Below are 114,737 nucleotides of genomic sequence, written 5' to 3' on the forward strand. Positions count from 1 at the left end.
GACCTGGGGAGCGACGGCGACGGGTCGTAGGCTCGGCTTCATGCCGCTCGCACCCAACTTCCCCGTCATGCTCCGCACCGAGGACGGCGTCCGCATCGACGCCGCCCACACGCCTCCCGCGGCCGGAGCGGGCGACGAGGTCGGGATCGTGGTGGCGCACGGGTTCACCGGGTCGTGGCGGGAGCGCACCGCGCGGCGCATCGTCCACGTGCTGAGCGGGTACGGCGGCGTGATCGGCTTCGACTTCCGCGGCCACGGGCGCTCCGGGGGCGAGACGACGGTCGGCGACCTGGAGATCCTCGACGTGGAGGCCGCAGTCCGGCACGCCCTGGTGATCGGCTACCGGCGGATCGCGGTGGTGGGCTTCTCGATGGGCGCCTCGGTCGCGGTGCGCCACGCGGGGCTGCGCGGCGGCGTGGGAGCGGTGGTCTCGGTGAGCGGACCGGCCCGCTGGTACTACCGGGGCACCAAGCCGATGCGCCAGGTCCACTGGGCCATCGAGCGGCCCCTGGGCCGGTGGGCGGCGCGCGTGGCCAAGCGCACGCGGATCGCCCGGGGCCAGTGGGACCCGGTCCCGATGCCGCCGTACGAGGCCGCGGCCCTCATTTCGCCGACGCCGCTGCTGGTCGTCCACGGGGACGCGGACGCGTTCTTCCCGCTGGAGCACGCCCATCAGCTCTACGACGGCGCGCGCGAGCCGAGGGAGCTCTGGATCGAGCCCGGTTACGGTCACGCGGAGTCCGCGGCGACCCCCGAACTCATCCATCGCATCGGAAAGTGGATCACAACGAACCTTTCCTGAGTAATACGCGTCTACCTAGAGCGGATGGAAGAAATCCGCCGGGAGAAAGTCCTTGGGGAAGGAAACCGCCGCCGGCGGTATCCGTAGGACATACTTCATGTATCCGGGTGGTTGCTCACAGTGATCCACATCAAGTGGGTCGTGGCTTTTGCCTTCTGACGATCAGGGGGCACGGTCGCACCTCTGGTGGCCTCCGTTCAGGAGGCCTCCACGGGCTGCTGCGGAGCAGCGCCCAGCGTTGCGGGGGCGCGCTGGGTGCTCGCCGATCCCGGGCGGGGCTCCGGTGCGTTCGCGCCGGAGCCCCGCCTCGTGAGAGGGCCGCTCAGCCCAGTCGCATGATCGACTTGTGCTCCAGGTAGCCGGTCAGTCCCTCCGGGCCCAGCTCGCGCCCGACGCCGCTCGCCTTGTAGCCGCCGAAGGGCGCGTTGGCCTCCAGCGTGAAGCAGTTGATCCCGTACGTGCCGGTGCGCACCTGGCGGGCGACGTCCATGCCGTGCTCGGTGTCGGCCGTCCAGACCGTGCCGGCCAGGCCGTAGTCGCTGTCGTTGGCGATGCGGATCGCGTCGGCCTCGTCCTCGTACGGGATGACCGACAGGACGGGCCCGAAGATCTCCTCGCGGGCGATGCGCATGTCGTTGCTCACCCCGGCGAAGACGGTGGGCGTGACGTACCAGCCCCGCTCGTACGGCCGGTCGAGCCCGCCGACGACGACCTTGGCGCCCTCCTCCATGCCGATCCTGATGTACCCCTCGACGCGGTCCTGCTGGCGCCGGGCGACCAGGGGGCCGATGCCGGTGGCCGGGTCGGCGGGGTCGCCGACCTGCTGGGCGGAGACCATGCCGGCCACGGCCTCGACGACCTCGTCGTACCGGTTGCGCGAGGCCAGGATGCGGGTCTGCGCGATGCACGCCTGGCCGTTGATGAGCAGCGAGGCGATCGACAGCATGCCCATGCTGGAGGCCAGGTCGGCGTCATCGAGGATGATGGCCGCCGACTTGCCGCCGAGCTCCAGGCTGACCCGCTTGAGCTGCTCGCCGCAGAGGGAGGCGATGCGGCGGCCGGCGGCGGTCGAGCCGGTGAAGGCCACCTTGTCCACGCCGGGGTGGGAGACCAGGTGCTCGCCCGCCTCGCGGCCCGCGGCCACGATGTTGAGCACCCCGGCCGGGATTCCCGCCTCCAGCGCCATCTCGGCCAGCGGGTAGGAGTCGAGCGGCGTCTCGGGCGCGGGCTTGAGCACGACCGCGCACCCGGCGAGGAGCGCGGGCGCGATCTTGGTCATGGCGACGAACTGCGGGACGTTCCACGGCACGATGGCGGCCACCACGCCCACCGGCTCGCGGCGCACGGTCGTCGGTCCGAACATGCCGGGCCGCTGCTCCTCCTGGGCGAACGTGCGGCCCAGCTCGGCGTAGTACTGGAGCGTGCCGATCGGCTGGGGCACCTGCGCGAGGTGGGAGAAGGTGATGGGGCAGCCCATCTCCTCGGTGATCAGCTCGGCCATCTCGTTCTGCCGGGTCGTGTAGATCTCGGCCAGCCGGCCGAGGACCTCGGCGCGTTCGGCGAAGGTCATGCGCGGCCAGGGGCCGCGGTCGAACGCCTCGCGCGCGGCGGCGACCGCGCGGTCCATGTCGGCGGCCGTGCCGTCGGGCACGCGGCCGACGACCTCCTCGGTGTGGGGGGAGACGACGTCGATCGTTCCGGTGCCCGCGGGGGCGACCCACTCGCCTCCGATGAACAGCGTGTCGTGCTGGCGCATGTCGTGAGCCTCCTGCTTGACCGGATGCTTGGTTGGGAAAGGGGACGCCCAAGCCGACCGAACCATGTTCTGTGCGTGCGCGCAAGAGGGGTGCGGCGCCTGCGCCGCACCCCTCCGTGACGCCTCCTCAGGTCAGCGCGGGGCACCGATCAGGTGCTTCGGCGACCGCTTGACCACGTCGGTCCGCTCGGCCTGCGTGGACGGGCTCTCCACGCCCGAAGCCGAGGTGGACGGTGTCCTTCGTGGTGATGCCGGCGCCCTCCTCGAATCGAGGGGGACGAGCCCTCCGGCGGGCTCGCGACGCTCCAGCCGCCGAGGTCGCCCTTCGAACGACGTCTGCTCGGCCGCCGCGCCGTCGAGCGTGAGCGCGACGTCGTCGAGGAAGACGCCGGCGCCCTGGGTGCCCCAGTCGCTGATGTACGAGACCGACAGCTCCACCTTCCTGCCCGCGTACGGGGTCAGGTCGATCTTCCACCGCTGCCGGCCCGCCGAGTTGCCCAGGTCGAGGATCGCGGCCACGAGTGCGGCTGACGTTCGAGACACGGGGTGTCCGGCAGGGCTCAAATCTTTATTCCGCTCTTAGAACCGACAAACCGTGATTTATCGCGATATAGGTCGGCAAAGGTGTGCCGGTTCGGTCGTTCAGGTGACAGTAATCAAGATCATCTTCTATAGTTTCGGACCGTCTAAGAGGGGAGGACGGGCGTGATGGTCGGTCGCGTCGCCCTGCTGGCCGTCCTTCTCTCCGGCCTGCTCTTACTCCCCCTGCCGCGGGCCGCCACAGCCGCCCCCAACCCCGCCGAACTGCGCAAGCTCACTCAGCAGGCGAAGGAGCTCAACGAGCGCTACCGCGGCCAGATCCAGAGCCTGGAGGAGATCAAGCTCCAGGTCCGCAGGGCGGTCAAGACCTCGGGCGCGCTCAAGGCCCGGCTCGCCCGCGCCAGGGCGGACGTGTCCGCGATCGCCCGCAACACGTACATCATGGGCCCCCTCGACGGCGTCGGGCTGCTGGGCTACGGCGGCGACCCGTCCACGGCGCTCAGCCAGGCGGCGAACATGAGCCACATCGCCGCCGAGCGCGCCGCCCGGGTCCGCCAGGTCGAGAAGCTCATCGAGGACGCCAAGAAGGCCGAGGTCGCGGCCGACGACAAGGTGGCGAAGCTCAAGCGCGAGATCGAGGTCATGAAGGGCAAGCGCCGCGACATCGAGCGCCTGCTCGCCAAGTACGGCTTCCAGCAGCCCGGGGGCGCCGAGGGGCTCACGCCGCGCATGATCGCGGTCCGGGCCGCCATCATGGCGAACTTCCCCATGCCGTACGGTGTCGGCTGCCTGCGCCCGGGCGACCCCGGCGAGCACGGCAAGGGGCGGGCCTGCGACTTCATGATGTCCAGCGGCGGCCGTGCCGCCAGCGGCGCCGACGAGGAGCGCGGCGACGCGCTGGCGGAGTGGCTGATCCAGAACGGGTCGAAGATCGGCGTGATGTACATCATCTGGAAGCAGCGCTACTACGACATCCGGTCGGGCGGCGGCTGGGACCCCATGTCCGACCGGGGCGGCGTCACCGCCAACCACTACGACCACGTCCACGTGTCGGTCTTCTGACGGATTGCGGGGGTGACGTCCGCCGAGGGTGGTCAGGCGATCACGAGATGGCGATGGAGCCCCACCCCGATCATGGCCAGGTCGTCGCGCATGACCAGTGGTTCGATCTCCTCCGGCCATGCCCCGATGCTCAGCGGCGCGGCGCCGGCGAGCGCCACGACCTTGACGCGAGAGCACCACGTATCGCGAGTACGGCGTCAAGGCCGCCGGCGCATGGCGATCTTCGGCGGATCGGTCCGCGTCGGGAGCGGGGCGCGCCGGCGCGCCCCGCCGCGGGGTGCCGCTACGCCCGGAGCGCGGCGGCGATGTGGTCGCGGTACCAACCGTAGGACGCCTTCGGGGTGCGCTCGCCGGTGGCGAAGTCCACGTGGACCAGGCCGAAGCGCTGGTGGTACCCCTCGGCCCACTCGAAGTTGTCCAGCAGCGACCAGACGAAGTAGCCCCGCACGTCCACGCCCTCCTCGCGGGCCCGCTCCAGCGCGGCGATGTGGTCGCGGAGGTAGGCGACGCGCCCCTGGTCGTCCACGCCGTCCGGGGTCAGCTCGTCGTCCTGGGAGCAGCCGTTCTCCGTGACGTACACGGGAGGCAGCGCCCGCCCGTACCGCTCGCGCAGCCCCGTGAGCAGCTCGCGCAGCCCGTCGGGCACGACCGGCCAGCCGAAGGCGGTGACCGGGTACCCGGTGACGCCCGCGTCGGTGAACGGCAGCATGTCGTCGGAGGGGGCGGCGATGCGGGTGGGGTTGTAGTAGTTCACGCCGAGGCCGTCGAGCGGGGCGGAGATCACGTCGAGGTCGCCGTCACGGAGCCCCAGCGCCGCGCTCAGCTCGGGCCCCTCGCCCGCCGCGCCGTCCGGCCGGACCCCGTACGCCGACAGATCCGGATACGTCCCGAGCAGCACCGGGTCGTTGAACAGCCGGTTGTGCAGGGTGTCGTAGGCCGTGGCGGCGGCCAGGTCCTCCTCGGACGCCGAGGCGGGCCAGACCGGCGTGCAGTTGTTGGTGATCATCACCTCGCGCGCCCCCGCCGCCCGCAGCGCCTGCGCGGCCAGGCCATGGGCGAGGAGCTGGTGGTGGGCCACGGGCAGCGCGTCGAGCAGCAGCGTCCGGCCCGGCGCGTGGACGCCCAGGCCGTACCCCCAGGCCATGTGGATGAACGGCTCGTTGAGCGTGATCCAGGTGCGGACGCGGTCGGCGAGCCGCTCGGCCACCACGGCGGCGTACTCGGCGAACAGCCCGGAGACGTCGCGCTCCAGCCAGCCGCCCCGGTCCTCCAAGGCCTGCGGCAGGTCCCAGTGGAACAGCGTCGGCACCGGCGTGACGCCGGCCTCCAGCAGCCCGTCCACCAGCCGCTCGTAGAAGTCGAGCCCCTTGGGGTTGACCGCGCCGGAGCCCTCGGGCAGGACGCGGCTCCAGGCGATCGAGAAGCGGTAGGCGTTGACGCCGAGGCCCGACATGAGCGCCACGTCCTCGCGCCAGCGGTGGTAGTGGTCGCAGGCCACGTCGCCGGTGTGGCCGTCGCGGACGCGGCCTGGCTGGTGGACGAACGTGTCCCAGACGGACGCGCCCCGGCCGTCCTCGGCGACGGCTCCTTCGATCTGGTAGGCGGCCGTGGCCGTGCCCCACAGGAACATCGCGGCTCCTCAGTTATATGCGAGTGTGGCTCATGTTAACTGACGGCAAAGCGAGATCCTCTACCTGCCGGTAATGGGCCAGGATGGAGGACATGACCAGTACCTTGCGGCGCCGTCCCGCCCAACGCCGCAGCCTTGAGCGGGTCGAGCGCATGCTCGACGAGTGCGCCGTGCTGCTCGACGAGGTCGGTTACGAGGCGCTCACGACCAAGGAGGTCGCGCGCCGGGCCGAGGTGCCGATCGGCACGTTCTACCAGTTCTTCCCCGACAAACAGGGGCTCGTGCGCGCGCTCGCCCGGCGCAACCTCGACGCGTTCCTGCGCCGGATCACCGAGCGGCTCCCTCAGGCGACCCTCGACCACTGGACCGACCTGATCGACCTGGCCATCGACGAGTTCGTGGCCATGAAGCGGAGCACGCCCGGGTTCGGGGTGGTCGACTTCGGCGAGGTGCTGGTGCGGCCCGGCGGCCCCGCCCTGGAGGGCACCAACCACATGCTCGACTCGGCGCTGGAGAACAACGCGATCGTCGCCGACCGGCTGCGGACGCTCGCGCGCGAGCGGCTGGGCGCCCCCGCGGGCGAGGGTTTCGACCGCGCCCTGATCGTGGCGGTGGAGGCCACGGACGCGGTGCTCAAGCTGGCGTTCCGCACGGACCCGGCCGGCGACGCCGACCTGATCGCCGAGTGCAAGCTGCTCGTCCGCCGCTACCTCTCCGACCACCTGCCCTGACGCGCCACCTGCCCGGACGCGCCACCTGCCCGGACGCGACCCCGGCAGCGGAACGGCTAGCAGGCGGCGTCGAGCCGGGCGCGGACGTCGTCGTCCAACTTGATGTGCGCCGCCGCGACGGCCTCGTCGAGCTGGGCCGCCGTGGACACCCCGACGATCGGCACGTGCCCGTCGGCCATCAGCCACGCCAGCACCACCTGGTTGACGGTCACGCCCAGCTCGGCCGCCACCTCGCGCAGCGTCGCCAGCCGCCGGTCGGTGCCGGGGTGGTCGTAGGACTCGGGCAGCGGCCGGTCGGGGCGGGTGTAGCGGCCGGCCATGAGCGTGTTGTACGCCCACAGCGTCAGGTCCCGCTCCGAGCTCAGGTAGTCGAGCATGTCGTCCGTCGCGAGCCGGTGCCCGCCCTCCGCCAGCCGCGTGAACGGGCGGGGCCGCAGGTAGGTGTGGCGGAGCTGCGCGTACGTGTAACGCACCCAGCCGTGCGCGGCCGACACGGCGCGCGCCCGCTCCAGCCGCCAGGCCGGCATGTTGCTGGCGCCCAGCTCGTGGATCTTGCCCTGCGCGGCCAGCTCGCCGAACGCCCCGAGCGTCTCCTCCAGCGGCACGGACCGGTCCTCGATGTGCGACCAGTACAGGTCGATCCGGTCGGTGCGCAGGCGGCGCAGGCTGCCCTCGACGCCCCGCGCGACGGCCGCCGCCGACAGCCCCTCGGCCGAGTCCAGCGTGGTGTCACCCGGCACCGTGGGCCGGGCGCCCACCTTCGTGCTCACGAAGACCTCGTCCCGGTTGCCGCGGGCGGCCATCCACGCGCCCAGCGTCAGCTCGCTCTCGTCGCCCGTGCGGCCCTCCATCCAGAACGGGTAGTTGTTGGAGGTGTCCAGCATCCGCCCGCCTGCCTCGAAGAACCGGTCGAGCAGGGCGAAGGAGTCCTGCTCGCTGACCGCGGTGCCGAAGGGGATGGTGCCGAGCACGATGTTCAGTCCGGTGTTCATGGGCATGACTGTCCGGCCTGGAGCGCGCTCCATGTCAAGCGGGGCTGGAGCTTGACCTGGAGTCGGCTCCAGGTGAGATCCTTGGCGGCGTGACCGTCTACACACCGGCCGAGGCGGTCGAGGAGACCGGCTTCACCCTCGACACCCTGCGCTACTACGAGAAGATCGGCCTGCTGGAGCCCGTCGAACGCAACGCGGCCGGTCAGCGCCGCTTCAGCGAGGAGGACCTGAGCTGGCTCGGCATGATCCGCTGCCTGCGCGACACGGGCATGCCGATCGCCGAGATGCTGCGCTTCGCCGAGCTGGTGCGGGCGGGCGAGCACACGATCCCCGACCGGATCAGGGTCCTGGAGGAGCACGACCGCCGCGTGCAGGCGCAGATCGCCAACCTCGCCGAGCGCCAGCGCTACATCAACCACAAGATTTCCTACTACCGCAGCGTCCTCTAGCCCGGACTTGGGGCCGCGGCTGCTAGACCAGAAGCCATGGCCGGGCCCGGGGCGAGACGCATGGATCTCCCGCTGCGGCGCGTCAGCCTGGCCTGCGCCGCGGTGCTGTTCTCCCTGCTGGCCAACCTCACCTACCTCCAGGCGTTCGGCCGGAGCGGTCTGGAGGGCGACCCGCGCGACCAGCGGGTGCTGCTGGCCAGGCTCGGCCGGCCGCGCGGCGACATCATCACCCACGAGGGCGCGGTCGTCGCCACCAGCCGCCGCGCGGACGCCGGGCCGTACGGCCGGCTGCGGGTCTACCCCTACGGTGAGATGTACGCGCACATCACCGGGCACGTCTCCCTCCGGCGGGCCACCGGCGTCGAGAAGGCGCGCGACGCCGTCCTGTCGGGCAGCGACCCGAAGGTGCGCGTGCGGGCCCTGGTCGAGGACCGCGCCTACGGGGGCGCCGACGTCCGGCTGACGATCAGGGAGCCGGTGCAGCGGGCCGCGTACGAGGCGCTGAAGGCCACGGGACGGCCGGGCGCCGTGGTGGCGCTCGACCCGGCGACCGGCGCGATCCTCGCGCTGGCCAGCTACCCGTCGTACGACCCGGGGGCCTACGCGCCCGGCGACCCGGCCGGTGAGGCCGCCGCGGACCGGCGGCTGCGCGAGGACCCGCGCCGGCCGCTGCTCGACCGGGCCCTGCGCCGCGCCTACCCGCCGGGGGCCGTCTTCGAGCTGGTCACCACGGCGGCCGCGCTCGGCTCGGGGGAGTACACGGTCGCCTCGCGGGTCGGCGCGCCGGCCCGGCTGCCGCTGCCGGGCCCGCCCGCCTTCCTGACCGCCGCGGCGGGGCGGCCCTGCGGCGACGGCCGGCCGCCGCTGGCCTACGCCTTCCAGCTCTCCTGCGACACCGCGCTCGCCAACCTCGGGCTCCAGCTCGGTCCGGACCTGCTGCGCGACCAGGCGGAGGCGTTCGGCTTCAACGCCGACGACCTGGCGCTCCCGCTCCCGGCCAGGACCGGCACGTACCCGGGCGATCTCGACCAGTCACGCGCGGCGCTGTCGGCGATCGGCCGCGACGAGGTCCGGGCGAGCCCGCTGATGCTCGCCATGCTGTCGGCGGCGGTGGCCAACGGGGGGCTGTTGATGCGGCCGTACCTGGTGGAGGAGGTGCGGCTGCCGGACGGGTCCACCACGGACCGCGCCGAGCCGGCGCCGTACCGGACGGCCATGCCGCCGCAGCCGGCGGGGCAGCTCGCGGCGCTGATGACGACGACCACGGTGCCGGGCGGCCCGGCGGCGGGGGCGGCGCTGCCGGGGATGGAGGTGGCGGCCAAGACGACGACGTCGGGCCACGGGCCGTCGGCGTGCACGGCCTTCGCGCCGGCGGACGCGCCGGAGGTGGCGGTGGGAGTGGTGGTGGAGGACTCGTCGCCCTCCACCTCGACGTCCCTGTGCCGCAGCGTCCTCCGCGCCGCGCTGTCGTGAGTCTTCTTCTTCTTTTACGGCACAGCCGAGGTCACGCGCACGCGCCGACCTCGGTCGCCGTCCGTCATGGCCGGTCGTGAGGGCTCACGGGGTGCTCGCCGTGACGACGCGCATTCTTGGCCGGTGCCGTGGTCTCACGCTGAGCGCCGTGGGAGCGCGTGCTGCGCCGCACAACACGACATCACATCCGATAAGCCGTGGCCTGGAGCGTGTACAGCTCGGCGTACAGGCCGTTGAGCGCCATCAGGCTCGCGTGATCGCCCGACTCCACGACCGCGCCGTGGTCGAGGACGTAGATGCGGTCGGCGTAGCGGACCGAGGCCAGCCGGTGCGTGATCAGCAGCACCGTGCGCCCCTCGGAGTGGTCGCGGATGCGCTCGAAGAGGGCGTGCTCGGCCCGGGCGTCGAGCGCGGCCGTGGGCTCGTCGCAGATGAGGAGCTCGGCGTCGCGGTGGAAGCCGCGGGCCACGGCGATGCGCTGCCACTGGCCGCCCGACAACTCCTGGCCGTCCTTGAAGCGCCGGTCGAGCAGGGTGCGGTAGCCGTGGGGCAGCTCGTCGATCACCTCGGCGGCCCCGGCGACCGAGGCGGCGGCGTGCAGGGCGGGCTCGCCCCGGTCGGTGCCCATCGTGATGTTGTAGCGGGCCGTGAGGGGCCAGCGGGTGTGGTCCTGGGCGATGACGGTGACGCGTTCCCTGACCGCCCCGGGGCTGACCTCGCGCAGGTCGACGTCGTCCCAGAGGACGGCGCCCGAGTCGGGTTCGTAGAGGCCGGCGAGGATCTTGGACAGGGTGGTCTTGCCGGAGCCGTTCTCGCCGACGAACGCGATGACCTCACCCCGCTTGATCTCCAACGACACCCCGTCGAGGGCGGGCGTGTCGGTGCCGGGGTAGGTGAAGACGACGTCGCGCGCGCTGATCCGCTCGAAGTGCTCCGGCGGGGCGGCCGGGCGCGGGCCGGTCAGGCGGCGCTCGGCGTCGGCGCAGAACTCCAGGAAGTCGGTGAAGTACAGCCCGTTCTCGTAGAGCCGGTTGGTGGCGTACATGAGCTGGGCCAGCGCGCTCTGCCCGGTGCGGATGGCGAGCACGGCCGTGCCGGCGACGGCCAGCGGGATCGCCCCGACGGCCAGCAGCAGGCCGAGCGCGACGTAGACCAGGCCGCTGCCGAGCCCGCCCAGCGCCTCGCCGGCGACCCTGGCCATGGCCTCCCGCCTGGCCAGCCGGAGCAGCACCTCCTGCTCGGCCCGCGCCACCGCGTCGTACATGCGCAGCAGGAAGCCGCGCATGGTGAACGAGCGGACCTCGGCCGCCGGGGAGCGGTCGGCGAGCAGGTCGGCGATGATCCACTTGCGCCGGCGGGCCGGGATGAGGGAGTTCATCGTGGAGTAACGCATGCGGGCGCCGCGCACGGCGGCCCACGCGTCGGGCAGCACGGCCAGCAGCAGGAGCGGCAGCAGCACCGGGTGGAGCACGCCGAGCACGCCGGCCACGGCGGCGATGCCGACGGCGGCGGTCACGACGTCGATGGCCGACCACACCACGCTGTCGGCCATGTCGACGCCGCGCGAGGAGGCCCGCTGGAGCGAGTCGTGGAAGTCGGGGTCGTCGTAGGCCACGAGCTCGACGCTGCTGGTCAGCCCGTAGAGGCGCTGCTCCGACTCGCGGCTGATCTGCGGCCCGAGGCGCGCCTGCGCCCAGCCCGCGCCGGCCTGCACGGCGGTGCGCAGGGCCGCCGCCGCGCCGACGAGCGCGAGGCTGGGCAGCGCCGCCCGCAACCGCTCGGGGGTGGGGCCCTGCTCGAACAGCGCTGTCAGGACCCCGGTCGTGGCCAGCAGCCCGAACGCGGTGAAGACGCCGCCGAGGACCTGGAGGACGATCGTGACCGTCGTGTCGCGCGGGCTGGCCCGCCACGCCATGGCCAGGGCCTGGCGGACGAGTGAGGGTAAGCGGCGGGCGATCGTGAGAAAGCCCACCTGGTTCATGGTGTCGGAGTGGGCGTACCAGTCGGCGGTGGAGACCTCACCGAGTTCCAGGGGCTCGTCCGGCATGACGTGAGTGTGCCCGCGGGCACCGACACTTTCCCCTCCGGGCGCCAGGCCGGTGAATCGCGTCGCGTTCCTCATGGTCCGGGTGGGTATGCGGAGCTGTTACCGCGCACGCCTTGACGGCTCGGAGGCCGAAGTGGGTTGATTCCTTCTGACAACGTTGTCAATCAGGCGGCGTCGTCGACACGCGTTCTCGGGGGTTTCTCGAAGGGACGGTGCATGATGCGGCGTAGGTGGACGGCCACCGTCGCGATCACTTTGGCGAGCGTGCTCACCCTGGCGGCCTGCGGTGGCGGCGGGGGCAAGGGGGCGCAGCCCTCCTCGGGAGGGGGTGACGCCAAGAAACAGGTGGAGGTGTTCTCCTGGTGGACGGGACCGGGGGAGGCCGACGGGCTCAAGGCGATGCGGCAGATCTTCGAGCAGAAGAACCCGTCGTACACGTTCTTCGACGCGGCGGTCGCGGGCGGCTCCGGCGACAAGGCCAAGGCGCTGCTGCAGTCGAAGCTCCAGGCGGACACCCCGCCCGACACCTTCCAGGGCCACGCGGGCGCCGAGCTGCAGGGCTACATCAAGGCCGGTGACCTGGAGGACCTCAACTTCCTCTACGACGAGCTGAAGCTGCGCGAGGTGTTCCCGGCCCAGCTCGTGGACCAGATCAGCGTCCAGGGCAAGGTCTACTCGGTGCCGGTGAACATCCACCGCTCGAACGTCCTGTGGTTCAACCCGTCGGTGCTGAAGGAGGCCGGCATCGCCGGCGCGCCCAAGACGCTGGAGGAGTTCGTCGCCGACCTGGGCAAGGTCAAGGCCAAGGGCAAGATCCCGCTGTCGATCGGCTCCGAGTGGACGGTGACGCACCTGCTGGAGAGCGTCCTGCTCGGCTCGCTCGGCACGGACGCCTACAACGCGCTGTTCAAGCCGGGCGCCGACTGGAGCTCCCCGCAGGTCACCAAGGCCCTGGAGACGTTCAAGACGATCATGTCGTACGCGGGCGACCCGCAGGACGACTGGCAGCCCGCGGCCAAGCAGGTGGCCGACGGCGAGGCCGCGTTCAACATCATGGGCGACTGGGCGTACGGCTACTTCCACAACCCGCCGGACGGCGGCCTGGGCAAGACCTCGAAGAAGGACTTCGACTGGGCGCCCTCGCCCGGCACCGAGGGCACCTACCTGTGGCTGTCCGACAGCTTCACCCTGCCGAAGGGCGCCAAGAACCGTGACGGGGCGGTCGCCTGGCTCAAGGTCGCGGCCAGCAAGGAGGGCCAGGACGCCTTCAACCCGAAGAAGGGCTCCATCCCGGCCCGCAAGGACGCCGACCAGTCGCTCTACACCGACTACCTGGCCGACGCCCTGAAGGACTGGTCGAGCGACAAGCTCGCCGGCTCCATCCAGCACGGCGTGTCCGTGAACCAGCCGTGGCTGGCCGCGATCACGGAGGCGGTCGGCCTGTTCATCGGGAGCAAGGACGTGGCCGCGCTGCAGAAGGCGCTGGCCGACGCCGCCAAGGCGAACGCCCAGTGAGCCGCGGGCACGGCGGGCGCCCTCCCGGCGCCCGCCGCGCCTCCCGAGGGAAGCCCGCGAGAGAGGCTTGGAGGGATTCGCCGTGAGGCGGGCACGCACCTGGCTGCCGGGCCTGCTCCTGGTCGCGCCGTCGATCGTGGCGATCGGCGTGTTCGTGTACGGGATGCTGGGCTGGAACTTCCGGCTGGCCATGACGGACAAGCACGACGAGGTGTCCGAGGGGAAGTTCGTCGGGCTGGACAACTTCGTCAGCATCTGGGATCAGCCCAGATGGCACATATCGGTCAATCACGCGATCATGTTCACGGTCGTGTTCGTGCTGGGCGCGCTGGTGCTCGGCTGGTTCCTCGCCTTCCTCATGGAGAAGGGCATCCGCGGGGAGGGCACGTTCCGGGCGATCTACCTGTTCCCGATGGCCGTCTCGTTCGTCGCCACCGGCATCGTGTGGCGGTGGCTGATGAACTCGGGCATGGAGGAGCGGGCGGTCGGGCTGAACCGGCTGTTCGACGCGATCGGGCTGCCGCAGTGGCAGTGGTTCCGCGATCCCGACTGGGGCATGGCCGCGATGGCCTTACCAGCAATCTGGCAAATGTCGGGATATGTCATGGCGTTGTTCCTGGCGGGCTTCCGGGGCGTCCCCGAGGAGCTGCGCGAGGCGGCGCGGGTGGACGGGTGCGGCGAGTGGGGCGTCTACCGGCACGTGGTGCTGCCGCTGCTGCGCCCGGTGACGCTCTCGGCGCTGATCATCCTCGGCCACATCTCGCTCAAGGTGTTCGACCTCATCGTGGCGGTCTCCGGCAAGCAGATCATCACGGACGTGCCGGCGGTGTTCATGTGGGTGGCGGTCTTCGACTCCCACGACCCGGCCAAGGGCGCCACCATCGCCTCGTACATCGTGCTGAGCGTCGCCGTCTTCGTCATCCCGTACCTCGTCTGGTCCGTGCGCAAGGAGAGGCGATCATGACGGCGGTCGCCGCGAGGGGACGGGTGTCCACCGGAGCGCGGCTGGTGATCCTGCTCGCGTTCGTGGTGGTCTTCCTCATCCCCGTGTACGTCCTGCTGGTCACCAGCTTCAAGCCGCTCACCGAGGCCGACCCCGGCCAGGCGTGGAACCTGCCGGTCACCTGGACCACGGAGGCGTGGCGGGTCGCCTGGGAGAAGCTGGCGCCGGGCCTGTGGAACAGCGTGCTGCTGGCCGTCCCCGGGTCGCTGCTGTCGTGCGCCCTCGGGTCGATGAACGGCTACGTGCTGTCCAAGTGGCGCTTCCCGGGCGCGGACGTGCTGTTCACGCTGTTCCTGTTCGGCATGTTCATCCCGTACCAGGGCGTGATGATCCCGCTGGTGCAGCTCCTCGTCGGCCTGAACGAGCTGACCGGGCTGCAGGGCGTCTTCTACGGCGGCATCCCGGGCCTGGTGCTCGCGCACGTGGTGTACGGCATCCCGATCTGCACGCTGATCTTCCGCAACTACTACGTCACGATCCCCGACGAGCTGATCGAGGCGTCGCGGGTGGACGGCGCCGGCATGCTGCGGACGTACCGGTCCGTGGTGCTGCCGGTCTCCGCGCCGGCCATCGCCGTCGTGGTCATCTGGCAGTTCACGTCGCTGTGGAACGACTTCCTGTTCGCGGTGTTCCTCACGGGGCCGCAGAGCTGGCCGGCCACGGTGATGCTGAACAACATCGCGGGCGCGCAGGCCACGCCGTACAGCCAGCAGATGGCCGCGGCGATCCTGTCGTCCATCCCCACCATGCTCATCTACGTGCTGCTGGGCCGCTTCTTCATGCGCGGCCTCATGGCCGGGGCGCTCAAGGGCTGACCGTGTCCCCGCTCCCGAACGGGAGCGGGGACACCCGGCCGTCGTCAGGACGTGGCGAACGACGGATTGGCGCAGTGCGCCAGGGCCTCGCCGCGCACGTAGCGGGCGACGTCGGCCGCCACGATCCGGGCCGCCTTGATCGCCGTCTCCTTGCTGGCGCCCGCCAGGTGCGGGGTCATCACCAGGTTGGGCGTGGTCAGCAGGCGCGACCCGGCCGGGATCGGCTCCTCGGGGAAGACGTCCAGGGCCGCGCCGAACAGGTGACCGGACTCCAGCGCGTCGCACAGGGCGTCGTAGTCGAGCAGCGCCCCTCGCGCGCAGTTGACCAGCACCGACCCGGCGGGCATCAGCGCGATCTGCGCCGCCCCGATCATGCCGGTGGTCTCGGGCGTGGCCCGCGCGTGCAGGGACACGAAGCGGGAGCGCGACAGCAGCTCCGCAAGCTCGACCTTGCCGGGCACGTCGTCCACGTACGGGTCGTACACCAGCACCTCGGCGCCGAACCCTTCCAGCATGCGGCTCACGCGCCGCCCGATCGCGCCGTAGCCGACCAGGCCGACCGTGCTGCCGTCGAGCTCCGGCCCGACCATGTCGTAGCGGTAGTAGTCGCCCCGCCACACGCCCCCGGCCAGGTCGGCGTGCGTCTGCGGGACCCGGCGGGTGGCCGCGAGCAGCAGGGCCAGCGTGTGCTCGGCCGTGGCCACGGCGTTGCGGCCGGGCGCGAACGTGACGGCCACGCCCGCCTCGGTGGCGGCCTCCAGGTTGGCGTTGACGGGGCCGCCCCGGCTGACGCAGAACAGCCGCAGGGCGGGGCTGGCGTCGAGCACCCGCCGGGTCAGCGGCGCCATCTGCGTGACGCACACCTCCACGTCCCGCAGCGCCTCGATCAGCTCGTCCTCCACGTCGGAGGCCTCTTTCACCTCGCCCACCGGGCCGAACGGGACGACCGGCCACGGCAGCGTGAGCTCCCGGATGTCCAGCTCGCCGGGCACCTCGCGCTTGAGCGCGTCGATGAGCAGGCTGTTGGTGACGAAGTGGTCGCCCGCGGCGAGGACTCGGATGGTCAACGGTCGGCTCCAATCGGAGAGTTGAACTGCAGCATGGCGACCTGCCCGTCCCGCAGGCGCAGCTCCGTGACGGCGCAGTTGCCCAGGCTCGGGAACAGCCGGCGGTAGGAGCCGAGCGGCACCCCGATGAGCCGGCACAGGGCGAGTCTGATGGCGGTCGTGTGGGCCACCACCAGCACCCGGCCGTCCGGCTGGGCGGCGCGGACGTCCTCCAGCGCGGCCACGAACCGGTCGGCCACGGCCGCCGGGTCCTCGCCGCCGGGCAGCGGGTGCGCGGCGGGGTCGGCCTCGAACGCGGCGCGCGCCTCGGGGAAGCGCTCGTGCATCTCGGCCGAGGTCAGGCCGTCACCCTGGCCGAAGTCGATCTCGCGCAGCCGCTCGTCCACGCGCAGCTCCACCCCGGCGGCCTCGGCGCTGGGCGTGGCGGTGATCACGGCCCGGCTGAGCGGCGAGGCCCAGACGCCGGTGAGCCCGGCGCCGGCGGCCCAGGCGGCCAGCTCGGCGGCCTGCTCGCGGCCGCGCGGGGTCAGCGCGACGTCGCTGAGTCCGGCGTAACGGTTCTCGGCGTGCCAGACGGTCTCGCCGTGACGCACCAGAACGAGCCGAGTCAATGGGTGCTCCTCTTGCGGGCGTGGGCGGCGGCCGAGGCGGGCAGCCAGCCGCGGGTTTCCAGTTCGCCGACGAAGCGCAGGTAGTGCTCGCGCAGGCCGTCGCCGCCGTCGGGGTGGACGATCTCCCGGGTGCGGACCATCCCGTCCGTCGCGCCGGGGCCGGCGGCCAGCGCCGCCATGCCGAGCGCGGGCTCGGCGTTCTCCCGCAGGGTCACGGGACGGCCGAGGACGCTCGCCCGCAGCCGGTTCCAGTAGGCGCTCCTGGTGGCGCCGCCGGTCAGGATGATCTCGCCGTCGACGGGCGCGCCGAGCAGGTCGAGGTAGTCGAAGCAGAGCCGCTCGACGTACGCGGCGCCGCGCAGGATCGCGGCGTAGCGGTCGACGTCGTCGGCCACCTCGCCGAGCGTGAAGCCCTCCGCCTCCGGCGCGGCGAACGGGAACCGCTCGCCGCGCGAGACCAGCGGGTAGGTGGTGGCCGCCGGTTCCCCGCCGCCGGGGCCGAAACGGCGGGCGGCCTCCGCGGCGAGCGCGTCGAGGTCGCGGCCCGGCAGATCGCGCGCCAGCACCCCGGCGCCGGTGCTGGACGCGCCGCCGGGCAGCCAGGAGCCGTCGGGCGCCCGGTGGGAGTAGACGACGCCGAGCGGGTCGTGGACCAGCTCGCGGGTGACGCCCTTGAGGACGAGCGTCGTGCCCATCACGGAGTTCCAGCTCCCCGGCCGCAGGGCGCCGGCGCCGAGCTGGGCGGCGCACCCGTCGGTGGTGCCGGCGACGATCGGGGTGCCCTCCGGGATGCCGGTCTCCTCGGCGGCCTGGGCGCACACCTGGCCGAGCACGCTGCCCGGCCGTACGACGGCGGGCAGCATCGCGGCGGGGACGCCCAGCGCGTCGAGCACGTCGTGCGGCCAGCGCTCCTCGACGAGGTCCACGCCGGTCTTCAGCGCGTTGCTCAGGTCGGTGGCGACCTCGTGGCCGGCCAGGCGGCGGTTGACGAAGTCGTTCTGGTGGGACAGCCGGGCGCCCTCGGGGGCGTCGCCCAGCAGCCACAGCAGCTTGGGCAGCGCCCAGGTGGCCTGCATGCGCCGGTAGCCGAGCTTCTCCCACACGTGGGCGCCCGCCGCGTTGACCCGGTCCACCTCGCCGGCGGCGCGGCGGTCGTCGTACATGAGGCCGGGCGTCAGCGGGCGGCCCGCCCGGTCGGCGAGCAGGATCGTGCCGGAGGTGGCGTCCACGGCCACGCCCCTGACCCGCTCGGGCGGCACGCCGTCCAGCGCCTCGCGGGTCGCCGCGGCCAGCTCCTCCCACCACTGCTCGGGGTCCTGCTCGTGCCGGGGCCCGTCGCGGCGGCTGGTCAGCGGCCGGCTGGCCGCGCCGAGCACCTGCCCGTCGGCGGCCACGGCCATCGCCCGCACGCTCTGCGTCCCGAGGTCGACGCCGATCCACACGCTCATGCCGTGCTCCCCGTCATGCCCGTCATGTCCGTCGTGGGGTGCGGCACCGTCATGCGCCGCTCCCCGTGCGGGCGCGCATCTCGGCCAGCAGCGGCCACGATCCCGCGGTGGTCTCGCGCAGGGCGAGGAAGTCCTTGTACGCGGTGCGGTACGCGCCCGGTTCGGGGCGCACGGCGTCGCGCAGCCGTACGTGCCGGTCGGCGGCGGCCGCGATGTCCGAGGCGCCGCCGGTCGCGGCCAGGCCGACGAGGAACGCGCCCCGGGCGCCCACCTCGGAGTCGGCCGAGCGGAGCACGGGCACGCCGGTGACGTCGGCGATCATCCGCACCCACAGGTCGCTGGCCGAGCCGCCGCCGCACACCCGCAGCTCGCGGGCCGGCGCGCCGGAGGCGGCCAGGCAGTCCTGGACGACCAGCGTCAGCCCCTCCAGCACGGCCCGGGCCACGTGCTCGCGGCCGTGCTCGAACGACATGCCCAGGAACGCCCCCCGGGCCAGCGGGTCGGAGAACGGCGCCCGCTCGCCGGCCGGCGAGAAGTACGGCAGGAACGCCAGCCCGCACGCGCCCGGCGGCGCGGCGGCGGCCAGCTCGCCCAGCTCGGCCGGGCCGGCCAGGCCCAGCATGCGGCACGCCCAGTGCAGCACCTCGGTCCCGGCGAAGGTGGGGAAGGCCCGCAGGTAGCCGCCCGGGACGGCGATGGTGATGCCCACGGCCGGGCCGTCCAGCTCGGGCTCGGCCACGACCGTCTCGGTGCACAGCGTGGTGCCGAGGATGCTGCACGCCTGCCCGGCCCCCACGGCTCCCGCGCCGATCGCGGTGGAGACGATGTCGTACGGGGCCATCACGACCGGGGTGCCGGCCGGCAGCCCGAGCGCGCCGGCCGCCTCGGCGGTCAGGCCCGCCACGCGGTGCTCGTCGTCGCGCAGCTCCGGCAGCAGCCGCTCCGCCCACTCCAGGTCGAACAGCCGCAGCAGCTCGGGGGAGTAGGAGCGGGCCCGCAGGTCGAGGAACGGGGCGGAGGCGTCCGACTCGTCGGCCGCCAGCTCGCCGGTCATGCGGGAGAAGATCCACCCGCCGCAGGTCAGGAGCGCGGCCGAGCGGGTGATCCGGTCCGGGTCGTGCTCGTTCAGCCAGGTCAGGATGGCGTGCGGCAGCCCGGAGGCCGCCGACGAGCCGTTGCCGCGGAACGCGCGTTCGGCCAGCCCGGAGCGGTTCCAGCGGTCCACCACGGCGCCGGCGCGGGCGTCGTTCCACAGGATCGCCGGGCCGGTCGGGCGGCCGTCGCGGCCGACGAGCCAGGCGCCGTCGCCCTGCGCGGTGAGGGCGACGAAGCCGACCGGCACGTCCACCTGGGACGCGACCTCGCGCACGGTGTGCGCGACCGCGTCCCAGACGTCGTCCATGTCCTGCTCGGCGTGGCCCGGCAGGGGCCGGGACACGCGGGTCTCGCGCCGGGCCACCGCGACCTCGGCGCCCTCCTCGTCGTAGCCGACCGCCTTGATCACCGTGGTGCCGGCGTCGACGCAGATGACGGCCATCAGGCCCTTCCGTGAGAGGTACGCGACTTGCGCGCCACCGAGTCGACCACCACGGCCAGCAGCAGCACCACGCCCGTCACCACGAACCGGATGGAGGAGTCGAGGTTGAGCAGGGTCAGGCCGCTGGAGATGGACTGGATGACGATGATGCCGAGCAGCGCGCCGAACGCGGTGCCGCGCCCGCCGAACAGGCTCGTCCCGCCGATGACCGCGGCGGCGATGGCGTTGAGGTTGACGTCGCCGGTGCCGCTGCTCTGGTTGGCGGCGGCCAGCCGGGCGGCGGCCAGGATGCCGCCCACCGCGGCGAACGTCGAGCAGAGCACGAACACCGAGGTGTAGACGGCCCTGACGTTGATGCCGGCCCGCCGGGCCGCCTCGACGTTGCCGCCGACGGCGTAGACCGACCGGCCCCACTTCGTCCGGGACAGGAAGTAGTGCATGATCAGCACGAGCGCGACGAAGAAGACGAACATCCAGCCCACGCCGCGCGTCTGGCCGAGGTACCAGACCACGAACAGCAGCACGACGAGCAGCGCCGCGCTCCGCAGCGCCAGCACGGGCACGCCCCTGGCCGACAGCCCGGCGCGCTGCCGCTCGCGGGCGTGCAGCCAGCCGCTGACGAACAGTCCGCCCGCCGCGAGCACGGCGAACGTGTACGACAGCCACGCGGGCACGAAGTCGAGCTGGGCGAAGGCCACCAGGCCGGAGTCGAACGGCAGGTTGATCGACCCCTTGGTGCCCAGCACGTAGAGCTGGAGACCGAGGAAGGCCAGCAGGCCGGCCAGGGTGATGACGAAGCTCGGCACGCCGAAGCGGTTGTAGAGCTGCGCGTACACCCAGCCGATCGCCGCGCCCATGATCACGGAGGCGGCGATGGCCAGCCACACCGGAAGGTCCTGCCCGACGAACAGGACCGCCAGCACCGCCGCCGACAGGCCGCTGACCGAGCCGACCGACAGGTCGATCTCGCCGACGAGCAGGACGCACACGATGCCGAGCGCGATCACGCCGACCGCGGCCGACTCCAGCGTGAGGTTGACCAGGTTGGCGCTGGACAGGAACACCGGGTTGAGGATCTGCAGGACGGTCCAGATCACGATCAGGCCGACCACGACGGGGATCACGCCGAGGTCGCCGCCGCGGGCGCGCTCCACCACGTCGGTGACCGCGCCGCGCAGCCCCTCGCGGCTCTGCAGCCGCTCGTCCTGGCGATCGGTGGTGACCATGCTGTTCACGACGAGAGCCCTTCCTTGCTGCGCGCCTGCCGCTGTGACACCACGTTGTCGGTGGCGCCGGTGATGGCGGCGATGATGTCCTCGGTGGAGACGTCCGCGACGTCGAAGACACCGTTGTTGCGGCCGAGCCGGAGCACGGCCACGGTGTCGGCCACGGCCTTCACGTCGGCCATGTTGTGGCTGATCATGATGACGCCGAGGCCGTTCTCGCGGAGCCGCTCGACGAGGTTGAGCACCTCGGCCGTCTGGGCGACGCCCAGGGCGGCCGTGGGCTCGTCGAGGATGATGACCTTCGGGTCGCCGAGCAGCGACCGGGCGATGGCGACCGTCTGCCGCTGGCCGCCGGACAGCGACGCCACCGGCACCCGCACGCTGGGGATCTTCGCGGAGAGCTGCCGCAGCAGCTCCCACGAGCGGGTCTCCATCGCCACGTCGTTGAGCCGGAGCGGGCGCACCTCCTGGCCCAGGAACAGGTTCTGGATCACGTTGAGGTTCTCGCAGAGGGCGAGGTCCTGGAAGACGGTGGCGATGCCCAGCTTGTGCGCCGCCGCCGGCGTCGGGATGTGCACCTCGCGCGACTCGAACGTGATCGTGCCCGAGTCCGGCGGATGGACCCCCGACAGGATCTTGACCAGGGTGGACTTGCCGGCGCCGTTGTCGCCGACCACGGCCACGACCTGGCCGGCGGCCACGTCGAGATCCACGTCCGTCAGCGCCGCGACGGCGCCGAAGGTCTTGTGGATCCCGCGCAGCGACAGGACGCTCTCGGCGCGCGGGGCGTCCGCCTGCTGGCTGTCTGCTTGCCGGATGGAGGACAAGGGGTCTCCTGTCGGTCTACTCGATGCCGAGCCGCGCGAGGCGGGCTACTTGATGCCCAGCTCGGCGCAGCCCTTGGCGTACGCACCTGTGCACACTTCCGACGCCTTCATGATCCCGCTCTGGAACAGCACCTCGTTGATGTTCTGCCGGGTGACGACCGTGGGCACGAACAGCTCGGACGGGGTGTTGTAGAGGGTCGTCTTGCCGGCCGGCTTCTCGCCCTTCATGAACTGGTAGGCGACGTTCGCCGACGCCTCGGCCACGATCTTGATGGGCTTGGAGATGGTGTTGTACTGGTCGCCGGCGATGATCCGCTGGGCGGCGGCCACCTCGGCGTCGTTGCCCGTGACCGGGGGCACCTTCACGCCCGCGGCCTTGAACGCGGCGATCGCGCCGCCGCCGGTGCCGTCGTTGGCGGCCACCACGCCGGCGATCTGGTCGCCGAAGCGGGTGATCTGGCCGCTGACCCAGGTCTGCGCCTTCTCGGGCTGCCAGTCGGGGGTGTCGTACTCGGCGAGCAGCTTGAAGCCGCTCGGGTCGATCGCGCTGTGGATGCCCTTCTTGATCAGGCCGGCCGCGGCGTCGGTGGGGGAGCCGTTGACCTCCAGGAGCCCGCCCTTGGCGTTCTCCTGCTTGAGGTGGTCGACCAGCGACTGGGCGATCATCGCGCCGATCTTCTCGTTGTCGAACGAGACGTAGTAGTCGGCGGGGGTGGCCGGGATGGGCCGGTCGTAGGCGATGACCGGCACCTTCTGGGACTGCGCCGTCTTGACGATCGTGGCCGCGGCGGCGGAGTCGACGGGGTCGATCACGAGGGCCTTGACGCCCTGCGCGAGGGCGGAGTTGGCCTGCTGCTGCTGCTTGGCGGCGTCGGAGTCGGCGTTCTGGTAGATGACCGTGCAGCTCGGGCAGAGCTGCTTCATCTTGGCCTCGAACAGCGGCTTGTCGGCCAGCTCGTACCGGGTGGAGGCCAGGTCCGGCATGAGGAAGGCCACCTTGGCGTTCTCCACGCCGCCGCCACCTGAGCCGGTGCCGCCACCGGTGGAGCCCGAGCCGCAGGCGGTCAGGGAGACGCTCGCGGCGATTGCCGCCGCGGCGAGCGCGGAGGTCCGGATCTTGGCTCTGTTCACGGGTCGCTTCCTCACTTGCTAGGTCCTCGCGGAGCCGGTCGGGTCGGGATCCCGGCCACGCACGGAGCGCTCACGGTCGGCGCCGTGCTGTGGTGCGTTTCACGCTAGCGCGACCTCGGAATATTTGTCCAGCAAAAGTGTTCACGGTATTTCCATGCGTTTGACCTGCGGTTCACCTAGGAAGGTCGGCTGAGGGCATGGCGAGGCGCGCGCATGGCAAGGCGCGGAGGGGTGCCTTGGCGTGCGCGTGGCAGGGCGCGGCGCGGGGATGGGTGTGGGCCGGCGGAACCCGCGGGGTCAGCGGGTGGCGGCGAGCAGGCTCTCGGCGGTGAGGGCGTCGGTGACGAGCTGGTTGAAGTAGCCGCCCTTGGCGCCCGCGACGATCGAGACGACCTTCTCCGGGCCGGCGGCCACCGCGATCGAGAACGGGATGCGGCGCAGCTCCTCCAGGCCGGTGGCGACCAGCCGCTCGCTGCCCGGGAAGCCCACCGTCTCGCCGTCGCGGTCGTAGAAGCGGGAGCAGACGTCGCCCACGGCCTGGCGCAGGCTGTCGGCGTAGCGGGGCACGAAGGCGGGCGTGACCTGCCGCATCAGCGGCGGCGAGCCCACGCCGACGATCGCGCACTTGGCGTGCGCCCACAGGTCCATGACCCGCCGCACCGACGGCTCGTGCTGGAGCGAGGCGAACAGCTCGGGGCCCGGCAGCGCGGGCGCGTAGAGGTAGCTGGGCACGCCGCCGACCCGCTCGGCGAGCAACCGGGTGGTCTCGTTGGTCTGGAACCAGGGCTGCGGGTCCTCCTGGCCGCCCACGGCCGGCGCGATCGTCACGCCGGGGAAGTGGCCGAGGCTCTCGCGCGCGCACTCGTACACCGTGCTGCCGGAGGAGACGAGCACGGTGTCGCCGGAGGTCAGCCCGACGCCCGCCAGCGCCCTGGCCAGCCCGGGGGCCAGCCAGGGGCCCAGCGCCGGACCGCTGACCTTGGGCACCAGGTAGACGCGCTGGAGCCGCAGGGCCTCGGCCACCTCGGCGGCCAGCGGGCCCTCCTCCAGGGTCGCGGGGCGGTGGACGCGGATCTCGACGATGCCGTGGCGGCGCGCCTCGGTCAGCAGGCGGCTCACGGTCGCCCTGCTGACGCCCAGCCGCTTGGCGATGTCGGCCTGGGTCGCGTCCTCCAGGTAGTACTGGGAGGCGGCCGCGTACATCAGCTCCTGAGGGAACCTGGTCTGGGCCTCCGGTGCGACGTCGGCGGCATTCATGCGCGCGGTCTCCCTGGGTGCGAGATCATCTGCGAGATCAGGTGCGTGAACACGTGTGCAGAACGGATGCGCACCGACTATACCTCCGCACACTCCGAGAGAAGGCTAGCGAGCCCCGCACCCCGGCGTGACCGGCACCGGCGAACACCGAGGCCGACCCTGAGAGAGGTCTCAGGGAAGCGAGCCCGCGACCAGGGCGTCTCCCAGCGGCGTGCGCGTGTAGAGGACGGAGCGGCCCGAGCGGGTGCCGGTCACGAGACCCGTGCCGCGCAGGGCCGCCAGATGCCCGCCCGTGGTGCCGACGCTCTGCTCCAGCAGGGCCGCCAGGTGCGTGGTCGTCGCGGGCACGGCCAGCTCGGCCAGGATGCGCGCGCGGGTCCGCCCGACCAGCGCCGCGAGCCCCGCGTCGGCCGGCGGCGGCTCCACCGCCACGCCCCTCGCCGGATAGACCAGCGCGTACGGCCACGCCTCCTCCAGGTAGGCGCCCACGTTGCCGGTGAACACCGACGGCAGGAACAGCAGCCCGCGCCCGCCGAGCCGGTGACGCTCGTCGGCGCCGCTCCGCATCTCGATCTCGATGCGGCCCTCGCGCCAGCGCACCTGCGAGCTGAGGTCGCCGAGCGCCGCGGCCCAGCCGTAGGTCGCCAGCCGCCCGGCCCGCTGGATCACGTCGCGTTCCAGCGCCGCGTGGAAGCGCGGCCAGGCGTGGGAGACGATCTCCCGCCACAGCAGCTCGAACGCGTCCGCCAGCACCCGCACGACGTCCGGGCCCAGCAGCAGCTCCCGCACCCACGCGGGCACCGGCGGCCGGCCGGCCAGCACCGCGGTGATCTCCGCGTGGGCCTGCGCGACCGGCGTGGTGCGCATCGCGGCCAGCTCCGTCTCGAACGGCACGCTCATCCCGGCGGGCGGCGGGGCGACGAAGTCCACGTTGTCGCCCCGGTTGCCGGTGATCGCGGCCGTGGCGCGCAGCGCGGGGCGGGCCCGTTCCAGCTCCAGGTACGGCCCGCGCCACCGCTCCGCCCAGCGCCGGTGCGGCCCCGCCTCCACCCGGCCGGCCAGGACCCACTGGGCGTGCATGGTCTCGATCAGCGGCGAGATGGCGAACCGGCTGGCGGCCACGTCCTGGGGCGTGACCTCGATGGTGAACACCTTTCGGTTATATCCGAAAGGTTCGCCGGGGGCGTCCCTCGGTCGCCACCATCGGCACCGTGGAGAGACGTAGGGAGACGGGGGCGCTGTGAGCGAGCGTGGGGCGACGTTCAAGGAGGTGTTCGCGGTCCCGGAGTTCCGGGTCCTGTTCGGGAGCTTCGCGCTGATGATCGCGGGCGACTCGGTCAAGATGCTGGCGCTGTCGGTGCTGGTGTACGCGCGGACCGGGTCGCCGGGGCTGTCGGCCGCCGCGTACATGGTGGGGTGGCTGCCCTACATCCTCGGCGGGATGTTCCTGCTGTCGCTGGCCGACCGGCTGCCCGCCCGGGCGCTCATGGTGGCCGGCGAGCTGGTGCGGGTGGCGGTCTGCCTGGCGCTGGCCTACGGCGGGCTGCCGGTGTGGGCGATGCTCGCGCTGGTGCTGGTGACCGGGTTGTTCTCGCCGGTGTTCGGCGCGGCGCGCAACGCGATGCTGCCCGACGTGCTGCCCGGGGACGCGTTCGTGCTGGCCCGATCGCTCATGGGGGTGACCTCGGCGGGGGCGCAGATCGCGGGGCTCTCGCTCGGGGGAGCGTTCCTCGCGGCCACGGGCCCGGAGGGGGCGCTCGCGGTCACGGCGGCGCTGGCGGCGGCGGCCGCGGTGGTGCTGTGGGCGGGCCTGCCCCGGCGGCCCGCCCGGAGCGCGGCTGCCGCCGCCCGAGGCCCGGGTGGCGGGGCGGTGCGGTCGACCGTGCGCGTGAACGGGCTGCTGGTGCGGGACCGGCGGGTGCGCGGGCTGCTGCTGGCGAGCTGGCTGCCGCCCGCGTGCCTGGCCGGGGCCGAGGCGATGGTCGTGCCCTACCTCGGCGGGCAGGGTCGGGCCGGCGCGGTGCTGGCGGCGGCTGCCGTGGGCATGGCGGCCGGGGAGTTCGCGGTCGGCCGGTTCGCGGCGCCGGGGCTGAGGGAGCGGCTGTCGCTGCCGCTGGCCGTGCTGCTCGGACTGCCGTGGCTGGGCTTCCTCGCCGGGCCGGGCACGGGCTTCGCGGCGGCGCTCGCCGCGGTCGCCACCGCCGGGCTGGCCTACCAGCTCGGGTTGCAGCGCCGGTTCCTGGAGGCCGTACCGGAGGAGGTGCGCGGGCAGGCGTACGGGCTGCTGTCGGCGGGGCTGATGACCGGCCAGGCGGTGGGCGCGGCCCTGGTGGGGGCGCTCGGCGAGGCGGCCGGGCCGCGGGTGGCGATCGCGGCGGCGGGCGCGGCGGGGGTCACGGCCGCGCTGGCCCTCATCCCGGTCTTCCGGGCCCGGCACGAGCCCACGGAGACTCCCGCCGGGGACGTCGCGGAGGACGGCCTCGTCACGGAGGCAGTTCGCCCGAGCCGCGGGGGATGAGCCGTACCGGGAGTGTGACGTGGCGCGGCGGGTCGTCCTCGCCGGACAGGCGGCGGAACAGCAGCTCCGCCGCGATCCGGCCCATCCCCGCCGGGTCCTGCGCCACCACCGTCACCCCCGGCGTCAGCAGGTCGGCCAGCTCGAAGTCGTCGAACCCGGCCAGCGCGAGCGGCCGTCCCTCCAGCGCCCGCAGCGCCGTCACCGTGAGCCGGCCGTTGCCCGTGAACAGCGCCGTCGGCGGCCGGTCCAGGGACAGCATGCGCTCCAGGTCGGCCCGGACCGAGCCGGGCGTGGGCGTCCGCATCGCGACCAGCCGCTCGTCGTACAGGTGGCCCATCGCGGAGCGGTAGCCGTGCAGCCGCCGCGCGGCCGTGAAGATCGACGGGTCGTCGCCGAGGAAGGCGATCCGGCGGTGCCCGTGCGCGAGCAGGTGCCGGGTCACCAGCACGGCGCCGCCCGCGTTGTCGCACAGCACGGTGTCCACGTCGAGCCCCGGCCCCGGCGGCCGGTCCGCGAAGACCGCCGGCGTGCCCGCCTCCAGCTCCTGGCGCAGGTACGAGTGGTCGTGCCCGGCCGGGACCATGATGAGCCCGTCCACCCGGCGCGCGCAGAACGTGCGCACCAGCTCGCGCTCCCGCGCCGGGTCCTCGCTCGACGAGGCGCTCAGCAGCAGGCAGCCCGCGCCGATGACGACGTCCTCGACGGCCCGGCCGAGCACCGAGTAGAAGGGGTCGGCGAGGTCCTCGATGACCAGGCCGACGGTGGACGTGCGGCCGGCGCGGAGCACTCGCGCGCTCTCGTTGCGGCTGTAGCCGAGGCGGTCGATGGCCTCACGCACCCGCTCGGCCGTGGCCGGGTGGACGCCGGGTTCGCCGTTCACCACCCGGGACACGGTCTTGAGCGCCACCCCGGCGGCCGAGGCCACGTCCTTCATCGTCGGTCTCACGCCTGGATCATGTCCCATGCCGGTGAGGCGGACAACGTTGTCACCCGGGTTGGCGGGTTGACCTTGCGGAGCCGGGCCCTGCTACCTTAGGTAAGGCTTACCTATTGATTTCGGGAGTGTGGGCGGCGTGGCGGTGACCGAGGTGCGCGACGTTACCGGGGTGCTGGAACGCGTCGCGGCCGAGCGGGGCGGGGTGATCGGGGTGCCGCCGGGGCTCACCGTCACGCCCGACGCGACCTGGACGCCCGCGACCGAGCTGCTGCGCGCGCCGTACCCGCTGCTGGAGGAGCTCGTCGGGCAGACCGCGGCCCGCTGGGACGCCCCCCGCCACGTCGGCGCGGCGCTGTTCTGGAAGACCTACGGCTACTGGCACACGCTGCCGATGGCGCTGGCCTGGGCGCTCGGCGGGCCGATCCCGGTCATGCCGCTCGCCGAGACGTACTTCAAGGTCTCCGAGGCGGGGGTGACCATCGGCGCGACGCGGGTGCGCTGGGGCTCCGGGCCGGAGGCGATCCGCGAGGCGCTGGAGGAGTCGCAGGCGCCGCTGGTGCGGGTCCTCAGCGGGATGGCCAAGGTGGGGGAGCGCACGCTGTGGGGCTCGACCGCCGAGGCGTTCGCCCACCCGCTGACCCTCATGGTGCCCGGCGACTACATGGCGCTGCTGCGCGCGATCGGGCGGCCGGTCGACGGGCTCGTCGAGCCCGCCGGCGACGCGTACTTCCGCAGGACCTGCTGCCTGTGGGTGACCCTGCCGGACGTGGAGCCCTGCGGAAGCTGCTGCGTGCTGAAGCCGCGCCCCGGAACCGCCTGATCGCCCGATCCACCTGATCCGGCTGATCCGCCTGGTCCGGGGCGCCCGGCGTCAGGCGACGGCCTCGTCGGCGAGCGCGGCGGCCCCGTCGGCACGGGCCGCGGCCCCGTCGGCGGGCGGCGCCATGTCGTCGAGCGGGCGCAGCTCGTCGGCGTAGCTGACCGAGACGCGGCGCATCACGCCGGTGCCGTCGATCGAGTACTGCCCGAGCCGCCACAGCGGCGGCGAGTAGGCGTGGATCGAGACGCTGCCGTGCGTGGCCCCGGTCAGCCGGTGGATGTGGTCCGGGCCGAACGAGAACGAGCGCCCCTCCGGCACCACCGTCTCCAGGTGCTCGCCGCCGATGCGCGGGTTGCACTCCAGCAGCGCGCCGCGCACCACGTGGACCGCGCCGGACGACACGTCGTGGTCGTGCCAGCCCGTGTCGTCCTCCGGGCGCCAGCACAGCAGCCACACGTCCACGTACGCGTCCCGGTAGAGCGAGGCGTAGTGCCGCCCGCCGTCCTCGGGGAAGTCCACCTCGTGCTCCCACTGCTCGGGGCGGGCGGCCAGCGTGTCGACCAGCTCGCGCAGCTCGCGCCGGTCGAGGGCGCGCTCGGGCAGGTCCAGGGCGCGTTCGGGCAGGTCGGCGCAGACACCCCCGTCCTGGGTCTGGCGCGCGTTGCCGTGGTCGATGTCCGGGTTGCCGGGCGTGGCGGTCATCGGGCCGATGGTCGGTTCGGTGCCCTCGTTCACGTACGAGTCTCCTTTCTGGCGAGCAGACGACGGGGGTTGGTGACCCGGATGGCGTGCGCGGCGGCCTCGCCGAGGCCCGGGTCGGGTGCGGTGGCGTAGGGGGCGTCGGAGCCGTTGACGACGACGTCGACGCCGAGCTCGCGGACGATCGCGTCGATCGCGCGCGGGCCGTACGAGGAGGTCTCCACGAAGAAGCCGGGATCGACCCGGCCGCGCCCGCCGCCGCCCCTGGCGATCAGCCGCTCGGAGTGCAGCGGCGCGAGACCGGCCAGCAGCGCGAAGCACACGCGCAGGCCGGGGTGGCGGGGGCGGACGACCGCGTGGAAGTAGTGCCAGGCGGCGTGCATCTGCTGCACGTACGGCACGACGGCCGGCCACCACGACGGCGCCTCGGCCGGCTGCGGCGCCTCGCCGGCGCGGGGCGGCGCGGCCGGGCCCGGATGGACGAACAGGGGCAGGTCGCGGTCGGTGAGGACCTTCAGGAGGCGGTCGTCGGGCAGCGCCGTGGCGGGGATCGGCAGCCGGGAACCCCCGGTCGAGGTCGCGCGCCAGCCGGTCGGGGTCGGGGTCGCTGTGGCAGGTGGCGGCCCACGCGCCGTACGGCTCCCCGAGGCCGAGCGCCCCCTCGTGGTAGGCGTCGATCAGCGGCCAGGACTCCTCGGGCGGCAGGAACTCGATGCCGAGCGGGCTCGACAGCGACACCAGCGCGAGGTCGAGCCCCGTGGTGTCGCGGGGGCCGTGGTCGGCCGGGTCGACCTCGTACGGGGGTTCGCCGTCGAGGTGGAGGGTCCAGCCGTCCAGGTGGGGAGGGGTCGTGCGGGCGCGCAGCGCCTCGATGAACTCACCCGTCCACAGGTGCTGGTGCACGTCCACGGCCACGGTCGATCGCCTCCTCCCCGTATTTCCTACTGATAATATAGGTTACTGATCGCATGTTGTGTGACGAAGGGGGTGAATCGCTTCAGTGATACGGTTCAGTGAACCGCTTCACCTCGCGCCTGTCAACGGGTGTTCCCCGGCGGTACGGGTTTCTGTCGGCGGCACGCAATAAGCTGATCCAATGCCCCGGAAGAGAGCGACGATCCGGGAAGTGGCCAAGGCGACCGGTCTGTCGCCGGCGGCCGTTTCCTACGCGCTGCGCGGCCTGCAGGTCTCGGAGGAGACCATGGAGCGGGTGCGCGCCGCGGCGACAGAGCTCGGCTACGAGGCCGACCCCATCGCCCGGGCCCTGGCCAGCGGGCGCACCGGCATGATCGGGCTGCTGTGCGGCTCCCTCGAAGACCTCTGGCAGCAGTCGCTCGCCGTCGGCATCAGCCGGGGTCTGCGGGAGAAGGACCGCTACGCCCTCATCCTCGACGCCGTCGGCGACCCGGCCCGCGAGCGGGCGCTCGCCCAGCAACTGCGCGACCAGCGGGTCGACGGCATGATCGTGCAGCCGGTCGACCCGGCGGCGCCGTTCTGGCCGGAGCTGTGCGAGTCGGTGCCCGTCGTGGCGATCGGCGACTCGCTGGCCGGCACGGCCGCCGAGGTCGTCTTCGACAACCGCAGCGGCGTCACGCTGGCCCTGGAGCACCTGCGCGAGCTGGGCCACCGCCGGATCGCGGTGCTGACCCCGACCCGGGCCAGCACGCCCGACCGGCCCGCCGACGTCCACGTGACGGCCGAGGCCGAGCGGCTCGGGCTCGACATGGAGGTGGTCACCGCCGCCCACGGCCTGGCCGCCGCCACCGAGGCCGCGCAGCGCGCGCTGCGCCCGGGCGGCCCCACGGCGGTGTTCTGCTTCTCCGACTCGATCGCGTACGGCGTCTACGCGGCGGCGCGGGAGCTCGGCCTGTCGATCCCCGGCGACGTCTCGGTCATGGGCTACGACGACCACCCGATGTCCGGGCTGCTCACGCCGGGGCTGACCACCGTCGACTGGAACATCGACGGCATCGTGAAGGCGGCGGTCCGGCTGGTGTCGGCAGCCGCCGACGGGGGCGCCCGGCGCCGCCGGGTCGTCCAGAAGCCGACGCTCAAGGAACGCGGCTCGGTCCGCGACCTGACCTGACGGCCCGGTCGCGGACGGGCGGTCAGGCGCCGTCCCTCAGGAGGGCCAGGAGCTGTTTCGTGTGGCCCGGCAGCTCGACCTCCGCCAGGCCCGTGATGAGGTCCCGCAGCGGCATGGGCTGATCGACCAGGACCGTGTCCTTGGACAGGAGCAGCGTGGGCACCGGCGTGTCGAGTTCGGCCTCGCCGAGCGCCGGCCCGCCGAGCGCGCGCAGGGCCTCGCCCTGGCGGCGGACGCGGTCCCGGAGGCCCGCGCCGCCGCCGGTCGTCGTGATGACGCGGCCGATGGTCCACGTGTCGAGCGCCATGCGGTTGTCGTACGTCGTGTTGACCCCCGAGGCGACGGAGGCGGCGGCGGCGATGGTGGCCGCGGTGACGAGGGCGACGTGCGCCAGGATCTGGTCGGCGTCCCACTCGCCCGGCGGCGGGCCGGGGCTGGGGTCGCCGGAGCTGGCCACCGTGGCGGCGGCGTCGAGCAGGGCGCGGTAGGCGTCCCGCAGCGGGGTGGTGTCCATGAGTCCTCCTCCTGGTTCAGCGGTGCGCCGGGGACATCTCCCAGGGCGCCTGGGGGAGGACCTCGCCGGTCTCCAGCAACGACTTGAGGTTGGCCAGCACGGCCGGCCATCCGTGCGAGATGCCGCCGAACATCTCCATGTTGGCGAGGTTCTCGTGGGTCACGGTGAGGCGGACGATGTCGTGGTGCGGCTCGACGAGGAAGGTGACGACCGACGGCTCCCTTGTCGACTCCGGGGAGTCCTCGAAGGTGATGACCAGCCGGGTCGGCGGCTCCGCCTCGATCACCTTGCCGACGACGTCCACGGCGCCCGATCCGTCGACGCGGCGGTGCTCCCAGGCCGAGCCAGGCCGCCAGTCGGAGACGTTGGCGTGCCCCCAGTAGCGCGCCGTCAGGTCGGCGTCGGTCAGGGCGTGCCACACCTGCTCCGGGTTCGCGCGGATGTAGGTGACGTAGACGTAGGTCGGCACTGATGCGGGTGCGTCGGTCATGGCGTACTCCTCTGCCTGGTTCTTGATCGCGCTGAGGGCCCGCAGGCGGGGCCGGTCGAATCCGGAGATCCAGCGCTCCTCGATCTCGTGGATGGGCATCGGGTTGAGGTAGTGGAGCCGTTCGCGTCCGCGCCGCACGACGGTCACGAGCCCGGCCCGCCGCAGGAGGTCGAGATGCTGGGTCGCCGACTGGCGGGCCATGTCCAGGTGCTCGCACAGCGAGCGCAGCGTCTGGCCGTTGTGCTCGCGCAGCCGGTCGAGCAGCAGCCGCCTGGTGGGGTCGGCCAGCGCCTTGAAGACCGGGTCCATGTCACTCGCTTCGGGGCTCACATCTCGATTATGCAGGTATATGCCTGCATAATGTCAACCGCGCCGGCACGACCCTCAGCGCCGTCGCCTCGCCCAGGACGCCCAGAGCGCCGGAGGCGCCGATCCCCTCCTCCGGGAAGTCGAGCGACAGCAGCCGCCGGGTCGTGCCGGTCCGGAGGACGGCCCCGCCGGTGGTGGCGGGGGCGGCGCGGGTGTAGAGGAGCGTGCCGAAGCCGAGCTGGTCGAACCCGCCGCTGTTGGGCCCGTAGTCGCCGCCGCCTTCAACAGGTCACGCCGGCTGGTCTGGAGACCCATGTCAGTCCTTTCGTCAAGACGAGCTCTCGGACAGGAGACGGGCCGGGACCACCGGCATGACGCTTCAGGGCGCGAGGCGGCGCTGTTCCTCCTCCACGATCTGCCGGGCCAGCGCGTGCTCGGAGATGTCGATCGCGTCGGCGGTGGACTCGGCGAGGTCGCTGCGCCGGGCGTAGGCGTCGAACAGCTCCGCCTTGGCGCCCAGGATGTCGAGCAGGCGCTGGTCGACCGCGTCCACGGACAGCAGGCGATGCACCTGCACCGTGCGCACCTGGCCCATCCGGTGCGCACGGGCCACCGCCTGGGCCTCCATGCTCGGCTTCACCTGCGGCTCACACATGATCACCACCGAGGCGGCCTGCAGGTTGAGCCCCACCCCGCCCGCCTGGATCTGGCTGAGCAGGACCGCGTGCCCCTGGGTCCGGGAGAACGCGTCCACCTCCTCCTGGCGGCGGGCCGCCGTCAGGGAGCCCGAGATCGGGCCGTGGACGCGGCCGTCCAGCGCCGCCCCCACGACGCCGAGCACGTCGCGGAAGTAGGAGAAGACGATCACCTTGAGATCGTTGGCCCGGGCGTCGTCCACCAGCTCCAGCAGCCGCTTCAGCTTGGCGGAGGTGTCGGGGCGGGCGTAGGCGGCCCGCCGCATGGCCATGAAGTTGCCCTCCGCGACGGCCTGGCGGTAGGCGGCGAGGTCGGCGCCGCTGAACTCCACCCACTCCTCCACGTCGACCCGCCCCGGCAGCTCGCGCAGCACGTCCTGCTGGTTGCGGCGCAGGTACACGGGGGAGACGGCCTTGCGGAAGACCTGCGCCCCGGCCACCACGTCACTGCCGCGGAGCTCCGCGGCCAGGTCGGGCCGCAGGTAGGAGATCAGCGTGCGGAACTCCTCCACCCGGTTCTCCATCGGCGTGCCGGTCAGGAACAGCACCCGTTCGGTGCGCCGGCACCACTCGGCGACCGTCGTGGCCCGCTTGGTCCGCGGATTCTTGACGTAGTGCGCCTCGTCCACCACCAGGAGGCCGACCTCCGTCACCGGGAGGCGGTGCAGGCTGTCCAGGGTCGCCACGGCGACCCCGCCCCGCCGTTCCCACTCCTGCCGGGCCGCGTCGCGGCCGGCGCCGTGGAGGGGGTGGACGGCCAGGGTGCTGCGCGACTCGATCTCCCGTACCCAGTTGACGAGCACGCTCGTCGGGCACACCACCAGGAAGTGCGTGGCCCCGCGCGCCCTCAGGTGGGCCAGTACGGCGATGGCCTCGACGGACTTGCCCAGGCCCATCTCGTCCCCGAGGATCACCCGGCGCTGGGCCAGGGCGAAGCGGGCGCCGAAGGACTGGTAGCCGCGTAACGACACCCGCCGGTGGGTGTCGTCGAGCTCCTGCGCGTTGACCTTGGCGAGCAGGTCGTCGGGCAGGATCCCCTGGTCGGCCGCGACCGGTTCGCCCGCCACCTCCGCGAGCAGGCTGTAGTACTCCGCCGACCGGTGCTCGAAGTCCGACCAGGCCTCGAACGCCGAGACCGTGGGCCGCAGGAGGTCCGCTGTCGTCTGGGCGAGCAGCAGCCGGGTCTCGCGGGCGTCCGCGAGCAGCTCAGCGAGTGACGCCAGCGCGGTGTGGGCCCGGCCGCGCCGCTCGCTCCCCGCGAACAGCATCCGCAGCCTGCTGCGCGCCGGCTTCGCCTCCCGCAGCAGCAGGTCGAGGCGCGTGCCCAGCGTCCGCGCCGTCTCCAGGGCGCGGGGCAGCTCGGGGCCGACGTTCACCAGCTTGTGCAGGGCGATCACGAGCTCGCCGCTGTGCGGGTCCTGGCGCTCGATGTCCAGCCGGACGCCGACCGCCTGCTCGACGGCCGTGGCGATCTGGCGGGCCGCCGCGTGCACCTGGCCCGCGGTCTGCGCCCCGATCCCCGGCAGCAGTTGCAGCCGGTACGGCGTGGCGTCCAGGACCTGCAGCACCGTCGCGTACCCGGAGCGCTCCAGCGTGCCGATCCGTAACCGGCCGCCGGTGACGTCCTTGATCCGGCTGACCGGGATCGCGGCCAGCTCGGCCCGCGACAGGTCGGCCCGCACGTCCGCCAGCGCCCGCCGGACCGCCCCCAGGGCGTGGGCGTGCTCGTCGATCAGGGCCCGGGCGGCGCCGAGGAGCAGAGCGGCGTCCGCGCACAGTGCTTTGACCTGCTTGGCGGTGAGCCGCCGGTCTTCGATCTGGGCCACGCGTCATCCCTCGTCGTGGGAGTCGACCGCCGGCTGTCCCGTGTAGTCGGGGCCGGCCCGGTCGTCGGCGCCGAGGAAGGTGAAGGGCGGCGCGACGATGTCGAGGCCGAGCTCGCGGTTCATCCGGTTGTCGGCCACCACGGCCGAGCGCTCGAGCGCCTCGTGATCCAGGAGAGGGGTCACCAGAGCCTCCGACAGAAAAAGACCCCAGCTCGAACCTGCCGAACTGGGGTCTCCTGCTGTGCGCCGCCAGGGACTCGAACCCCGGACCCGCTGATTAAGAGTCAGCTGCTCTAACCAACTGAGCTAGCGGCGCCCGCAACAGGTGTAACTGTAGCAGCCGCCGGGTACCGCCCGCACACTCAGCCGAGGCGGGCGGCCAGCCTGGTGTACGCGTCCAGCACCACGTCCCAGAACCTCTTCACGTCCAGGGACGTGGCGACCAGGGCGTTCGCGCCTCGGTCCGCCGCCTTGAAGTCCGTCACGGTCATGCCGGAGGTGTACCGGCCGGCGGTCTCCACCCGGACGACGGCCGGGACGCAGGTGAACAGCGACGCGTCCAGGACGTAGGCGACCGCGCAGGCGTCGTGGATGGCGGGGCCGCCCTCGGCGGTGACGACGCCGTACGACGTGGCGGCCGGCACGAGCAGGTCGGACAGCCGGCCCAGGGGGCGCATGCGCTCCAGGACGTCCGAGGTGACCAGGGCGGTCAGGGTGACGTCCAGGCCGAGCATCTTCACGCTCCAGCCCGCCTCGAACACGATCGCCGCGGCCTCCGGGTCGGCGAGCATGTTGAACTCGGCCGCCGGGTTGGTGTTGCCCCGCGTGTACGACCCGCCCATGATCACGAAGTCGCGGGCCCACTCCACGACGCGCGGCTCCTTGCGCACCGCGAGGGCGATGTTGGTCAGGGGGCCGATGGCCACCAGCGTGATCTCGCCGGGGGCGGCGCGCAGGGTCTCGATGATGAAGTCCACCGCGTGACCGTCCTCGGCCGGGCGGGTGGCGGGGGGAAGGACGGCGTCGCCGAGGCCGGAGCTGCCGTGGACGGTGGTGGCGCGCACGTCGTGGCGCAGCAGCGCCCCTGGGCTGCCCGCGACGACCGGCACCTCCCCGAGGTCGAGGAACTCCCGCAGGGCCAGCGCGTTGGCGGTGGTGAGGGAGAGGTCCACGTTCCCGCCGACCGTGGTGATGCCGACGATCTCCAGGGACGGGGAGCCGGCGGCCAGGGCGAGAGCCAGGGCGTCGTCGATGCCGGGATCACAGTCGATGAGGAGTTTTGTCACGGATGCACCTTATGGGGCAGGCCGGTGACGCCAGACCCCGGGCATGAGTCGGGGCCGGGCAGTTCCCCCAAACCTGCCCGGCCCCGATCGAAGGCGGTCCAGGCCGACGCTTCCCCCAAAACGCCGGCGGTCCCGCACTGCGGACCACGGTCCCCCTCCGCGTCCGCTCGGTAAAGGCTCTTCCGGTCAGTCGGCGTACCTTCTGACCTGCCTCGACACTACCGAGAGGAATGCAACGGACGCGTCATAACGGGGTCGAATATCGGCCTAATCCGGCTACGAAAGCTCCAAACGGACCTCCGTTCCCTCCTGCAGGGAACGGCTGACCGTGCAGTACTTCTCGTGCACGCGCTGCGCCACGGCTCGGTAAACCGCGTCGGCCTCCTCCGAGGGCAGCTCGACGTCGTAGGTGATCGTCACGGGCCCGAGGAGGTTCGGCTGGACCTTCTCCGACTCCACCGTCATCGCCAGCCGCACCAGCCGGTGCCCCCGCTGGGCCGTGAGCGGCTCCACGGTGACGATGTTGCAGCCGCCGACCGCGGCCAGCAACAGCTCGACCGGCGTGAAGACCCCGTCCTCGTCGCCGCCGCCCATCCGGACCTCGGCGCCGCGGGCGTTCGTCGCCCTGAATCCGCCGTCATCGGTCCGCTCAACACGCACGTTAGCCATGATTTAGACCCTACTCAGACACCTCTCATGTTCGGCACGCATCGTTGATCTCATGGTTGGTAAGGCGAAGACGGATCAGTGGCCGATCCTGTTCTGGTGCGGGGTCGCCGTGGCGGAGTTCGGGGCGATCCAGCCGGGTCTGGGGTTCCCGTGGCGTCCGACGGCCTACGCGATGGCCGGCCTGCTGGTCGCCCTGGGACTCCTCGCGGTCAAGGCCGCGGACCTGGTCCGGTCCGAGACGGTCCGGCAGCGGCTGCGGCTCGCGACGTACCTGGCCGGCGTGCTGGTGCCGGTCCACCAGCTCAGCTCCACCGCGTACGTGACGCCGCTGAGCCGCACCGGCTCCCTCATCCTGTACGGCATGGCGGCCGTGATGGCCGTCTGGCACCACGCCACCCCGCCGCCGGCCAAGGGCGTGCTGGTGGTCGCCTCCGGCCTCGGCACCGCCCGCCTGCGGGCCCTGCTGGCCGAACGCGCCGACGACACCGTGGTCATCTACCGCGCCGAGCGGATGACCGCCGAGCTGCGCGCCCTCCGGGACGAGTACGGGCTGACCCTGGTCGTCGGCCACGAGCACGACCCCCGCGCCAAGGAGCGGGTCAGCGCCTCGGGGCTGCGGCGCCAGGTGCCGGACATCGGCGCCCGCAGGGTGGTCGTGGCGGGCCCGCGTTCCTTCCGGCGGTACGTGCGCGGCGCGCTGTCCCGCCTGGCCGTCCCCGGGGCGCGCATCCGCTCGGCCCAGACGATCTGACCCGCCGGCGGATCACTTAGGGCGGCATTACGCCCCATGTGGGACGGTGACAGCCGGAAGGCGAGCAAGGAGGCAAGGTGACGACTTTTCCCGGTGGCACCCGTGTCGAGATGATCGCCGGCATTCCGGTCAGCGTGGACATCAGGACCCCGCTGCCCGTACGGGAGCTCACCCCCCTCCTCGACAACGCGTTCGCCTGGCTGCGCTGGGTGGAGACCACGTTCCACCCCTCGCGCGAGGACAGCCAGATCGGGCGCCTGAACCGCGGCCAGACCATCGAGCAGGTGCCCGAGCTGGTCGAGGTGCTGCACCGCTGCGACGAGCTGAGCGAGGCCACCGGCGGCTGGTTCGAGGCCCGCCGCGACGGCGTCGTCGACCCGTCCGGCTACATCAAGGGCTGGGCGCTGGAGCGGCTCTCGCGCGCCCTCGCCAACACCGGCGCGGGCGACCACCGCATCGACGCGGGCGGCGACATCAGGCTGCGCGGCTCGGCCGCGCCCGGCCGGCCCTGGGAGGTCGGCGTCCGCGACCCGCGCACCGGCCTGGTGCGCGCGGTGGTGGCCGCGCACGACCTCGGCATCGCCACCTCGGGCGGCTCGCCCGTCGTTGATCCGCGCACGGGACGGCGGCGCACGGGCGTCGACTCGGTCACCGTGATCGGCCCGGACCTGGGCGTCGCCGACGCCTACGCCACCGCCATGTACGCGATGGGCCCGATCCGCGCCCGGCGCTTCGCCGCCGAGACCGCGGTGCGGAGCCCGTACCAGAGCATGATCATCGAGGGGGCCGGGCAGGAGTACACGACGCCCGGCTTCGCCGCGCACATCGCGCAGCCCAGCCTGGCCGGATAGTCACGCGGCCGAGCCCAGCCGGGCCGGACAACCGGCGGGCCGCCCGCCCCCTCGCGGGGAGCGGGCGGCCCGGTCGCCGTGCGAGAGACGCGGCTTCGGCCCCCGACGTCGGCTAGGCGTCCGGGTGCTTGGTCAGGTATTCGATGTAGATGGGCCGCAGCGCGTCGCCCAGCTCACCCTCACCCGCCGCCAGCGCGTCACTGAGCAGGGCCGAGACGCGGCTCAGGTCGGCGGCCGTCTCCTCCTGGTTGCCCGTGCTCGCCTCCGCGGCCGGGATGACCTTCAGCAGGTTCCACAGGAACCCCAGGTCCCCGTGGCGCACGGCGTATCGGACGGCGCGATCGTGCAGCTCGCTGGCGGGCAACGACTCCAGGCCCTCGGTGTTCATCTCATCTCCTCCCTGGGGCCTCCTTCCCTCCGCGGGCAGCCGATAACGGCCTGACCGGCCACCGCGCGACCGACGCGTCGTGATCGCCGGGCGCATAGGGTCGAGACACGTCGGCCTACCGGGGCGCCCGCCGGAATGGGAGGATCCTCCAGCGTGAAGTTCATCATCAGGACCCTGGCGGCCGCGGTCGCCCTGTGGGTCGCCATCCAGTTCCTGGACGGCATCACGATCACCACCGCCAAGTACTCACCCCAGTACTGGGGCACGCTGCTCATCGTGGCGCTGATCTTCGGTCTCATCAACGCCATCGTGAAGCCGATCGTCAAGACCCTCGGCTGCGCGATCATCGTCCTGACGCTCGGCGTGTTCCTGCTCGTCATCAACGCGGCCATGCTGCTGCTGACGAGCTGGATCGCCGGCGAGCTCGACATCCCCTTCCACGTGGCCGACTTCTACCCCTCCGCCTTCTGGGGCGCGATCATCATCAGCGTCGTGAGCTGGATCCTCGGGCTCATCCTCCCGGACGGCGACTGACCTCGTGGAGCGCGCTCCCGTGATCCTCGACGGCGCCGGGCTGAGCTGCGGTGACGTCCACGCGGTCGGGTACGGCCGCGCGGAGGTCGCCGCCGGCCCGGCCGGCCGGGCGCGCGCCGCGTGGGCGGCCGCCCGTGAGCTGACCGGGCCGGTGTACGGCCGGGCCACGGGCGTCGGCGCGAACAAGGACGTGGCGGTCGAGCACGGCGGCCACGACCTGCTGCGCAGCCACGCCTGCGGGGCCGGGCCGCTCGTCGCGCCCGAGCGGGCCAGGGCGATGCTGGCGGTCCGCCTCAACCAGCTCCTGGCGGGCGGATCGGGGGTGGACCCGGCGGTGCTGCCGGTGCTGGCGTACGCGGTCAACGCGGGGTTCACGCCGCCGGTCCGTACGTACGGGGCCATCGGCACCGGCGACCTGACGGCCCTGGCGACGACGGCGCTGTGCCTGCTCGGCGAGCTGCCCTGGCGCGGCCCCGAGCAGGGAAGCGAGCAGGGGAGCGGCCCCGAGCAGGGGAGCGCGCACAGTGGGGCGGGGGCGGCGCCGGTGTTCGCGCTCGCGCCCGAGGACGCGCTGCCATTCATCAGCTCGGGCGCCGCCACCCTGGCCGACGCCGCCCTCGCCTGCCATCGCCTGCGCGAGCTGCTCGACGCGGCGCTCGGCGTCGCCGCCCTGTCGTTCGCGGCGGCCGGCGCCTCGGCCGAGCCGCTGGCGGCGGCCGTCCAGGAGGCCCGTCCCCACCCCGGGCAGGCCGCCGTCGCCGAGCGCCTGCGCGCGCTGCACGCCCCCGGCCCGTCCGCGCGCGTCCAGGACCTGTACGGATACCGCGCGTTCGCCCAGGTCCACGGCGCCGCGGTGGACGCCCTCGACCGGGCCGAGCGCGTCGTCGAGACCGACCTGAACGCCGCCACCGAGAACCCCCTCGTCTCCGGCTCCCTCGCCTGGCACAACGGCAACTTCCACTCCGCGCCCGTCGCCCTGGCCCTCGACGCGCTGCGCGCCGCCCTGGTGCAGACGGCGCAGCTCGGCGCGGCGCGGCTGGCCACGCTGATGGACCCGGCGTACACGGGCGGGCTGCCGTTCCTGGCCGACCGTCCCGGGGCGTCGGGGGCGATGATCCTGGAGTACGTCGCCCAGGACGCGCTCGCCGAGCTGCGCCACCTGGCCGGCCCGGTGACGACCGGCACGGCGGTGATCTCCCTGGGCACGGAGGACCACGCGGGGTTCGCCACCCAGGCGGCCCGGCAGGCGCTGCGGTGCGTGGAGCCGTACGAGATCGTGCTGGCCTGCGAGCGTGTCGCCGCCACCCGCGCCCTGAACGGCCCCGCCCCGGACCGCCCGCTGACCGGCGACCTCGACGCGGCCCTGTCCGCCCTCCGCACCCCCTGACCGCCCCGTGGAGAGCCCGCGCCCGCTGACCGGCCCGTGGGGCGAGTCCGCGCTCACTTCTCCAGGAAGTCACGCAAGGCCTTCACCAGCGCCTCCGGGCGGTCCTCCGGGATGAGCGTGTAACTGTCGGCGATCTCGACCAGCCGCGCGTCCGGGAACAGCTCGGCCAGCCTGCGCCCGTGCTCGCGCGGCATCAGCCGGTCCTCGGCCGCCCAGACCACCAGCACCGGCCGGTCGAAACCGCGCATCCGCTCCGCCCAGTCGAGCAGCACCTCCTTGGCCGGCGTGGACCGGATGTAGGCGGCCAGGTCGCGGCGGATCGCCGGGTCGGTCGCGGCCGGCCGGAACCAGCCGTCCATCACCTCGTCCGGGACCGGCCGCTTGCTCATCCATCCCCACCCGCCGGGGGCGCGGCGCATCGCCCGCAGGCGCAGCGCCTTCATGGTCAGCCAGAGCCCGCCGGGGATCCGCGCGGCGGCGGCGATGGTCCGGCCCGGCAGTCCCGGCGGGTAGTTGTCGAACGCCTCGCACGCCGTCAGCACCAGGCGGCCCACCCGCTCGGCCCGGCCCTCCGAGATCAGCACCTGCCCGCCGCCCCAGTCGTTGAGGACGAGCGTCACGTCGCGCAGGCCGAGCCGTTCCAGGAACTCGCCCACGAGCAGCGCGAGGCCGCGCAGCGACAGGTCGGCGCCGGGCCGCATCGGCCGCCGGTGGCTGCCCAGCGGCAGGGTGGGCAGCACGCACCGGTACGCGCCCGCCAGCTCGGGGACGACCTTGCGCCACACGGTGGAGTCGATGGTCAGCCCGTGCAGGAGGACGACGACGGGCAGGTCGCCGCCGGTGTCCGCGTACTCGATCACTCCCGCGCTCAGCTCGATCTCCGGCACGTCCGCCTCCGCTCGTCAGGACCGCTGCGATGATCGTTCTTGATAGATCGCTCTAGCGATAGAGTAGCGAGCATGAACGCGGGGCCCGCGACGGGGAGACCGTCCACCAAGGAGCGCATCGTGACCGCCGGCGCCGAGCTGTTCCGGCGGCAGGGCTACACCGGCACCGGCCTGAAGCAGATCGTGGCGGCGGCCGACGCGCCGTTCGGCTCGGTCTACCACTTCTTCCCCGGCGGGAAGGAGCAGCTCGGGGCGGAGGTGGTGCGCACCTCCGGAGCCGCGTACGGCCGGCTGTTCACCGCCGCCATGGAAGCCGCGCCCGACCCGGTCACGGGCGTCCGCGACTTCTTCGCGGGAGCGGCGCGCACGCTGGTGGAGACCGGCTACGCCGACGCCTGCCCGATCGCCACCCTCGCGCTGGAGGTGGCGAGCACGAACGAGCCGCTGCGCCAGGCCACCGCCGAGGTCTTCACCGGCTGGATCACGCTCGGCACGGCCGCCTTCGCGGCGGCGGGGATCGGCGCGCGGCCGGCGCGCGAGCTGACGATCGTCCTGCTGGCGGCGCTGGAGGGCGCGTTCGTGCTGGCCAGGGCGCTGCGCAGCACCGAGCCGCTGGAGGCCGCCGGGGAGTCGGTCGCCGCGCGGGCCTCCGCTCTGCTCGGCTCACCGGACGCCGGGCGGGGATGACGCCTCGCCGCTCCGCCGCCTCGCCGCTCAGGCGCCCGCGGCGAGGGCGTCGCGGACGGTCATCAGGGCGAAGCCCAGCAGGTTGGTGCCCTGCCAGGTCGACGGGGACGCGGCGCGCTCGTCGCCGGCCGTCAGGCCGATGCCCCACACCCGGTCGTTCGGGGCCGCCTCCACCAGGACCCGGCCGGCCGTGCCCGCCAGGAAGCGCCGCAGGTCGTCGTGCTGCCCGAACTTGGCGAGGTTGCCCTGCACCACGATGTCGAAGCGGCGGTCGTTCCACCGCTCCTCGTCGAAGCCCCGCACGGTCCGGCCGAGCTTCTTGGCCTCGCCCGGGTGGTCCGCGGCGAGGATCGCCTCCGCCGCCTCGTCGTCGCCGAACAGCCACGCCTTGTGGGCCATCATGTAGTGCTCGGCCGAGGCGAACGTGCGCCCGCCTGAGGTGAAGGTGACCGGCCACCACTGCGACAGGCAGCCGGGTCCCACGCCGCCGTCGCGGGCCGGGCGGTGACCCCAGAAGTAGAGGTAGCGCAGGACGCGGCCGGCCTGCTCGGCGGCGACGGCCTCGTCGAGGGTGCGGGGGAGGGGACCGGACATGGTCCACACCGTGACACACCGGCGCGCCGGCGGTCGAGCCGATAACCGTCAGACACCCCCCAGAGCGCCCCCGGAAGACGCCCGCCCTGGAGGACGGGCGTCTTCCGGCGCTTGTGGGAACGGGAGCGGGTCAGGTGCCGTCGATGAGGCGGACGGCGATGGCCGGGCTGAACTGGCCGGCCGGGACGCCGGGCGCGATGCCGCAGTTGCCGTCCGAGTCGCCGGGCACCTTCACCCACAGCAGCATCTCGGCCGCCCCGCCCGCCTGGGCCGGGACGCCGAGCTTGCGGCCGGCCGGGTTGCACCACTCGCCGTTGGAGCCGTTGCCGTTGCGGCTGGTGTCGATGACGAACGTCGCGGTGCCGCCGAGCGCGGACTTGACCGCCTTGGCGTAGGTGGCCGACTCGCTGGTGGTGTAGTAGTTCGAGACGTTCACCGAGAAGCCGCGGATGTTGCGCACGCCCGCGTTGGCCAGGCGTGTGGCCATGGTGCCGGCCGCGACCCAGCCGGAGTTGCCGCCGTCGAGGTAGGCCCACGTGCCGGTGGCCTTGTCGCGGAACTGCTGGGTGGCGTACGTGAGCATGCGGTTGCGCTCCTGGACGGCCGCGTCGCTCATGCAGCCGAAGTCGCCGAGGCTGTCGGGCTCGATGACGACGACCGCGGGCCGGTTGCCGATGCCCGAGGCGAACGCGGAGATCCACGTCTTGTACGCGGCCTCGGTCCCGGCGCCGCCGCCGGAGTGGCCGCCGCAGGCGTCCCGCCCGGGGATGTTGTAGGCCACGAGGACGGGCAGCTTGCCGGCCTTGTCGGCGGCGGCCACGTAGGAGGAGACGGCCGAGCCGATGTCGCTGTTCCAGTTGCCGAACCAGCGGGCCATCGGCTTGGAGGAGATGGCCGAGCGGATGCGCGCGGCGCGGGAGTCGCCGGAGTTGTCGCGCACCCAGGTGGCCGGGTTGGAGTCGGGGTCCACGTAGAAGCCGTCGGTCTGGGCGAGCGGTCCGGAGCCGGGCTTCGGGGTCGCCGTGGTGGTGGGCGTCGGCTTGGAGGTGGCGGTGGGCGTGGGAGCCGGGGTGGCGGAGGACGCCTCGGTGAGGGAGACGTCGTCCACGGAGAAGGTGTAGCCGGCGCCGCCGCCGAGCTGGAAGGACACCTGGCCGCCGGTCGTGGCCAGGGTGGAGGTGAAGGGGAAGCTGTAACGCTTGCTCGTGGTGCCGAGCGAGAAGGTCTTGGTGAGCGTCCGCGTGTACGGCGAGGCGGCGAGCTGCACGGTGGTGACGGCGCTGGCCGGGGCCGAGGCGGAGGCGTCGAAGGAGAGCGTGTAGGTCTTGCCCTTGGCGAGGGTGATGGCGTTCTGGCCGATCATGGCGTCCCAGGCGTTGGCGGTGCCGCCGGTCACCTTGACCTGGAGCCGGCCGCCGCTGACGGCCATCGAGGTGTCGGCGGAGTTCCACCATGGCGTGGTGCCGCCGGCGAAGGTGCCGTTGACCACGAGCTCGGCCGCCGCGGAGGCGGGGGTGGCGGCGGCGGCCGTGGCCACCGTCGCGGCCGAGGCGGTGATCGCCAGCACGCGGGTTAACAACCGCATCTATTCGTCCTTTCGGGCGATGCAGTACCGGAGATCCAACTATCACAGGACATCAATGATCATGTGACGAAATGTCGGAACATCGGTCAGGACGCGGCGAGGGAGAGGGGCCGCACGTCAGGGGTATATACGCTGGCCAGTAGGGGTTTATGCGACTCGGGTGACTTGGTAGGAAGAATCCACCCTGAGGAGGTTCCGCGCATGGATCTCGTACCGCTCGAACTCGAAGCGCTGGACGCCCGGATCGCCGCCATCAGCGGCGACCGATGGCTCGAACGCCTCTACCGGGGCACCCGGTGGGCCGAGGGCCCCGTCTACTTCCCCGCCGGCCGCTTCCTCGTCTGGAGCGACATCCCGAACGACCGCATGCTGCGCTGGGACGAGCCGACCGGCGCGGTCGGCCCGTTCCGCGAGCCGGCCGGCTACACCAACGGCAACACCCTCGACCGCGAGGGCCGCCTGGTCTCCTGCGAGCACGGCGCCCGCCGCGTGACCAGGACCGAGCACGACGGCCGGATCACGGTGCTCGCCGACCGGTGGGAGGGCAGGCGCCTCAACAGCCCCAACGACGTGGTGGTGCGCTCCGACGGCTCCGTCTGGTTCACCGACCCGCCGTACGGGATCCTCGGCCACTACGAGGGGCACCGCGCCGAGCAGGAGATCGACGGCTGCCACGTCTACCGGATCGACCCGGTGACCGGCGAGGTCCGGGTCGTGGCCGACGACTTCGCCCGGCCGAACGGGCTCGCGTTCTCCCTGGACGAGAGCCGCCTCCACGTCGCCGACACCGAGCGCAATCAGGTGCGCGTCTTCGACGTCCACGACGACGGGAGCCTGTCGGGCGGCAAGGTGTTCGCCGAGCACACCGGCAGGGGCGGCTTCGACGGGCTGCGGCTGGACGAGGAGGGGCGTCTGTGGGCGTCGGTCGGCGCGGCGATCCACTGCTACCACCCCGACGGCGCGCTCCTCGGCCGGATGATCCTGCCGGAGGAGACCTCCAACCTCGTCTTCGGCGGCCCCAAGCGCAACCGGCTGTTCGTGACGGCCACGACGTCCGTCTACTCGATCCTGCTGAACGTCAGAGGAGCCCGCCCGGTGTGGGCGGGCTCCTAGCGACAGGTGACTACGCGAACGCCCAGGCGAACAGGTGCAGCTCCCCGTCCTCGGGCGTGGAGAACGTCACGCTCCTGACCGTCTTGGCCGGGTCCAGCGCGATCGGCTGCGCCGCGAACACGTGCGTGCCGATCGGCTGCAACGCCCACGATCCCCAGAACAGCCGGAACGGCGCGCTGGCCACGACCTCGTTGCCGAACGCCGGCTGCGCCCCGCCGAAGTCCAGGATCCACTCGCTGAACCCGAGCTTCCCGGTGCCGGTCGAGCCGTCGGTGTAGGTGATCGTCACCTCGCTCTCGGGCCAGCCGTTGACCCCGGCACCGAGGAAGGCCAGCTTGGTGGCCCCGGCGGGCGCGGTCATCTCGATGGGCTGGGTGCCGGGCCGCAGGTTGTCCACCTGGCCGGGCTTGCGGTCCGGCCAGGTGAAGGTGAAGCCCTTCCAGGCGAGCGTGGCGCCCGGCTTGAGACCGGCGTCGGCCAGCGAGTGCGCCGGGTAGCTGAAGCCCGGCCCGTCGATGTTGGCCTCGTCGGGGGTGGACACGTCGCCGATGCCGGCGTTGTTGTGGTACCAGGCGATCGTGCCGCGTCTGGCCACGTTGAGCCGCGTGCTCGCGGTCAGGTCGCCCACGCTGCTCCCCGCCGGATCGGCCACGCTGATGGGCACGGTCACCAGGTTCAGCCCCGCGCCGGCGGCCACGGAGATCCGCACCTTCACGGCCGCGCGGCCCCCGGCCGGCACGCTGAGCGTCCCGCTCGCCGGTGTCACGGTGATGCCGGTGGGCGGCTTGGCCTGCCAGGTCACCGTGGCGGCCGCGCCGAGCGACTGGACCGACAGCTCCGCGTCCACCGCGCCGCCGGGCTCGACGGGCGCCGCGCCGGGGGTGAGAGCGGTGAGGTACGGCTTGGAGCCCTGGCCGAACGACGGGGGCGCGTTGCGCGGGTCGGCGCCGAACGCCGGGTTGGGCCAGGCGCCGAGCCCGAAGTCGAGCCGCCCGCCCTGCGTCGCGAACGACTCGGGCAGCCACGCCCTGCTCGTCGCGACGCCGTTGACGCGCAGCGTCTGGATGTAGCGGTTGGCCGCCGCGTTGGGGGCGCTGACGACGATGTCGCCGGCCGGCCGGGACACCGTGACCTTGTCGAACAGCGGCGTGCTGACCAGCAGCTCGGCCCGGCCGGGGATGGCCGGGAACAGGCCCATGGCCGACCAGACGTACCACGCGCCCATGGTGCCGAGGTCGTCGTTGCCGACGAGCCCGTCGGGGCCGGACTTGAACAGCTCCTGCTGCACCCGGCGCACCACGTTCTGCGTCTTGTACGGCTGCCCCGCCCACGCGTACAGCCACGGCGACTGCAGGGCGATCTCGTTGCCCAGGTAGGCGTACGCCTCGCGCGGGCCCGCGTTCAGCTTCTTGAAGTACTCGTCGAGCCGGGGGACGACCTTGCCCAGGCCGCCCATCGCGGCGAACAGGCCCTGCGGGTTGTGCGGCACCATCCAGTGGTACTGGGCGCCGTTGCCCTCCATGTAGACGTCCGGCGCGGCCGGGTCGAACGGCGCGGTGAACGACCCCTCGCCCATGCGCGGCTGGATCCACCCGTTGCCCGGGTTGTACAGGTTCTGCCACGACTGGGCGCGCTTCATGAACTCCGTGGCCGTCGTCTGGTCGCCGAGCCGGCCGGCGAGCTGGGCGATCCCGAAGTCGGCGACGGCGTACTCCAGCGTGGACGACGGGTCGGACGGCACGTAGCCCTTGGCCATGTAGTCGGCGTTGCCGGGCCGCTCGTCGTACTGCGCCTCGGGATGGCCGATGTCCTTCGCGCCGACGCGGCGGGCGGCCTCGGCCATCGCCTTCAGCGCCGGGCCGGCGTCGAAGTCGCGCGCCCCGAAGGCGTACATGGTGGACAGGATGCTGTGGTACGGGTCGCCGACCATCACGCCGGTGACGGCCGTCTGGTGCGACCAGCGGTCCCAGACGTTGCCGATCGCCTGGGCGTTGTCGTACATCGACTGCGCGATGTCGGCGGCCACGTCGGGCACGAGCAGCGCGAGGAGCTGCGCCTCGGAGCGGTAGATGTCCCAGCCGGAGAACGTCGCGTACTGGTGGTGCCCGGGCCGCACGGTCCTCGGCTTGCCGTCGAAGCCGGTGTAGGTGCCGTCCACGTCCTCGAAGACGTACGGCTGGAGCAGCGCGTGGTACAGGTTGCTGTAGAACGTGCGCCGCTGGTCCTCGGTGCCGCCGGCGATCCGCACCTGGCCGAGCCGCCTGTCCCAGACGGCCGTGGCCTCCTGGCGGACCTGGTCGAGGGCCTTGTCGCCGATCTCCTTGCCGAGGTTGGCCCGCGCGCCGTCGATGCTCACGTACGACAGGCCGACCCGCATCTGCACCGGCCTGGCCGGGTCGAACTCCAGGTACGCCCCGGAGCCGGGCCCGTTGACCGTGACGTCCTCGCCGGTGACCAGGTCGGCCCGGGCGCGGGCCTTGGAGGCGTCGTCCGTGGTCTGCGTGCCCGGCCGCACCTCGTCGTTCTTCCAGGTGCCGTAGCCGGTGAACGGCTGGTCGAAGGTGGCGTGGAAGTACACCTTGTAGCGCAGGGGCGGGCCGCAGAAGCCGCCGGTCTTGATCCAGCCCTCGACCGAGTTCGGGCCGATGCGGGTCTCGCCGTCGTCCACGCCGTTGATGGAGCCGCTCGTGTTGAGCAGCAGCGTGGCGGGCCTGCCCGCCGGGAAGGAGAAGCGGGCGACGCCGGCGCGGGCGCTGACCGACAGCTCCGTGGAGATGCCGGTGTCGAGCGTGCTGCTGTAGAAGCCGGGCGCGGCCTTCTCGTTCTCGTGCTTGAACGTCTGGACGTAGTCCATGCCGTGCGTGGCGGGGGAGCGGCCGATCTTCCCGGAGAAGGGCATGACGGGGAAGTCCTGCGCGCCGTTGCAGCCGGGCCCGGAGATGTGCGTCATCGAGTAGCCGCGCAGCCGGTTGTCCTCGTACCGGTAGCCGCCGCCGGCGCTCTCCACCGTGTCGGGACTCCACTGCATCATGCCGAACGGCAGGACGGCGCCGGGGAACGTCATGCCGCCGCCTCCGCCATGACCGAAGTCGAGCGCCGCCTCCTTCGTGCCGTGGAACACGTTGACCAGTTCCGCCGGGCTGATCACGCTGCCCGTGCCGTCGTCGGCGGCGACGGCACGCGGAGGGGCGCCGGGCGGCAACGCCAAGGCGGCGAGCAGGACGGAGACAGTGGATACGGATAAGGACCACGGGGACATGCGGGCCTCCAAAACGCGGTTTGCCTCATCGAAACGCCGGCCGTCGGAGGCGGTCAACGAGCACAAACGACGGCCAGAGCCTGCCAGTGGCGCGGGCCGCCGGAAGCCCGAATAGGGGTTGGCGGACCCCCGGGCGGTTGGCACATTCGCAGAAGGTCCCTGTGCCGCACACCAGCCGGAGGAGTTCGCCGATGACTGTCTCGCCCCCGGTCCCGATCGGCGACTCCGCGGACTCCCTGCTCGACGGCCGGGCGCCCGAGGTGCGGCTGGGACGGCTGCTCGACCCGGGCACGGCCGTGCCGCTGCACGACGACGACGGCAGCGGCGTCCAGGCCGTGCACGGGCTGATCGACGGGCTGCCGGCCGTGGCCTACTGCACGGACGCCCGGCTGATGGGCGGCTCCCTCGGCGCGGCGGGGGCGCGGCGCGTCGTCGAGGCCATCGACACGGCCGTCCTGCACGGCTGCCCCGTGGTCGGCCTGTGGCACTCGGGCGGCGCCCGGCTGGCCGACGGGGTCGAGTCGATGGACGGCGTGGGCCGGATGTTCGCCGCGATGACGCTGGCCTCGGGGGTGGTGCCGCAGATCTCGGTCGTGCTCGGCCCCGCGGCCGGGGCCGCCGCCTACGGGCCCGCCCTCACCGACGTCGTCATCATGGCGGGGGACGCCCGGATCTTCGTCACCGGACCGGACATCGTGCGCAGCGTCACCGGCGAGACGATCGACATGGCCGGGCTCGGCGGCCCCGGCACCCACGGCCCCAGGTCAGGCGTCGCGCACGTCACGGTCGCGGACGAGGAGGAGGCGTACGCGCGGGCGCGCCGCCTGGCCGCCTTCTTCAGTCGGCCGGGCACGTTCGACCTGACCGCGCCGGCCGTCCCGGCGCCCGATCCGCGGGGGCTGCTGCCGGAGTCGCCGCGCCGCGCGTACGACGTGCGCCCGCTCGTCCACGCCCTGCTCGACCGTGACGCCGCCGGGCCCGTCTTCGAGGAGCTCCAGCCGCGCTGGGCGGCCAACGTCCTGACCGGGCTCGGCCGGCTGGCCGGCCGGACCGTCGGCGTGCTGGCCAACAACCCCATCCGCAAGGGCGGCTGCCTCGACTCCCTGTCGGCCGAGAAGAGCGCCCGGTTCGTGCGCATGTGTGACGCCCACGGCGTCCCGCTCGTCGTGCTGGTGGACGTCCCCGGCTACCTGCCGGGCGTCGACCAGGAGTGGGGCGGCGTCGTACGCCGCGGCGCCAAGCTGCTGCACGCCTTCGCCGAGTCCGTCGTGCCCCGCGTCACGCTGATCACCCGCAAGGCGTACGGGGGCGCCTACATCGCGATGAACTCCCGCTCGCTCGGCGCCACCGCGGTCTTCGCCTGGCCGGGCGCCGAGGTGGCGGTCATGGGCGCCGAGTCGGCCGTCGGCGTCCTGCACCGCAAGCGGCTGGCCGCCGCGCCGGAGCACGAGCGCGAGGCGCTGCGCGCCGTCCTCACCGAGGAGCACCGCCGGATCGCCGGCGGCGTGGAGCGGGCGACGGCGCTCGGCGTGGTCGACGAGGTCATCGAGCCGAGGACCACGCGCCTCCGGCTCGCCGAGGCGCTGGCCCGCGCGCCGCGGGCCCGGGGGCGCCACTCCAACATCCCCTTGTGAACCCTGCCGTCCACCAGGAGGCGCCATGTCACCCACCGTGTCCCCACAGATCACCGCCGTCCTCGTGGGCGGGCCCGAGCACCTGCCCGTGGACCGGCGCGTCCAGCGGGTCAGCCCCGGCACCGACACGCTGAAGCTGCCGCACGGCGCCGGCTACGAGCACTTCCGGCACCACGGCGAGAGCACCACGGTCGACGGCGCCGACGCCCTGGTCTTCCAGTGGGTCATGCACACGGCCATCGCCGAGTGACGCACGTGCCGGGGCCCCGCCGGGAGGATCGTCCGGCGGGGCCCCGGCGCGTGGGTCACGCCTGGCGGCTCATCAGGTCGGCCGGCAGCTCGGTCCGGCGGGTGACGTTGAGCTTGCGGTAGATCCGCGTCAGATGCTGCTCGACCGTGCTGACCGTGATGAACAGCTTGCCGGAGATCTCCCGGTTGGAATAGCCGTCGGCCGCCAGCGCGGCGACCCGCCGCTCGGCGTCGCTGAGCACCGGCCGCAGCCCGGCCGGCTCGGCCTCGCCCCCGTCGCCGTCCTCGCCGGGCGCGAGGTCCGGGTCGAGGACCGTGACGTGGCACTCCTCGGCCAGGGCGCGCGCCCGCCGGCCCACCATCCACGCGCGCCGGAACTCGCCCATCGCCCGGTACGCCTCCGTGAGGTCGCCGAGCGTCCTGGCCAGCTCGTACCGGTCGCCGCTCGACTGGAGCAGCTCGGCCGACTGGCGCAGCACCATGACCCGGTGGCGCGGCTCGCCGGTGGCGGCCAGCAGCCGCAGCCCGGCCCCGTGGACCCGGGGGGCGCGGCGGTCGCAGCGGGCGAGCTGGTCCTCGACCAGCAGCCGCGCCTCCTCCGGCTCCTCCAGCCGGACCAGCGCCTCGGCCACGTCCAGCCGCCACGCGATGAACCCCGGCGCGTCCAGCCCCCACGCCCTCATGAGCTCGCCGCACAGCCGCAGGTCGCGCAGCGCCTGCCGGGGCTGGCCGGCCAACAGGTGGAAGCGGCCCCGGCCGTACAGGTAGTGCAGGCCGAAGCGGGTCTCCAGCATCGCCTCCGGGACCGGCCGGTCGGCGTACGGCAGGAACTCCTCGAAGCGGCCCATGGCCGCGCCCGCCAGCAGCAGGCTGCCGAGCGGCCCGCCGACGGCCACGCCCCAGCTCGCCGGCGGGATGATCTCCAGGGCGCGGCGCGCGTCGTCCACCGCGCCCGCGAGGTCGCCCCGCCGCAGGTGGATCTCCGCGCGGATCGCCGACAGCCGCGCCTGGCGGCTGGGGGCGTGGCGGGAGGCGGCCTCGGCGATGAACGCGTCGCACCACGGCGCGGCCCGGTCCGCCCGGCCCGTGTAGGTGAGCGTGAGCAGCGCGCTCTCGACCGTGTCCATGGACATCTCGTCCAGGCGGCAGCCGCGCAGCACCCGCTCGGCGGTGGCCGCCGGCTCGGCGGGGCACTCGCCGGCCAGCGCGCGGGCCAGCGCCCCCGCCGACTCCAGGCGGCGGCCCACGGTGAGCGAGTGCGCCGCGCCGCTGGCCTGCTCCTCGCTGAGCACGGGCAGGTGCGACAGGAACGACGGGTAGCTGCTGCGGAACCAGGCGCGCGCCGCGGCCAGCTCGGCCACCGTCTCGCGGTCCGGCTCGCCGAGCTCGGCGAGGCGGGCGAGGACGTCCTTGGCGTCGGCGTCGTGCCCGTGCCACAGCAGCGCCTTGGCCAGCACCACGGCGTCGCCGCCGCCCAGGTTGCCGTTGCGCAGGGCGGTGGTCAGCTCGGCGAGGTGGCCGGCGGGGGTGCTCGGGTTGATGCGCCACTTGGCGCGTACGAGCGTGGTGGTGATCCGGGCGCGGCGCCGCTCGTCGGCGCACGCCTGCCAGGCCAGCTTGAGGTACTCGATGGCGGGCTCCACGTCACCGTCGCGCAGCGCCTGCTCGGCGGCCTCCTCCAGCACGGGCAGCGCCCACGGCGCGCCGGCGTGACCGGCCCGGAGCAGGTGCTCGGCGACGACCGCCACGGGGGCGCCGTCGTGGTAGGCCAGCTCGGCGGCGCCGCGGTGCAGGCGGGCGCGCTCGGCGCCGTCCAGCCCGGCCAGCACCGCGCCCCGCGCCGCCTCGTGCCGGAACCGGCCGCCGTCGAGCAGGCCCGCCCCGGTCAGCGCCTGCTCGGCTCGCGCCGCGTCGGCCTGCGCGCAGGGCCGGTCCTGGCCGGGCGCGTGCGGCCGGCTCCCGTGCGGCCGGCCCGGCTCGCCGTCGTCAGCCCCGGTGCGGCCGAGGAGGCGGGCCGCGGCGGACGTGGTGCCCGCGACGGCCAGCGCGCGGGCCATGAGCAGCGCCTCCGGCCCGGCGCGGTGCAGGCAGGCGACCACGGCCTCGCCGTACCGCTCGCCCGGGGCGCCGCTCTCCTGGAGGTCCTCCAGCGCCGCGTCCACGAGGATCCGGTTGCCGCCGCTCACCTCGTGGCAGCGCGGCGCGTACCGGGCCGCCGCCTCCTCGCCCGCCAGCAGCGTCACCCGCTCGGCCACGCCCTCCCGCGAGAGGTGGCCGAGCCGCACCTGCCGGCAGTGCGGCTGGCGGAGCACCTCGGTGTGCAGGAGGCTCGGCGGGTGCCCCTGGTGGCCGGGCGTGCCGAAGACCAGCATGATCCGCGCGTACTTCACCCGGCGCGCCAGGTACGCCAGGCAGAGCTGCGAGGCGCGGTCGGCGTGGTGCATGTCGTCCACCGCGACGACCAGCGGGCAGCGCTCCGCCAGCTCCAGCAGGACCGTGCAGAGCGCGTCCACGATCTGGACGTCCACGTGCTCGATCGCGTCGGCGCGCGGGTCGCTCGCGAGGTGCGTGCGGGCGCCCTCGTGCAGCAGGGCGAGCGTGGTGGCCCGGTGCTCCTCGGTCATCGGCGCGTTGTGGAGGAGCTGCGCCAGCACCCCCAGGGGCAGGTCACGCTCGGCGCGCGAGCCCATGGCGCTCAGCGGGAGCGCGCCGTGCTCGAACGCCTCGTCGGCGAAGCCGTACAGCAGGCGGCTCTTGCCGGTGGCGATGGCGCCCGTGACCACGGCGATCCGCCCGCGGCCGGCCACCGCCTCCTCCAGGAGACCGTGCAGCAGGGACATCGCCCGCCGCTCGTCGTCCACGGCCATGATGGCCCTCCTCGGGTGTCGTCGGTGGTGGTGGGTGAGCGGTCAGTGGCCCGCGTGTTCCAGGGGGCGCCGCCGCGCGGGGCATCCCGGCCGGCCGGACGCCGCCGGGTGCGGCTGCGCGGGGACGCCGTGGTCGTGGAAGGGGCTGTCCGGTACGGCGTGGCCTTCCGCGGCGGAGAGCAGCCGGGCGCGCGCGGCGCGGACCGCGGCGTACGCGGCGGCGGGCACGTCGCGGCCGACGCCGGCGCCCCACGCCGTGGCCGGGCCCGTCCCGCACTCGGCGTAGATCACCACCTCCTCCGGCGACCGGCCGCCCAGAGCCGGCCGGTCGGGCGTCATCCGGTGGTCGTCCAGCGCCGGCGCGGTGCGGTGGACCGCGCGGACGTCGATGCCCCACGGCGCGAGCACCGCCCCGATCGTGCGGACCGCGTCCGCGCGCGCCCCGCTGACCTCGAACCCGCCGTCGACGTACAGCGTCGTGGTCACCGGCGCGCCGCCGGTCGGCAGCGACGCGGCCGGGTCGCCGCGCTGGAGGTACTCGTCCTCGAACAGCGCGCCGATCCGGCTCGGCGACAGCTCGCCGCCCTCCGCGTCGGCCCGCGCCTGGACCCGCCCCGCCAGGTCGGCCTGCAGCCCGCGCGGCAGGGTGAGGCCGTGCCAGGCGCTCATCACGTACGCCACGCCGCCCTTGCCGGACTGGCTGTTGATCCGCACCACCGCCTCGTACGTGCGGCCCACGTCGGCCGGGTCCACCGGCAGGTACGGCACCCGCCAGGGCAGGTCGGCGGCGGCGACGCCCTGACCGGCGGCGCGGCGTTCGAGGTCGGCGAAGCCCTTGTTGATGGCGTCCTGGTGCGAGCCGGAGAAGGCGGTGTAGACCAGGTCGCCGCCGTAGGGGTGGCGCGGGTGGACGGGGAGCTGGTTGCACTGCTCGACCGTGCGCCGGACCGCGTTGATGTCGGAGAAGTCGATGCCCGGGTCGACGCCGTGGGCGTACAGGTTCATGCCGAGCGTGACCAGGCAGACGTTGCCCGCCCGCTCGCCGTTGCCGAACAGGCAGCCCTCGATCCGCTCGGCGCCGGCGAGCAGGGCCAGCTCGGCGGAGGCGACGCCGGTGCCGCGGTCGTTGTGCGGGTGGATCGACAGGCACACGTGCTCGCGGCGCGACAGGTGCCGGCCGAGCCACTCGATCTGGTCGGCGAAGACGTTCGGCAGGGAGCGCTCGACCGTGGTCGGGAAGTTGAGGATGATGCCGCGCCCGGGGCCGGGCTGCCAGACGTCCATGACCGCCTCGCAGACCTCCAGCGAGAAGTCCAGCTCGGTCTCGTTGAACAGCTCGGGGGAGTACTGGAAGCCGAGGTCGCAGTCGCGCAGCGTCCGGTCGGCGTGCTCCATCATCACCCGCGTGGCGCGGACCGCGAGCTCCTTGCAGCCGGCCCGGTCGAGGTCGAAGACCACCTCGCGGAACAGCGGCGACGTCGCGTTGTAGATGTGGATCATGGCGCGGGGCGCGCCCCTGAGGCAGTCGAGGGTGGCCCGGATCAGCTCCTCGCGGGCCTGGGTGAGCACGGTGATCCGCACGTCGTCCGGGATGCGGTCCTGCTCGATGAGCCGGCGGACGAAGTCGTGGTCGTCCTGGCTGGCCACGGGGAAGCCGACCTCGATCTCCTTGTAGCCCATGGACACGAGGAGGTCGAACATCATGAGCTTGCGCTCGGGGCTCATCGGCCGGGCCAGCGACTGGTTGCCGTCGCGCAGGTCGGTGGACAGCCAGCGCGGCGGCGAGGTGATGCGCCGGCTCGGCCAGGTGCGGTCGGTGAGGTCGAGGGGAGTGAATCCGGTATAACGTTCGGCACCCTGCATCGTCGGATTTCCTTTCCGGGGACACGGCTTCGCCAGGAGGATCACAACGGGGGAATCGCGGCGTGGTCAGCGGGTCTTCCGCTTTCGCCGGCCCCGGGGCTAGAGTGCGATTTCCGGAATACTAGGATGTGTAAAAACGGTTCCGCTGGGGAGGGCCGGTCATAATCTCGATGCGATGGCCCTGAAGCTATAGGGGTCGCCGGGGCCCGGCAAGAAGGTGGACCAGGAGTTCAGGGGCGGATATCCAGGGGGAGTACACCCGGGTATCGAAAGGCGCATCCCCGGCTACACCTTTGGGGTTACTCCCTTAACCGGGCCCCGCCGCTGAGGTCACAATCCGGGCTATGGCCGCTTCCTGGACATCCTCGGCCCCTCGTTCCCTTCTCTTTCTCACCGCCGTCCGCATGCCGCTGCTGTGTGTCGCCGAGGCCCGTCCCGGGGTGCTCGCCGTGTCGGCGCTGCGCTACCTGGCGGGGGTGGCGCTCGTGCTGCCCGCCGTGCCGGGGCCCGATCCGCTGACGGTGTTGCGTGGCGGGCTCGCGTGGGTCCTGTCGATCTTCGCCGTCTATCTGTTCAACGGGGTCACGGACGTGGCCGAGGACCGGATCAACGGGTCCGGCCGGCCGATCGCGCGCGGGGAGCTGGCCCCGCGGACCGCCGGGGTGGTGGCCGCGGTGGCGGGGGCCGCGTCGCTCGCGGTGACCGCGGGCCTGCCGCGCGCCATGGTGTGGATCATCGCGGCGAACCTGGTGCTGGGCTTCCTGTACTCGGGGCCGCCGTGGCCGCTGAAGGACAGTTGCGGCGGCACGGTCGTGGTGCTGTGCCTGTCCGGGCTGCTGTCCTACCTGGCGGGGGCCGTGGTGGCGGGCTCGGCCACGGTGGGGCTGGCGGCGGGCTCGGCCACGGCGCAGCTCGTGGCGGGGGCCGTGGCCGTGGGGCCGGCTACGGTGCAGCTCGTCGTGTTCGCCGGGGCGGCCACGTGCTGGATGGTGCTCGTGGGGATGCCGGCCAAGGACCTGTCGGACATCCCGGGTGACACGGCGGCGGGGCGGCGTACGCTCGGGGTGCTCCTCGGCGAGCGGCGCGCGCGTCAGGTGATGGTGGCCGCGGCGCTCGGGGTGCTGGTCGTGTTCGGGCTCGCGGTGGCGCTCCTGCGGGTGCCTCTGACGGCGGTGCTCGCGGTCATGGCGGCCGGGGTCGTGGCCGTGATGCTGGCCGGAAGGATGACCGGAACAGAGGCCGGAACTGACACCGGATCTGAGGCCGCATCCGGCGCCGGAACACTTGCTGCCGGAAAGCGTACAGGTAGTGCCGGTCGTGGCGTCCGCCGCCGCCCTTACCGGGCATTCATGTTAACGCAGCATCTACTACACATTACCCCTCTTCTGACTAATATATGGCCATAAGTGTTGCATTAGTGTGCCCGCTGCGCGATGCTAGGCTCACTCGTGCACTCCCCATGGTGGAGGGTGGACCTTGGACGCGGCACACGGGGCGGCGGAGGATCCGGCGAGATTCGTCGAAGCATGTCGCGAAGAAGTTCTGACGGAATTCGATGGCGCACTCAGGAGCAGTGGAAACGCGCTCTACGCCGATTCCGTCGCGCGCGGTCAGGCTCTGTCCACTGGCCGTTACGTCCTGGACGACGTCGCCGCTACGCTGCGCGCAGGAAAGATACAGATAAGTAGTCTTTCCAAATTACACGCCTGGGAGGTCGGGAACGCCCGCGCGGCGGGCGGCGTCCACCCCAAAACGTCACTTGAGGCAGGCTCACTTTTCTTCAGGATAGCGCTTTCGCACCTGGCACGACATATCCTCGCCGAAACCGGCACGTGCGCCGAGAGATTGGTGCTGGCCGCGACCGGTCTGGAGGCGAGCCTGTCGCGCCGCATCCGCGAAGCCGCCGACAGCTACCACGGCTTCCTGCTCAACCAGGTGCACGAGGCCCAGGAGGCCGAGCGCCGCCGGATCGCCCGCGAGCTGCACGACCGCATCGGCCACGGCACGAGCGTCGCCCACCAGCAGCTCGCCCTGTCGGAGGCGTACCGGGCGACCGATCCCGCCCGGGCCTCCGCCAAGATCGTGGTGGTGCAGCAGGCCATCCAGGAGACCATGGACAACCTGCGCCAGATGACCTCCGAGCTGCACCCGCAGACCCCGGTGAAGAACCTGGAGAAGTCGCTGCTGGACTTCCTGGAGGCGGTCGGCGACGACTCGGTCTCCATCGCGTTCGACGTCAACGGCGACGAGTCGTGGGTCGAGCCGCGCGTGCTCGACGAGGCGTTCCTCATCCTGCGCGAGACCGTGCGCAACGCGCTCACCCACGGCGACCCCACGATCATCCTGCTCAAGGTGGACATCGCCCCGCATGAGCTGGTCGCGCGGGCCCGGGACAACGGGCGGGGCTTCGACCCGGCGCACGCCCGCGAGCGCGGCGGCGTGGGCCTCACCTCGATGCGTGAGCGCGCGGAGCTGCTCGGCGGTACGGTGACGGTCTCCAGCGAGCCCGGCGGCGGATGCCTCGTCGAGCTGTACATCCCACTCAGAGGACACGCCGGTGGACCGGACGACGCCTAATCCCATCTCCGTCGCCTTGGTGGACGACCACACGCTGTTCAGGGAGGGCCTGCGCGAGATCCTGGAGTCCTTCGGCGGCATGGACGTCGTGGGCGAGGCCGGCGACTCCGGCTCGGCGATCGCCCTGGTCGAGGACACCGAGCCGGACGTGGTGCTGCTCGACGTGGAGATCCCCGGCGACGAGGTCACCGAGACCGTGGCCCGGATCCGCAAGCTGTCGCCCGAGACCCGGATCATCATCCTCAGCATGTACGACGGCCCGCAGCTCCTCACCCGGCTGCTCGCCGCCGGCATCCGGGGCTACCTGCACAAGAGCGTCCACCGGGACGAGCTGATCGCGGCCGTGCGCAGCGTGTACGAGGACCAGTCGAGGCTGGTGCTCGCGGTCTCGCGCAGCAGCCTGGCCCACGTGGAGGCGCCGGCCAACGGGGTGCTGTCGGAGAAGGAGCTGGAGGTGCTCCAGCTCGCCGCGCAGGCGCTCAGCAACAGCCAGATCGCCCGCCGCCTGGGCCTGGCCGAGGCCACCGTGAAGCGGCACATGCGCAACATCTTCCTGAAGCTGAACGCGGTCTCGCGCATCGACGCGGTCAACAAGGCGCTCGCCGGCTCGCTCATCCTGCCTCAGACCAGGGGCGACGGCGACTGATTCCAGTCGTCGAGCGGGAAGACGCCGGCCAGCTTGTCGCGCACCTCGGGCGGCAGCTCGACCGCGGCGGCGGCGAGGTTCATCTCCAGGTGGACCTGGCTGCGCGTGCTCGGCACCGGCACCGTGTGCTCGCCCTGCGCGAGCAGCCAGGCCAGCGCGAGCCGGCCGGCGCTGAGGTCGAGCTGGGCCGCCGCGGCCTCCAGCGCCTGGAGGCCGGCGCAGTGGCGGTCCTGGCCGGGCCCGAAGCGGGGGTCGTCGCCGCGCCAGTCGCCCGCCTCGAACCGGGCGTCCACCCGGACCCGGCCGGTGAGGAAGCCCCGGCCGAGCGGGCGCGCGGCCACCAGCGCGATGCCCAGCTCGCGCGCCGCGGCGATCAGGTCGGGGTCGGCGTAGCGGCCCCACACCGAGTACTCGACGCCCAGGGCGGTCACCGGGTGGACGGCGTGGGCCTCGCGCAGCTGCCGCAGCGTGCCGTTGGTCAGCCCGACGTAGCGGATCTTGCCGGCCCGGACCAGCTCGGCCAGGCGGCCCATGCTCTCCTCGACCGGCCCGCGGCCGTCGCGGCAGTGCAGGTAGTACAGGTCGATGCACTCGGCGCCGAGCCGTTCGAGCGAGGCGTCGCAGTCGCGCTCCAGCGCGGCCGGGTCGTCGTCGTAGCGCACCTGGCCGGCGGGCCCGAGGGCGCGCACGCCGCCCCGGGTGCTCACCACCACCTCGTCCGACCGGCCGGCCACGGCCCGCCCGATCAGCCGCTCGACCCGGCCCTCCGCGTAGAAGGCGGAGGTGTCGAGCAGGGTCACCCCCGCGTCGAGCGCCCGGCGGACCAGCCGGTCGGCGTCGCCCTCGTGCGCCCTGCCGTAGGCGCCGGCCAGGGCGAGCGAGCCCAGCCCGATGGAAGAGACGACCGGCCCCCTCCGGCCCAACCTCGTGTAACGCACCGAAATCCCTCCGTGCGCCTTACCCGATCACCGGCTCCGATCGGGAACCGGAAAATCGGGGAACGAATGCAGGTCTTGCGCGGGAGACCAGGCGCGGCTGTCGATTAGCGAGCTTCAGGTGTTACCCAATAGTAGGGGAAGCTCCGGCGTACGCAACGCCCAATACCCCTATTGAACCCCTTAATAACCCGCATGGACCCATAAAGAGTTTTGTTGGCCTTTTGGGCTATTAGCCGCATTGGCTACTGTGCGAGTGTTCCGTGCGGACGGTGGTCAGGAGGTCGTGTGATCGAGAAGATCCTGCCGGCGACCGTCAAGGCATTCGAGGCCTTCAACGACCCGCCCGAGGCCGCCCTCTTTCCCGAGGAGGCCGAGCTGGTGCGCCGCGTCGCCGACAAGCGCCGCCGCGAGTTCACCACGGCCCGCCACTGCGCCCGCAAGGCCATGGAGCGGCTCGGCGTGCGCCCGGTCCCCGTGCTCAGCGGCCCGTACGGCGAGCCCTGCTGGCCCCACGGCACCACCGGCAGCATCACCCACTGCGCCGGCTACCGGGCCGCGGCCGTCGGCGTCTACCCCGCGCTCATCGGCATCGACGCCGAGCCGGACGCCCCGCTGCCGCCCGGCGTCCTGGAGGCCGTCTCCGTGCCCAAGGAGCGCGACATGGTCCGCCGCCTCGCCGAGCGGCACCCCGGCACGTCCTGGGACCGCCTGCTGTTCAGCACCAAGGAGTCCGTCTACAAAGCCTGGTTCCCGCTGGCCGGGCGATGGCTGGACTTCCAGGACGCGGCCGTCACCGTGGACCCGCTGCGCGGCACGTTCACCGCGCACCTCATGGTCTCGGGGCCGCGCTGGCAGGGGGAGCGGCTGACCGGCTTCACCGGGCGCTGGACGGCCGGCCGGGGCCTGCTGCTCACCGCCATCGCCGTAGCCGGCACGGCCCGGCCCGCCGGAGCGGGCGCGCACCGGGCGGGGGCGCGGCCATGAGGTTCGGGGTGGTGCTCATCAGCGAGGGCGGCACGCGCGCCCAGTGGGCGGCCACGTGCCGCCGCGCCGAGGCCCTCGGCTACGACGTCATCGCCGTGCCCGACCATCTCAACCTGATGGCGCCGTTCCCCACCGCCCTGCTCGCCGCCGAGGTCACCGAGCGGCCGGTCATCGGCACGTACGTGCTCAACGCCTCCTTCCACCGGCCCGCGCTGCTCGCCCGGGACGTGGCCACCCTGGACCTGCTCATCGGCGGCCGGCTGGAGCTGGGGCTCGGCACCGGGTACGTGCGCGAGGAGTTCGAGGCGGCCGGCCTGCCGTTCGGCGCGGGCCACCGCGTACGGGCCCTGGAGCACCTGGTCGGCGAGCTCGACGGGCTGCTGGCCGGCCGGATGCCGCCGCTCATGGTGGGCGGGCACGGCGACCGGGTGCTGCGCCTGGCCGCCCGCCGCGCCGGGACCGTCAGCTTCACCGGCGCCCCGTTCCGCCCCGAGTACGGCAGGACCGCCCTCGTGGACGCGCGCGAGCTGACCCGGCGGGTGGCCTTCGCCCGGCGCGAGGCCGGGCCGCGCGCCGCGGACCTGGAGCTGAACGTCCTGTCCAAGGCGACCGTGCTCACCCGCGACCGGCGGGCCGGCGTCGAGAGCCTGCGGCGCTACGCCCCCGACCTGACCACCGAGCAGCTCCTGGACGTGCCGATGCTGTTCGCCGGCACGCCCGAGGACATCGCCGAGCAGGTGCGCCGGCACGAGAAGACGTACGGCTTCACCTACTTCACGGTGATGGAGCCCGCCATGGACGACTTCGGCAAGGTCATCGAGCTCCTGCGGTGAGCAGCGGCACCCGCGCCCGCGACGGCACGCCGTACGCGGGGCCGTGGGCCAGGCCGTGCAGGCAGGCCGTCAGGCTGCGGGCCTCCACATTGAGGTAGTAGCTGTGCCGCAGCAGCTCGTCGATCTGGTGCAGCGCGAGCCAGCGGAAGCCCGGATGGCCCGGCAGCGGGTCGTCGTCCGTCTCGACCACGACGTAGCGGTTGCGGGCGTGGTGGAAGCGGCCGCCCTCCTCCGACAGGACGGTGTCGAAGCGCACCCGGCCCGGCGCCGCGCCCGCCAGGGTGTCCACCACGAGGTCCACGAGCGGCGGGCGGGCCGCCGGCGGCAGGTGGTCGTAGTTGCCCGGCGTGCACTGCACGGTCGGCGCCAGCTCCACCACGTCGGTGTAGCCGGGATCGACGCGCGCCCGCACGAGCGCGTGGACCACCCCGCCGATCCGGCGCACGAGGAACGCCACCAGGCCCGTGCCCACCGGCGCGAGCATCGGCTGCGACCAGCCGGACACCTCCCGCCCGCGCGCCTCGACCCGTACCCCGATCACGTCGAAGAAGCGGCCCGACTCGTGCGAGATGCGCCCGCCCGACCGGCGCCAGCCGCGCACCCGGTCGAGCGGCACCAGCGCGGCGCGCACGTCGGCCGTGGAGCGGGCGCCGCTGAGCCAGCTCAGGATCTCGCCCAGCTCGTGGCGGGCCCCGCGCGAGGCGTCGCGCGAGCGGGCCACCGCCGCCGCGAAGCCGCCGGCCGGCTCCGCGCCACGCTGGGGCGGCAGGCACGACAGCACGGTCCGCGCGTCCATGTTCACCCGGTCCGGCACCGCCAGCAGCCCGTACACCCGCGCGAGCGGCAGCCACCGGAACCCCTCGGCGGCCGGCACGCGCTCCGCGACCTCCACCACCATGTTGCGGTTGCGCTTGCGGTAGAACCACGCGCCCTGCTCCGACTGGCGCGTGTCGGCCAGCACCCGGCCGCGCGGCTCGCGGAAGAACTCCAGGTACGGCACCGCCCGCCCCTGGTGGACCCGCGTGTAGTTGCTCCGCGTGGCCTGCACCGTGGGGGAGACCTGGGGGCCGTCGGGATTGCCGGGCTCGTTCTTGGCCTGCATGAGCACGTACGGCACCCCGTCCACCCGCTTGAGCAGGATGCCCAGGATGCCGGTCTCGGGCTGGTTGATGATGGGCTGGGTCCAGGCCGGCACCGGCTCGCCGGGGCGCCGGACGTCGAGCCCCTCGACGGTGAAGAAGCCGCCGCTGTCGTGCCGCAGGTTGCCGGTCGCCGGGTCGGTGCGCCAGCCGGGCAGCTCCTCCAGCGGCAGCCGCGTCACCTCCATGGAGGTGTGCCCGGCGACCTCCTGGAGCCAGTCGTGAACGTCGATGATGGCAGGCTCCTCACCCCGGGTCCTGTCGTCCGTTGCCGAAGCTGTCACGCCCCGCGGCACCCCTCAACCCCTGGCCGCCCCGCCCGCCACCCCAGCCGGCCGTGGGCCCCGGGAAGCCCGGCAGGATAGGGGTTCTGCGGCGGGCGGCCCCTTCGTAGCCTTCTAGGGTGGACGCCATGACCGATCATCGGGACGTGCGAGCCAGTGACCAGGACCGCGAACGCGTGGCGGAGGCGCTGCGGGTGGCGGTGAGCGAGGGACGGATCACGCTGGAGGAGCTGAACGAGCGGATCGACCTGACCTACCGGGCGCGCACACTCGGCGAGCTCGACGAGGTCGTGGCCGACCTGCCGAGGGACGGATCGCTGCCCGCGGTCGTCACCGCGGCCCCCGTCCAGGGCTTACCGGGGCCCGCCGAGCTCCAGCTCCACACGGGCAGCGGCAAGGTCGCGCAGGTGGGCCGCTGGGCGGTGCCCCGGCACATCAGCGCGAAGGCGGGCAGATGGGGCACGGTGCGGATCGACTTCACCCTGGCCGACTGCCCCCACCGCGAGGTCCATCTCGACGTCGAGATCACCTCCTGGTTCGGCGACATCGTGGTCGCGGTCCCGCGGGGCTGGCAGGTCCGTGACGAGCAGGTCGTCCGCCGGTGGATGGGCGCCGTCCACAACCGCCCCCCGGCGCCGCTCGCGCCGGACGGCGTCACCGTACGGCTCACGGGCTACGTGCAGACCGGAGACGTCTGGGTGAGGTACCGCCGGCCGGTCACCTGAGCCGGCCGCAAGCTGAGGAGGAACGCATGGCGTGCCGGATCTGTTCGGGCCGTCTCCACCAGTTCGCCGACTTCGGGAGCCAGCCGGTCTCGGACGCCTTCGTCACCCCCGGTGACACCGCCGAGGAGTACTTCTTCCGGCTGTCCGTGGGCCTCTGCGAGAGCTGCTCCATGGTGCAGCTCCTCGAAGAGGTGCCCCGCGAGCGCATGTTCCACGAGGGCTACCCCTACCTGTCGTCCGGCTCGGCCGTGATGCGCGAGCACTTCTGGAGCCTCGCCGAGCGCTTCCTCGCCACCGAGCTGTCCGGCGCCGACCCGTTCGTCGTCGAGCTGGGCTGCAACGACGGCACCATGCTCCAGCGCGTGGCCGAGGCCGGGGTGCGGCACCTCGGCGTCGAGCCGTCGGGCGGCGTCGCCGACCTCGCCGCCGCCAAGGGCGTGCGGGTGCGCAAGGACTTCTTCGAGGCCGCCACGGCCGCCGTCATCCGCGCCGAGGACGGGCCCGCCGACGTCGTCTACGCGGCCAACACCCTCTGCCACATCCCGTACATGGACTCCATCCTCAGCGGGGTCGCCACGCTGCTGCGTCCCGGCGGCGTGTTCGTCTTCGAGGACCCCTACCTCGGCGACATCGTCGAGCGCGCCTCCTACGACCAGATCTACGACGAGCACTTCTACTTCTTCTCCGCCCGCTCGGTGCGCGGCATGGCGCGGCGGCACGGGTTCGAGCTGGTCGACGTCGAGCGGCTGCCCGTCCACGGCGGCGAGGTCCGCTACACCCTCGCCCGGCGGGGCGAGCGGACGCCCTCGCCCGCCGTCGCCGAACTGCTCGCCGCCGAGGACGCCGCCGGCATCAGCGACCCGGCCACCCTGCGGGCCTTCGCCGAGCGCGTGGCGCGCGGCCGCGACGAGCTGGTCGCGCTGCTCACCCGCCTGCGCGACGAGGGCGCCCGCGTGTACGGCTACGGCGCCACGGCCAAGAGCGCCACCGTGCTCAACTACTGCGGCATCGGCCCCGATCTCGTCACGTTCGTCTCCGACACCACCCCCGCCAAGCAGGGGCGGCTCACGCCCGGCTCGCACATCCCCGTGCGCGGCCCCGAGGCGTTCGCCGACCCCTACCCCGACTACGCGCTGCTGTTCGCCTGGAACCACGCCGAGGAGATCATGGCCAAGGAGGAGGCGTTCCGCGAGGCGGGCGGCACCTGGATCCTCTACGTGCCCGAGGTCCGGCTGGTCCGGGACTGATGAGGAACCTGACGAGCCCGGTCATGAGGCATCGGCGGCTGGCGGTGGAGGGGGCGGTCGAGTTCGCCCCCGAGGTGTTCCACGACGAGCGGGGCGACTTCGCCTCGCCCTACCAGGAGCACGCCTTCGCCGCCGCCGTCGGCCGCCCGCTCTTCCCCGTCGCCCAGGTCAGCCGCAACGTGTCGCGGCGCGGCGTCGTGCGCGGCGTCCACTACACGCTCGTGCCGCCCGGCACCGCCAAGTACGTCTACTGCCCGGCGGGCCGGGTCCTCGACCTGGTCGTGGACCTGCGGGTGGGCTCGCCCACGTTCGCCCGGTGGGAGGCGGTCGAGCTGGCCGCCGACACCGCCCGCGCCGTCTACATCCCGCCCGGCGTGGGCCACGCGTTCGCCGCGCTGGAGGACCGTTCGGTGGTCTGCTACCTGCTGTCGCGCGAGTACCGCAAGGAGCACGAGCTGACCCTGTCGGTCTTCGACGAGGAGCTCGGGCTGCGCCTGCCGGTCGGGCTCGGGCCCGCGGTGCTGTCGGAGCGGGACAGACAGGCCCCCACGCTCGCCGAGGCGGCGGCGCGGGGGCTGCTGCCGGAATACACCCGCTGAGCGGGCCGGGTGGCGTCAGTGCCGCAGGACCGTGCGCAGGGCGTCGATGACCTTGTCCTGGACGCCCCGCGGCAGCGACGGGTACATCGGCAGCGAGAAGATCTGCCCGGCCAGCTCCTCGGTCGTCGGCAGGCTTCCCCGGCCGTGGCCGAGGTGGGCGAAGCCCGACATGGTGTGCACCGGCCACGGATAGCTGATGTTGAGGTGGATGTCGTACGCCCGCAGCGCCTCGATGATCTCGTCGCGGCGCGGGTGGCGGACCACGTACACGTAGTAGACGTGCGTGTTGCCGGCGGCGGTGACCGGGAGCGCCAGCTCGGTGTCGCCCAGGCCCTCCGCGTAGCGGGCGGCCACGGCGCGGCGGTCCTCGACGTAGCGGTCGAGCCGGGTCAGCTTGCGGCGCAGGATCTCCGCCTGCACCTCGTCCAGCCGCGCGTTGTGGCCGGGGGTCTCCACGACGTAGTAGGTCCGCTCCATGCCGTAGTAGCGCAGCCGCCGCAGGTTCGCGGCCACCTCGTCGTCCGAGGTGATCGTCGCGCCGCCGTCGCCGTACGCGCCGAGCACCTTCGTCGGGTAAAAGGAGAAGGCCGCCGCCCGGCCCATCGACCCGGCCGGCCGGCCGTGGTGCAGCGCGCCGTGCGCCTGCGCGCAGTCCTCCAGGACCGCCAGGCCGCGCTCCTCCGCCAGCCGTTCGAGGGGGGCCATGTCCACGCACTGGCCGTACAGGTGGACCGGCAGCAGGCAGCGGGTGCGCGGCGTGACGGCGGCCGCCACGGCCGCCACGTCCATCAGGTACGTGGCCGGATCGACGTCCACGAACACCGGCGTCGCGCCCACGGCGTCGATGGCGACCACGGTCGGCGCCGCCGTGTTGGACACCGTCACCACCTCGTCGCCCGGCCCGACCCCGAGCGCCTGCAGACCCAGCTTGACGGCGTTGGTGCCGTTGTCCACCCCGACGCAGTGGCGCACGCCGTGGCGGGCGGCGAACTCCTCCTCGAAGCGGCGCACGCTCTCGCCGAGAACGAGCTGGCCCGAGCGGAACACGGTCTCGACCGCGTCCATGATGTCGTCACGTTCGGCGGCGTATTCCGGCAGATAATCCCAGACGCGCGTGGGCATCGGCTCTCCTTCTCCCAGGGTCGGGCCCAGGATAAACAGCGCCCTCCGGGGCTGAGGAACCCCTAGAAAAGGGGTTCGGATGAGGGGGCGGCTAGGGGTGACGCGGCTCGCCGGAGGTCATTTAGTTTTGCGAAGGAGAAAGACCTCACGCGCACCAAGCCGAGAGAATTCACATGACACGGCATTATCTCTTCATGTGTCAACCCGACCACGGTCATGTCATTCCGAGCCTCGCCGTGGTCGCCGAATTGGTTCGCAGAGGGCACAGGGTCACGTACCTCACGGGGGGCGGCATGGCGCCGCTGGTGGAGGAGACGGGCGCCGGCCTGCTCTGCTATGACTCGATCTACGCGGGGGCCGACCTGCGGGCGCTGGAGAGCGACCCGCTGGCCCTCGTCTCCCTGTTCCTCGACGAGAGCCGCGCGATGCTCGACGCGGCCGACCGGCACCTGGCCGGCCACCCGGACCTGCGCCCCGACCTGGTCGTTTACGACCTGACGGTGCTGCACGCCGGGCGCGTGCTGGCCCGCAAGCTCGGAGTGCCGGCCACCCAGCTCATCCCGATCTTCGCCTCCAACGAGCACTACTCCTTCCTCGGGTCCGTCTACGCCGGCGGCGACGCCGACCCCGGCATGCCCGCGTGGGTGGACGACATGCTGGCCAGGACCCGCGCCCTGGCCGCCCGGCACGGCGTCGAGGCCGACCCCGCCGAGCTGTGGTGGGAGGTCCAGGACTCCAACCTGGTCAGCCTGCCGCGCTCGTTCCAGCCGGCCGGCGACACCTTCGACGAGCGGTTCGCCTTCGTCGGGCCCTGCCTGGGGGAGCGGGGCTTCCTGTCCGGCTGGGAGCCGCCGGACGACGGGCTGCCGGTCGCGCTGCTGACCTTCGGCACCGTCGCCGCGGGCCGGCCCGAGCTGTTCCGCACCTGCGTGCGGGCGTTCGCCGAGCTGCCCTGGCGCGGCGTCGTCACCCTGCCCCCGGGCATGGACCCCGGCTACCTGGGGCCGCTGCCGCCCACGATGGAGGTGCGCCGCTGGGTGTCGCACGTGAGCGTGCTGCGGCACGCCACGGTCGCGGTCACCCATGGCGGCCTGGGCACCGCCATGGAGGCCCTGCACTGGGGCTGCCCCATGGTGGTCGTCCCGGCCACCCCGATCGACCGGGTGGCCGCGCGCCGCGTCGAGGAGCTGGGCCTCGGCCGGGCCCTCGACCCCGACGCGCTCACGCCCGAGCGGCTGGTCGAGGCGGTCCTCGCCGTCGCCGGCGACGAACGCGTACGGCACCGGGCCCAGGCCATGCGCGGCGACATCGGGCGGGCGGGCGGCACCACGCGAGCCGCCGACCTGCTCGAAGGCCGTCTGGCGGAGGTGGCGGAGGTGATGGCGTGATGGGGGCGCCGTCGTTCGAGTTCCGGGTGCTGGGGCCGCTCACGGTCCTCAAGGACGGCGCCGAGCTGCCCATGAGCGCCAACCGGGAGCTGGCCATCCTGGCCTGCCTGCTGCTCAACGCCAACCGGGTGATGAGCGTCGAGCGCCTGATCGAGGCCGTGTGGGCCGGGTCGGCGCCGCGCAGCGCCTGGCGGCAGGTCGCCATCTGCGTCTCCCGGCTGCGCCGCACCCTCGGCGCCGGGGTGATCGAGACCTCCAGCCCCGGCTACCTGCTGCGGGCCGCCCCGGACAGCATCGACTGGGTCAGGTTCAAGGCGCTGGTGGCGCAGGCGCGCGGCCACGCCGCCTCCGGGCTGCGCGAGCAGGCCGTCCAGGTGCTGCGCGAGGCGCTCGCGCTGTGGCAGGGCAACCCGTTCGAGGACATCCGGGGGCTGCGCTACGACGTGGCCCGGATGGCCGAGTCGCGGCTGGAGGCGCTGGAGACGTGCCTGGAGCTGGAGATCGAGCTCGGCCGGCACCACCAGGTGATCCCCGAGCTGCTGGCCCTGGTCGCCGAGTCGCCGTTCCGGGAACGCGTGCGCGCCCAGCTCATGCTGGCCCAGTACCGCGCCGGCCGCCGCGCCGAGGCGCTGCGCACCTACCAGGAGACCCGCCGCTACCTGCTGGACCAGATCGGCCTGGAGCCGGGCCCGGCGCTGCGGCGGCTGCACGAGCAGATCCTGCGGGACGAGTCCGCGCTGATGCGGCCTCCCGCGCACCGGACCGTGCCCGGGCAGGTCGTGCCGTGCCAGCTCCCGCCGCAGGTGCTGCCGTTCGTGGGGCGCGAGGAGGAGCTGGCGGCGATGAACGCCGCCCTGCGGCCCGACCCCGAGGTCGCCGTCCCGGGGGTGACGGTCCTGAGCGGGCCGGTCGGCGTGGGCAAGAGCACGCTGGCGCTGCGCTGGGCGCACAGCCGGATCGACTGGTTCCCCGACGGGCAGCTCTACGCCGACATGACCGAGCTGACCACGGCGGACGGCGGCGGGCTGGAGGCGGTGCTGGACCGTTTCCTGCGCGCGCTCGGGGTGGCCGGGGCCGACATCCCGGCCGGGCGCGCCGAGAAGCTCGCGCTCTACCGGAGCTGCACGGCGCGGCGGCGGCTGCTCGTGGTGCTGGACGGCGTCCGCGACGGTGACCAGGCGCGGGCGCTGCTGCCCGGAGGCGCCGGCTGCCGCGTGGTCATCACCAGCACGGACCCGCTCGACGACCTGGTCGCCCGGCAGGGCGCGCACCGCGAGTTCCTGCGTCCCCTGCCGGAGGCCGCGGCGCGGGAGCTGGCCGACCTGCTGGTGGACACGGCGGCCGGGGCGCAGGCGGTGTCCGACCTGGTGGCCACCTCCTGCGGGAGCCCCCTGTCGCTGCGGCTCGGCGCGGCCCGCCTCCAGTCGCGCCGTCCGGCGCGCAGCGGGTACGGGTGAGGTTTCCGGACGCGTACGGGCGCGCCGCCGTCGTCTCCCGACGGGGCGCGCGCACCTGCCACGTCCCACCTGACGCTTCGCGTCCCGCCATGTCGTGCCAGGTCTCGCGCCCTGCCGGGTGTCGCCCCGCGCCGGGTCGGGCGGCCCTGCGCACTTCGCGCCCCACCAAGGACGCCTGCCCCGCCACGACGTGACGCCTGCTCGCCCCCCTGCCTGCTCGGCCGCGAGGCGCGCTCAGGGGCCGCATGGCGAGCAGGCGCAAGGGGCGTCCTCCTGGTGGCGTCAGGGGGTGCGGGACAGGATGGTGGCGAGGGCGGCCGAGAGGGCGTCGGCGGAGGCGGGGCCGTCGGCGTGGCGCCAGCCGACGTGCCCGTCCGGCCGCACCAGCACCGCCCCGCCACCCTCCGGGCCGCTCTCCACGCCGTACTCCTTCGCCCACGTCGGAGAGGCGAACTCACCGTCATCCCCGCCGGAGGCGTCCGTGGCGACGACCTCCACCGCCGCCACCGGGACGCCCGTGCGCCCCGACGCCTCCTCCGCCGCCACCGGCCAGCCGGCGCCGGACGCGGCCAGCAGCGTGAAGCCCGGCCCGAGCAGGTCGAGCGTCGAGACCGGCCCGGACGGGCCCGACAGCCAGACGTGCGGCGCCCGGTGGCCCGGCCGGGCCGTCGGCACGTACGTGCGGTACGGGTCCTCGGGCGCCGGGGCGGGCGTCCCGTCCGGCACCACGGCCGCCGAGTCGTAGTGGAAGCCCAGCACCAGCCCCTCCGAGCTGCGCCGCCCCGCCTGCTGCTCGATGGCCTCCCGCATGGACAGCCGCCCCTCCATCATCTGGAAGGTGATGAACGCGTTGTGCAGGCTCTCGTCCACGGTGCGGGCCCCGACGGGGCGGCGTTCGGGCTCGTAGGTGTCGAGCAGGGCGGGCGAGGCGGTACCGCGCAGGACGGCGGCGAGCTTCCAGGCCAGGTTGTGGGCGTCCTGGATGCCGCAGTTCATGCCGAAACCGCCCTGCGGGGTGGCCACGTGCGCGGCGTCGCCGGCCAGGAACACCCGCCCCGAGCGGAACGCGGCCGCCACCTTGGCCTGCTGCAACCAGGGCATGACGCCGAGGATGGTGACCGGCAGGTCCGGGACGCCGACGGCCCCGCGCACGGCGGCCAGGCAGACCTCCTCCGTGAAGTCGGCCGGGCTGCCGCCCTCCTCGGGCTCGTAGCCGGTCTGCACCATCCAGCGCCGCCGGTGGTCGACGGCCTCCACCGCGCACGGCGGGTCGGTGAGGAAGGACAGCGCGGCCCGCCGCTCCGGGGGCAGGAAGCCCAGGTCGGCCTCGAACATGATGCTGATCATGTGGCCGAGCGGCGGCGGGCCCTCGGTGGCGATGCCCAGCTCCTCCCGGACGCCGCTGCGGCTGCCGTCCGCCGCCACCAGGTACGCGCAGCGCACCAGCGTCTCGCCGGCCGCCTCCGACACGACCGCCTCGACACCGTCCGGCGTCTGCCGGAAGCCGGTCATGGCGGCGCCGTACCTGACCTCGACGCCCGGCCGCGACTCGGCGCGGCGGCGCAGGATGACCTCCAGGAGGTCCTGCGAGCACAGGAACATGTAGGTGGGGCTCTGGGGCGCGTCGCGGCGCAGCGCGGCGGCCGACCTGACGAAGTCGTCCGCGCTCAGCGAGCTGCCGACGCCCACCGCGAGGAACTCCTCGCGCGGCATCCCGGCCCGCTCCACCTCCTCCTCGATCCCCCAGGCGCGGAAGATCTCCATCGTCCTGGTGGTGACGAGGCGGGCCTTCGGAAAAATTGACGTGCCCTCATGTTTTTCGACGAGCAGCGTCGATATTCCGTGCCGCGACAGCTCGATGGCCGTGGAGAGGCCGACCGGGCCGCCCCCGACAATCAACACGTCCACGTCCATCTTTTTCATGGTTGTCAGCGTCATTCATCGCCATTGTTCTGGTCAATGCGCCAATAACCGGGTGATACAGGCGTGATGTCGGGACTTAGTAGCTTACTGACCTGAAGATCCGGATAAGCCGATCCGCGATTGTCTCAATTCCTGGAGACGGATGATGCTTTTCGCAGAGGGCTCCGTGGCCGTGGTGACGGGCGGCTCGCGCGGCATCGGCCGGGCCTGCGCGCTGGACCTGGCCCGCGAGGGCGCCCACGTGGTGGTCAACTACTCCCGCTCCGAGAGCGACGCCAAGGACGTCGTGTCCCAGATCGAGGAGGAGGGCGGCAGCGCGAGCGCCGCGCAGGCCGACGTGACCGACGAGGAGTCCGTACGGCGGCTCTTCCGCGGCGTGCGCGCCGACCACGGCCGGCTCGACGTCCTCGTGACGAGCGCCGGCATCACCCTGGACCGCTACCTCCTCACGATGAGCCTCGACCAGTTCCGCGCCCCGGTCGACACCAACCTCATCGGCACGTTCCTCGCCTGCCGCGAGGCGCTCAAGCTCATGCAGCACCAGCGCCGCGGCGCGATCGTGACCCTGTCGTCCTCCAGCGGGCTCGACGGGGGCTTCCCCGGCCAGACCAACTACGTGGCGTCCAAGGGCGCGATCATCGCCTTCACCCACGCGCTGTCCAACGAGGCGGCGCCGCACGGCGTGCGGGCCAACGTCGTGGCGCCCGGGTTCGTCGCCACGGACATGACCCGCAAGGTGCCCTCGGAGATCAAGAAGCAGTACGAGTCGCGCATCATGCTCGGCCGGATGGGCCGCCCTGAGGAGATCGCGTCGATCGTGAGCTTCCTCGCCTCCGACAAGGCGTCGTACATGTCCGGCTCCGTGGTGGTCGCCCACGGCGGCGGCCTCGGCTGAGCCGTCCCCCCTTCCCCCCGGTTCAAGGAGGACCAGATGACGATCGACGAGCTGCGCGCGCGGGCCGCGGAGCGGCAGCAGACCTGCAGCCAGATCAAGAAGATGATCGTGTCGCGGCTGGACCTGGAGATCGACCCCGACTGGATCACCGACGACCAGCCGCTGTTCGGCCGCGGCCTGGAGCTCGACAGCCTCGACGTGCTGGAGCTGTACGTGGCGATCGAGGCGGAGTTCGGCGTCGCGCTCTACGACAGCGAGATGGCGGTCTTCGGGTCGGTGTCGCGGCTGGCCGAAGAGGTCAACCCGGCGCTGCGGGCGTCGGCATGACGCTCGCCGAGGCGCCCCCCACGAGCGAGGCGGCCGGCGGGCCGGTCGGCGGGGTCACGAGCGGGCCGGTCAGCGGGCTGACCCACGACCAGGTCCGCGCCGTCCTGCCGCACCGCTGGCCGATGCTGCTGCTCGACCGGGTCGGCAAGGTCGAGCCCGGCGTCAAGGGAACGGCCGTCAAGAACGTCTCCGGCACCGAGCTGTGGTTCCAGGGCCACTTCCCGGGCGAGGCCGTCCTGCCCGGCATCGTGATCACCGAGGCGCTGGCCCAGCTCGCGGGCGTGGTCTTCGCCCTGGCCGGGGCCAGCGAGATCAGCTATCTGGCGGGGGTCAGGTCGATGCGGTTCCGCCGCCCCGTCGTCCCCGGCGACCAGCTCACGCTGACGGCCGAGCGGACCGGCGGCGGGGCCGGCTTCGCCGAGTACCGGGTGTCGGCCCGGGTCGACGGCCAGGTCGCGGCCGAAGGAAACCTGACGATCGCCGACCCGGCCCGTCAACGTCCCGTGCGAAAGGTGTGAACATGGCAAGCGTCCTCGCGTCCGCGCATCCCCAGCAGACCGTCTACGGTCAGGTCGGCGACGCCACCGTCCCGCTGCGCTTCTCCTCCCTCGACGAGGAGTACAAGGTGCTCAGGGAGCGCGCCGCGGTCCTCGACCTCGGCGGCCACGGCCTCATCGAGATCACCGGCCCGGACGCCGTGGCCTTCGCCCAGCGCGTCCTCGCCCGCGACGTCGAGTACCTGACGTCCGACCGCTGCATGATGACCCTCCTGCTCGACGCCGACGGCCAGGTCGTGGACCAGGTCCTCGCCTTCGGCCGCGAGGACGGCCTCCTGCTGGAGAGCTCCTGCGGCGCCGGCGGGCGCCTGCTCGCGCACCTCCAGGCCAACAACGACGAGGGCGTCGAGATCACCGACCGCTCCGGCGACCTCACCGTCCTCGGGCTGGAGGGTCCGTACGCCTGGGGCGTCGTCGGCCGGCTCATCGACGCCGAGCTGGCGTCGCTGCCGTTCGAGTCGGTCGTGGACACCACCTGGAACGGCGCCGACGTCGTCTTCGCCAGGACCGGCTTCACCGGCGAGTACGGCTACCAGATGATCGTGCCCGTCGAGCACGCCGCCGACCTGTGGCGCCAGTCGCTGGAACACGCCCAGGCCGCCGGGCAGGAGGCGCTGGAGCTGGCCATGCTGGAGGTGCGCCAGCCGATCCCGCGCCACGAGGTCACCGAGGGCGCCACCGTCGTCGAGATCGGCGCCAACTGGCTGGTGGACGTCACCAAGGACGAGTTCGTCGGCCGCGAGGCGGTGCTGGCGGCCTTCGAGGCCGGCGGCGGGCGGCGCACGATCGGCTTCTCCGGCGGCGAGGGCGTCCCCGCGCCCGGCACCCGCGTCTGGGTCAACGGCCAGGACATCGGCGAGGTCGTCCACGCCGTGCACAGCGTCGGCCTCGGCGCCACGCTCGGCCTCGCCCGGGTGGACCACGACCTGGCCGCCGCCGGTCTGGAGCTCACCGTCGGCGGGACCGAGGTGACCACGCTGACCAGCCCGTACATCGTGCCCAAGAGCTGGAGCATCCCGATCATCTGATCGGGATGCTGCGCTGAGAAGGAGACAAGCATGGCGCTGCGGCCCGTCGTCGTCACCGGCCTGGGCATCATCTGCGCGGCCGGCCGCGACCCAGCCGAGTTCTGGCAGCGGCTCACCACAGGTCAGGGCGGACTCACGCCGGTCGAGGACGAGGCGTTCGCCGTGTTCACGGCCCGGCACGCGGGCCAGGTGCCCGACGAGTGGATCGCCGACCAGCTTCCCGGCTCCGACGCCGACCTCGACCGCACGGCGCGGCTCGCGCTCGTCGCGGCCCGCCAGGCGGTCGGGATGGCCGGCCTGACGGCCGCCGAGGCGGGGGCCGAGCGGTTCGGGATCATCCTCGGCAAGTGCCAGGCCACGCCCGACGCGGCCGGCCGCTACCAGCCGATGCACCGCACGCAGGACGTGGTCGCCGAGCGGCTCGGCCTGCGCGGGCCGCGCATCCTGGTGTCCACCGCCTGCGCCGCCGGCGGCAACGCCGTCGGCCTGGCCAAGGACAAGATCCTCACCGGTGAGGCCGACGCCGTCCTCGCCGGAGGGGTGGACCCGCTGCTGTTCGGCACGTACGCGGGCTTCGCCGGCCTCCAGGCGCTCAGCACCGGCCCGTGCCGCCCCTACAGCCACTCCGACGGCCTGAACCTCGGCGAGGGCGCCGCGTTCCTGCTGCTGGAGCCGCTGGACCTGGCGCTGGCCCGGGGCGCGGTGCCGCTCGCCGAGGTCGCGGGCTACGGCCTGTCGGCCGACGCCTACCACGCGACCGCCCCCGACCCCACCGGCCGCGGCGGCGCCAGCGCCGTGCGGCGGGCGCTCGCCGACGCGGGCCTGACGCCCGGCGACGTCCAGTACGTCAGCGGGCACGGCACCGGCACCCCCGCCAACGACGCCATGGAGGCCAAGGTCATGCGCCTGGTCTTCGGCGAGCGGGCCGGCCAGGTGCCGACCAGCAGCATCAAGTCGTTCGTCGGCCACACGCTGGGCGCCGCCGGAGCCGTCGAGGCGGTGGCGAGCGTGCTGGCGCTGCGGCACGCGACGGCGCCGCCGACCATCGGCTTCGACGAGGACGGCCAGGGCCGGGCCGGCGACCTGGACTTCGTGCCCAACATGGCCAGGCCGATGCCCATCGGCACCGTCGTGTCCAACAACTACGCCTTCGGCGGCAACAACGTCTCCCTGGTGCTGACCACGCCCGGCGAGCCCCGGCCGTACGAGGAGCTGCCCCGCCGCGACGCGGTGATCACCGGGCTCGGGCCCGTCACCGGGGCCGGCACGGGCGTCGCCGAGCTCACCGAGGCCGTCCTGGCGGGCCGGCACGGCGCCGGCCGGGGCCCGTCGCTGGAGGGCCGGACGTTCGCGCCGCGCTCCCTGTGGCGGCACATGAACCACCTGTCGCGCCTGGCCATCGCCGCCTCCCGGCTGGCCTGGGAGGACTCCGGGCTGAAGCTGCCGCGCAAGGACCTGGACGACGTCGCGCTGATCTTCGCCACCGGCGCCGGCTCGGCCGAGAGCACCGGCGGCTTCGACGAGAGCATCGCGGTCAACCCGAACAAGCCGGCCGTGCTCAGCTTCTCCAACGTCGTGCTCAACGCCACCGGCGGCGCCGTCTGCCAGACCCTCGGCCTGCGCGGGCCGACCACCACCATCTGCAACGGCGGCGCCTCGGCCTCCATCGCGCTGGACTGCGCGCTGGAGCTCATCCGGTCGGGCAAGGCGGAGGTGGTGCTCGTGGTGGCCGCCGACGAGACGACCGGCACGGCCGCCCTGGACACCGAGGACCTTCCGGTGCCGTCGCCGTACGACTCCGGGTCGGCCGGGGCGGTGCGCGGGTCGGCGGCGGTGGCGTTCGTCGTCGAGTCGGCCGAGCACTGCGCCGCCCGCGACGGCAGGCCGTACGCCAAGGTGCTGGGCACGGGCCACGCGAACGGCGACGCCGCCCCACACACGGACGCCGCCCCACACACGGACGCCGCCCCACACGCGGACGCGGACGCTGACGCCGTGGCGCGCAGCATCGCCCGCGCGTTCGCCGTCGCGTCCGGCCCGACGACCGCGGCAACCCCGGCCGCCGCGTCCGGTGCGGTCGCCGGGCTGGTGGTCGGTGCGGCGGACGGGACGGCCGGGGACGGCACGGAGGCCGCGGCGGTGCTCGCCGGCGCGTCCGGCGCGCGGCTGACCGCCTCCACCGCGCTGGCCGGTGACTGCCAGGCCGCATCCGGCGCGCTCAACATCGCTCTCGCCGCGCTCGCCGTCCGCGACGGCGTCGCGCCCGCGCTCACCGGCCTCGCCGCCCCCCGCGCCGGTGACCTCGCCGCGTACGTGACCAAACCCGGCCTCGACGGGCCCGTGGATCGGGCGATGGCGCTCACCGCCGCGCCCGGCTCGGTGCGCGGCGCGGTCCTCCTGGGGGCGCAGTGACCACCGGGACGGGCGCGGTGAGCATCCCGCCGGGCGCGCCGGGCACCACACCGGGCGCGGTCAGCATCCTGCCGGGCGCGCCGGGCGTCACGCCGGGCGCGGTGAGCATCGGGGCGGAAGCAGTGCGCGCCACGCCCTTCGACGTCGCCGAGACCGACCGGCTGCTGACCACCACGCGCTCCGTGCGCCGCCGCCTCGACGTCGAGCGGCCCGTGCCCCGCGAGGTGGTGGAGGAGGCCCTGGAGGTCGCCGTCCAGGCGCCCACGGCCAACAACCACCAGAACTGGCGGTGGCTCGTCATCAGCGACGCCGCCGTCAAGCAGGAGCTGGCCGAGATGATCCAGTCCTCCTGGACGTTCCACCGCAACGACATGTGGACCAACGCCGGCCGCCGCCGCAACGACGCCGGGGCGCGCCGCAACTACGCCTCCGCGCTGGCGCTCACCGAGACGATCGCGCGGGTGCCGGTCCTCGTCATCCCGTGCGTCCTCGGCCGCCCGCCCGACATCACGGCCATCAACGAGGCGTGGGAAAGGCGCATGGCCGACAAGGTGCCCGAGGACCCCGGCCACCTGGTGCGGCACGGCGAGACCCGCGCCAGCATCTTCTACGGCTCGATCTTCCCGGCCATCTGGTCCTTCCAGCTCGCGCTGCGCAGCCGCGGGCTCGGCAGCACGATCACCTGCCTGCACGTACCGCACGAGCAGCAGGTCGCGCGGATGCTCGGCATCCCCTCCGGGGTGACCCAGGTGTGCATGATCCCCGTCGCGTACACCGTGGGCACCGACTTCCGCCCCGCAGAGCGCTACAGCGCCAAGGAACGCACCTACTGGGAGAGGTGGGGGACGTGACCGTACGACCCGAGCAGCCCGACGTCGTCATCGTCGGAGGCGGCATCTCCGGGGCGTCCGCGGCGTGCATGCTGGCCGCCGGCGGGCTGTCCGTGGTGCTGCTGGAGAAGCAGGACTCCTACAAGGACCTCGTGCGCGGCGAGTGGCTCGCGCCCTGGGGCATCAGGGAGGCCCAGCGCCTCGGCGTCTACGACTGCTTCTCGGCCGGCGGCGCCTGGGAGATCCGCGAGTGGATGACCTGGGACGAGGCCGTGACCGACGACGAGGTCGAGGCCGTGGACATGACGAGGTTCATCCCCGGCATCGGCGGGCCGATGTCGTTCCCGCACCACCAGGTGTGCGAGCTGATGGCCGAGCAGGCCGTGGCGAGCGGCGCGCGGCTGGTGATGGACGCCTCCCGCATCGGCGTCACCGCCGGCGCGCGGCCCGTCGTCACCTACCAGACCCCCGAGGGCGCCCACGAGCTGCGGCCGCGCATCGTGCTCGGCGCGACCGGCCGCGGCAACACCGTCGGCCGCCAGATCGGCGTCACCATGCGCAACTCCATGCACCACTGGGGCGGCGGCATGATGGTCGAGGGCATGGAGGGGTGGCCGCCCGACGTGCAGGCCATGGGCACCGAGGGCGACGTCATGTTCATGGTGTTCCCCCAGGGTTACGGCCGGGCCCGCCTCTACCTGAACTTCCCCACGGTCAACAAGCACCGCTACCGGGGGCCGGGCGGCGTCGAGCGGTTCCTCGCCGCGTTCGAGCTGAACTGCCTGCCCGACCGCGGCAAGGCCGTCACCGAGGCCACGCCCGCCGGGCCGCTGTCGGTGTGGCCGTCCGTGTCGAGCGTGCCGGAGGGGCCGCCGCTGGTCGAGGGCGTCGTCCTCATCGGCGACGAGGCCGGCAACGCCGACACCGTCCTCGGCACCGGCCTGTCGTGCGCGATGCGCGACTCGCGGACGGTCTGCGAGATCCTGCTCGCCTCCGACGACTGGTCGCCCGAGGCGTTCGCCCCGTACGTCAAGGAGCGCGACTTCCGCCTGGAACGCCTCGACTTCGGCGCCTCCATCATCAGCAGGCTGCACGTCGAGTTCGGGCCCGCGGCCGTCGAGCGGCGCCGTCGCGTGCGGAGGCTGATGGCCAAGAACTTCGCCGCCCAGGTGACCGGGCTGCTCAACATGGTGGCCCCGGAGGACGTACCCGAGTTCGGCTTCAGCGAGTTCTTCGCTGAGCGGTTGTTCAGGGAGACCGCATGACCCAGAAGAGAACGGTTCACGTCAACGGCGTCGACATCGCCTACGTCGACGAGGGCGAGGGCGACCCCGTCATCCTGCTGCACGGCTTCCCCGACTCCTCCTACCTGTGGCGCCACCAGATCCCGGCGCTCGTCGAGGGCGGCTTCCGGGTCGTCGCGCCCGACCTGCGCGGCTTCGGCGACTCCGGCAAGCCGCAGGAGATCGAGGCGTACGGCATGCAGACGATCGTCAACGACGTCGTCGCCCTCACCATGCAGCTCGGGATCAAGCGCCCGCACGTCGTCGGCCACGACTGGGGCGCGGCCATCGCCTGGATGTACGCCTTCCTCATGCCGCGCCGGCTCGACCACCTGGCGGTGCTGTCGGTCGGGCATCCCGGCGTCTTCGCCACCCCGTCGATCGAGCAGCGGATGGCCTCCTGGTACATGCTCTTCTACCAGTTCCCCGGGGTCAGCGAGGAGCTGCTGCGCCGCAACGGCTGGCGGCTGTTCAAGGAGATCATGGGCCGCGACGGCGACTACGACCGCTACCTGCGCGACCTGGCCCGGCCCGGCGCGCTGACCGCCGGCCTCAACTGGTACCGCGCCAACCGCTCGCCCGCCTCCGAGCTGCGCCCCGCCCGCCCGTTCCCGCCGGTGCTCGCGCCGACGCTCGGCATCTGGGGCGCCGGCGACAAGGCGCTGCTGGAGGAGGGCATGTCCGGCTCCGGCAAGTTCGTCAAGGGGCCCTGGCGCTACGAGCGGGTCGAGGACGCCGGCCACTGGCTGCCGCTCGACGCGCCCGACGAGGTCAACAAGCTGCTGCTCGGCTTCCTCGGCACGGAGCGCCCCGCCCACGAGGAGCGGCGCCCCCGGCGCCGGTTGTAGCTGAAGGGAGGGACGTCATGCTGGGCTATCTCTTCCCCGGCCAGGGGACGGTCCGCGTCGGCATGGGCGCCTGGCTGCGCCGCCGCCCGGCCGCGCGCGAGCGGCTGGAGGAGGTGGACGCGCTGCTGTCGCGGCCCATCTCGCCGCTGTGCGCGCGCGGGCCGCTGGACCGGCTGGTCGCCACCGAGCACGCGCAGATCGCCGTCACGGCCTGCAACCTCGCGGCGCTGGCCGTGCTGGAGGAGGAGGGGTACGAGCCGGAGATCGTCGCCGGGCACAGCGTGGGCGAGCTGACCGCGCTGCACGCGGCGGGCGTCCTGGGGCTGGCCGACACGGTGCGCCTCGTCGAGACCCGGTCGCGGCTCATGGCCTCGGTGGGCGCTGTCGGCGGGATGCGGGCCGTGATGGGGCTGCCGGTGGAGGACGTCGAGGCCCTGGCGGAGGCCGCCTCGGCGCCCGGTGAGCCGGTGGTCGTCGGGCTGGAGAACGCGCCGGGGCACGTCGTGGTCTCGGGCGCACTCCCGGCGCTCGACCGGGTCACGGCGACGGCCACCGCCGCCAGCAAGATCGTGCCGCTGTCGGTGGGCAACGCCTTCCACTCGCCGCTCATGGAGCCCGCGGTGGCGGGGTGGGCGGCGGCGGTGGCGGCCGTGCCCATGCTGGAGCCCCTGGTACCCGTCGTCCCGAACGTCACGGGCGAGCCCACCCTGGACCTCGCCACCCTGCGGGAGGCGCTGGTCACGCAGCTCACGGGGCGGGTCCGGTGGACGCGCACGGTCGCGGCGGTGGACGCGGTGGCCTCGGGCGTGGAGGTGGGGGACAGCAAGGTCCTCACGGGGTTGTCGCGGCGGGCGGAGGCGCGCTGCCTCAGCATGGCCGACCCCGCCACCCTCCGCCGGCTGGCCAAGGCGGTGGCGGCATGACGCGCGACGCGATCAGGGAGGCCGGCGGGTGAACCGGTGGGGGAGCGCGCTGGTCTGCTTCGCGGGGCTCACGCGGCCGCAGCAGCTCGTCGCGGGGATGCGGCTGGAGGAGGTCTACACGGCCGCCGAACGCGTCCGGTCCGCGGCGGGCGCGAGCGTGCAGCACTGGGCGGGCCGGCTGGCGGGCAAGCGCGCGGTCCTGCGCCTGCTCGATCTGCCGCCCACGGCCGAACGCCTCGGCCAGGTGGAGGTGCTGCCCCGGCCCACCGCGTCCTGCCGCGCCACGGCCGCCTGCCGCGACGGCCACCCGCCCGCCGTGCGCCTGGCCCCACCGCTGGCCGAGCTGGTACGGCCCGGCGACCGGGTCCGCCTGTCCATCAGCCACACGGACGGACGCGCCCTGGCCGTGGCCCTCCGCTCCACCCGCCTCCCCGAGGACGAGGAGACCTGACATGCCCATGGACGTCCGGAAGGCGGCCGAGGCGCTGCTCGACGCGTGGCGGGCCGGTGACGCCCAGGCCGTGGCCGCGTCGGTGGACACCTTCGAGGACCCCGACTCCGGCGGGGCGCTGGCCGGGGCGGCGCTGGCCGAGCACGCCGCCCGGACGATGGCCCGCTTCCGTAACGCGCGCTTCACCGTGGACCTCGTGACCGGCGACGCCGACGCCGCCGCCGTCTCCTGGACCCTGGTGGCCGACCACCGCGAGTCCTACCTCGGCATGCCCGCCACCGGCGGCACCGCCACCGTGCACGGCACCGACCTGGTCACCCGCGACGCGCGCGGCGTCCACGTCCGCCGGAGCTTCGACCGGCTGGCGCTGGCCGAGGCGCTCGGGTACACGGCCCGGTTCGTGCCCGGCGCCGACGAGGCCCGCGAGTTCGGCGTCAGCGCCCGCGCCGCGACCGGCCGCACCGACCGGGCCGGCGCGCTCGTGCTGACCTGGCTGGAGATCCGCGACGACGCCGAGGCCGCCGACGTGGACCTGCTCAGCGTGGAGATCGTCAAGTCGCTGCGGTCCGCGAAGGGGTTCCTGGGCGTGACCACGTTCGACATCGGCGCCCGCAAGTTCACGCTGAGCGCCTTCGACCGGCCCGAGTCGCTGCGGGCGGTGCACGCCCGGCCGCACCAGCGGGCCATGCGCCGCTTCTTCAAGGGCGGGCTGTGCACCCGGGTGCACACCAGCGTCTGGTACCCCGCCACGGTCCGCGACTACGCCCGCTGCCCGGCCTGCGGGACGGTCGTGGCGGCGGGCAAGGACGCGGCCTGCGCGTGCGGGTGGACGCCGGAGGACGCGTCCACGCTGTGATCCCTCCTCGCGAGAACACGGGAGCCTGAAAGATGATCGACTTCACCGCCGAGCACAACCTCGGCGACAGGACCGGCGGACCCGCCGGAGACGCCTCCGGGGACGGACGGCCGGCTGTGGCGTTCATGTCCGCGCTGTTCGCCGGTGGGTGGATCTGGGAGCATCCGTACCGGCGCCTGGAGGCGGCCGGGTGGCCGGTGCTCCGTACCCATGAGGCGATCTGCGCCCTGGACCGGCAGGTAGCCGGGTCGATCGAGCAGCTCGGCGACGCGCTGCTGCGCGCCTGCGACGCCGCCGGCGTGGCGGACGTGATCGTCTGCGCCAACTCCCTCGGCGGCCTGGTCGCCATCGACCTCGCCGGCCGCCACCCCGACCGGGTGCGCGGGATCGTGGTCAGCGGCGCGCCGGGCCTCACCGCGGACCCCGACGTCGGGCTCAGCTTCGACCGGCGGGGCAGCGTCCGGCCGTTCGGCGAAGAGTTCGGGGAGCGGATGGTGGCCGCGCTGTTCCACAGCGGCCGCAGCTTCTTCTCGGACGAGCGGATGAGCGAGGTCGGCGAGATGCTGCGCCGGCCCGAGTCGATGGTGAGCATGGCGCGCAGCATCAAGGCCACCCGCCGCTACGCGGTGCGGCCCGCGCTGGACAAGGTGCGCTGCCCGTCCCTGTACGTCTGGGGCCGGCACGACCGGATGACGCCCGTGGACCCGTGGCTGGAGCTGCTGGCCGACTACCCGGCCAACGAGGTGCTGGTGGTGGAGGGGAGCGGGCACATCCCGATGGTCGAGCGGGCCGAGGAGTACACCGGCGTCCTGGAGTCCTTCGTGACGCGCTGCGCGGGCGCCCTGGCATGAGCGCCGTCGCCGCCGCGGCCCGCACCGCCGCACCTGAGAGCACCGGCGAGCCCGCCGTCCTCCTCGGCGTGGACGTCGTCGAGACGGCGCGGCTGGCGCGGGCCGTCGAACGCGGCGGCGAGGCGTTCGCCCGGCACGTCGCCACCGAGGCCGAGCGCGGGCTCACCTCCGAGGCGGCGGCGTTCTCGGTCAAGGAGTGCCTGATCAAGGCGGTCGGCGGCCGGGCGCCGGGTTTCGGGTGGCACGACTTCGAGGCGGTCGGCGGGGCCCCGGCCGCGTGGGCGGGCCGCCTGCTGGACGAGGCCGCCGCCGAGCTGGCCGCCTCCACCGGGGTGGCGCTGGACGGGGGCGCCGCGTACGCGCTGCACGGCGCCTCCCGCGCCGCCGCCCTGGAGCGGCTCCGCCCCCCGCAGGACGCGGCCGTCACCGGCGCGGCCCGGTGGGGGAGCGGCGGCGGGCTGTTCGTGGCGCTGGCGATCGTGTACGTCGACAGGAAGGAAGGTGCCCGATGTCCCGGGTGAAGACGGTACGACCGGGGGAGTCGATCCAGCGGGCGCTGGACGAGGCCGGTCCCGGAGCGAGCATCGTGCTGACGGAGGGCACGTACACCGAGAGCGTCTGGATCCGGCACGGCGGCGTGTCGCTGACCGGCGCCGGCCCCGGCCGCACCCTGCTGGCCCCCGGCGACGGCGTCCCGGCCGACGTGCCCCGGCTGCACGACGCCACCGAGGACGTCGTCAGCGGCGTCACCGTCCACGGCGACGCCGTCGCCAACGTCACGATCGAGGCGCTGACCGTGACCGGCTTCACCGGCGCCGGGATCTACGCCCACTCCGTCGCCGGGGTGAGGGTGCGCGACGTGGAGGCCCGCGGCAACGCCGTCTGGGGCGTCTACCTGCGCGAGTCCAGCGGCTGCGAGGTGAGCGGCTGCCGCGCCTCCGGCAGCCAGTACGGCGGCGTCGCGCTCAGCTTCTGCCCCGACTCGGACGGCCTGGTCGCCGGCAACGAGACGTTCGCCAACGCCTTCGGGATCTTCGTCGACAACTCCTCGAACGCCCGGGTGGTGCGCAACGCCTGCCACGGCAACGCGATCGGCATGCTCCTGCTCAACCAGGTGTACGAGGGCGAGCCCGAAGGCGGCGTCCGGGACTGCCTGGTGGCGGGCAACGACCTGCACGGCAACGGCCTGGCCGCGGGCGCCGAGCCCGACGGGCTGGGCGCGGCCGGGCCGCCCATCTCTGGGGTCGGTCTCGCGCTGATCGGCACCCACCGGGTCGCCGTCGTGGACAACCACATCCACGACAACCACCCGAGCGGCGAGTCGGTCATGGGCGCGGGCCTCGTCATCGGCTCCTCCAAGGACTGGGGCGGCGACGACGCCCTGGACAACCACCTCCTGTGGAACCGGGTCACCGGCAACACCCCGCTGGACTTCCAGCTCGGCGCCGACCTGACCCGGCAGACGTTCGCCGGGAACACGGCCGGCAAGGGCGACCCGGCCGAGCTGCTGGACCGCGACGACGCCTCCGGGGGGTGGCGCCGATGACCGCCCTGGAGACGGCCTCCGTGCCCGCGGCGACGGCCACCCCCGCCCTCGCCTGCCGGGGCCTGAGCAAGCGTTACGGCGACGTCGTCGCCGTCGAGGACGTCGGCTTCGCCATCGCGCCCGGCCAGGCGTACGGGCTGCTCGGCCCCAACGGCGCCGGCAAGACCACCACGATCTCCATGCTCGTCGGCCTGCTGCGCCCCGACTCCGGCACCGTGCTGGTCGGCGGCGTCGACCTCGCGGCCGACCCCACCCGCGCCAAGGCGAAGATCGGCTACGTCCCCCAGGAGATCGCCCTCTACCCCGAGCTGACCGGGCGCGAGAACCTGCGCTTCTTCGGCCGCCTGTTCGGCCTGCCCCGCCGCCGCCTGGCCGCGCGCATCGACGAGGTGCTCGACCTCATCGGCCTCACCGACCGGGCCGACACCAAGCTCGGCACGTACTCCGGAGGCATGAAGCGCCGCATCAACATCGGCGCCGCGCTGCTGCACCGCCCCGAGGTGCTGATCCTGGACGAGCCGACCGTCGGCGTGGACCCGCAGAGCCGCAAGGCCATCCTCGACGGCGTCGAGCGCCTGGTCGAGGAGGGCATGGCGCTGCTGTACACCTCCCACTACATGGAGGAGATCGAGCGGGTCTGCGAGCGCGCGGCGATCATCGACCACGGCCGGATCATCGCCGACGGCACCCGCCGGGAGCTGGTCTCCCTGGTCGGCACCGCCGACAAGGTCGAGCTGGTCCTCGACGGCGACGTGGAGACGGCCTTCGCCAAGCTGCGCGCCGTCGAGGGCGTGGTGGAGGCGGCCCGGACGGGCGCCTCGTCGGTACGGCTGATCGCCGAGGGCGGCAGGTACCTGCTGCCGGCCCTCATCACCGCGGTGGAGGGCAGCGCCACCGTCACGGCCACCCAGGTCATCGAGCCCGACCTGGAGGCCACGTTCCTGCACCTCACCGGCAGCACGTTGAGGGACTGACCATGTTGCGGGCCTTGTGGACGGTGAGCGCGCTCGAACTGCGCACCCGGTTGCGCGACGGCACGGCGATCGTCATCGCCGTGATCGTCCCGGTGACGCTGGCGACCCTGTTCGGCCTCGCCCTGGGCGGCGACGACCCGCCGCTGAAGGCGACGGTCGGCTTCGTGGACCTGGACGGCGGCGAGTTCCCGGCCAGCGTCCGGCGTGAGGTGATGGCCGCCAAGGAGCTGAAGGGCTCCGTGACGCTGCGCGACCTGCCGAGCAGGGAGCAGGCGGGCCGGGAGCTGGAGTCGGGCGCCATCGGCTCGGCGATCGTCTTCCCGGCCGGATTCAGCAAGAGCGTCGGCGCCGGGAAGGGCGGCGACGTGGCGGTCCTGAAGACGCCCGAGTCGCCCCTCGCGGGCGTGGTGGCGAGCGCGATCGTGGACCGCATCTCCGCCGTGGTCGACGCCCGCACCCTCGCCGTACGGGCCGTGCTGCGCGCGGGCGTGCCCGGCGACCAGGTCAAGGAGCTGGTGGAGCGCAACGGCGCGGCCGGCCCGGCGATCGGCCTGGCCGACGACCCGCTGGCCGGCGGCAAGATCGACCTGTCGGTCTACTACGGCTCCGGCATGGCGGCGCTGTTCGCGTTCTTCGTGGTGGGCGCCTCGTTTCGGGGGCTGCTGACCGAACGGAAGCTCGGCACGCTCGACCGGATCCGCGCCGCCCCGGTCGCGGCCTGGGTGCCCGTCGCGGGCAAGGCCGCCGTCGGGTTCGCGCTGGCCGTCGCCGGGGCGCTGCTCAACTGGGGCGCCTCGGTGCTCATCTTCGGCTCCACCTGGGGCGACCCGGCGGCCGTCACCGTGGTGCTGGTCGCGCACGTGCTGGCCGCGGCCGCGCTGACCATGCTGGTGACCAGCCGGGTCAGGACCGACGCCCAGGCCGACGGCGTGATCATGATCGTGTCGTTCGTGGCGGCCTTCTTCGGCGGCAGCCTGGTGCCGATCTACAACCTGCCCGGCCCGCTCCAGGCGGTCGCGCTGCTCACCCCGAACGGCTGGACGTCCAAGGCGCTGACCGAGCTGGCCGGCTCGGGCGCCGGGCTCGCGGCAGTGGCGCTGCCGGTGGGCGTGCTCTGCGCGATCGCGCTGACGGCGGGCGGGCTCGCCCTCCTCGGCTTCCGGAAGGGACTGCTGCTATGACGACCACCGGGCTGCGGCCCCGGCCCGTGCTCGCGCTCGTGGCCGCCAACCTGCGCCGCCACACCCGCGACCGCGTCGGCCTGTTCTTCATGGTCGTCATGCCGTTCGTCTCCATCGTCTTCGTCGGCATGGCGCTCGGCGGCGGCACGGCCGGCTCGTCCCGGCTGCCGGTCGGCGTGGTCGCCGAGGACTCCGGCCCCGTGAGCACCGCCCTGCTGGCCGAGCTGCGCCGCCACCCCGACCTGGAGGTCACGACGATGACCTCGGCCGCCGAGCTGCGCTCGGGCGTGCGGGAGGGCTCGCTCGCGGCCGGCCTGGTCATCCCGTCCGGCTCCACCAGGCTCGACCTCGTCGTCACCGAGACCAACGGCAGCGGCATGGCCGCGCGCAGCGCCATCGACGTCGCCGTCAGCAAGGTCGCGGCCGTCGAGGAGGCCACGCGCGCCGCCCGCACCGCTGGCGCGACCCCCGAGCAGGCCGCCGCGTACGTACGGCAGGCGCAGGCCGAGTCCGGCCGCGTCGCCGTCAAGGACACCTCGACCGCGGCCGGCGATCCGCGCGGCTTCGCCTACACCGCCCCCGCCAACCTGCTGCTGTTCACCTTCATCAACTCCATGGCCGTGGCCGCCGCCCTGGTCGAGAGCCGCCGGCTCGGCATGCTCCAGCGCGCGCTGACCGCCCCCGTGCGGCACCGGTCGGTGCTGCTCGGCGAGGCGCTGAGCCGCTTCCTCGTCGCCGGCGCGCAGGCCGCGCTCATCATGGCGGTCAGCGTGCTCGCGTTCGGCGTCCACTGGGGCGACCCGCTCGGCGTGGCGGCCGTCGTCGGGACGTTCGCGCTGGTCTCCACCGGGGCGGCGATCCTCGTCGGCACGCTGCTGCGCACCCCCGACCAGGCCCCCGCCATCGGGCCGCCGCTCGGCGTCGTGCTCGGCATGCTGGGCGGCTGCCTGTGGCCGCGCGAGTCGTCCGGCGACGTGCTCAACGCCGTCGGCCACCTCTTCCCGCACGCCTGGGGCATGGACGCGCTGCTGAAGCTGGCCGTGCCCGGCACGGGCATCGGCGCGGTGCTGCCGCAGCTCGGCGTCCTCGCCGCGATGGCCGCCCTGCTGCTCGGCGCCTCGCTGGTCCTGTTCGGCCGCCGCACCCGGGCCCTGGGGTGAGCGCCATGCGGATCCTCGTCACGGGCGCCGCCGGGTTCGTCGGCTCGGCGTACGTCCGCAACCTGCTCGGCGGCGCCTACCCCGGCTGGGACGACGCCGAGGTGACCGTGCTGGACGCCCTCACCTACGCCGGCGACGTCGCCAACCTGGAGCCGGTGCTGCTCCACCGGCGGCTGACCTTCGTCCGCGGGGACATCGCCGACCCCGGCCTGGTGTCGCGGCTCATGCCCGGCCACGACCTCGTCGTCAACTTCGCCGCCGAGAGCCACGTGGACCGTTCGATCGCCGCCGCCGACCGGTTCGTGCGCACCAACGTGGCGGGCGTCGAGACGCTGCTGCGGGCCGCGCTCGACGCGGGCGTGCCCACGTTCGTCCAGGTCTCCACCGACGAGGTGTACGGCTCGATCGACGCGGGCTCCTGGACCGAGGACAGCCCGCTGCGGCCCAACTCCCCGTACGCCGCCTCCAAGGCCGCCGGCGACCTCATGGCCCTGGCCTACGCCCGCACCCACGGCATGGACGTGCGCGTCACCCGCTGCGGCAACACCTACGGGCCCCGCCAGCACCCCGAGAAGCTCATTCCGCTGTTCGTGACGAACCTGCTGGCCGGCCGGCCCGTCCCCCTGTACGGCGACGGCGGCAACGCGCGCGAGTGGATCCACGTGGACGACCACTGCCGCGGCGTCCACCAGGTCGTCGAGAAGGGCGTGGCCGGCGAGGTGTACCACATCGGCGGCGGCACCGAGCTGACCAACCGCGAGCTGACCGCGCTGCTGCTGCGCGCCTGCGGCGCCGGCCCCGAGCTGGTCCGGCGGGTCGCCGACCGGCCCGGGCACGACCGCCGCTACTCCCTGGACGACTCCAAGCTGCGCGGCCTCGGCCACCGCCCGCTGGTGCCCTTCGAGGAGGGGCTGGCCGAGACCGTCGCGTGGTACCGACACGAGGGGGACACTTGACTTTCTCCCCACACCTAGAGGCGGGGGATTCCCACCTTCGCAGGTCGGGGTTCCTGCTTCATGGGCGACTGCACCCGGGCGGACCCGGAGTGTCTGACGTCACCTCCGCAGGCAGACACGGCAAGACCTGCCGCCAGGATGTTCTTCGCGGCGTTGAGGTCCCGGTCGTGCCGGGTGCCGCAGGACGGGCACTGCCACGTCCGCATGCCGAGCAGAAGCCGCTCAAGCAGGTGCCCACAAGCCGAGCAGGTCTTGGAGCTGGGCAGCCAGCGGTCGACCACGATCAAGCGACGCCCGTACCAGGCCGCCTTGTATCCCAGCATGCGGCGGAAGGCGGCCCACCCGCAGTCGGAGATGGCCTTGGCCAGTCTGGGGTTGCGGACCAGGTTGGCCACGGCCAGGTCCTTGATCACGATCACGTCGTGGTCGCGGACCAGCCGCGTGCTGGTCTTGTGCAGGAAGTCCGTCCGGGACGCGCGTACCTTCCGGTGGGCGCGGGCGACCTTGGCCTTCGCCTTTCGGTGATTGCTCGACCCCTTGACCTTGCGTGCTTGGCGGCGCTGGTAGCGGGCCAGGTTGCGCTCCCGCTTGGCCAGATGGCGCGGATTGGGGATCTTGTCGCCGTCGGAGGTGACGGCGAAGTCCTTCACCCCGAGATCGACGCCGACCACGGCTGCGGTCGCCGGCAGCCGGTCGGGAACAGCGACATCGACGGCGAAGGAGACATACCACCGCCCGCACGGGCCCCGGGAGACGGTCACCGTGGTCGGGTCGATCGACGCCGGGTCGACCTCGGGCCAGGACCAGACGAACGCCAAAGGCGCGTCCATCTTCGCCAGCCACAGCCGCCCGTCACGGTAGCGGAACCCCGAGCGGGTGTATTCGGCCGACTGCCGTCCCGTGCGGGACTTGTAGCGCGGATACCGGGCGCGTCCGGCGAAGAAGTTCGTGAACGCCGCCTGCTGGTGCCGGATCGCCTGCTGCAACGGCACCGACGACACCTCGTTCAGCCATGCCAGCTCATCGGTGGCCTTCATCGCGGTGAGATAGGCGTTCGCCTGGACAAAGCCGATCTTCGTCCGCTCGGTGCGGTATCGGGCACGCCGCCAGGCCAGAGTGCGGTTCCAGACGACGCGTACGCACCCGAACGTGCGATTCAACGCACTGGCCTGCTCAGGCGTCGGGTACGCCCGGCACTTGTACGCCGTCCTCACAGATCAATTTTAGGAGAGTCACCTACTTTCCATGAAGCGAACGCAGGTGGAGTGCAGTTTTCGTGCCCTGGGCGCAAGCCCGGAGCCTCCAGTCTCAAGGAGTTTCGATGAAGGGCATCCTGCTGGCCGGCGGCCGGGGCACGCGCCTGCTGCCCACGACGCTGGCGGTCTCCAAGCAGTTGCTGCCGGTCAACGACAAGCCGCTCGTCTACTTCCCGCTCTCGGTGCTGATGCTGGCCGAGATCCGCGACATCCTCATCGTCTCCACGCCCGAGGACGTGCCGCAGCTTCGCCGCCTGCTGGGCGACGGCTCCCGGCTCGGGCTGCGCATCACCTACACCGAGCAGCCGGAGCCGAACGGCATCGCCGAGGCGCTCGTGCTGGGCGCCGACCACATCGGCGACGACCCGGTGGCGCTCATCCTCGGCGACAACGTCTTCCACGGCTACTCCTTCCAGGAGATCCTGCGGCAGGAGTGCCGCGACATCGACGGTTGCGTCCTGTTCGGCTACCCGGTGCGCGACCCCGAGCGGTACGGCATCGCCGAGACCGACGCGCGCGGCCGGCTGCTGTCCATCGAGGAGAAGCCCGCGGCGCCCCGCTCCAACCGGGCGGTCGTCGGCTTCTACCTCTACGACAACGACGTCGTCGACATCGCCAAGAACCTCTCGCCGTCGGCGCGGGGCGAGCTGGAGATCACCGACGTCAACCGCGCCTATCTGGAGCGGGGCAAGGCCAAGCTGGTCGACCTCGGCCGCGGCTTCGCCTGGCTCGACGCGGGCACCCCGGAGGCGCTCCTCCAGGCCGGACAGTACGTCCAGCTCCTGGAGCAGCGGCAGGGCGTGCGGATCGCGTGCCTGGAGGAGATCGCCCTCCGGATGGGCTACATCGACGCCGAGACCTGCCACCGGCTCGGCGTCGAGCTGGAGAAATCGGCCTACGGCCAGTACGTGATCTCCGTGGCGGAGCAGTTCGCCGCCCGGTGACTCGTGAGCAAGGAGGCAAGTCCATGACCATGACGGCACTGTTCCCCGGTCGCTCCCCGGCCGGCGGCGACCATGTGACAGACGTGTACCGCTACGCCGCCCGCAAGGGCGCGATCGAGTCGGTCGAGGCGGCCGCCGAGGACCTCGGCCTGGCCGTGCGCGAGGTGAGCGCGGCGGTGGAGCACCTGGTGGAGAGCCGGCTGCTGCGGGTGGACGACAGCGCGGGCCTGCGGTTCACGCCCGTGGACCCGGAGCTGGCCGCCGCCTCGCTCGTGTCGTCCGTCGAGCGGGAGATCTACCAGCGGCGCGAGCTGATCGACCAGATCCGGGAGCGGATCGGCACGTTCCAGCCCGACTACATCGCGGCGGAGGCGTCCACGGCCCCGCGCGCCGTGGACTACCTGGTGGGCTCCATGGAGGTGCGCGGCTTCCTCAAGACCGCCAGCGACGGCTGCCGCGACGAGGTGCTGGTGCTCCAGGCGGGCGGCGGCGTGACCGGCGACCTGTCGGAGACGTTCCTCGCCCTGCTGGCCAGGGGAGTGGTGGTGCGCATCATCTGCCAGCACCGCAACCGGGGCGACGTGTCCACCCGCATGCGGATGAAGCGGCTCACCGACGCGGGCGCGGTCGTCTACACGCTGAGCCACATCCCGCGCTCGGCGGTGGTGTTCGACCGCTCGCTGGTCGTCATGTTCGGCTCCGGCGGCGAGGAGGCGAACGTCGCGCGGGTCCGCGACCACGGCATCGCGCAGTTCTTCCTCGACCTGTTCAACCACCTGTGGGAGATGGCCACGCCCCTGGAGGGCATCGAGTTCGGCTACGCCGACGTGGCCGACGACCTCCAGCAGTCCATCGCCGCGCTGATGGCCAAGGGCTACACCGACGAGGTCGTGGCCAGGAAGCTCGGCATGTCGGTGCGGAGCTGCCGCCGGCACATCGCCACGCTGATGCGCGACCTCGACGCGACCAGCAGGTTCCAGGCGGGGGTGGCGGCGGCCAGGAGCTTCCTGCGCAACGCCGGCTGACCGCCACCCCCGCCTCCACGACGTCAGACGACCTGGTGGCCGCGCATCGCGACGGCCACCCCGGCCAGGCCCCGGGCGCGCTCGACGACCGTCTCCACGCCGGTCACCAGGTCCTCGAACGACATCCGCGGGTCCAGGCAGATCCGGACGGAGCTGTTGGCGTCCTCGGCGTCCACCCCGATGGCGGTCAGCACGTACGAGGGCTCCTGCGACCCGGAGTTGCAGGCCGACCCGGTGGACAGCGCCACCGTGGTCAGGCTGGAGACCAGGCTCTCGCCGCGCACCCCCGGCAGGACCACGTTGAGCACGTGCGGCACGCCGCCCCTCGGGTCGCCGTTCAGGCGCAGGCCCGGGATTCCGGCGGCGAGGATGTCCAGCGCCGTCGCGCGCAGCTCGCGCACCCGCCGCAGGTCCGCCTCGGCCCGCGCCAGCGCCAGCTCCGCCGCCTTGCCCAGGCCCACCACCAGGTGCGTGGGGACGGTGCCGCTGCGCAGCTCGTACTGCCCGCCGCCGAACATGACCGGCCGCAGCCGGTGCCGGATCTCCGGCCGCACGTACAGGGCGCCGACGCCCTTCGGGCCGCGCAGCTTGTGCGCCGACAGCGACAGCAGGTCGATCTCCGCCTCCCGCACGTCGATCGGCACCCGCCCGGCCGCCTGCGCCGCGTCCACGTGCAGCAGGGCGCCCACGTCGTGGCAGAGCGCGGCCATCGCGTGGACCGGCTGCACGGTGCCGATCTCGCTGTTCACCCAGGCGGCCGTGGCCACCCGCGTGTGCAGGTCGAGCAGCCCGTCGAGGTGGACCAGGTCCACCTGGCCGTCCGGGCCGACCCGGACCGTCCGCGCGTCCACGCCGCGCGCCGCGAGCGCGCGGCCGACCGCCAGCGACGACTTGTGGTCGGTCGGGCAGAACACCCCGTTGACCGGCGCCCGGTCGTCGTGGGCGAACGCGCCGAGCAGCGCGATGTTGTTGCTCTCGGTCGCGCCGGAGGTGAACAGCAGCGCGTCCGGGTCGGCGCCGACCAGCCGCGCCACCGACTCGGCCGCCGCGTCCACGGCCCGGCGGGCCCGCTTGCCCAGCACGTGCGGCGACGACGGGTTGCCGAACTCCTCGCGCAGGTACGGCAGCATCGCGTCCAGCACCTCGTCGTCGACGCGGGTGGTGGCGCAGGCGTCCAGGTAGATGACCTTCATGGCGTCAGCTCCTGAGGGTGCTGACGGTGACGAGCTTGGCGTAGATGTCGTCGGTGGACATCTCGCCGCTGCCGCCCGGGTCGGCGATCACCACGCGCATGTCCGGCAGGCCGTACAGGTTGAGCGCGATGTCCACGCCCGTCTGGACCGGCATCAGGCACTCGCCCGGCGCGAAGATCAGCAGGTTGCGGTAGCCGGCCTTGTGCACCTCCGACACCATCTCGGTGATCTCGCCCGCGCAGCCGGTGATGCCGCAGCTGATCAGCGTGCGGTAGTTGCCGTCGGCGTCCACGAACGCCACCTCGGCGTCGCGCCGCCCGGTGTCGTCGGCGGCGTCGAGGTAGCGCTTCTCCAGCAGGCCCTGCTTGACTAAGCGGTCGGCGGCCTTCTGGAAGCGGTACTTCAGCCACGTCTCGGGGAAGGCGAGCTGGTGCTTGCGGCTCGGCAGCACCAGCTCGGCGGGCAGGCCGTAGTCGCACAGCGCCTTCTCGTACGAGGTGGGCAGCGTGGTGAAGCCCTCGAAGAACTCCGCCCGCAGCTCGCTGGCCGGGCGGCCGTGGGCCGGCACGTACTGCCAGTCGTTGATCAGCAGGAGCAGCCGGCCGGAGACGCCCGCCTCGGCGTACTCGCCCAGCAGGTCGAGCGACAGCTCCCACGTGTAGCCCGGGAAGATGCCGACGCGGCCCGCCACGCGGCGGCGCATGGTCTCGTCCTTCTGCTCCTCGACGACGCCCGGCACGAGCCGGCCGGTCGCCTCGTCCTCGAACAGCATGAAGTGCCCGCCCATGACGACCAGGTCGCCGAGGCCGGAGGCGGGCAGCTCGCGGGCGATCGCGTCGCGGAGCTCCTGCTCCGAGGCGACCAGCCGGTGCGTCTTGGTCACTCGGTCGGTGACGGCGTGGTTCATGGCTTCACTCCGAGTCGCGTGAGATCTGATGGACGGTGGCGCTCCGCGAGCGGCCGGATCGGGACGAGCCGGTCGGCGAGGACGCCCAGCGGGACCGGCCCGGCGAGCTGCCGGAGGGTCAGGCCCTGCCAGCCGCGCTCGCGGAGCTCGGCCAGCACCCGGGGGATGCGCAGGGCGCGGCCTCCGGCGAGGGTGTAACTGTCGGAGAGGTCGAGGCGGGACAGCCCGTTGACGACCCGGACGGCGGCGGAGAGGTCATGGGCGGCCTCCTCGCCGATCATGGGCCCGCCGGTCGAGACGTGGTCTGTCGAGGTGTGGTCCGGTGGGGCGGGCCGGCTCGGCGGGGGCGGTTCGGGCAGGGCGGCCAGCCGGGCGACGTCGCCGAGGCGCGGGCCGCCCTCCGGGTCGGCGTCGCAGGCGAGGATCAGGGCCTCGTGGCCGCGCAGGAACGCCTCCACGGCCGCCGCGTCCATCACCGGCGAGGCCGCCTGCAGCGACACGGCGACCGCGTCGCGCCACTCGTCCACCCGCAGGTACGCCTCGGACCCGGCGTGCGCCCACGCCTCCGGGACCGGGTGCCAGGTGAAGGCGGTGCGCCGGCCCCCGTAGTCCTTGGAGCGCTGCTTGATGAAGTTGACCTCCGGCCCGAGCCGCACCTCCCGGCCGCGCCGCGACCCCTCCCGGGACACCAGTTCGACCACCTCGTCGTACGGCAGGTAGGAGTGCTCCTTGGCCCGCGCGAAGGCGGCGGCCACGCGGCCCAGCAGGTCGCCGAACGCCGGGTCGCCGGAGCAGTCCACGCGCACCAACGTCGGCGAGAACATGCAGGTCAGGACGTCCGGGTACGGGTGCGACTCGCGGTTGCTGACGAACGACAGGTGGCTCACCGACGCGAGGCCGGTGTAGGCGGCGGTCAGCGCGGTGTGGGCGGCCAGGTGGACCAGCGACGGCCACACCCCGTGCCGGGCGGCGATCCGGCGGGTCGCGTCCAGCAGGGCGGGCGAGGTCAGCGAGGCGTGCCGGGCCGGCGGCTCGTCCGTCGTGAGGACGCTCCGGCGGCGGGCGGCGTACGGGTCCGCGGGCAGCGCCGCGACCTCCTCCTGCCAGTACGCGATCGACCGGGCGGCCACCACCGTGGCGTCGGCCGACGTCTCGTGGCGGGCCAGGTCGGACGGCTGGTGGCGCACCGGCATGACCGTGGCGGGGCGGCGGGCGGCCAGGGCGGCGCCCTGCGTGCGCAGCTCGCGCTTCAGCTCGCCGAGCGTCCACACGTCCACGGCCAGGTGGTTGAGCACCAGGACGACCCGCTTGGCCACGCCGCCGGCGGTGATGACGGCCGCGCGCAGCGGCCACTCGCCCGCCAGGTCGAACGGCCGGGTGCTCAGCTCCTCGACCACCTCGGCGGGCGCGGGCGTGCCGTCCCGCTCCACGGTGACCTCGCGCAGCTTCAGGGCGCCCGGCGGGTGGATCCGCTGCACGGGCCCGGTGCCGGGCTCGCCGGCGTCCAGGTGGTACGTGGTGCGCAGCGTCTCGTGCCGCCGTACCAGGTGGGTGAGCATCGCCTGGCAGTGGCCGGGCGTGACGCCGGCCGGCACGTCGAGGGTGAGGACGATGTGCGTCTCGTGCTGGTGCCCGGGCGGGAGCTGGTGGACGCGCAACCAGATGTAGCGCTGCCCCCAGCACAGGTTCGCGGTTCTCACAGCGGACAACTCGGCCTCCACCGCCGGTGATCGTCGGACTACCGAATAAATCGAGGATTGGCTTTTCCCGGGACCGTGACAAGCGGGCCGCGCTGACAGCTTGGACGTGCGACAACCTGCCAGCGTGCTCTTTCCCGGTCGTCTTGACCGGGGCCGCGCCATTCCCGGAGTCTTTTCTGCGAATGGATTTTTCTGGCAGATTGGCGGATGACGATGTCTGAAATTCCGAGCCAGTTCCAGAGCCTTCTGCGCGCGCATCTGCCGTACGCCGACTCGGCGGAGCTGTCCGCGCGGGACGAGCTCGCCGGCCTCGGCCTCGACTCGATGGGCGTCGTGCGGCTGCTGGTCGACATCGAGAACGGCTACGCGGTCGAGCTGCCCGACGACCTCCTCGACGAGTCGACGTTCGCGACGGTCGGCTCGCTCTGGCAGGCGCTCACGACGCTCCCGGCGTTCCCGCCGGTCCGCTGAGGCGCGTCGAAGGGCGGGGGCCGGTCACCGGCCCCCGCCTTCGCGTGCCCGTCGACGTTCGTCAGGTCCGGAGCGTCGTGGCCAGCGCGCGGCGGTCCACCTTGCCGTTGGCGTTCAGCGGCAGCTCGCCCAGCACGGTCACCGAGCGCGGCACCATGTAGCCCGGCAGGACCTCCGCGACGCCCCTGACCAGCGCCACCGGGTCGAGGCCCCGGCCCGTGCAGGCCGCCTCCAGCTCCAGCTCGCCGTCCGCCCCGGGCAGCGCCAGCACCACCGCCTCGTCCACGCCCGGCCTGGCGCGCAGCGCCGCCTCCACCTCGCCCAGCTCCACCCGGTGCCCCGACACCTTGACCTGCTGGTCCAGCCGTCCCAGGTGGACGAGGACGCCGTCGCGCCAGGCGACCCGGTCGCCGGTGCGGTACCACAGGTCGTCCGCCATGACCCCGGCCGCCTCGGCGGGCACGGCCCGCTCGCCGTCGAAGGCGACGAAACGCCCCTCGTTGACCGCCGGGTCCGTGTACCCGGGGAAGCGCTGCACCCCGCGCAGGCACAGCTCGCCCTCCGCCGCCGGCCGCCCGTCCGGGTCCAGCACGGCGTGCCGCACCCCCGGGTACGGCAGGCCGATCGGCACGGTGCCGTTGGGCGTCCGCGGCCAGCGGGCCCGGTCGGCGGGCAGGCGGTACTCGGCGCAGGAGATGGTCAGCTCGGTCGGCCCGTACAGGTTCTCCAGCACGCTGCCCGGAGCGGCCTCCCGCCAGGCGTCGGCCTGCCGCAGCGTCAGCGGCTCCCCGCAGAACAGGCTCCAGCGCAGCGACGGCATCGAGCCGGGGGCCAGCCGGCGCAGCCGCAGGGCGAGCGAGACCACCGACGGCACCGAGAACCAGTGCGTCAGCCGCTCCCTGGCCACGAACGCCACCGGTTTGAGCAGGTCGTACCGGCTCGGCACGACCAGCGTGGCCCCGCCGCCCCAGGTGGCGAACATGTCGAACACCGACAGGTCGAAGGTCAGGTCGAACGTCTGCGACGTCCGGTCGCCCGGGCCCAGCCCGTACCGGGGGACGACGTGCGACAGGTACGCGCCGACCGAGCGGTGCCGCAGCGGGACGCCCTTGGGCGCGCCCGTCGAGCCCGAGGTGAACAGCACGTAGGCCAGGCCGTCCACCCCGTCCGGCGGCGCGAGCGGCTCCGCCCGGTCGCCGCCGAGGTCGTCCAGGGTGAGGGCGAGCACCGGAGCGGGGAACGGCGGCAGCGGCCCGCGCGCGGCGTCGGCCAGGACGACGTCCAGGCCGGCGGCCCCGGCGACGGCCAGGTTGCGCGCCGGCGGCATGGCGGGGTTGAGGGGGACCGCGGTGGCGCCGATCCGCTGGATGGCCAGGTAGCCGGCGTAGGCCAGGGTGTCGCGCGCCGCGTACAGGCCCACCCGCGCCGGACGCCCGCGGGGGCCGGCCCCGAGGATGCGCGCGGCCAGGCGGGCGGCCAGGTCGTCCAGCTCGGCGTAGGTGTGGCGGGCGCCGCCCGCCTCCAACGCCACCCGGTGGCCGAAGCGCGCCACGGAGCCGGCGAACCACTGGTGCAGGGTGCGTTCCACAGGTGTCTCCAAGGTGGCCGTGGCGGTCACGAGGGCGGGTCGGGGAGGTCGCGGGGGAAGAGCGACGGCGGCAGGTCGCGGCCGGGCCCCTCCCACAGGTCGGCCAGGCGCCGGTCCGGGTCGGCGACCGCGAGCTGCGCGCCCAGCGCCAGCGTCCGCATGATGTCCGTCATCGCCTCGGCGGGCAGCACCTCGGGGTCGGCCAGCATGAGCACACTGGTACGGCCGCCCTGCACCGCCACCCGCACCCGGAACGCCTGCCCGTACTGCTGCGCCAGCGGCGTCCAGGCCAGCTCGGCCGGGCTCTTGTCGGCCGGGTCCGAGGGCCGGCGGTCCACCTGGATGTAGTTGAACCAGGCCCGGAACAGGTGGTTCACCCAGCAGTCGTGCCCGGGGTCGGTGTCTGCCTCGGCCGAAGCGATCTCGGCGATCCGGTCGAAGTCGTAACAGGAGTACCGGTAGGCCCGCGCGCCCGCCCAGTGCAGCCGCCTGATGTGCTCGGCCAGCGTGGCGCCGGGATCGACGGCGGTGACGAACGGGATGAGCTGGTTCATCGTGCCCACGTTGTGCTGGTCCTCCTGGGCGAACCGGTTGGAGGACATCAGGCTCATCGTCACCCGCTCGGTGCCCAGGTGACGGGCCAGCCCGGCGGCCACGAACGCCATCACCACGGCCGGCGCGGTGACCCCGTGCCGGCGTCCCGCCTCGGCCGCCAGCCCGCCGAGGCGCCGCGAGTGCAGCGTCAGCTCCAGCCGGTTGCGCTTCACCCGGGCCGGCAGCGTGGGCAGCCCGTCCATCAGCCCCTGGGCCAGCACGTCCCGCCAGTAGCGCTCGGAGCTCTCCTGCCGGGGCCGCCAGGACTCCTCGCGCTGGCGCCGCGCCAGCTCGCGCGGCGTGAACCCCGTCGCGGCGGTGGCGCCCGGGTCGGCCAGCAGCGCCTTGAACTGGTCCTGCAGGTGGTGGATCGACCACAGGTCCAGGATGAGGTGGGAGAAGGCCAGGCTGATGTACAGGGGCGCGCCGCCGGTGCTCACCAGCCGGGCCCGCCAGTTCAGGTCGCCGCTCATCGCGAACGGCTCGGCCACCAGCTCCGCCTTCGTCTGCTCGTGCTCGCCCGGGTCGGTGACCACCCGGTCCACCCGCTCGACCGGCAGGCTCACCGCGTCGTGGACCACCTGCGCCGGCCGGTCACCGCGCGGGTGGTAGGTGGTGCGCAGCGCCTCGTGCCGGTCCACCAGCCGCCCGAGAGTCGTCGTGACCTGCTCGTTCGTCAGGCCCCGCAGGTCCCACGTCGTGGCCAGGTTGGCCTCGTGCAGCCAGTCCTCCGGATACCGCTCGATCTCCCGCCAGCTGAAGAGCTGGCCGTTGCTGAGAGGTGCCTCGACGGACATGTGGTCTCCTCCCGGCGGCTTTCTCCGTCCGTAATTCATTGCGTGCGCGAACGCCCGGGGTCAAGGCCGCCGGCGGTGGCCGGCGCTGGCCACTAACGGCGGCCACAAGGTGCCAGTCGGCGACCGTGTCCCCGAAATGGAGCACCGCCTTAGTGTCTTATCGACAACTATGCGGGAGCCGCTGAACCAAATGCCGCGGAGCATTTCTCCGGGCCGTCCGAATAAACCGGCGGCGCCATGGCGAATGGCGCCCGAGGCTTGAGGTGGCGCATTGATGGCTGGTGAGTCGACACAGCGGGCGGGGACCGGCGGGCCGGACGCGATCGCCGTCGTCGGCATGGCGTGCCGGCTCCCGAAGGCCGCCGGTCCGGCGGAGTTCTGGCGGCTGCTGCGCGACGGCGTGGACGCGGTCACCGAGGCGCCCGAGGACCGCTGGCCCGGCTCGGCGCACCGGCGGGGCGGGTTCCTGTCGTCCGTGGACGGCTTCGACGCCGCGTTCTTCGGCATCTCACCGAACGAGGCCGCGGCCATGGACCCGCACCAGCGCCTGGTCCTGGAGCTGGCCTGGGAGGCGCTGGAGAACGCCCGCGTCGTCCCCACCGGCCTGCGCGGCAGCGCCGCCGGCGTCTTCCTGGGCGCCATCTCGAACGACCACGCCGCCCTCCAGGCCCGGCTCGGCGCGGACGAGCGCGGCCGGCACGCGTACGTCGGCGCCAACCGCGCCATGATCGCCAACCGGGTCTCCTACTTCCTCGGCCTGCGCGGCCCCAGCCTCACCCTCGACACCGGCCAGTCGTCGTCGCTGGTGGCCGTGGAGATGGCCTGCGAGAGCCTGCGCCGCGGCGAGACCGCCCTCGCCCTGGCCGGCGGCGTCAACCTCAACCTGCTCGCCGACACCACCGACGCCATCGCCGGGCTCGGTGCCCTCTCGCCCGACGGCCGCTGCCACGTCTTCGACCGCCGCGCCAACGGCTACGTGCGGGGCGAGGGCGGCGGGCTGGTCGTGCTCAAGCGGCTGTCCGACGCGCGCGCCGACGGCGACACCGTCCACGCCGTGATCCTCGGCGGGGCCGTCAACAACGACGGCGGCGGCGAGGGCCTGACCGTGCCCAGCCGCGACGCCCAGGAGGAGGTCATCCGCCTCGCCTGCGCCCGGGCCGGGGTGGACCCCGCCGAGGTGCGGTACGTCGAGCTGCACGGCACCGGGACCAAGGTGGGCGACGCCGTGGAGGCCGCCGCCCTCGGCGCCTCCTACGGGGCCTCCCGCCCGGCGGACGACCCGCTGCTCGTCGGCTCCGCCAAGACCAACATCGGCCACCTGGAGGGCGCGGCGGGGATCGCCGGGCTGCTCAAGGTGGTGCTCGCCCTCCGGCACCGCGCGGTGCCGGCCAGCCTGCACTTCGAGGCGCCGCCGCCGGAGATCCCGCTGCCGGAGCTGCGGCTGGAGGTCGTGGGCGCGCGCCGCGACTGGCCGGAGGACGGGCGGGCGGTGGTGGCGGGGGTCAGCTCGTTCGGCATGGGCGGCACCAACTGCCACCTCCTCCTGACGGAGGCCCCCGGGCCGTCATCCCCCGCCGCACCATCTTCTCAGCCGCCTACCGCCGAACAGGCCGTCACCGACCTCTGCACACCCACGACCCCCACGGGCCCCGACCCCTTCGGCGCCCCGCCCGCCCCCGGCACCGAAGCCGGTCTCTCCCGAGCCTCCGCTTCCGAGGACGCCCCGTTCTCCACGAGCGCCCCGGCCGCGGCGAGCGCCTCCGCCTCGGAGAGCGTGCCCGCCGCCGAGAGTGCCCCGACTCCCGACGGTGCTCCCACCTCCCGGGCCGCGCTCCTCGCCGCCGCCGACACGGCGTCGGAAGGGGAGGCCGCAGAGGATCAGGGCCCCGAAAGCGTGGTGACCGCGGGAGAGGCGGCGCCGTGGGTGGTGTCGGCGCGGGACCAGGCCGCCCTGCGCGAGCAGGCCCGCCGCCTCCTGCCCCTCGCCGAGGACGCGGCCGTCGCCCCGGGCGACGTCGCCATGAGCCTGGTACGCGGCAGGGCGGTCTTCGAGCGGCGCGCCGTCGTCCTGGGAACGGACCGCGCCACGCGCCTGGCCGGGCTGCGCGCCCTGGCCGCCGGACAGCCCCACGACGACGTCATCGTCGGCACCGCGTCCCCGAGCCTCGAACCGGGCGCCACCCGGAACGCCGGAACGGGCGCCTCCCAGGACCCCGGAACAGGCGCCACCCGCAACCCCCAAGCGGACGCCACCCCGGCCCGCGGCGCGGCCGGCCAGGTGGGGTTCGTGTTCCCCGGGCAGGGCTCGCAGTGGGCCGGCATGGCCCGCGGACTCCTCGCCTCGTCCCCCGCCTTCGCCGCCCGCCTGGCCGAGTGCGCCGAGGCGCTGGCCCCCTTCACCGGCTACTCCCTCATGGACGTCCTCCAGGAGACCCCCGGCGCCCCAGGACCGGACCGCGTCGACGTGGTGCAGCCCGCCCTGTGGGCCGTCATGGTCTCCCTGGCCGAGGTGTGGCGCTCCCACGGCGTGGAGCCCGGCCTGGTCGTCGGACATTCGCAGGGCGAGATCGCGGCGGCCACGGTCATCGGCGCCCTCAGCCTGGAGGACGGCGCCCGCGTCGTGGCCCTGCGCAGCCGCGCCATCGCCGGCATCACCGGCCACGGCGGCATGATGTCGGTCGCCGCGCCCCTGGACGTCGTGACGGGCGCGATCACCGAGGCGGCGGTCCCCGTGTCGGTCGCCGCCGTCAACGGTCCCCGCTCGGTCGTGGTCTCCGGACCGCGTGACGCGCTCGCCGTGCTGGCCGACCGGCTCTCCGAGCACCGTCCCAAGCTCGTCCCCGTCGACTACGCCTCCCACTCGGAGGAGGTCGAGGGCGTACGCGACGAGGTGCTCGCGGCCCTCGCCCCGGTACGGCCGGTGAGCGTGGCCACGACCTTCGTCTCCACGCTGACGGGCGAGCCGATGGACACGGCCGGGCTCGACGCCGGCTACTGGTACCGCAGCCTGCGCCACCAGGTGCGCTTCGCCCAGGCCGTGGAGGCGGCGCTGGAGGCCGGCTGCGAACTGCTCGTGGAGTGCAGCCCGCACCCCGTGCTGGTGACCGGCGCCGAGGAGACGGCCGAGGCCGCCGGACGCGACGTGGGGGTCACCGGGACCCTGCGGCGCGGCGAGGGCGGGCCGGAGCGGGTGCTGCGGTCGCTGGCGCAGGCGTACGCGCAGGGCGCCCCGGTGGACTGGTCGGGCCCGTGCGTCACGCCGGGCGCGCGGCCGATCGACCTGCCGACGTACCCCTTCCAGCGCAAGCCCTACGGCCCGTACGCCGAGCCCGGGCGCATCGCCCCCCGTCCACGGGCGGACCGCACGCCCGCGGACCACACCCACGCCGGCCCCGCCCGTTCGGGGACGGCGGACGACGGTGGCATGAGCCGGGCCGAGGTGCGGGACCTGGTGCTGGGCGCCGCCGCCCGCGTCCTCGGCCACGCGGACGCCGCCGGGATCGAGGCGGGCCGGACGTTCAAGGACCTCGGGTTCGACTCGGTGGCGTCCGTGGAGCTGCGCGACCGGCTGCGTGCCTCGACGGGGTTGAAGCTCCCGGCGGGCGTGCTGTTCGACCACCCCACCCCGGAACGCCTCACCGACCACCTCCACACCCTCCTCGCCGCCGGAACCAGCGGGAACGCCGCGCACGCCGCCGCGAGCCCCATCGGCACCCCCGAGGACGACCACCACGACCATCGCGACGGCGATGACCACGACCGTGACGCCGACCACGACGAGGACGGCGACGGCGACGGCGACCTGATCGCCGACGGCGACGGCGACCTGATCGCGGTCGTCGGGATGGGCTGCCGCTACCCCGGCGGCGTGGCCTCGCCCGACGATCTGTGGCGGCTGGTCAGCAGCGGCACCGACGCCGTCGGCGACTTCCCCGCCAACCGCGGCTGGGACCTCGGCGCGCTGTTCGCCACCGGCCCCGACCGGTCCGGCACCAGCGACACCCGGCAGGGCGGCTTCCTGCACGACGCCGACCGGTTCGACGCCGCGTTCTTCGGGATCAGCCCCCGCGAGGCGCTGGCCATGGACCCGCAGCAGCGCCTGCTCCTGGAGGTCTGCTGGGAGACCCTGGAACGCGCCGGGCTCGACCCGGCGACGCTGCGCGGCTCGGCGACCGGCGTGTTCGTCGGCGCGATGGCCCCCGACTACGGCCCGCGCCTCGACCAGCCCGACGCCGCCGCCGAGGGACACCTGCTGACCGGCACCGCGCTCAGCGTCGTCTCCGGCCGCATCTCGTACCTGCTGGGCCTGCGGGGCCCGGCCATCACCACCGACACCGCCTGCTCCTCGTCCCTCGTCTCGATCGTCCTCGCGGTGCAGGCGCTGCGGCGCGGCGACTGCGCGCTGGCGCTGGCCGGCGGGGCGACGGTGATGTCGCGGCCCGGCATGTTCGTGGAGTTCAGCCGGCAGGGCGGGCTGTCGCCGGACGGGCGGTGCAAGGCGTTCTCGTCGGCCGCCGACGGCACCGGCTGGGCCGAGGGCGCGGGGATGGTGCTCCTGGAGCGGCTGTCCGACGCCCGCCGCCACGGGCACCCGGTCCTCGCCGTGATCAGGGGCGGCGCGGTCAACCAGGACGGCGCGAGCAACGGCCTCACCGCGCCGAACGGCCAGGCGCAGCAGGACGTCATCCGGCTCGCCCTGGCCGACGCCCGCCTCACCGCGGGCGACGTGGACGTGGTCGAGGCGCACGGCACCGGCACCCGGCTGGGCGACTCCATCGAGGCCGAGTCGCTGATCGCCGCGTACGGCTCCGCCCGCGAGCCCGCCGCGCCCGTCTGGCTCGGGTCGCTGAAGTCGAACATCGGCCACACCCAGGCCGCGGCCGGGGTCGGCGGCGTGATCAAGATGGTCAAGGCCCTGGAGCACCGGACCCTGCCGCGCACGCTGCACGTGGAGGATCCGACCCCGCACGTCGACTGGGAAGCCTCCGGCGTACGGCTGCTGACCGAGCCTGTCGAGCTGACCGGGGCCGGCGAGCAGCCGGGGGGCGGTGCGGGGCCGGTGCGGGCCGGGGTGTCCAGCTTCGGCATCAGCGGCACGAACGCGCACCTCATCCTGGAAAGCGCCCCCGAGACCGCGGCGTCGGCCGCCAACAGGCTGAACGCGAGCAGGCTGGCCGCGAACGGGGCGGACAGGGACATGACGGGCGAGGAAGGGGCAGGCAAGGGCGGATCGGGCGAGGCGTTCGTGTGGGCGTTCTCGGCCAGGAGCGAGTCCGCGCTGCGCGCGCAGGCCGTACGGCTGCGCGATCACGCCGCCCGCTCCGCCGAGGGAGAGCTGGGCGCGGCCGGGAGGGCGCTGGCCCGGCGGACCGGGTTCGCGCACCGAGCCGTGGTCGTCGCCCGGGACCGCGACGAGCTGGTCGCCGCCCTGGACGCGCTCGCCGCGGGCGCCCCGCACGCCGCGCTCACGACCGGCACGGCCCTCGACGACCCCCGGCCGGTGTTCGTCTTCCCCGGCCAGGGCTCCCAGTGGGCCGGCATGGCCGTGGACCTGCTCGACACCGACCCCGGCTTCCGCGAGCGGCTGGAGCGCTGCGACCGCGCGGTCGCCCCGCACACCGGCTGGTCCGTCGTGGACGTGCTGCGCGGTGCGGACGGCGCGCCCCCGCTGGAGGGGGCGGACGTCATCCAGCCCGTGCTGTTCGCCGTCATGGTGTCGCTGGCGGAGCTGTGGCGCTCGTACGGCGTGGCGCCGGCCGCCGTGCTCGGCCACTCCCAGGGCGAGATCACCGCGGCGTGCGTCGCCGGCGTGCTGTCCGTGGAGGACGCCGCCCGCATGGTCGTGCTGCGCAGCCGGGCGCTCGTCCGGCTCGGCGACCGCGGCGGCATGCTGGCCGTCTCCCTGCCCGCCGAGCGGGTCGCGGAGCTGCTGGAGCCGTGGAACGGCCGGCTGTGGCCCGCCGTGCACAGCGGCCCGGCCAGCTCGGTGGTCGGCGGCGACGCGGACGCGCTGGAGGAGTTCGCCGCGGCCTGCCCCGAGGGCGTGCGGGTGCGGCGCGTCGCGATCGGCTACGCCGCCCACACCCCGCACATCGAGGAGCTGCGCGAGGAGCTGCTGGCCAAGCTCGCGGACGTGCGCCCCGGCACCGCCGGTACGGCCTTCTGCTCCTCGTACGCGGGGGACTTCGTGGACGCGGCCACCCTGACCGCCGAGTACTGGTTCGCCGGCCTGCGCAACCCCGTGCTGTTCCGGCAGGCCGTCGAGACTGTCGCCGGTTCCGGAACGACCCTGTTCATCGAGACCAGCCCGCACCCCACGCTGGTCGGCCACATCGATGACACGCTGGCCGCGGCCGGCCTGCCCGGCGGCGCCACCGGCACGCTGCGGCGCGGCGACGGCGGCCGGGAGCGGCTGCTGCGGGCGCTGGGCCAGGCGTGGGTGCTCGGCGTGGCCCTCGACTGGACGGCCGCGCTCGGTCCCGCGCCCCGCCGCGACCTGGGCCTGCCCACATACCCGTTCGAACGCCAGAGGTACTGGCTCGACCCCGTCACCGCCACCGGCGGCTCCTCGCGCCACCCGCTGCTGGACACCTCCGTGCCGCTGGCCGCCGACGACGGCTTCCTGCTGGCGGGACGGCTGTCGCGGGCCGCCGTCCCGTGGCTGGCCGACCACGCGGTGGACGGGGGTGTGCTGCTGCCGGGCACCGCGTTCGTGGAGCTGGCCCTGGAGGCCGCCGCCACGGCCGGGTGCGAGACGGTCGAGGAGCTGACGCTGGAGGCGCCGCTGTACCTGCCGGAGACGGGGGCGTTCCAGACGCAGGTCTCGGTGGGCGGCCCGGATGAAGGGGGGCGGCGCGCGCTGGCCGTCCACGCCCGCCCGGCCGACGACCCGGACGCCCCCTGGACCCGCCACGCCACCGGCCTCCTCGCCCCACCCGGCGCCGACGCCCCGGCCATCGTCAACGGCTCGGCCGCCGTGAATGGCTCGGCCTCTGTCAACGGCTCGGCCACCGCCGTGAACGGCTCGGCCGCTGCCGTCGACCCGGCCAATCCTCACGCCGCGCCCGCGCCGCTCGCCGTCTGGCCACCCGAGGCCGAGCCGGTGGACCTCCACGACCTGTACGGCCGGCTGGCCGAGCGCGGCTACGACTACGGGCCCGCGTTCCAGGGGCTGCGCGCCGCCTGGCGCAGCGACCGAGTCGCGTACGTCGAGGTGGAGTTGCCCGAGCACGCGGCCGACGGCGCCGACCGCTACACGCTGCACCCCGCGCTCCTCGACGCCGCCCTGCACCTGGTGGTGCTGGAACGCGCGGACGACCCGGCGACCCTGCTGCTGCCGTTCGCCTGGGAGGGGGTGCGCGTGGACGCCGTGGGAGCGGGCGCGCTGCGCGTCCGCATCACCGACGGCGACGGGGACGGCGACACGATCGCCCTGGCCGCGTACGACGGGGACGGGCGGCCGGTCGCGGCGGCTCGCGGGCTGACGCTGCGCAGGGTGCCGCGCACCGGCGACGCGGCCCGCGCCGGCATCGGCGCCGCCTCCTACGTCCTCGACTGGACCCCCGTCCAGTCCGCCCCGGCGGACCCGGCCGGACGGCGGTGGGCCGTGGTCGGCTTCGACGAGCTGGCCGACGAGATCGACGCCGAGCTGGCGGCGGCCGGGATCGGCGCGCCCCGCTACTACGACCTCGCCTCCGTGGCCGACATGAGCACGGGCGAGATCCCCGGGCTGGTCCTCGCCCCCTGCCGAGGGGACGCCGCCGACCTGCCGTACTCCGCGCACGACACCCTGCACCAGGTGCTCGACCTCGTTCAGGGCTGGCTCGGCGACGAGCGGTACGCGGGGTCGCGGCTGGTGTTCGTCACCCGCCCCGGCGACCCGGCGGGCTCCGCGGTGTGGGGGCTCGTGCGGTCGGCCCAGTCGGAGCATCCCGGCCGGTTCGCGCTGGCCGAGCTGCCGGAGGGCTTCTCCGGATGGGAGGCGCTGGCGGGCGGGATCGCGGTGGGGGAGACCCAGGTCGCGGCGGGCGAGGACGGCGGCCTGCTGGCTCCCCGCCTCATCCGCCGCTCCCCGGCCCAGCCCCCCGCCTCGTCCCCGACCTCACCCTCGCCTGACGGTGCGGACGGCGTGACGCGTCATGCGGGCGACGGGGACGGCGGGGCGCACACGATGGCCGCGGGCAGCGTGCTCGTCACCGGGGGCACCGGCGGGCTGGGGGCCCTGGTGGCGCGGCGGCTGGTGGAGCGGCACGGCGTGCGCGAGCTGGTCCTCGTCTCACGCCGCGGCCCCGACGCCCCGGAAGCCGGCGCGCTGACCGGCGAGCTGACCGCCATGGGCGCGGACGTCCGGGTCGTGGCCTGCGACGTGTCCGACCGCCGCGCGCTGGCCGCCCTGCTGGCCGAGATCCCGTCCCTGACCGGTGTGGTCCACACCGCCGGGGTGCTGGAGGACGCGGTCGTGGAGGGCCTGTCGGCGCAGCACCTCGACGCCGTCCTGGCGCCCAAGGCGAACGCCGCCTGGCACCTGCACGAGCTGACCCGCGACCGGCCGCTGGCGGCGTTCGTGCTGTTCTCGTCCGTCGCGGGCCTGCTCGGCAATCCCGGCCAGGGCAACTACGCCGCCGCCAACGCCTTCCTCGACGCGCTCGCCCTGCACCGCAGTGACCTCGGCCTGCCGGCCGTGTCCATCGCCTGGGGGCTCTGGGACAAGGGCGGCATGGCGGGCGCTCTGGGTGGCGCCGACGTGGCCCGGCTGGCCCGGGGCGGCATCGCGCCGCTGACCGTGGACGAGGGCCTCGACCTGTTCGACGCCGCGCTCGGAGGCGCCGCGCTCGGAGGCGCCGCGTTGGACGGCGCCGAGCCGGTGGTCGTGGCGGCCCGCTGGGACCGGGCCGGGCTGCGCGACCGGGCCGAGGCCGGCGACCTGCCGCCCGTCCTGCGCGGGCTGGTCCGCGCGTCCCGCCGTACCCTCCAGAGCGCGCCGGGCCGGAACACGTCGGCCACGCGGCCGGGCGGACCCGCGCAGGGGCCGGGGCTCGCCGAACGGCTCGCCACCCTGGCCGAGCCGGAGGCCCGCGCGCACCTCACCGCGCTGGTGCGCTCGCACGTCGCGACCGTCCTCGCGCACAGCAGCCCCGAGCAGGTGGACGTGGAACGCGCGTTCAACGAGCTGGGCTTCGACTCGCTGACCGCCGTGGACCTGCGCAACCGGCTCAACGCCGAGACCGGGTTGCGGCTGCCGGCGACCCTCGTCTTCGACCATCCGACCGTCACCGCCCTCGCCGGCTACCTCTACCGGACCCTCGCGCCCGACACCCCGTCGCCCGAGGACGCGCTGCGGACGGCGGTGGACCAGGCCGAGTCGGTGCTGCTGGCCGCCGACGGCGGCGCGGACGCGCTGCGCGGCCAGCTCGTCGCCATCCTGCAGAGCGCGCTCGGCCGCCTCGGAGCCGCCCCGGCCGCCGCGCCCGCCGCCACGCCGAGCCGGCCGGGCGGCGCCGCCGAGGAGATCGTCTCCGCCTCCGACGAGGAGATCTTCGCCTTGATCGACAACCGGGCCATGACGGCCCCCCTGAAGCCCGTGGTGGAAAGGCCTGGCCATGGCGAGTGAGGACAAACTCCGCGCGTACCTGAAGCGGGTCACCGTCGAGCTGGCGGAGACCCGCCGGCGGCTGGCCGAGGACGTGGGCCGCCGGCACGAGCCGGTGGCGATCGTCGGCATGGCCTGCCGGTATCCCGGCGGCGTGACCGGCCCCGACGACCTGTGGGAGCTCGTCGCCTCCGGCGGCGACGCGATCAGCGAGTTCCCGGCCGACCGCGGCTGGGACACCGACCTCTACGACCCGGACCCGGCCGCCCTCGGCAAGACGTACACGCGGCACGGCGGCTTCCTGGAGGGGGCGGCCGACTTCGACGCCGCGTTCTTCGGGATGAGCCCGCGCGCCGCGCTCGGCACCGACCCGCAGCACCGGCTGTTCCTGGAGTCGTGCTGGGAGGCGCTGGAGCACGCCGGGATCGACCCGACGACGCTGCGCGGCTCCCGCACCGGCGTGTACGCGGGCAACATGTACAACGACTACTCCTCCCGCTTCGTCCACGGCTCGATCCCCGGCTCGGTCGAGGGCACGCTGCTGTCGTCCAGCACGCCGAGCGTCATGTCGGGCCGCGTCTCGTACACGCTGGGCCTGGAGGGGCCGTCGCTGACCGTCGACACGGCCTGCTCGTCCTCGCTGGTGGCCCTGCACCTGGCCGTGCGGGCGCTGCGGCAGGAGGAGTGCGGGCTGGCGCTGGCCGGCGGCGTCACGCTGCTGGTGTCGCCGGACGCGTTCGTGGAGTTCTGCCGGCAGGGCGCGCTGTCGCCGGACGGACGGTGCAAGTCGTTCTCCTCGACCGCCGACGGGGCGGCCTGGTCGGAGGGCGTCGGGGTGCTCGTCCTGGAGCGGCTGTCCGACGCCCGCCGCAACGGGCACCGCGTGCTCGCGCTCATCCGGGGCTCGGCCGTCAACCAGGACGGCGCGAGCAACGGCATGACCGCGCCGAGCGGGCCCGCGCAGGAGCGGGTCATCGAGCAGGCGCTGGCGGACGCGCGGATCGGCGCGGACGAGGTGGACGTCGTGGAGGCGCACGGCACCGGCACCACGCTGGGCGACCCGATCGAGGCGCAGGCCCTGCTCGCCACGTACGGCCGGGCGCACGACGGCGACCGGCCGCTCTGGCTCGGGTCCGTCAAGTCGAACATCGGCCACACCCAGGCCGCGGCCGGCGTCGCCGGGGTGATCAAAATGGTCAAGGCGCTCGAACACGGCGCGCTGCCGCCCACGCTGCACGTTCAGGAGCCCACGCCGCACGCCGACTGGGACTCCGGCGGCATCCGGCTCCTCACCTCGGGCCGCGCATGGGCGCGCGGCGAGCGTCCGCGCCGCGCGGCCGTCTCCAGCTTCGGCATCAGCGGCACGAACGCGCACGCCATCATCGAGGAGTACGTCCCGGAGCCCGCCCCGGCCCCAGCCTCGACCGCCGAACCCACCCCTGCCTCAGAACCGGCCTCTCCCGCCGAGACCACCCAGGGTTCCCAGTCCGCCTCCGGGACGCCGCTCGTGTGGCCGGTCAGCGCGTACAGCGCCGCCGCCCTGCGCGGTCAGGCCGCCCGCCTGCACGCCCACCTCACGACCACCCGCGGCCCGGCCCATCCCGGCGAGGACGGCACCCGGGACACGCCGGCCGCCCCCGACGCGGCCGACGTGGCGCACTCGCTCGCCACCACCCGGGCCCGCTTCCCGCACCGCGCCGTCGTCCTCGGCCGCGACTCCGGCGACCTGGCCGCCGCGCTCGGCGCGTACGCCCGCCAGGAGCCCGCCCCCACGGTGATCGAGGGCGTGGCCCCGGAGCACGCCCGCGCCGCCTTCCTGTTCACCGGCCAGGGCGGCCAGCGGCCCGGCATGGGCAAGGAGCTGGCCGGGATCTCACCGGTCTTCGCCGCGGCCCTGGAGGAGGCGTGGGCCGCGCTCGACCCGTACCTCGACCGGCCGCTGCGCGAGGTGATGTGGGCGGCGCCCGGCACGCCGGAGGCGGCGCTGCTCGACGAGACCGTCTACACCCAGCCGGCGCTGTTCGCCTTCGAGGTGGCCGCGTTCCGGCTGCTGGAGTCGCTGGGCCTCGCGCCCTCGGCGGTCGCCGGGCACTCGGTCGGCGAGTTCGCCGCCGCCCACGCCGCGGGCCTGTGGTCGCTGGCCGACGCCGCCCGCCTCATCGCGGCCCGCGGCCGGCTGATGCAGCAGGTCACCACGCCGGGCGCGATGGTCGCGGTGGCGGCGGGCGAGGACGAGATCCGGCCCTCCCTCGCCGGGCTGGAGCACCTGGTCTCGGTGGCGGCCGTCAACGGGCCCGGCAGCGTGGTCCTGTCGGGCGACGCCGACGCCTGCCTCGCCGTGGCCGGCCGCTGGCAGGAGCTCGGCCGCCGCACCCGCCGCCTGCCCGTCAGCCACGCCTTCCACTCGCCGCTCATGGAGCCGGTGCTCGACGCGTTCGCCGCGGAGCTGGCGGCCGTGCGGTTCGGCGAGCCGCGCCTGGCCTACGCCACCGGGCTCACCGGACTGGCCGACACCCGCTGGACCTCCCCGGGCTACTGGCTGGAGCAGATCCGGCTGCCCGTGATGTTCCAGAACCTCGTACGGAGCCTGGAGGACGAGGGGATCGGCGTCCTCGTCGAGGTCGGGCCGAAGGCGGTGCTGTCCGGCCTGGCGCACGACTGCGTCACCCGCGACGACGCCGTGATCGTGCCGCTGCACCGGCGGGACGCCTCGGAGCCGGACGCGCTCGCCGCCTGCCTGGCGCGGGCCTGGGTCGCCGGACTGCCGGTCGACTGGCCCGCGCTGTTCCGCCGCGGCACCCGTACGGACCTGCCGACGTACGCCTTCGACAAGCGGCGCTACTGGCTGAGCCCGCCCGCCCGCGCCGCGGCACTGTCCGAGGCGCTGCCCTCGGCGGGCCTGGCAGAGGCCGGGCACCCGCTGCTGGGCGCGGTGGTGGACCTGGCGGAGGACGGGCCGACCGTGCTGACCGGCCGCCTGTCCGTGGCCGGCGCGCCGTGGCTGGCCGACCACCGGGTGGCCGGGACGGTCGTCCTGCCCGGGGCCGCCATGGCGGACATGATCCTGGAGGCGGGCGCGCGGACGGGGTGCGAGCTGGTCGAGGAGCTGATGTTCGAGGCGCCGCTGGTGCTGCCCGAGCGTGGCGGGGTCGCGGTGCAGGTGGTGGTCGAGCGTCCCGACGCCTCCGGGGCCCGGCCGGTGCGGCTGCACTCCCGGCCGGCCGACGACCCCGAGGCGGGCTGGACCCGGCACCTGTCCGGCGCGATCGGCGTCGCCGCCGCCGAGCCCGGCTCCGCGTCGTGGGCGGCCGTGTGGCCGCCTGCGGGTGCGGTGCCGGTGGAGGTGGAGGGTGGTTACGAGCGGCTGGCGGAGCGTGGTTACGAGTACGGGGCGTCGTTCCAGGGGTTGCGGGGGTTGTGGCGGCGCGGGGACGAGCTGTTCGCCGAGGTGACGGCCCCCGAAGGAGTGGAGGTCGCCGGCTACGGGATCCATCCGGCGCTGTTCGACGCGATGTTCCACCCACTGGTCGTGGCCGCGCCGGAGGGCGAGCTGCGGCTGCCGTTCGAGCTGCGGGGAGCGCGCCTGTACGCGGCCGGCGCCACGGACCTGCGGGTGCGGCTGCGGGCGATCGGCTCGGACGGGTGCGAGGTCGAGGCGGCCGACGCGTCGGCGCGGCCGGTGTTCTCGCTCGGCTCCCTGCGCGTGCGGCCCGTGCCTCCGGGCGCGCTGGCCGGGCCGTCCGCCGTCTCCGTGTCGTACGGGGTGGAGTGGGTGGAGGCTCCGGCGGGTGGTGTCGCTGGTGTGGTGCCGTCGGTGGTGTGGTGCGTGTCCGAGGGTTCGGATGTGCCGTCGGCGGTGCGTGCTCTGACGGGGCGGGTGCTGGAGGCGGTGGCCGGTCAGGGCGCTGAGCCGGTGGTGTTCGCGACGCGGCCGGGTGATGTGGCGGCGGGTGCGGTGTGGGGGTTGGTGCGGTCGGCGCAGTCGGAGCAGCCGGGCCGGTTCGTGCTGGCGGAGGTGGAGGAGGGGTTCTCGGACTGGGCGCGGGTGGTGGCGGTCGGTGAGCCGCAGGTGCGGGTGGCGGGGGACAAGGTGCTGGTGCCGCGTCTGGCCCGCCGCGGCCAGGAGACGGCGCCGGAGGCGGAGCGGGTCTCTGGCGCGGTGCTGGTGACGGGTGGCACCGGCGGGCTGGGTGCTTTGGTGGCGCGGCGGCTGGTGGAGCGGCATGGGGTGCGGGAGCTGGTGCTGGTCTCGCGTCGCGGTCCGGATGCTCCTGGGGCCGGTGAGCTGGTGGCGGAGCTGTCCGGGTTGGGCGCTTCCGTGCGGGTGGCGGCCTGCGATGTGGCTGATCGTGCGGCGTTGCGGGAGCTCCTCGATGGGATTCCGTCGCTGGCCGGGGTGGTTCACACGGCGGGTGTGCTGGACGACTCGGTGGTGGAGGGGCTGACGCCGGAGCGGATGCACACGGTCCTGGCTCCGAAGGCGGACGCGGCCTGGCATCTGCACGAGCTGAGCGGGGATGTCTCCCTGTTCGTGCTGTTCTCGTCGCTGGCGGGGGTGCTGGGCAACGCGGGTCAGGGCAACTACGCCGCGGCCAACGCCTTCCTGGACGCTCTGGCCGAGCACCGGCGCGGGCTGGGTCTTCCGGCGGTGTCCATCGCCTGGGGACTCTGGGACACCGGCGGCACCGGCATGGGCGGCACCCTGGAGGCCGCCGACGTGGCCCGGCTGGCGCGGGCGGGCATCGCTCCCCTGACCCCCGACCAGGGCCTCCAGGCGTTCGACCGCGCCGTGGCGGGCGCCGAGCCACTGGTCGTGGCCGCCCGCTGGGACAACGCCGGCCTCCGGGCCCGCGCCGAGGCCGGGGAGCTGCCGTCCGTGCTGCGCGGCCTCACCCGGACGCCCAGGCGCGCCGCCGGAGAGCGGGGCGACGGCGTGGCCGGGCTGGTCTCCAGGCTCGCCGTCCTGACCAAGGACGAAGGGCTGCGCCTGCTCACGGACCGCGTACGGTCGCACGTGGCGGCCGTCCTCGCCCACGGCAGCGCCGACCACATCGAGGCCGACCGGGCCTTCAACCGCCTCGGCTTCGACTCGCTCACGGCCGTCGAGCTGCGCAACCGGCTCAACGCCGACACCGGCCTGCGGCTGCCCGCGACCCTCGTCTTCGACCATCCGACCGTCAACTCGCTGGCCGAACACCTCTTCCGCACGCTCGTGCCGCAGGCGCCGTCCCCCGAGGACACGCTGCGCACGGCCCTGGAGCACGTCGGTTCCATGCTGGCCGGCGCCAAGGAGGACGCGGACGCCGTACGCAGCAAGCTCGTCGCCGTGCTGCAGAGCAGCCTGGCGCGGTTCGGGGCGGAGCCGGAGGGCTCCGGACGCCCCGACACGGTGGTGGGCAAGATCGACTCGGCTTCGGACGAGGAGATCTTCGCCCTCATCGACAACGAACTGTGACGCCTGACTCCCGCGACGAAGGGTTGATTGATGGGGACCGAGGACAAGCTCCGCGACTACCTGAGGCGCGCCACCGTCGAGCTGGCGGAGACCCGCCAGCGCCTCGCCGAGGACGTGGGCCGCCGGCACGAGCCGGTGGCGATCGTGGGCATGGCGTGCCGGTATCCCGGCGGGGTGGGGAGCCCGGACGACCTGTGGGAGCTGGTGGACACCGGAGGCGACGCCATCGGCGACTTCCCGGCCGACCGCGGCTGGGACCTGGAGGGCCTGTTCGACCCCGACCCCGAGGCGTGGGGCAAGTCCTACACCCGGCAGGGCGGCTTCGTCGGCGACGTGGCCGACTTCGACGCCGCGTTCTTCGGGATGAGCCCGCGCAGCGCGCTGGCCACCGACCCGCAGCACCGGCTGTTCCTGGAGTCGTGCTGGGAGTCGCTGGAACGGGCGGGCATCGACCCGGCGACGCTGCGCGGCTCCCGCACCGGCGTGTACGCGGGCAACATGTACGAGCACTACTCGACCCGGTTCCTGGACGTCACCCCCGAGGCCGTCGAGGGCACGCTGTTCACCTCCAGCGCCTCCAGCGTCATGTCCGGCCGCGTCTCCTACACCCTCGGCCTGGAGGGGCCGGCCCTGTCCGTGGACACCGCCTGCTCGTCGTCGCTGGTCGCCCTGCACCTGGCCGTGCAGGCGCTGCGCCGGGGCGAATGCTCGCTGGCCCTGGCCGGCGGGGTGTCGGTCATGGCGTCCCCGGTGCCGTTCATCGAGTTCTGCCGCCAGCGGGCGCTCGCCCCCGACGGCCGGTGCAAGTCGTTCTCCTCGACCGCCGACGGCGCCGCCTGGTCGGAGGGCGTGGGCGTGCTC

General features: G+C 73.7%; 95 protein-coding genes and 1 tRNA gene (2 of these 96 only partly in view). 54 read left to right on the forward strand and 42 right to left on the reverse strand.

Going from position 1 to position 114,737, the window contains the following annotated elements; translation table 11 throughout:
- Both HD595_RS25055 and HD595_RS25060 read left to right on the forward strand, forming a co-directional pair.
- Positions 1-30 carry the end of an AMP-binding protein gene (locus tag HD595_RS25055; protein WP_253773020.1) on the forward strand. 342 nt of this gene lie to the left of the window's left edge, so only the last 30 of its 372 coding nucleotides appear in the window; the start codon falls outside the window, past its left edge; its stop codon occupies positions 28-30.
- A gap of 10 nt (positions 31-40) precedes the next feature.
- A complete protein-coding gene (locus tag HD595_RS25060; protein WP_253773022.1) occupies positions 41-802 on the forward strand; it encodes an alpha/beta hydrolase in 762 nt (253 codons plus the stop codon).
- Between the two features lie 322 nt (positions 803-1,124).
- Here HD595_RS25060 and HD595_RS25065 read toward each other — a convergent pair whose 3' ends face one another.
- Positions 1,125-2,558 carry an aldehyde dehydrogenase gene (locus HD595_RS25065; RefSeq protein WP_253773024.1) on the reverse strand — a complete coding sequence of 478 codons (1,434 nt, stop codon included), beginning with the start codon at positions 2,556-2,558 and terminating at the stop codon, positions 1,125-1,127.
- A 132-nt stretch (positions 2,559-2,690) separates the two neighbouring features.
- On the reverse strand, positions 2,691-3,101 hold the full coding sequence (locus tag HD595_RS25070) for a hypothetical protein (protein WP_253773026.1): 411 nt from the start codon (positions 3,099-3,101) through the stop codon (positions 2,691-2,693).
- A 165-nt stretch (positions 3,102-3,266) separates the two neighbouring features.
- On the opposite strand from HD595_RS25070, the gene HD595_RS25075 reads away from it, so the two are divergent.
- Positions 3,267-4,160 (forward strand): coiled-coil domain-containing protein, encoded by an 894-nt coding sequence (locus tag HD595_RS25075; protein ID WP_253781306.1) that lies wholly within the window; start codon positions 3,267-3,269, stop codon positions 4,158-4,160.
- 32 nt (positions 4,161-4,192) lie between these two features.
- Here HD595_RS25075 and HD595_RS46040 read toward each other — a convergent pair whose 3' ends face one another.
- Entirely contained in the window at positions 4,193-4,318 is a 126-nt protein-coding gene (locus tag HD595_RS46040) for a hypothetical protein (RefSeq protein WP_301309591.1), read from the reverse strand.
- Positions 4,319-4,443: 125 nt separating this feature from the next.
- The gene (locus HD595_RS25080) at positions 4,444-5,790 is read right to left on the reverse strand and encodes a GH1 family beta-glucosidase (RefSeq protein WP_253773028.1); all 1,347 of its coding nucleotides are present in this window, start codon (positions 5,788-5,790) and stop codon (positions 4,444-4,446) included.
- A gap of 92 nt (positions 5,791-5,882) precedes the next feature.
- Here HD595_RS25080 and HD595_RS25085 point away from each other — a divergent pair, with 92 nt between their 5' ends.
- Positions 5,883-6,521, forward strand: coding sequence for a TetR/AcrR family transcriptional regulator (locus HD595_RS25085; RefSeq protein WP_253773030.1), 639 nt, complete (start codon positions 5,883-5,885; stop codon positions 6,519-6,521).
- Between the two features lie 56 nt (positions 6,522-6,577).
- Here the strand turns inward: HD595_RS25085 and HD595_RS25090 are convergent, their stop codons facing one another.
- Complete coding sequence (locus HD595_RS25090) at positions 6,578-7,513, reverse strand: aldo/keto reductase (protein ID WP_253773032.1); 936 nt, start codon at positions 7,511-7,513, stop codon at positions 6,578-6,580.
- A gap of 89 nt (positions 7,514-7,602) precedes the next feature.
- On the opposite strand from HD595_RS25090, the gene HD595_RS25095 reads away from it, so the two are divergent.
- A complete protein-coding gene (locus HD595_RS25095) occupies positions 7,603-7,962 on the forward strand; it encodes a MerR family transcriptional regulator (RefSeq protein WP_253773034.1) in 360 nt (119 codons plus the stop codon).
- A 60-nt stretch (positions 7,963-8,022) separates the two neighbouring features.
- Positions 8,023-9,435, forward strand: a complete 1,413-nt coding sequence (locus tag HD595_RS25100; RefSeq protein ID WP_253773037.1) for a penicillin-binding transpeptidase domain-containing protein — start codon at positions 8,023-8,025, stop codon at positions 9,433-9,435.
- A 181-nt stretch (positions 9,436-9,616) separates the two neighbouring features.
- Here HD595_RS25100 and HD595_RS25105 read toward each other — a convergent pair whose 3' ends face one another.
- Positions 9,617-11,482, reverse strand: coding sequence for an ABC transporter ATP-binding protein (locus tag HD595_RS25105; protein ID WP_253773039.1), 1,866 nt, complete (start codon positions 11,480-11,482; stop codon positions 9,617-9,619).
- 219 nt (positions 11,483-11,701) lie between these two features.
- Between HD595_RS25105 and HD595_RS25110 the strand changes: the two genes are divergently transcribed.
- From HD595_RS25110 to HD595_RS25120, 3 genes are all read left to right on the forward strand, one after another.
- A complete protein-coding gene (locus HD595_RS25110; protein ID WP_253781307.1) occupies positions 11,702-12,997 on the forward strand; it encodes an ABC transporter substrate-binding protein in 1,296 nt (431 codons plus the stop codon).
- 82 nt (positions 12,998-13,079) lie between these two features.
- On the forward strand, positions 13,080-13,961 hold the full coding sequence (locus tag HD595_RS25115) for a carbohydrate ABC transporter permease (protein ID WP_253773041.1): 882 nt from the start codon (positions 13,080-13,082) through the stop codon (positions 13,959-13,961).
- Positions 13,958-14,815, forward strand: a complete 858-nt coding sequence (locus HD595_RS25120) for a carbohydrate ABC transporter permease (protein WP_253773043.1) — start codon at positions 13,958-13,960, stop codon at positions 14,813-14,815. Before HD595_RS25115 ends, HD595_RS25120 begins: the two co-directional genes overlap by 4 nt.
- Positions 14,816-14,859: 44 nt before the next feature.
- Here the strand turns inward: HD595_RS25120 and HD595_RS25125 are convergent, their stop codons facing one another.
- From HD595_RS25125 to HD595_RS25165, 9 genes are all read right to left on the reverse strand, one after another.
- A complete protein-coding gene (locus HD595_RS25125; RefSeq protein ID WP_253773045.1) occupies positions 14,860-15,882 on the reverse strand; it encodes a 2-hydroxyacid dehydrogenase in 1,023 nt (340 codons plus the stop codon).
- The gene (locus tag HD595_RS25130; protein ID WP_253773047.1) at positions 15,879-16,493 is read right to left on the reverse strand and encodes a histidine phosphatase family protein; all 615 of its coding nucleotides are present in this window, start codon (positions 16,491-16,493) and stop codon (positions 15,879-15,881) included. Before HD595_RS25130 ends, HD595_RS25125 begins: the two co-directional genes overlap by 4 nt.
- Positions 16,490-17,941, reverse strand: a complete 1,452-nt coding sequence (locus HD595_RS25135) for an FGGY-family carbohydrate kinase (RefSeq protein WP_253773049.1) — start codon at positions 17,939-17,941, stop codon at positions 16,490-16,492. Before HD595_RS25135 ends, HD595_RS25130 begins: the two co-directional genes overlap by 4 nt.
- Before the next feature lie 49 nt (positions 17,942-17,990).
- On the reverse strand, positions 17,991-19,478 hold the full coding sequence (locus tag HD595_RS25140) for an FGGY-family carbohydrate kinase (RefSeq protein ID WP_253773051.1): 1,488 nt from the start codon (positions 19,476-19,478) through the stop codon (positions 17,991-17,993).
- On the reverse strand, positions 19,478-20,704 hold the full coding sequence (locus tag HD595_RS25145; RefSeq protein ID WP_253781309.1) for a sugar ABC transporter permease: 1,227 nt from the start codon (positions 20,702-20,704) through the stop codon (positions 19,478-19,480). The genes HD595_RS25140 and HD595_RS25145 overlap by 1 nt, the downstream gene beginning before the upstream one ends.
- 5 nt (positions 20,705-20,709) lie before the next feature.
- The gene (locus tag HD595_RS25150) at positions 20,710-21,531 is read right to left on the reverse strand and encodes an ATP-binding cassette domain-containing protein (protein WP_253773053.1); all 822 of its coding nucleotides are present in this window, start codon (positions 21,529-21,531) and stop codon (positions 20,710-20,712) included.
- 45 nt (positions 21,532-21,576) lie between these two features.
- A complete protein-coding gene (locus HD595_RS25155; protein ID WP_253773055.1) occupies positions 21,577-22,662 on the reverse strand; it encodes an ABC transporter substrate-binding protein in 1,086 nt (361 codons plus the stop codon).
- Between the two features lie 297 nt (positions 22,663-22,959).
- Positions 22,960-23,919 (reverse strand): sugar-binding transcriptional regulator, encoded by a 960-nt coding sequence (locus HD595_RS25160; RefSeq protein ID WP_253773058.1) that lies wholly within the window; start codon positions 23,917-23,919, stop codon positions 22,960-22,962.
- 171 nt (positions 23,920-24,090) lie between these two features.
- On the reverse strand, positions 24,091-25,071 hold the full coding sequence (locus HD595_RS25165; RefSeq protein WP_253773060.1) for an ArsR/SmtB family transcription factor: 981 nt from the start codon (positions 25,069-25,071) through the stop codon (positions 24,091-24,093).
- Positions 25,072-25,159: 88 nt separating this feature from the next.
- Here HD595_RS25165 and HD595_RS25170 point away from each other — a divergent pair, with 88 nt between their 5' ends.
- On the forward strand, positions 25,160-26,437 hold the full coding sequence (locus HD595_RS25170) for an MFS transporter (RefSeq protein ID WP_253773061.1): 1,278 nt from the start codon (positions 25,160-25,162) through the stop codon (positions 26,435-26,437).
- On the opposite strand, the gene HD595_RS25175 is transcribed toward HD595_RS25170, so the two are convergent.
- Entirely contained in the window at positions 26,403-27,383 is a 981-nt protein-coding gene (locus tag HD595_RS25175; RefSeq protein ID WP_253773063.1) for a LacI family DNA-binding transcriptional regulator, read from the reverse strand. The genes HD595_RS25170 and HD595_RS25175 overlap by 35 nt on opposite strands.
- 127 nt (positions 27,384-27,510) lie before the next feature.
- Between HD595_RS25175 and HD595_RS25180 the strand changes: the two genes are divergently transcribed.
- Positions 27,511-28,194, forward strand: coding sequence for a hypothetical protein (locus HD595_RS25180; RefSeq protein ID WP_253773065.1), 684 nt, complete (start codon positions 27,511-27,513; stop codon positions 28,192-28,194).
- 51 nt (positions 28,195-28,245) lie between these two features.
- Here HD595_RS25180 and HD595_RS25185 read toward each other — a convergent pair whose 3' ends face one another.
- Together HD595_RS25185 and HD595_RS25190 are read right to left on the reverse strand one after the other, a co-directional pair.
- A complete protein-coding gene (locus tag HD595_RS25185; RefSeq protein ID WP_253773067.1) occupies positions 28,246-28,929 on the reverse strand; it encodes a cysteine dioxygenase in 684 nt (227 codons plus the stop codon).
- Positions 28,926-29,294 carry an amidohydrolase gene (locus HD595_RS25190; protein WP_253773069.1) on the reverse strand — a complete coding sequence of 123 codons (369 nt, stop codon included), beginning with the start codon at positions 29,292-29,294 and terminating at the stop codon, positions 28,926-28,928. The genes HD595_RS25185 and HD595_RS25190 overlap by 4 nt, the downstream gene beginning before the upstream one ends.
- Before the next feature lie 695 nt (positions 29,295-29,989).
- On the opposite strand from HD595_RS25190, the gene HD595_RS25195 reads away from it, so the two are divergent.
- On the forward strand, positions 29,990-30,979 hold the full coding sequence (locus HD595_RS25195) for a LacI family DNA-binding transcriptional regulator (RefSeq protein ID WP_253773071.1): 990 nt from the start codon (positions 29,990-29,992) through the stop codon (positions 30,977-30,979).
- 22 nt (positions 30,980-31,001) lie between these two features.
- Here HD595_RS25195 and HD595_RS25200 read toward each other — a convergent pair whose 3' ends face one another.
- The 7 genes from HD595_RS25200 to HD595_RS25230 all read right to left on the reverse strand — a co-directional run bounded on the left by HD595_RS25200 (position 31,002) and on the right by HD595_RS25230 (position 36,768).
- A complete protein-coding gene (locus HD595_RS25200; protein ID WP_253773073.1) occupies positions 31,002-31,493 on the reverse strand; it encodes a hypothetical protein in 492 nt (163 codons plus the stop codon).
- A 16-nt stretch (positions 31,494-31,509) separates the two neighbouring features.
- On the reverse strand, positions 31,510-32,313 hold the full coding sequence (locus HD595_RS25205; RefSeq protein WP_253773074.1) for an ArsR/SmtB family transcription factor: 804 nt from the start codon (positions 32,311-32,313) through the stop codon (positions 31,510-31,512).
- A 358-nt stretch (positions 32,314-32,671) separates the two neighbouring features.
- Positions 32,672-34,813, reverse strand: a complete 2,142-nt coding sequence (locus HD595_RS25210; protein ID WP_253773076.1) for a DEAD/DEAH box helicase — start codon at positions 34,811-34,813, stop codon at positions 32,672-32,674.
- Between the two features lie 3 nt (positions 34,814-34,816).
- Positions 34,817-34,996: a hypothetical protein gene (locus tag HD595_RS25215; RefSeq protein WP_253773078.1), complete on the reverse strand. Its 180-nt coding sequence runs from the start codon at positions 34,994-34,996 to the stop codon at positions 34,817-34,819.
- 59 nt (positions 34,997-35,055) lie between these two features.
- Positions 35,056-35,129, reverse strand: a tRNA-Lys gene (locus tag HD595_RS25220).
- Positions 35,130-35,175: 46 nt separating this feature from the next.
- Entirely contained in the window at positions 35,176-36,099 is a 924-nt protein-coding gene (locus tag HD595_RS25225) for a nucleoside hydrolase (protein ID WP_253773079.1), read from the reverse strand.
- A gap of 276 nt (positions 36,100-36,375) precedes the next feature.
- Positions 36,376-36,768, reverse strand: coding sequence for an OsmC family protein (locus tag HD595_RS25230; RefSeq protein WP_253773081.1), 393 nt, complete (start codon positions 36,766-36,768; stop codon positions 36,376-36,378).
- 52 nt (positions 36,769-36,820) lie between these two features.
- Between HD595_RS25230 and HD595_RS25235 the strand changes: the two genes are divergently transcribed.
- Both HD595_RS25235 and HD595_RS25240 read left to right on the forward strand, forming a co-directional pair.
- Positions 36,821-37,519 carry a ferredoxin reductase domain-containing protein gene (locus HD595_RS25235; RefSeq protein ID WP_253773083.1) on the forward strand — a complete coding sequence of 233 codons (699 nt, stop codon included), beginning with the start codon at positions 36,821-36,823 and terminating at the stop codon, positions 37,517-37,519.
- A gap of 77 nt (positions 37,520-37,596) precedes the next feature.
- Complete coding sequence (locus tag HD595_RS25240) at positions 37,597-38,370, forward strand: FAD:protein FMN transferase (RefSeq protein WP_253773085.1); 774 nt, start codon at positions 37,597-37,599, stop codon at positions 38,368-38,370.
- A 112-nt stretch (positions 38,371-38,482) separates the two neighbouring features.
- On the opposite strand, the gene HD595_RS25245 is transcribed toward HD595_RS25240, so the two are convergent.
- Positions 38,483-38,758, reverse strand: a complete 276-nt coding sequence (locus HD595_RS25245) for a hypothetical protein (protein WP_253773087.1) — start codon at positions 38,756-38,758, stop codon at positions 38,483-38,485.
- 153 nt (positions 38,759-38,911) lie between these two features.
- Between HD595_RS25245 and HD595_RS25250 the strand changes: the two genes are divergently transcribed.
- The gene (locus tag HD595_RS25250) at positions 38,912-39,292 is read left to right on the forward strand and encodes a phage holin family protein (protein ID WP_253773089.1); all 381 of its coding nucleotides are present in this window, start codon (positions 38,912-38,914) and stop codon (positions 39,290-39,292) included.
- A 4-nt stretch (positions 39,293-39,296) separates the two neighbouring features.
- Positions 39,297-40,679, forward strand: a complete 1,383-nt coding sequence (locus tag HD595_RS25255; protein ID WP_253773091.1) for an aromatic amino acid ammonia-lyase — start codon at positions 39,297-39,299, stop codon at positions 40,677-40,679.
- Positions 40,680-40,732: 53 nt separating this feature from the next.
- On the opposite strand, the gene HD595_RS25260 is transcribed toward HD595_RS25255, so the two are convergent.
- The gene (locus tag HD595_RS25260) at positions 40,733-41,566 is read right to left on the reverse strand and encodes an alpha/beta fold hydrolase (protein ID WP_253773093.1); all 834 of its coding nucleotides are present in this window, start codon (positions 41,564-41,566) and stop codon (positions 40,733-40,735) included.
- A 72-nt stretch (positions 41,567-41,638) separates the two neighbouring features.
- Between HD595_RS25260 and HD595_RS25265 the strand changes: the two genes are divergently transcribed.
- Entirely contained in the window at positions 41,639-42,253 is a 615-nt protein-coding gene (locus tag HD595_RS25265) for a TetR/AcrR family transcriptional regulator (protein ID WP_253773095.1), read from the forward strand.
- A 27-nt stretch (positions 42,254-42,280) separates the two neighbouring features.
- Here HD595_RS25265 and HD595_RS25270 read toward each other — a convergent pair whose 3' ends face one another.
- Both HD595_RS25270 and HD595_RS25275 read right to left on the reverse strand, forming a co-directional pair.
- On the reverse strand, positions 42,281-42,847 hold the full coding sequence (locus HD595_RS25270; protein ID WP_253773097.1) for an NADAR family protein: 567 nt from the start codon (positions 42,845-42,847) through the stop codon (positions 42,281-42,283).
- Positions 42,848-42,977: 130 nt separating this feature from the next.
- Positions 42,978-44,432, reverse strand: coding sequence for a glycoside hydrolase family 6 protein (locus tag HD595_RS25275; RefSeq protein WP_253773098.1), 1,455 nt, complete (start codon positions 44,430-44,432; stop codon positions 42,978-42,980).
- Positions 44,433-44,633: 201 nt separating this feature from the next.
- Here HD595_RS25275 and HD595_RS25280 point away from each other — a divergent pair, with 201 nt between their 5' ends.
- A complete protein-coding gene (locus HD595_RS25280; protein ID WP_253773099.1) occupies positions 44,634-45,545 on the forward strand; it encodes an SMP-30/gluconolactonase/LRE family protein in 912 nt (303 codons plus the stop codon).
- A 10-nt stretch (positions 45,546-45,555) separates the two neighbouring features.
- Here HD595_RS25280 and HD595_RS25285 read toward each other — a convergent pair whose 3' ends face one another.
- On the reverse strand, positions 45,556-48,804 hold the full coding sequence (locus tag HD595_RS25285; RefSeq protein ID WP_253773100.1) for a GH92 family glycosyl hydrolase: 3,249 nt from the start codon (positions 48,802-48,804) through the stop codon (positions 45,556-45,558).
- A 191-nt stretch (positions 48,805-48,995) separates the two neighbouring features.
- Here HD595_RS25285 and HD595_RS25290 point away from each other — a divergent pair, with 191 nt between their 5' ends.
- Together HD595_RS25290 and HD595_RS25295 are read left to right on the forward strand one after the other, a co-directional pair.
- Complete coding sequence (locus HD595_RS25290) at positions 48,996-50,438, forward strand: acyl-CoA carboxylase subunit beta (RefSeq protein ID WP_253773101.1); 1,443 nt, start codon at positions 48,996-48,998, stop codon at positions 50,436-50,438.
- A gap of 25 nt (positions 50,439-50,463) precedes the next feature.
- Positions 50,464-50,688 carry a DUF5988 family protein gene (locus HD595_RS25295; RefSeq protein ID WP_253773102.1) on the forward strand — a complete coding sequence of 75 codons (225 nt, stop codon included), beginning with the start codon at positions 50,464-50,466 and terminating at the stop codon, positions 50,686-50,688.
- A gap of 55 nt (positions 50,689-50,743) precedes the next feature.
- Here HD595_RS25295 and HD595_RS25300 read toward each other — a convergent pair whose 3' ends face one another.
- Entirely contained in the window at positions 50,744-53,554 is a 2,811-nt protein-coding gene (locus HD595_RS25300) for a helix-turn-helix transcriptional regulator (protein WP_253773103.1), read from the reverse strand.
- 42 nt (positions 53,555-53,596) lie between these two features.
- Entirely contained in the window at positions 53,597-55,417 is a 1,821-nt protein-coding gene (locus HD595_RS25305; RefSeq protein WP_253773104.1) for a 2-isopropylmalate synthase, read from the reverse strand.
- A gap of 404 nt (positions 55,418-55,821) precedes the next feature.
- On the opposite strand from HD595_RS25305, the gene HD595_RS25310 reads away from it, so the two are divergent.
- From HD595_RS25310 to HD595_RS25320, 3 genes are all read left to right on the forward strand, one after another.
- Entirely contained in the window at positions 55,822-56,823 is a 1,002-nt protein-coding gene (locus HD595_RS25310; RefSeq protein ID WP_253773105.1) for a UbiA family prenyltransferase, read from the forward strand.
- Positions 56,824-57,265: 442 nt separating this feature from the next.
- Positions 57,266-57,994 carry a sensor histidine kinase gene (locus HD595_RS25315; RefSeq protein ID WP_253773106.1) on the forward strand — a complete coding sequence of 243 codons (729 nt, stop codon included), beginning with the start codon at positions 57,266-57,268 and terminating at the stop codon, positions 57,992-57,994.
- The gene (locus HD595_RS25320; protein WP_175592252.1) at positions 57,975-58,640 is read left to right on the forward strand and encodes a response regulator transcription factor; all 666 of its coding nucleotides are present in this window, start codon (positions 57,975-57,977) and stop codon (positions 58,638-58,640) included. The genes HD595_RS25315 and HD595_RS25320 overlap by 20 nt, the downstream gene beginning before the upstream one ends.
- Here HD595_RS25320 and HD595_RS25325 read toward each other — a convergent pair.
- Entirely contained in the window at positions 58,616-59,578 is a 963-nt protein-coding gene (locus HD595_RS25325) for an aldo/keto reductase (protein ID WP_253773107.1), read from the reverse strand. The two genes, HD595_RS25320 and HD595_RS25325, sit on opposite strands and share 25 nt — an antisense overlap.
- 285 nt (positions 59,579-59,863) lie before the next feature.
- On the opposite strand from HD595_RS25325, the gene HD595_RS25330 reads away from it, so the two are divergent.
- Together HD595_RS25330 and HD595_RS25335 are read left to right on the forward strand one after the other, a co-directional pair.
- Positions 59,864-60,562: a 4'-phosphopantetheinyl transferase family protein gene (locus HD595_RS25330; RefSeq protein WP_253773108.1), complete on the forward strand. Its 699-nt coding sequence runs from the start codon at positions 59,864-59,866 to the stop codon at positions 60,560-60,562.
- Complete coding sequence (locus tag HD595_RS25335) at positions 60,559-61,395, forward strand: TIGR03621 family F420-dependent LLM class oxidoreductase (RefSeq protein WP_253773109.1); 837 nt, start codon at positions 60,559-60,561, stop codon at positions 61,393-61,395. Before HD595_RS25330 ends, HD595_RS25335 begins: the two co-directional genes overlap by 4 nt.
- Here HD595_RS25335 and HD595_RS46860 read toward each other — a convergent pair.
- Positions 61,376-62,818, reverse strand: a complete 1,443-nt coding sequence (locus tag HD595_RS46860) for an NDP-hexose 2,3-dehydratase family protein (RefSeq protein WP_253773110.1) — start codon at positions 62,816-62,818, stop codon at positions 61,376-61,378. The genes HD595_RS25335 and HD595_RS46860 overlap by 20 nt on opposite strands.
- Before the next feature lie 128 nt (positions 62,819-62,946).
- Between HD595_RS46860 and HD595_RS25345 the strand changes: the two genes are divergently transcribed.
- The 3 genes from HD595_RS25345 to HD595_RS25355 are packed head-to-tail and all read left to right on the forward strand — an operon-like array spanning position 62,947 to position 65,389.
- Positions 62,947-63,543 carry a DUF1707 SHOCT-like domain-containing protein gene (locus HD595_RS25345; protein WP_253773111.1) on the forward strand — a complete coding sequence of 199 codons (597 nt, stop codon included), beginning with the start codon at positions 62,947-62,949 and terminating at the stop codon, positions 63,541-63,543.
- 26 nt (positions 63,544-63,569) lie between these two features.
- Positions 63,570-64,790 carry a class I SAM-dependent methyltransferase gene (locus tag HD595_RS25350; protein WP_253773112.1) on the forward strand — a complete coding sequence of 407 codons (1,221 nt, stop codon included), beginning with the start codon at positions 63,570-63,572 and terminating at the stop codon, positions 64,788-64,790.
- Between the two features lie 23 nt (positions 64,791-64,813).
- Positions 64,814-65,389 (forward strand): dTDP-4-dehydrorhamnose 3,5-epimerase family protein, encoded by a 576-nt coding sequence (locus HD595_RS25355; RefSeq protein ID WP_253773113.1) that lies wholly within the window; start codon positions 64,814-64,816, stop codon positions 65,387-65,389.
- A gap of 15 nt (positions 65,390-65,404) precedes the next feature.
- Here the strand turns inward: HD595_RS25355 and HD595_RS25360 are convergent, their stop codons facing one another.
- Positions 65,405-66,511 carry a DegT/DnrJ/EryC1/StrS family aminotransferase gene (locus HD595_RS25360; RefSeq protein ID WP_253773115.1) on the reverse strand — a complete coding sequence of 369 codons (1,107 nt, stop codon included), beginning with the start codon at positions 66,509-66,511 and terminating at the stop codon, positions 65,405-65,407.
- Positions 66,512-66,705: 194 nt separating this feature from the next.
- Here HD595_RS25360 and HD595_RS25365 point away from each other — a divergent pair, with 194 nt between their 5' ends.
- Together HD595_RS25365 and HD595_RS25370 are read left to right on the forward strand one after the other, a co-directional pair.
- A complete protein-coding gene (locus tag HD595_RS25365; RefSeq protein ID WP_253773117.1) occupies positions 66,706-67,899 on the forward strand; it encodes a macrolide family glycosyltransferase in 1,194 nt (397 codons plus the stop codon).
- Positions 67,899-69,356, forward strand: a complete 1,458-nt coding sequence (locus HD595_RS25370; protein ID WP_253781310.1) for an AfsR/SARP family transcriptional regulator — start codon at positions 67,899-67,901, stop codon at positions 69,354-69,356. The genes HD595_RS25365 and HD595_RS25370 overlap by 1 nt, the downstream gene beginning before the upstream one ends.
- Positions 69,357-69,638: 282 nt before the next feature.
- Here the strand turns inward: HD595_RS25370 and HD595_RS25375 are convergent, their stop codons facing one another.
- Entirely contained in the window at positions 69,639-71,279 is a 1,641-nt protein-coding gene (locus HD595_RS25375) for an FAD-dependent oxidoreductase (RefSeq protein ID WP_253773118.1), read from the reverse strand.
- A 142-nt stretch (positions 71,280-71,421) separates the two neighbouring features.
- Here HD595_RS25375 and HD595_RS25380 point away from each other — a divergent pair, with 142 nt between their 5' ends.
- The 18 genes from HD595_RS25380 to rfbB are packed head-to-tail and all read left to right on the forward strand — an operon-like array spanning position 71,422 to position 88,357.
- Positions 71,422-72,174: a 3-oxoacyl-ACP reductase family protein gene (locus HD595_RS25380; protein WP_253773120.1), complete on the forward strand. Its 753-nt coding sequence runs from the start codon at positions 71,422-71,424 to the stop codon at positions 72,172-72,174.
- A gap of 36 nt (positions 72,175-72,210) precedes the next feature.
- The gene (locus HD595_RS25385; RefSeq protein ID WP_175601782.1) at positions 72,211-72,501 is read left to right on the forward strand and encodes an acyl carrier protein; all 291 of its coding nucleotides are present in this window, start codon (positions 72,211-72,213) and stop codon (positions 72,499-72,501) included.
- On the forward strand, positions 72,498-73,019 hold the full coding sequence (gene fabZ, locus HD595_RS25390; protein ID WP_253773122.1) for a 3-hydroxyacyl-ACP dehydratase FabZ: 522 nt from the start codon (positions 72,498-72,500) through the stop codon (positions 73,017-73,019). The genes HD595_RS25385 and fabZ overlap by 4 nt, the downstream gene beginning before the upstream one ends.
- A gap of 2 nt (positions 73,020-73,021) precedes the next feature.
- Entirely contained in the window at positions 73,022-74,086 is a 1,065-nt protein-coding gene (locus HD595_RS25395; RefSeq protein WP_253773124.1) for an aminomethyl transferase family protein, read from the forward strand.
- A 30-nt stretch (positions 74,087-74,116) separates the two neighbouring features.
- Positions 74,117-76,498: a beta-ketoacyl-[acyl-carrier-protein] synthase family protein gene (locus tag HD595_RS25400; RefSeq protein ID WP_253773126.1), complete on the forward strand. Its 2,382-nt coding sequence runs from the start codon at positions 74,117-74,119 to the stop codon at positions 76,496-76,498.
- Positions 76,495-77,349, forward strand: a complete 855-nt coding sequence (locus HD595_RS25405) for a nitroreductase family protein (protein ID WP_253773128.1) — start codon at positions 76,495-76,497, stop codon at positions 77,347-77,349. Before HD595_RS25400 ends, HD595_RS25405 begins: the two co-directional genes overlap by 4 nt.
- A complete protein-coding gene (locus HD595_RS25410; RefSeq protein ID WP_253773130.1) occupies positions 77,346-78,593 on the forward strand; it encodes an FAD-dependent oxidoreductase in 1,248 nt (415 codons plus the stop codon). The genes HD595_RS25405 and HD595_RS25410 overlap by 4 nt, the downstream gene beginning before the upstream one ends.
- Complete coding sequence (locus tag HD595_RS25415) at positions 78,590-79,459, forward strand: alpha/beta fold hydrolase (protein WP_253773133.1); 870 nt, start codon at positions 78,590-78,592, stop codon at positions 79,457-79,459. Before HD595_RS25410 ends, HD595_RS25415 begins: the two co-directional genes overlap by 4 nt.
- 17 nt (positions 79,460-79,476) lie before the next feature.
- Positions 79,477-80,382, forward strand: coding sequence for an ACP S-malonyltransferase (locus HD595_RS25420; protein ID WP_253773135.1), 906 nt, complete (start codon positions 79,477-79,479; stop codon positions 80,380-80,382).
- 28 nt (positions 80,383-80,410) lie between these two features.
- Positions 80,411-80,833, forward strand: coding sequence for a holo-ACP synthase (locus HD595_RS25425; RefSeq protein WP_253773137.1), 423 nt, complete (start codon positions 80,411-80,413; stop codon positions 80,831-80,833).
- A gap of 1 nt (position 80,834) precedes the next feature.
- Complete coding sequence (locus HD595_RS25430) at positions 80,835-81,689, forward strand: ester cyclase (RefSeq protein ID WP_253773139.1); 855 nt, start codon at positions 80,835-80,837, stop codon at positions 81,687-81,689.
- Positions 81,690-81,721: 32 nt separating this feature from the next.
- Positions 81,722-82,540 (forward strand): alpha/beta fold hydrolase, encoded by an 819-nt coding sequence (locus HD595_RS25435; RefSeq protein ID WP_253773141.1) that lies wholly within the window; start codon positions 81,722-81,724, stop codon positions 82,538-82,540.
- Positions 82,537-83,061, forward strand: coding sequence for a 4'-phosphopantetheinyl transferase superfamily protein (locus HD595_RS25440; protein WP_253773143.1), 525 nt, complete (start codon positions 82,537-82,539; stop codon positions 83,059-83,061). The genes HD595_RS25435 and HD595_RS25440 overlap by 4 nt, the downstream gene beginning before the upstream one ends.
- Complete coding sequence (locus tag HD595_RS25445) at positions 83,049-84,086, forward strand: right-handed parallel beta-helix repeat-containing protein (protein WP_253773145.1); 1,038 nt, start codon at positions 83,049-83,051, stop codon at positions 84,084-84,086. Before HD595_RS25440 ends, HD595_RS25445 begins: the two co-directional genes overlap by 13 nt.
- Positions 84,083-85,060: an ABC transporter ATP-binding protein gene (locus HD595_RS25450; RefSeq protein WP_253773147.1), complete on the forward strand. Its 978-nt coding sequence runs from the start codon at positions 84,083-84,085 to the stop codon at positions 85,058-85,060. The genes HD595_RS25445 and HD595_RS25450 overlap by 4 nt, the downstream gene beginning before the upstream one ends.
- A 2-nt stretch (positions 85,061-85,062) precedes the next feature.
- Positions 85,063-86,241: an ABC transporter permease gene (locus tag HD595_RS25455; RefSeq protein WP_253773149.1), complete on the forward strand. Its 1,179-nt coding sequence runs from the start codon at positions 85,063-85,065 to the stop codon at positions 86,239-86,241.
- Entirely contained in the window at positions 86,238-87,401 is a 1,164-nt protein-coding gene (locus tag HD595_RS25460) for an ABC transporter permease (RefSeq protein ID WP_253773151.1), read from the forward strand. Before HD595_RS25455 ends, HD595_RS25460 begins: the two co-directional genes overlap by 4 nt.
- 5 nt (positions 87,402-87,406) lie before the next feature.
- Positions 87,407-88,357 carry a dTDP-glucose 4,6-dehydratase gene (rfbB, locus tag HD595_RS25465; RefSeq protein ID WP_253773153.1) on the forward strand — a complete coding sequence of 317 codons (951 nt, stop codon included), beginning with the start codon at positions 87,407-87,409 and terminating at the stop codon, positions 88,355-88,357.
- A gap of 14 nt (positions 88,358-88,371) precedes the next feature.
- On the opposite strand, the gene HD595_RS25470 is transcribed toward rfbB, so the two are convergent.
- Complete coding sequence (locus tag HD595_RS25470; RefSeq protein WP_253773155.1) at positions 88,372-89,571, reverse strand: RNA-guided endonuclease InsQ/TnpB family protein; 1,200 nt, start codon at positions 89,569-89,571, stop codon at positions 88,372-88,374.
- A 107-nt stretch (positions 89,572-89,678) separates the two neighbouring features.
- Between HD595_RS25470 and rfbA the strand changes: the two genes are divergently transcribed.
- Together rfbA and HD595_RS25480 are read left to right on the forward strand one after the other, a co-directional pair.
- A complete protein-coding gene (rfbA, locus tag HD595_RS25475; protein ID WP_253773157.1) occupies positions 89,679-90,557 on the forward strand; it encodes a glucose-1-phosphate thymidylyltransferase RfbA in 879 nt (292 codons plus the stop codon).
- Between the two features lie 23 nt (positions 90,558-90,580).
- Positions 90,581-91,582 (forward strand): hypothetical protein, encoded by a 1,002-nt coding sequence (locus tag HD595_RS25480; protein ID WP_253773159.1) that lies wholly within the window; start codon positions 90,581-90,583, stop codon positions 91,580-91,582.
- A gap of 23 nt (positions 91,583-91,605) precedes the next feature.
- Here HD595_RS25480 and HD595_RS25485 read toward each other — a convergent pair whose 3' ends face one another.
- From HD595_RS25485 to HD595_RS25495, 3 genes are read right to left on the reverse strand one after another with little or no spacing between them, the layout of a single operon-like run.
- Positions 91,606-92,775, reverse strand: a complete 1,170-nt coding sequence (locus HD595_RS25485) for a cysteine desulfurase family protein (protein WP_253773161.1) — start codon at positions 92,773-92,775, stop codon at positions 91,606-91,608.
- Between the two features lie 4 nt (positions 92,776-92,779).
- Complete coding sequence (locus HD595_RS25490; RefSeq protein ID WP_253773163.1) at positions 92,780-93,682, reverse strand: LPD16 domain-containing protein; 903 nt, start codon at positions 93,680-93,682, stop codon at positions 92,780-92,782.
- Positions 93,679-95,382, reverse strand: coding sequence for a condensation domain-containing protein (locus tag HD595_RS25495; RefSeq protein ID WP_253781311.1), 1,704 nt, complete (start codon positions 95,380-95,382; stop codon positions 93,679-93,681). The genes HD595_RS25490 and HD595_RS25495 overlap by 4 nt, the downstream gene beginning before the upstream one ends.
- A 213-nt stretch (positions 95,383-95,595) precedes the next feature.
- Here HD595_RS25495 and HD595_RS25500 point away from each other — a divergent pair, with 213 nt between their 5' ends.
- A complete protein-coding gene (locus HD595_RS25500; protein WP_217708089.1) occupies positions 95,596-95,853 on the forward strand; it encodes a phosphopantetheine-binding protein in 258 nt (85 codons plus the stop codon).
- Positions 95,854-95,914: 61 nt separating this feature from the next.
- Here the strand turns inward: HD595_RS25500 and HD595_RS25505 are convergent, their stop codons facing one another.
- Together HD595_RS25505 and HD595_RS25510 are read right to left on the reverse strand one after the other, a co-directional pair.
- The gene (locus tag HD595_RS25505) at positions 95,915-97,441 is read right to left on the reverse strand and encodes an amino acid adenylation domain-containing protein (RefSeq protein WP_253773165.1); all 1,527 of its coding nucleotides are present in this window, start codon (positions 97,439-97,441) and stop codon (positions 95,915-95,917) included.
- Positions 97,442-97,467: 26 nt separating this feature from the next.
- The gene (locus tag HD595_RS25510) at positions 97,468-98,832 is read right to left on the reverse strand and encodes a condensation domain-containing protein (protein WP_253773167.1); all 1,365 of its coding nucleotides are present in this window, start codon (positions 98,830-98,832) and stop codon (positions 97,468-97,470) included.
- 274 nt (positions 98,833-99,106) lie between these two features.
- On the opposite strand from HD595_RS25510, the gene HD595_RS25515 reads away from it, so the two are divergent.
- The 3 genes in view from HD595_RS25515 to HD595_RS25525 are tightly spaced (at most 30 nt apart) and all read left to right on the forward strand, a layout consistent with a single transcriptional unit that may run on beyond the window.
- Complete coding sequence (locus HD595_RS25515; RefSeq protein ID WP_253773169.1) at positions 99,107-108,442, forward strand: type I polyketide synthase; 9,336 nt, start codon at positions 99,107-99,109, stop codon at positions 108,440-108,442.
- Complete coding sequence (locus tag HD595_RS25520; RefSeq protein WP_253773171.1) at positions 108,432-113,876, forward strand: type I polyketide synthase; 5,445 nt, start codon at positions 108,432-108,434, stop codon at positions 113,874-113,876. The genes HD595_RS25515 and HD595_RS25520 overlap by 11 nt, the downstream gene beginning before the upstream one ends.
- Positions 113,877-113,906: 30 nt before the next feature.
- Positions 113,907-114,737: the 5' portion of a type I polyketide synthase gene (locus HD595_RS25525; protein ID WP_253773173.1), read on the forward strand. Its footprint extends 4,509 nt past the window's final position; the window shows 831 of its 5,340 coding nt (coding positions 1-831); the start codon lies at positions 113,907-113,909; its stop codon lies beyond the right edge, outside the window.

The organism is Nonomuraea roseoviolacea subsp. carminata (assembly GCF_024172185.1).
Taxonomy (GTDB): domain Bacteria; phylum Actinomycetota; class Actinomycetes; order Streptosporangiales; family Streptosporangiaceae; genus Nonomuraea; species Nonomuraea roseoviolacea.

Bases quoted from the DNA above. Each gene is read 5' to 3' on its own strand.
- HD595_RS25060 (WP_253773022.1), top strand. From the start codon at position 41: ATGCCGCTCGCACCCAACTTCCCCGTCATGCTCCGCACCGAGGACGGC.
- HD595_RS25065 (WP_253773024.1), bottom strand. From the start codon at position 2,558: ATGCGCCAGCACGACACGCTGTTCATCGGAGGCGAGTGGGTCGCCCCC.
- HD595_RS25075 (WP_253781306.1), top strand. From the start codon at position 3,267: ATGGTCGGTCGCGTCGCCCTGCTGGCCGTCCTTCTCTCCGGCCTGCTC.
- HD595_RS25080 (WP_253773028.1), bottom strand. From the start codon at position 5,790: ATGTTCCTGTGGGGCACGGCCACGGCCGCCTACCAGATCGAAGGAGCC.
- HD595_RS25085 (WP_253773030.1), top strand. From the start codon at position 5,883: ATGACCAGTACCTTGCGGCGCCGTCCCGCCCAACGCCGCAGCCTTGAG.
- HD595_RS25090 (WP_253773032.1), bottom strand. From the start codon at position 7,513: ATGAACACCGGACTGAACATCGTGCTCGGCACCATCCCCTTCGGCACC.
- HD595_RS25100 (WP_253773037.1), top strand. From the start codon at position 8,023: ATGGATCTCCCGCTGCGGCGCGTCAGCCTGGCCTGCGCCGCGGTGCTG.
- HD595_RS25105 (WP_253773039.1), bottom strand. From the start codon at position 11,482: ATGCCGGACGAGCCCCTGGAACTCGGTGAGGTCTCCACCGCCGACTGG.
- HD595_RS25110 (WP_253781307.1), top strand. From the start codon at position 11,702: ATGCGGCGTAGGTGGACGGCCACCGTCGCGATCACTTTGGCGAGCGTG.
- HD595_RS25120 (WP_253773043.1), top strand. From the start codon at position 13,958: ATGACGGCGGTCGCCGCGAGGGGACGGGTGTCCACCGGAGCGCGGCTG.
- HD595_RS25135 (WP_253773049.1), bottom strand. From the start codon at position 17,941: ATGAGCGTGTGGATCGGCGTCGACCTCGGGACGCAGAGCGTGCGGGCG.
- HD595_RS25140 (WP_253773051.1), bottom strand. From the start codon at position 19,478: ATGGCCGTCATCTGCGTCGACGCCGGCACCACGGTGATCAAGGCGGTC.
- HD595_RS25145 (WP_253781309.1), bottom strand. From the start codon at position 20,704: ATGGTCACCACCGATCGCCAGGACGAGCGGCTGCAGAGCCGCGAGGGG.
- HD595_RS25160 (WP_253773058.1), bottom strand. From the start codon at position 23,919: ATGAATGCCGCCGACGTCGCACCGGAGGCCCAGACCAGGTTCCCTCAG.
- HD595_RS25195 (WP_253773071.1), top strand. From the start codon at position 29,990: ATGCCCCGGAAGAGAGCGACGATCCGGGAAGTGGCCAAGGCGACCGGT.
- HD595_RS25200 (WP_253773073.1), bottom strand. From the start codon at position 31,493: ATGGACACCACCCCGCTGCGGGACGCCTACCGCGCCCTGCTCGACGCC.
- HD595_RS25230 (WP_253773081.1), bottom strand. From the start codon at position 36,768: ATGGCTAACGTGCGTGTTGAGCGGACCGATGACGGCGGATTCAGGGCG.
- HD595_RS25235 (WP_253773083.1), top strand. From the start codon at position 36,821: ATGGTTGGTAAGGCGAAGACGGATCAGTGGCCGATCCTGTTCTGGTGC.
- HD595_RS25245 (WP_253773087.1), bottom strand. From the start codon at position 38,758: ATGAACACCGAGGGCCTGGAGTCGTTGCCCGCCAGCGAGCTGCACGAT.
- HD595_RS25265 (WP_253773095.1), top strand. From the start codon at position 41,639: ATGAACGCGGGGCCCGCGACGGGGAGACCGTCCACCAAGGAGCGCATC.
- HD595_RS25270 (WP_253773097.1), bottom strand. From the start codon at position 42,847: ATGTCCGGTCCCCTCCCCCGCACCCTCGACGAGGCCGTCGCCGCCGAG.
- HD595_RS25275 (WP_253773098.1), bottom strand. From the start codon at position 44,432: ATGCGGTTGTTAACCCGCGTGCTGGCGATCACCGCCTCGGCCGCGACG.
- HD595_RS25280 (WP_253773099.1), top strand. From the start codon at position 44,634: ATGGATCTCGTACCGCTCGAACTCGAAGCGCTGGACGCCCGGATCGCC.
- HD595_RS25285 (WP_253773100.1), bottom strand. From the start codon at position 48,804: ATGTCCCCGTGGTCCTTATCCGTATCCACTGTCTCCGTCCTGCTCGCC.
- HD595_RS25290 (WP_253773101.1), top strand. From the start codon at position 48,996: ATGACTGTCTCGCCCCCGGTCCCGATCGGCGACTCCGCGGACTCCCTG.
- HD595_RS25295 (WP_253773102.1), top strand. From the start codon at position 50,464: ATGTCACCCACCGTGTCCCCACAGATCACCGCCGTCCTCGTGGGCGGG.
- HD595_RS25300 (WP_253773103.1), bottom strand. From the start codon at position 53,554: ATGGCCGTGGACGACGAGCGGCGGGCGATGTCCCTGCTGCACGGTCTC.
- HD595_RS25305 (WP_253773104.1), bottom strand. From the start codon at position 55,417: ATGCAGGGTGCCGAACGTTATACCGGATTCACTCCCCTCGACCTCACC.
- HD595_RS25310 (WP_253773105.1), top strand. From the start codon at position 55,822: ATGCCGCTGCTGTGTGTCGCCGAGGCCCGTCCCGGGGTGCTCGCCGTG.
- HD595_RS25335 (WP_253773109.1), top strand. From the start codon at position 60,559: ATGAGGTTCGGGGTGGTGCTCATCAGCGAGGGCGGCACGCGCGCCCAG.
- HD595_RS25345 (WP_253773111.1), top strand. From the start codon at position 62,947: ATGACCGATCATCGGGACGTGCGAGCCAGTGACCAGGACCGCGAACGC.
- HD595_RS25350 (WP_253773112.1), top strand. From the start codon at position 63,570: ATGGCGTGCCGGATCTGTTCGGGCCGTCTCCACCAGTTCGCCGACTTC.
- HD595_RS25355 (WP_253773113.1), top strand. From the start codon at position 64,814: ATGAGGCATCGGCGGCTGGCGGTGGAGGGGGCGGTCGAGTTCGCCCCC.
- HD595_RS25360 (WP_253773115.1), bottom strand. From the start codon at position 66,511: ATGCCCACGCGCGTCTGGGATTATCTGCCGGAATACGCCGCCGAACGT.
- HD595_RS25365 (WP_253773117.1), top strand. From the start codon at position 66,706: ATGTGTCAACCCGACCACGGTCATGTCATTCCGAGCCTCGCCGTGGTC.
- HD595_RS25370 (WP_253781310.1), top strand. From the start codon at position 67,899: ATGGGGGCGCCGTCGTTCGAGTTCCGGGTGCTGGGGCCGCTCACGGTC.
- HD595_RS25375 (WP_253773118.1), bottom strand. From the start codon at position 71,279: ATGAAAAAGATGGACGTGGACGTGTTGATTGTCGGGGGCGGCCCGGTC.
- HD595_RS25380 (WP_253773120.1), top strand. From the start codon at position 71,422: ATGATGCTTTTCGCAGAGGGCTCCGTGGCCGTGGTGACGGGCGGCTCG.
- HD595_RS25385 (WP_175601782.1), top strand. From the start codon at position 72,211: ATGACGATCGACGAGCTGCGCGCGCGGGCCGCGGAGCGGCAGCAGACC.
- fabZ (WP_253773122.1), top strand. From the start codon at position 72,498: ATGACGCTCGCCGAGGCGCCCCCCACGAGCGAGGCGGCCGGCGGGCCG.
- HD595_RS25395 (WP_253773124.1), top strand. From the start codon at position 73,022: ATGGCAAGCGTCCTCGCGTCCGCGCATCCCCAGCAGACCGTCTACGGT.
- HD595_RS25400 (WP_253773126.1), top strand. From the start codon at position 74,117: ATGGCGCTGCGGCCCGTCGTCGTCACCGGCCTGGGCATCATCTGCGCG.
- HD595_RS25415 (WP_253773133.1), top strand. From the start codon at position 78,590: ATGACCCAGAAGAGAACGGTTCACGTCAACGGCGTCGACATCGCCTAC.
- HD595_RS25420 (WP_253773135.1), top strand. From the start codon at position 79,477: ATGCTGGGCTATCTCTTCCCCGGCCAGGGGACGGTCCGCGTCGGCATG.
- HD595_RS25430 (WP_253773139.1), top strand. From the start codon at position 80,835: ATGCCCATGGACGTCCGGAAGGCGGCCGAGGCGCTGCTCGACGCGTGG.
- HD595_RS25435 (WP_253773141.1), top strand. From the start codon at position 81,722: ATGATCGACTTCACCGCCGAGCACAACCTCGGCGACAGGACCGGCGGA.
- HD595_RS25440 (WP_253773143.1), top strand. From the start codon at position 82,537: ATGAGCGCCGTCGCCGCCGCGGCCCGCACCGCCGCACCTGAGAGCACC.
- HD595_RS25445 (WP_253773145.1), top strand. From the start codon at position 83,049: ATGTCCCGGGTGAAGACGGTACGACCGGGGGAGTCGATCCAGCGGGCG.
- HD595_RS25450 (WP_253773147.1), top strand. From the start codon at position 84,083: ATGACCGCCCTGGAGACGGCCTCCGTGCCCGCGGCGACGGCCACCCCC.
- HD595_RS25455 (WP_253773149.1), top strand. From the start codon at position 85,063: ATGTTGCGGGCCTTGTGGACGGTGAGCGCGCTCGAACTGCGCACCCGG.
- HD595_RS25460 (WP_253773151.1), top strand. From the start codon at position 86,238: ATGACGACCACCGGGCTGCGGCCCCGGCCCGTGCTCGCGCTCGTGGCC.
- rfbB (WP_253773153.1), top strand. From the start codon at position 87,407: ATGCGGATCCTCGTCACGGGCGCCGCCGGGTTCGTCGGCTCGGCGTAC.
- rfbA (WP_253773157.1), top strand. From the start codon at position 89,679: ATGAAGGGCATCCTGCTGGCCGGCGGCCGGGGCACGCGCCTGCTGCCC.
- HD595_RS25480 (WP_253773159.1), top strand. From the start codon at position 90,581: ATGACCATGACGGCACTGTTCCCCGGTCGCTCCCCGGCCGGCGGCGAC.
- HD595_RS25485 (WP_253773161.1), bottom strand. From the start codon at position 92,775: ATGAAGGTCATCTACCTGGACGCCTGCGCCACCACCCGCGTCGACGAC.
- HD595_RS25490 (WP_253773163.1), bottom strand. From the start codon at position 93,682: ATGAACCACGCCGTCACCGACCGAGTGACCAAGACGCACCGGCTGGTC.
- HD595_RS25500 (WP_217708089.1), top strand. From the start codon at position 95,596: ATGTCTGAAATTCCGAGCCAGTTCCAGAGCCTTCTGCGCGCGCATCTG.
- HD595_RS25510 (WP_253773167.1), bottom strand. From the start codon at position 98,832: ATGTCCGTCGAGGCACCTCTCAGCAACGGCCAGCTCTTCAGCTGGCGG.
- HD595_RS25515 (WP_253773169.1), top strand. From the start codon at position 99,107: ATGGCTGGTGAGTCGACACAGCGGGCGGGGACCGGCGGGCCGGACGCG.
- HD595_RS25520 (WP_253773171.1), top strand. From the start codon at position 108,432: ATGGCGAGTGAGGACAAACTCCGCGCGTACCTGAAGCGGGTCACCGTC.